This window comes from Shewanella sp. ENK2, from assembly GCF_043568515.1.
In the GTDB taxonomy this organism is placed as follows: domain Bacteria; phylum Pseudomonadota; class Gammaproteobacteria; order Enterobacterales; family Shewanellaceae; genus Shewanella; species Shewanella japonica.
In genome coordinates, this window is sequence record NZ_CP171406.1 from 634,388 (window position 1) to 749,730 (window position 115,343).

Sequence of the window (115,343 nt, forward strand, 5' to 3'; positions counted from 1 at the left end):
CTAATTTTTGAGCCAATTGTCTTGCGGTACGAAGGTACACGTTAAGCTCTTTAACGACATGAATAGGTAAACGAATGGTGCGAGTTTGATTCATGATAGCGCGCTCAATGGTCTGTCTTATCCACCATGTCGCATAAGTTGAAAAACGAAAGCCTCGCTCTGGGTCAAATTTTTCGACCGCGCGAATAAGTCCTAGGTTACCTTCTTCAATAAGATCAAGTAACGCTAGTCCACGGTTGTTATACCTTCTGGCAATTTTAACAACTAAACGTAAGTTACTTTCTATCATGCGGTTACGAGATTTCTCGCAGCCTTTGAGTGCTTTACGTGAAAAGAAGACTTCTTCTTCTGCACTAAGCAAAGGGGAAAAACCAATCTCACCTAAATATAGTTGAGTGGCGTCAAGATTCTTTTGCAGATCATCTTGAACTTGTTGGTCGATATCGGGTTGCTGTGCTGTTTTGGCTTTAGTTCCTGCCTTTAGTGCAACCTCTTCTGGTTGTTTAGCTAAATCCATAAGCTCTTCTGCTACTGCAGCGTTTTGTTTCTGGCTCATATGGTGCTCTCCCAAACCTGATAAAATTTAAGTATCTACTGCACTTGCCTATCCTCCGTTTTAATGTGAACTAAACAGTTAGCGTTTAGGTAAATAATTTAATGGGTTAACTGACTTACCATGGAGACGGATCTCAAAATGTAACATCACCTGGTTTGCCCCTGTGCTACCCATTTTCGCCACTGTCTGTCCTGCATTTACATATTGTTTTTCTTTGACCAATATTGCATCAGCATGGGCATATGCACTTAAAAAATCTTCGTTATGCTTAATAATGACTAAATTACCATATCCACGAAGTGCATTGCCGGCATAAACCACTCTTCCATCAGCTGCGGCTTTAATAATATCACCGCGAGAACCCGCAAGCTTAATGCCCTGATTCCCCTGTTGAGTGGTAGAGAAATACCCTATTATTCGACCTTTACTCGGCCAATTCCACTTACTTACTTTGTCTGGCAAGCGTGAAACAGGATTTTTCGCTACTTGTACCGTTTTTTCTTGGGTAGTTTTTACAGAATACGCAGGCTTTGCTTTGTGATCAAGCTCTTTTTTTGTACTATTTTTATCAGCGCTAGTGCTAGCCTGTTTTGTAGCTGTAGTTTGTTTTGCCACAGGTTTCTTTGCAGGCTTAGGTTTACTGTTCGCTACAGCAACCGGTTTAGTTGACGTTTTGCTAGGTGTAGGCTGATAGAGTTTCAGCGTCTGCCCGGGGTAAATTGTGTAAGGTGCTTTGAGGCGATTATATTTAGCAATATCGCTAAAATCCTTGCCTGCCCCCCAAGAAATTGAATACAAGGTATCACCACGTTTTACTTTGTAAGTGCCAGAGGTGATCGAGCCTTTATTGTATTTCGGCCCAGCAGAAGCCGAAATACTACTCACAGGTGCTGGGGTATGAGCTTGAAAACTACAGCCCGTAATTGAAAGCAATATGAAAGTGATTAAAACCCAATTGTGATACTTCAAGCATGTTCTCCAAAATGATAGGAAATATCACCCTAATTAAGCGAGTTCACCATTAATTAATGGGACGAATTTTACTGCCTCAATAATCTGTGAACTGTACTCATTCCCGTGACGAGTAATTTTTAATAATTGCTGGGAGTCTTCTCCAACAGGGATCACTAATACACCGCCTTCTGATAACTGCATCAATAAAGCTTCTGGCACTGAAGCTGCAGCAGCAGTCACCATAATGGCATCAAAAGGGGCTTTGTTCTGCCACCCTTTCCAGCCATCACCGTATTTAAAAGAAACGTTATGCAAATCTAAACGCTTTAATCGCTGCCGAGCTTGAATTTGCAACGCTTTAATTCGTTCAATAGTGCACAGTTGCGGCACTAACTGAGCTAATATTGCAGCTTGATATCCTGAACCTGTGCCAATCTCCAACACTTTGCTAGGATTATGTTGTAACAACAATTCAGTCATTCTTGCGACAATATAAGGCTGAGAAATCGTTTGTCCTTGCCCAATAGGTAAGGCGGTATTCTCATAAGCTTTATGCGCCAAAGCGCCATCTAAAAATAGCTCTCTTGGAGTATTAGACACGGCTTGTAAGACGGCATTATTACGAATCCCAGCTTCGTGTAACTTTCTCGCTAAATTAATGGCAACTGTTGAGGCTACCTGGCTCATAGTTTATTTATCCAGTTCTCTAAACCAGCAAGCTGATTATATGCAGTTAAGTCGACAGTTAACGGAGTGATTGAAACAAAACCTTGCTCTACAGTGCCAAAGTCTGTGTCATCACTCGCATCTTGTTCTTTACCTGGCGGGCCTAACCAGTATATATCTCGCCCAGCAGGATCTTGAGCTTTGATCATGCCTTCAGCTTTATGTCTCGAGCCTAGGCGAGTCACGCGTATGCCTTTGATTTCTTCTACTGGCAAGTCAGGGACGTTAACATTTAAAATTTGATCATTATTAATGGGGTGTTCAAGCAAGCCTTGTACAATTCTAGCCGCATAAATTGCAGCACTTTGATAATGTATCAGCTCTTTGCCAACTAAAGACACAGCAATGGCAGGCAGTCCTAAAAATCGCCCTTCCATCGCAGCTGCCACTGTGCCTGAATATAATGTGTCATCACCCATGTTTGCGCCTGCATTAATGCCAGATACGACAATATCGGGTTCATTATCACATAGCTCACGAATTGCTAAGTGAACACAATCGGAAGGTGTGCCATTAACCGCAATATACCCATTATCTAAGTTATTAATTCTTAATGGATTAGTCAAGGTCAAAGAATTACTCGCTGCAGAACAGTTACGATCAGGAGCGACCACTTTTACCTTCGCGATTTTAGCAAGTTCAACAGCAAGGGCTTTTATACCAGGAGCCGTTACTCCATCATCATTACTAACAAGTATATTAATCACTTTGTCGACTCTTGTGCTTTTTGTAGGTTTTCTGCTTGCATTGAAGCTTGCATTTGTTGTTCTGCAACCCTTTGCTGACGTGCAACTTCCTGCACATCTTGATAATCCAATAACTCTCGCAAAACGGAAGTTGCATAGCTACCTGCAGGTAATATGAACTCTATGAGCAAGGTGTCTTGTTCAAAACGATATTTCAATGCTTGCGGTTTTAACAGCATAGGCCGTCTTTCTTGCTCTAACCCAGCTTGCTCTAACCCTTGTAGATCGTTTGTTAGTGCTATTAACGCAGCTTGCTCAACATTAGCTGCATCAGCTTGAGGGAGTATGCTACCTCTTCCCCATAACGGCGCCGATAACTGAATATCATTACTTGATAACCTTGCTAATGTTTCAGGATCCCATTTATCTGTCACAAAAAAACTTTTACTCCCCGCAAGCATGACGCAATCACCTGTCAGAGGAGCAATACTATGATGGTTTAATCGATAAGACACCACTTGATTAAACACATTAGAGCGAACTGCCGAAAGATACATACTGCGCTTTTTTCGATCTTTTACTTTTTTCCAGCTAGCATTTGCTGGCCAAAAATCAAATTCTTACCTTGATGGCCAAAGCGCTGTTCCCCAAAATAATTAGGGACACCAGTTTGCATTACCTGTAAAATACGTTTCTCAAGCTCAGCCTTGTCACTGACATTGCGCAGGGTGAGTTCAAAACGATTTCCAAGTAATGCCCCAATACGCAATTTTTTACTATGGCGCTGACTAGATAATATGGTTAAGCGAGGGGTATTTTCTTTATTCGCTAAGTCAACTTCATTCGCCTTTGCATCATTATTATCTTTTGTTGAAAGAGACTGCCAGTCAGGGGTTTCTTTTCCCGGAATTCTGACTCCGAACCATTGCTCAGTAACGGCGTTTTTATCTTTTTGGCCCGCGTACGTCACTTCTTTTTGATGAACTTTAGCGAATTTAGCCAAGATTTCAGCCACCTGATTGGTATTCAAGCCCTCTTTACGCACATGGATCATATGATGCTCACCTTCACCTGTTGGACTGAAAGGGAGCATTTCTTTAACGATAAAATCACTGTTTACAGTACGTAAATCAGCTTTACATGCAGGCTTACCAAAAAGGTAATGTAACGAACTCATGATATTTTCTCTAACTCATTGGGGTTGTAAGTTGAACGGCACTTACAAGAAAACGGTTTAACTATTTTTGTGTCATTAAAACAACTGACTCAACGGCTATACCTTCTTTGCGACCTGTAAAACCTAACTTTTCGGTCGTTGTCGCTTTAACATTAATATTCTCAACATGCGTCTCTAAATCAGTCGCAATACACTGACGAATGGCTTCAATATGAGGTAGCATTTTAGGCGCTTGAGCAATAATAGTGACATCAAGGTTGCCTACAATAAATTGCTTCTGCTTTGCGAGATTAAAGCAATGTCTTAATAAAACACGGCTATCAGCCCCTGCAAATTCAGCATCGGTGTCAGGAAAATGCTTACCGATATCTCCAAGCGCCATAGCGCCTAAAATCGCATCTGAAACAGCATGCAGCACAACATCACCATCTGAGTGAGCAATTAATCCCGTCTCATAAGGTACTGTGACACCGCCTAAAATAAGTGGCTTATCGCCACCAAACTTGTGTACGTCAAAACCATGTCCAATTCGTATATTCATCATTATCACTTTTCGTTAATGTTTATGCGTATAGGTTTATCAAGCTTATTTGCTGTTGATATGCGCTAAAAACAGCTTTGCAAGTTGCAGATCATCAGGGTGAGTCACTTTAATATTGTCAGCTCTACCGTTGACCAAGCCTGGCTTCACGCCAGCCCACTCCATTGCACTGGCTTCATCTGTAATCGTGATATTTTGCTCAAGTGCTGATGATAGATGTTGTTGCAACTGCCCTGCTGGAAATAGCTGTGGCGTCAATGCATGCCATAAATTATCTCGGCACACGGTTTCTGCAATTGACTGACTCGATGACTCACACCTTTTCATGGTATCTCTTACTGGCATAGCCAAAATAGCGCCTTGTGGAAATTGCTCTCGAGAAGAGAGTAATTTATCGATATCAGTTTGGGTTAAACATGGTCTTGCTGCATCATGAACCAATGCCCATTTAGGCTGAGTACTGTGATCATTTTTACAGATAGCGCTAAGAGCGGCGAGCACAGAATCAGCTCGTTCATCTCCGCCAATAACTGTCGTTATCTTTGGATGTTCAGCCTGAGACAATGTCTCAAAGAATCGATCCTCAGGATGCAAAGCAACAATGACTTCACTGATATCAGCATGAGTGATTAAGCTATCTAAGGTGTGGGCTAAAATACTTTGCTCACCAAGTGCTAAATACTGTTTAGGGATAGTGGCGCCCATTCTTGCGCCAATGCCAGCTGCCGGCACAATGGCAATCACATCTGATGTTACAGACTTCATCATTTTTTTACTGACCAAAGGTAGAATTATTACGAGGGTTATTACCTACGACACGATAGAAAGTTTCTCCTTCCTTTACCATGCCTAGCTCATTGCGAGCACGTTCTTCAATTGCTTCAGTGCCACTTTTAAGATCAATAATCTCTTCTTTAAGCACGAGGTTTCTTGCAATAAGTTTATTATTACTTTCTTGTTGGCTGGCAATTTGCTTTTGCAAATTCATATACTGAGAAAGGTTGTTCTCGCCTAACCATAGTCGATACTGCAACAAGCCTACTAAGATAAAAAGTAATAGTAAAAGTCGTTTCATATAGTTGGTTTTCGGCGAAATTTAAAAATAATAGTAATGCTATAGTACAACAAAAAAGGCCACCTAGTGGTGACCTTTTTAAGATTTAGCTAAGAATTGAAATTAAGCTTGGCCTTTCACTTCTTTTAAACCGTTATAAGGTGCTTTCTCACCTAGTGCTTCTTCAATACGAAGTAGTTGGTTGTACTTTGCAACACGATCACTACGACTTAATGAGCCCGTTTTAATTTGGCCTGCAGCAGTACCAACAGCTAAGTCTGCAATCGTTGCATCTTCTGTTTCACCACTACGATGAGAAATGACGACAGTAAAGCCTGCGTCTTTAGCCATTTTGATTGCAGCTAACGTTTCAGTTAACGAACCAATTTGGTTAAATTTGATTAAGATTGAGTTAGCAATACCGTTGTCGATACCGCGCTTCAAAATTTTAGTGTTTGTCACGAATAAATCGTCACCAACTAATTGGATTTTGTCACCTAACAATTTAGTTTGGTGTGCAAAACCGTCCCAATCAGACTCGTCAAGACCATCTTCAATTGAAACAATTGGGTATTCTTTCGTTAGATCTTGTAAGAAGTAGTTAAACTCTTCTGAAGTGAATTTTTTACCTTCACCTTTAAGGTCATAGATATTTGCTTCTTTGTCATAAAACTCAGATGCGGCACAGTCCATCGCTAGTGTGATGTCTTTACCTAACTCGTAACCGGCATTCGCTACAGCGACTTTAATTGCAGCTAATGCTGATGCATTAGATGGAAGGTTAGGTGCAAAACCACCTTCATCACCCACTGCAGTTGAATGACCGTCAGCTTTTAAGACTTTCGCTAGGCTATGGAATACTTCAGCACCCATGCGTAAACCTTCACGGAAGTTAGCAGCGCCAACAGGCTGAATCATAAACTCTTGAATATCTACTGAGTTATCAGCATGCTCACCACCATTAATGATGTTCATCATTGGTAGTGGCATAGAGTAAACACCAGGCGTACCGTTTAAATCAGCGATATGGACATATAAAGGCACTTTCTTTGATGCTGCAGCAGCTTTAGCCGCAGCTAAAGACACAGCTAAAATAGCGTTAGCACCAAATTTAGCTTTATTTTCAGTACCATCTAAGTCAATCATGATTTGGTCAAGTTCAGCTTGAGCCAATGCATCTTTACCTTTTAGTGCATCTGCAATTGGGCCGTTTACCGCTTCAACTGCTTTTAAGACACCTTTACCTAAGTAACGTGCTTTGTCGCCGTCACGTAATTCTAATGCTTCACGTGAACCAGTAGATGCACCTGATGGTGCCGCAGCCATACCAAAAGAGCCATCATCAAGATGTACTTCAGCTTCTACTGTTGGGTTACCACGCGAATCCATGATTTCGCGACCAATGACGTTAATAATGTTAGCCATAATATCCTCGATATATGTAAGATAAAATTAAAATAGAAAATCAATACCAATAATCAGTAACATTAATCTAAATAATGAATCACTATTGGTATTTCACTTTCAGTTTGGTAATTTAAAATCAATTCGCAGCATAGCATAGACCTATTATGTTAGCGCAGCAACTATCAAAGCGCACAAGATTGTCTATGGATAAAAAAAGCCATTGATGTTGGCATCAATGGCTTTCGTTATTTAGCTAGCATCACCTTTTTGATGGGCAGCAGCGGCAGCTACAAACCCTTCAAATAGTGGGTGGCCATCACGTGGCGTCGAGGTGAACTCTGGATGGAATTGACCCGCAACAAACCAAGGGTGATTTGGCAGCTCGATCATTTCAACTAACTTGCGGTCAGATGAAAGACCACTGAATACTAATCCTGCTTTCTCTAAGCGCTCAACGTAGTTGTTGTTCACTTCAAAACGATGACGATGACGTTCAACACACGTATTCGAATTATACGCCGCTGCAGCTTTAGAGCCTTCCAGTAAATGACAAAGCTGAGCGCCTAAACGCATCGTGCCACCTAGATCTGACTCTTCATGACGCTTCTCAATATTACCTTCTTCATTGATCCACTCAGTGATCAAACCAATAACTGGATGGTCAGTTGAAGAATCAAATTCTGTTGAATGCGCATTTTCAAGGTTCGCAACGTTACGAGCAAACTCAATCAATGCCACTTGCATACCTAAACAGATACCGAAATAAGGTACGTTATTTTCACGGGCGTATTTAGCAGCATAAATTTTGCCTTCAACACCACGTTCACCGAAACCACCAGGAACCAAGATACCGTCTAAGCCTTCTAAAACTTCAGCACCTTTTGCTTCAACAGTTTGTGAATCTACGTATGTGATATTAACGGTTAAACGATTTTTCAGGCCAGCATGTTTTAATGCTTCATTGACTGACTTGTAAGCATCAGGTAATTCAATGTATTTACCCACCATACCAATAGTGATTTCACCTGTTGGGTTAGCTTCTTGGTAAATTACATTTTCCCACTCAGATAAATCAGCTTCTTTACAATCAATACCAAAGCGCTTGATAACTAATTCATCAAGACCTTGCGAGCGAAGTAACGCGGGGATTTTGTAGATACTGTCAACATCTTTAAGCGAGATAACGGCTTTTTCTTCTACATTACAGAATAGCGAGATCTTTGCTTTTTCATTCACAGGGATCGCACGGTCACCACGACATACAAGTACATCTGGCGCAATACCAATTGAACGCAACTCTTTAACAGAGTGCTGTGTAGGTTTAGTCTTAATCTCACCTGCTGCACCTAAGAAAGGCACTAAGGTTAAATGCATAAATAAAGTGCGATCACGTCCTAGCTCTGCACTTAATTGACGAATAGACTCTAAGAAAGGCAATGATTCAATATCACCCACAGTGCCACCAATCTCTACGATAGCAACATCATGGCCTTCACCACCTTCAAGTACTTTCTCTTTAATCGCATTAGTAATATGCGGTATGACCTGAATGGTTGCGCCTAAATAATCACCACGACGCTCTTTACGTAATACTTGCTCGTAAATACGACCAGTAGTGAAGTTGTTACGACGGTTCATTTTGGTACGAATGAAACGCTCATAATGACCTAAGTCTAAGTCAGTTTCAGCACCATCTTCAGTCACGAATACTTCACCGTGCTGAGTCGGGCTCATGGTACCTGGATCAACGTTAATGTATGGGTCCAGTTTCATAATGGTTACATTGAGGCCACGCGCCTCTAAAATTGCTGCGAGCGACGCTGCTGCAATGCCTTTACCTAGTGAAGAAACAACGCCACCAGTAACGAAGATATACCTTGTAGTCATGCTGAACCTGAGAATGTGAGTTTGAAAAATACGTGCTTGTAAGAAAGCACTAGGACGGGGCGACATTCTACCAAATTAGCCTGATAACAACAAACAATAAACTCATTAAATTAATATAAAACTTATGCTCACTGTTTTAGCGAGCTAGTTACCCATCTATCCCCGCAACAAAGTGTAATTTAACCAATTGATTCTATTCTTAGTGGAGCTATTAAACACGGCGATAAGAATGATTCACTGCCTCTGTTGTGAATCCCACACTTTATTTCAAATACTTATGGTCATAATCTATTCCAATATCTATTCCAATATCTTTTCCAAAAGTACCTTAGTCACAAGTACCTTAGCCGCCAGTCTCTTAGCGCCTAATTGCTTAACGCCCAGTATTTTAACGACTGATACCTTAATGAATAATGACTGGCGCTACCTTTCAACTTTTGACTTAATTAATGCTAGATAATGGACTCTTCGTCGTTAAGTTCATCGTTGTTTAGTTCAATCTCTATAAACAACTTGCTCTTATTCAAGCCTGCAATTATTTGCGTCGCTCGGTTTGCTTAACGGTATCCCAATATGCGTCTAGCTCCTCGAGTGTGTGCTCACTCATGGGTTTTGTACTTTTTTCAGCTAAACTTTCAACACCTCTAAATCGACGCTCAAATTTTTGATTCGCTTGTCGTAAAGCAGATTCAGGATTAACACCTAGATGCCGCGCCATATTGGCTACTGCAAAAAGTAAATCCCCCATTTCATCAACCACTTTAGCTTGGTAGATTTCTGGCTCAGCTTGTAAATGTTTCGCCTCTTCCATGACTTCGTCGATTTCTTCATGGACTTTAGCGACAACAGGGGCTAAATCAGGCCAATCAAAGCCGACTTTTGCAACTCGTTTTTGAATTTTAATCGCACGATTTAACGCAGGAAGTGATACAGGAATATCATCAAGTAGAGAAAACTGCTGTTTTTGTTCACGTTCTGTTTGTTTAATCGCCTCCCAAGACTGTTTGACTTTTTCGGCGTTGTCTATTGCCGTGTCATTGTTAGTTGGCACACTGTTAGTAGGCGCACTGTTAGTTGAACCTAGCTTTAGAGCGCTTTGTTGATGAAATACATGCGGGTGTCGGCGGGTTAATTTATCGCAAATTTTATCTACTACGGTGGCAAAATCAAATAAGCCCTGCTCTTTTCCTAATTGACAGTAAAACACCACTTGAAATAACAAGTCGCCTAGCTCATCTGGTAATGATGTTAAGTCGGCTTGCTCAATGGCATCAGCGACTTCATAAGCCTCTTCAAGCGTAAACGGCACTATGCTCGCAAATGTCTGTTGTTTATCCCATGGGCATCCCGTTTCAGGATCTCGCAGTTTTTCCATTATGTTTAACAATGGTTGAATAATGTTTTTTGGCTGGCTTACTAACAGGGCATCTAATTCAGCAGAATCTGGAGTTTGTGACATGGTAAATACTCTTTTGCGCGTTTTAAAAATGGGACAAACAGTAAACTAAAGCTATGAAAGAAAAAGGTGGTAAACCAGTTGATTTACCACCTTAATTAAAACGTATCACTTTCAACTAGTCGAATGATTATAACCGTCTTGCTTCAATCACACCCTCTATCTGACCAAGCTTAACTAATATTCTTGATAAGCCATCTAAATTATACAGTTCTAATTCAAGGTCGACTGCAGCAGTTTGATTTTTTTCATCCGATGTTGAGCTCATCGCCATCACATTGGACTTTTCAGCCGCAAGCACCGTTGTGACGTCTCTTAACAAGCCGCTTCTATCGTGAGCACTCACTTGGACTTTAATGCGATAACCACCTGAATAGTTCTCGCCCCAAACGACCTCCACGCTGCGCTCAGGGTGAGCACGCATTAACTCTTTAACTTGTGAGCAATCACTACGATGTACCGATACGCCGCGCCCCATGGTGATATAACCAAATATTTCATCTCCAGGAACAGGTTTACAGCAACTTGCAATGTGGCTTAATAAATTGCCTACCCCATTAACTTCGACCTGGCCTTTGCCTTTTCGAGCAGGCTTTGTATGGGAGCGTTTAATGATTTCTTCGACAATTTCTTGTTCTGTACTCGGCTCTTTACGCAAGCTAGTTTCAACAAAGTTGACCACTTGGTTTAAACGTAAATCCCCCCACCTATCGCCGCTAACATGTCATCCATAGAATTCATGTTAAAACGCTCAACCGCAACTTGAGCATCTTTAAGTTTCAGCGACACTCTTGCCAGCTCAGCCTCTAGTAATTCTTTACCTGCAACCATGTTTTTGTCACGGTCTTGTTGTTTAAACCAGTGCTGAATTTTAGAGCGTGAACGAGATGACTTAATGTAGCCTAAGTTAGGGTTAAGCCAATCGCGTTTTGGGTTAGGGTGTTTTGAGGTGATGATTTCAATTCGTTCACCGGTCTCAACTTGGTAAGTAAACGGCACAATACGCCCATCCACTTTAGCGCCAATACATTTGTGACCGACATGGGAGTGAATGTAGTAAGCAAAATCCAGTACCGTGGAACCTAGCGGTAAATCGACTACCTCACCATTGGGGGTAAATACATATGCTCGGTCTTCGAAAACCTGACTGCGCACTTCTTCGACAAGGTTGCCAGTTTCAGCCACATCCTCTTGCCACAATAAAATCTTACGTAGCCAGTTAATTTTTTCTTCATAGCCACTTTGTTTACCACCAGCAGTACCTTCTTTGTACTTCCAGTGAGCTGCCACACCGAGCTCTGCATCTTGATGCATGGTTTCTGTGCGGATTTGTATTTCAACGGTCTTGCCTTCTGGGCCCACAACCACAGTGTGAATAGATTGGTAGCCATTAGGTTTAGGGTTTGCGACATAATCATCGAACTCTCGCGGAATATGGTGCCACAAGGTATGCACAACCCCTAAAGCACCATAACAGTCTTGCAAGCGGTCAGTGACAATTCGCACCGCTCGTACATCAAATAGCTCATCAAAGGTAAGATCTTTACCCTTCATTTTCCGCCAAATACTGTAAATATGCTTTGGACGACCGTAGACTTTAGCGCGAATATTATCTTTATCTAAACGCTCTTGCAGCTGAGTAACAAACTTATCGACAAACACTTCTCGATCGACACGTTTACCATCTAATTGCTTAGCAATATCTTTATAAACAACTGGGTGCAGGTATCTAAAAGAGATGTCTTCTAGTTCCCATTTGAGTTGGCCGATACCTAACCGGTTGGCAAGAGGGGCATATATATCAGCAACTTCACGCGCAATCAAAACCCGAGTTTCTTCATCGCCATTTTTGACTTCACGAAGTAAACGTAACCGCTCAGCAAGTTTTATTACTACAGCACGAACATCTTCGACCATAGCCAATAGCATTTTACGAATATTATCAATTTGCGGTTCGGCTGCACGAGAATCTTGACTGACTTTTAGTGCACCAATGGCTTCCATGGTGACAACACTCGCCACAAGTTTACTTAAACTTGCACCAAATTTTTCTTCGATATCCTCAATGGATAATATGCCTTCATCATGAACGATAAAAAGCAGTGAGGCCTGCAGGGTTTCGATGTCCATGTTTAAAGGGGCAAGAATCTCGACCATCTCTCGTGCTCGGTCAAGTAATCCACGATGAACATCTGGCGTTGCGGTTGGCAAAGCATCGAGCTGTTGAATAAGTTCCAGCAACATTTGGGCTTCTTCGGCGTTTTCTATATAACGCTTAACCCATTCATCGATATTAAAATCTGATGAATTGAAATGTGCTTCTCGGACTGAGACCATAGTAAACTTCCTTTTCGGTACTTATTTTACCCTTACAATGAAACAAGCAATATCAACAAAACTAACGCAGTGCATTTCGCCCTGCACAGATAAAAATAGTCATCTTGAGGGTTGAGTATTTTATGTCAAATTAATATTACTCAATTTACAAATTCTTACGTAAAATTCAAATTTCAGCTTATTGTTTGGCCAAAAGTGAGTTGTTCTGGGTATTGGCGACACGTAATATCAATAATAAATCATCTAGAATGAATTTAGTGTTACGTGAGCAACATTCCCCAAAAACCTTTAGCCAATAACCAAAAAATGAGCCGACTTGCTTTGGCAGGTTCAACCTAGCGAGTTTCAAATAATGCCATCGCTTCAATATGATGCGTTTGTGGAAACATATCTAACATAGTCAATTTACTCAATTGATAACCTTGCTCAATTAACACCTGACTATCGCGCGCTAAACTCGCTGGGTTACAGGATACATAGACCACTTTTGCAGGTTTCATTTTAGATAACCATTGCAAGCTTTCATATGCACCGGCACGAGCCGGATCGAGAAGTAATTTATCAATTTGTCCTAACCAGCTTGCCTCAGATAAATCAGCACTTAAATCGGCATGGTAAAAATGAATATTGTTTAATTGGTTTTCTTTCGCATTTTGATTGGCTTGAGCCACCATTTCAGGCACGCCTTCAACCCCAACCACATCTGCGGCTTGTAACGCCAATGGCAAACTAAAATTACCTACGCCACAAAACAAATCTAAAATTCGTTCATTTTCTTTAGGTGCTAGCCACTCAATAGCTTGAGCAACCATCTTTTGGTTAATATCCGCATTCACTTGCACAAAATTACCAGGACTGAACTGGCACTGAACTTGGCCTTCAGCTAACCGATAAAAAGGTAATCTAATATGATTCTCAGTATCGACATCGGCTTGAGATTCATCTGCCACAAACAGAGACTGTAATTGACCTTCATTGTCTTGAGTTAGCAAATGAATCTTTTGCGCTTTGGCAAACTCGATGAGTAACTGACTATCACTTTCTTTCAAAGCTTTAGTGATACGCAATACCGCAAACACACCATTTTCTGCTTCAGTTAACTCCACATGCCCTAACGTTGTCTTAGCATGAAGTTGATTAAGTAATGCGGTAAACGGTGTGATTAAATTTGATAATGACTTCGCTAATACATCACATTGTTTTATTTGCACAATATTACTGCTATTGGCAGCACGGAAGCCTAATTCAAGCATTTTTGATTTCTTATTAAACAGCGTAGCTAGCCTTGCCCTTCGGCGATAATGCCAATCTTCACTGACGACAGGCTCAGTAAGAATACCGTCTTCGACATCTACTGCCAGTTTGCTCATTAAATTAGTTAAGGCAGCTTGTTTATGTTGACGTTGTGCATCTATGCTTAAGTGTTGTAAATCACAACCGCCACACTGTTGATAATGTGGACATTTTGCTTTGGCACGATTTGGTATTTTTTCATCAATACTGATTAATTTCGCTTTAGCGTATTTTTTCTTTTGTTCTGTTAGCTGAACCGTCACTTTTTCACCAGGGAGCGCACCAGGTATAAACACGACCTTACCATTATGCTGTGCTATACCAGCGCCAAGGTGATCGAGTTGTGTTACCGTTAAACTCAACTTAGCTGATAACTGCTTCGTTTTGTTCGGTTTTGCTTTAAAAAATTGCGCCATTTTGGCCTCTGGTATGGAATAAAAAACTGGTCAAGAGTGCTCTATTTCTGGCAATCTAGACAACATATTTGATAAAAGTCTTTAGGAATAATTACTTCACGATGAATAATGCTAACAACATGACCAAATACAGCCTCCGTTCGTGGGTGCTTGTACTTGCGTTAGCGCCTACCGTGATGGTGGGTATTCTACTTGGAAGTTACTTCACCATAAACCGTTTTTATGAACTTGAAGAAACCTTAATCGCCCAAGGCCGTAGTATTGTCGAACCATTGGCTATTGCAAGTGAATTTGGTCTTGTCACCGAAGATAGAGAAGCCACTAAACGCTTATTAGCCGCATCGCAATTAAACAACTCATCTTTGATTCACTCTATCGCCATTTTTGATAGCGACAACCAACTGTTTGTCACCTCGCACTACCATAAAGATTTCGAAAGTATGCGATATCCACTAGCGCTGAGAAATTTAATCGCCAGCCAATATGAAACCATAGACGATACTATGGTCATTCGTGTGCCTATTTTATCCCATACCGGTATTGCGCCCAAAACCAATAACTATATTGCAACAGCCTCTCCTGCTCCGACAGGAACTAGCGTTATCAATAATGCTGAAGGTCAGCAAATACTGGGCTACATTTCAATATTATTAAACAAAGAAAATGCATTATTAGAACAACATCGGGCAGCGATAGCGGCTTTTGTTATTGTATTAATCGGGGTGCAGTTAAATCTATTTTTCACCTTTCGATTAGTAAAGCATGTGAACTACCCAATTACAGAAATGGTTCGGGTCGTCGCAAAAATCCGTGAAGGAAAGCTCGATACTCGCCTTGAAGGACAACTTATCGGTGAGCTAGATTTACTGAAACGTGGCATTAATGCCATGGCAAGCTCCTTGTCTGAATATCACGATGAAATGCAGCAAAATATTGACCAAGCGACTTCTGATCTGCGTGAAACCTTAGAGCAAATTGAGATTCAAAACGTTGAGTTGGACTTAGCTAAAAAACGGGCGCTTGAAGCTAGCCGAATAAAATCTGAGTTTTTAGCAAACATGTCTCACGAGTTACGTACTCCGCTTAATGGTGTCATTGGTTTTTCTAGACAACTGATTAAAACGCCCCTGCACTCTAGCCAGCTTGATTACATCAAAACCATTGAAAGAAGTGCCAGTAACTTACTGGGCATCATTAATGACATTCTTGATTTCTCTAAACTCGAAGCGGGTAAAATGGTCCTTGAAAAAATGCCTTTTGCTTTGAGAGAAACCATTGCCGATACCATCAGTATCGTGGCGGGTAGCGCACATGAAAAAAGCATTGAATTAGTTGTCGATATTGATGACAACGTGCCAGAAAGTGTCAGTGGCGATGCAATGCGCGTAGGTCAAATCATGACAAATTTAATTGGTAATGCGATTAAATTTACCGATGAAGGCAGTGTGATTTTAAAAATGCATTTAGTTGGCCAGAGAGATGAAAACATTACCTTGCGCTGCGAAGTGATTGATACAGGTATCGGTATCGATGAAGGCCAACAAGAATATTTATTCCAAGCCTTCGGGCAAGCTGATTCGTCTATATCTCGACGCTTTGGCGGTACAGGATTAGGCTTAGTGATTACCAAACGCTTAATCAATCAAATGGGCGGGCAAATCGGTTTTACTTCTACGCCTAATAAAGGGTCGACATTCTGGTTTATGCTGCCGCTTGAGCTAAGTCAATTCCATATCGGTGAAGTATTACACTTAGAGTCTTTGCGGGATAAAACATTATTACTGTTTGAATCACGTGAGCTCACTCGTGATACCTTTAATCGCCGCTTTGAAGCTTGGGGAATGCATTTAACGTCTGTGGGACAACTACCACATTTAGAAACCACATTGTCTTCGAGTAAAGTGCACTACGATTATATTCTTCTAGGCTGCCATGGCTTTAAAGATAATGAGCAATTACTCAGCTTCTTAAAACTTGCTCGTGAAAAGACAGCTTGCTTGGTGTTATTGCATGACGGTATCGAGCAACAAGAAATCTTAAACCAAGGATTAAGACCTAATACAGACATACTGATGAGTATGCCGGTCAGTGACTATGATTTAGCGAATCAGTTGATACATCCACCAACGCAAACAGCGTTATTAACTGAAACATTGCCTGAAACAGTTTATGAACGTAAAAACCTTAATGTTCTGGCCGTTGATGACAACTTAGCGAACCTTAAGTTAATTGATACCTTACTGAAAGAACTCGTGGTGAATGTGGTATCGGTGAATAACGGTGATGATGCGATTAAGTATGCTAAACAACAAGTATTCGATGTCATCTTTATGGACATTCAAATGCCTGGCACTGATGGCATCACGGCAACCAAGTTGATTCGTCAAGAGTCACAAAACCGCAATACGCCAATCATTGCCGTCACTGCCCACGCAATTGCAGAAGAGCGAGAATTAATTTTAGGTAGCGGCATGGACGGTTATCTGCCTAAGCCGATTGATGAGGCAGCCCTTAAAGGAGTTATTGATCGCTGGATCAATAAACCTAAGTTTACCCATTTTGATATGCACACTTTAAATTGGGAATTATGCCTTGCTCAAACGAATCAAAAACCTGATTTAGCCCTCGAAATGCTGCAGATGTTAGTTGATTCATTGCCTGATAACGTTGTTAACATTGAAACAGCCCTTAAAACTGTCAATAGCGAACTCATGTTACAGACCGTGCACAAACTTCATGGGGCAAGTTGTTACTGTGGTGTACCTAACACTCAGAAGCTTTGCCAAGAAATTGAGTCTGCGCTAAAGCACAAAACCAGCATTGAAGATCTTGAACCAGAAATACTTGAGTTACTTGATGAGTTAACTAAGGTAGAATCAGCAGCAAATCAAGTGATATCACAGTTATCAGCGGATGTACCCAATGAGTCATAAACCCGGTTTTTTTAAACGTTTAAAAGCGTTGTCTTTACCTCAAAAGCAATTATTTGCTACCGCACTTTGCCAACGCATGTTGCCAAATTATCAGTTATTTTCTGAAGTTTGCGAATTTGGCGAGCCAAAAACACTCAGCACTGTCTTAGAGCTATTGTGGCAATCTCAATACGATAAAAAACTTAAATTTAACTATGACATTCATTTACAACGCTTAGAAGACAACACCCCTGAGCCAAGTAACTTTGAAGCATACGGAGTTTACCCAGCAATGGATGCAGCTGTCGCGTTAACCACCTTACTTGGCGGTATTCAGGGTAAAATTGAAGAAGACATTACCAACATCAGTAAATTATCTTCAAGTACAGTAGCCAACTACATTGAAGCTATCAGTGTTGATGAACTTCAAGATGAATTAAACGAAGAAGTCGTAGAAGAGTTTGTTTTCGCACATCCTGTGATGCAGGAAGAAAAAGAACTACAAGGGATGCTACTGGATATTATTGAAGCTAACCCTAAATTATCAGCTGAATTCGTTAAAGAGTTACGTAAAGAAATAGTCGACGCTGGTGTTTCTAATATTGGGATCAGTGTTCAGTAACTGAGTTTTTTGTTTGGAATATTTATTGGCAAGATTTATGGGCATTCAGCCTATAAATAAACTTTGAGCACACTTGTTAGTGCGCTCAGAGTTGCACTTGCATCATTAACTTATTCGCCACCCCAATGACTGTCAAATCAACAATGTCATTGACTTCCAATAGACACACATAAGGAGAAGATGATGGCCAACATTTTAACTCCCCTTATTGCTGTCTTTGGCATCATGTTGCTAGGCTTTATTGTTCAAAAGCTAAAAGTGCTTCCTCATGATACCGACTTTACATTAAACGAATACGTCTATTACGTGGCGTTCCCCGCTATTTTATTCATTGCGTTAGCCGAAACCGATATACATGAGATCATGCAATGGGGCTTTATTGCGGCCTTTGGTATTGCAATGGTTGTGACCTATTTCATTACGGTGCTCATTTCATCTATCGCAGATAAAAAACAACCGGCACTAGCCGCTATCAGAGGGTTAAATACCAGCTTTGGTAATACCGCATTTATTGGTATTCCACTAATGATGATGCTTTATCCAGATAACAATCACGCAATCACAGCTGCTGCTATTGCGAGTTTGTTATCTGTCATTATGTTTGCCTTTGCAATGGTCAATATGGAACTTGCCATCAATAAAAAGCAAAAACGACACCCTGTGCTTATTATGTTGAATGCGTTAATTAGTAATCCCATTGTTATTGGTTGCACTTTAGGAGTCATGGTATCAGCTTTGTATATCCCAATTCCTGATAGCATCAGCATGATGATGAGGTTAATTGGCAATACCTCAAGCCCATGTGCGCTGTTTGCGATTGGTATGGTTCTCGCTAAAGCAATGCATGGAGGTACAGAGCCTGAAACACCACCTCACCATCTTGCAATCGAAATGGGCATATTAAATATACTTAAACTCGTGATTCAGCCATTGATTGCTTATGGTTTACTACGCTATTTTAATGTCGATAACGAGTTACTTATCATGGGGGTCATCTTAGCTGCATTACCAACTGCAGCAAGTGTTTACTTACTCGCACAGCGTTATCAAACCTATGGGTTATCGAGCGCTAAATGCATCTTGATTAGTACCCTTGCCACCTTTATTAGCCTTCCCCTGATTGAACAATTACTTGAACAGCTCAACTAAATACTAAACTTCTTGCTGCTAAAAACTTCCGCATAAATACAACTCAAAAAAATTAGCAACCAGCACTTTACTGTATATAAAAACAGTGTAGACTGTTTATAAATACAGTGGTTTGGTGTTTCTTTACACAGGGATTGATTATGCTTTGCCAATTAAGCATTAATAATTTTGCGATTGTACGTTTTCTTGAACTTGACTTTAAAGCCGGAATGACCAGCATCACAGGGGAAACTGGTGCCGGTAAATCTATCGCTATCGATGCGCTAGGCCTATGCTTAGGCAATAGAGCCGATGCCAATACCGTTCGCCCTGGAGCAAACAAAGCGGAAGTATCTGCACGGTTTTCGCTTGAAGATGTGCCGTATGCTAAACGCTGGCTTGAAGATAATGATCTTGATGTCGATGAAGAATGTATTTTACGTCGAACGATTAGCGCCGACGGTCGCTCTAGAGCCTACATTAATGGTAACCCTGTCCCACTCACTCAACTTAAAGCACTAGGACAATTATTTGTCGGAATTCATGGGCAGCACGCTCACCATGCCATGCTTAAAAGTGAGCATCAACTTACCTTACTCGATAGCTATGCCAACCACAGTATCCTTATCGACAATGTGAGTAAAAGCTATCAACGCTGTAAGCTCATTGAAAATGAATTAAAACAATTACAGTTAAACCAACAAGAGCGTATTGCCCGCAAACAACTTCTACAATACCAAGTCGAAGAACTGGACGAATTTGCTTTAAAGCCAGGTGAATTTGAGCAAATAGAGCAAGAACACAAACGCTTGGCTAACGGCAGTGATTTAATTGAAAATTGTCAATTAACGCTTCAATTGCTTAGCGAGGACGATGAGCACAATATTGAGTCCTCATTAAATCGGGTGATAGGTTTTGCCGATCAATTACAATCATTTGATCCAGCATTGCAAAGTGTTGCAAACATGCTCAATGAAGCCTTAATTCAGGTACAAGAAAGTACCAGTGAAGTTCAAGACTATTTAAGCAAAATAGAGCTAGATCCCGAGCATTTTGCATTTTTGGAACAACGTATTTCCAAAGCCATGCAACTGGCAAGAAAGCATCATGTTCAAACAGAGCATTTAGCTGAACACCATCAAGCATTAGCCATAGAATTAAAAGAGCTAAATAACGATGCAACCCGACTAGATGAGATTCAACAGCAAGTTGACGACAGTAAACAAGCTTATATTAAAAGCGCTCAAAAACTCAGCCAAAGCCGACTTCGCTATGCAAAAGAGCTTAATAAACTTGTCACTCGTTCGATTCATGAATTGAATATGCCTAAGGGTAAGTTTTCTATAGAAGTCAATTTTACCCTGACATTCAATCTGTTACTGGTAGCGATCAAATTGAATTTCAAGTGACCACTAACCCAGGACAACCCCTTCAACCGATTGCAAAAGTCGCTTCTGGTGGTGAGTTATCACGTATTGGTTTAGGTATTCAAGTTATTACTGCGAAAAAAGTTGCCACCCCGACACTCATATTTGATGAAGTCGATGTCGGTATTTCTGGGCCAACTGCGGCTGTTGTAGGACGAATGCTGCGCAGTTTAGGGGAATCTACTCAAGTTATCTGTGTGACCCATTTACCTCAAGTAGCAGGTAATGGTCACCAACATATGCTGGTGAACAAGTTTAGTAAAAGTGGTGGCACTGAAACACAAATGAAACCCCTTGATAAAGAGCAAAGGATCAGTGAATTAGCTAGGTTATTAGCTGGTGATGTTATTACAGAAAACACACTTGCTAACGCTCGAGAGCTACTTCAATAGCTAAGATAGTAAAGTGCGCACTAATTACTAAAAAGCCCACCAATTGGTGGGCTTTTTAGTGATTATCAATCATGACTTATACGAAATAATAGATAAGCTGCAGACAGATTAATGCAAAAAAGCCTGCTAAAACATCGTCAATCATAATACCAAAGCCGCCATGCACTTTGGCATCTAGCCAACGAATAGGCCAAGGTTTCAAAATATCAAAAAAACGGAATAGTGCAAAACCAATGACTAACCATATTAAGCCCGCTGGGGCAGCTATCATGGTAATCATTAAGCCAGCAACCTCATCCCAGACAATGGCGCCATGATCATGGACTCCCATGTCTTTGGCTGCTTTATCACATATATAAAAGCCAATAAGCGTACTTAACACAGTGATAATAATAAATGCGGTTAAGCTAAGGTGCCCCATTAAGTAAACTAATGGCACTGCTGCTAATGTACCGAAAGTGCCGGGGGCTTTAGCTGCTAGCCCACTGCCAAACCCAAGTGCTAGGAAATGCACTGGATTTTTAAGTGATAATTTTTTTACCGCTGGATCGTTTGATAATAGATTCATTAAAAGTGCTCAAAACTTTTTAGGTCTAGCTCAAATGGTTCGCCATTGGATACCAACCTTAATTTATCACCCGCGCATATTTGTCCAATTTTGACAAATTTAACACCTGCGTGAATTAAGGCTGTATCTAAAGCGCCCCGCTGTGCTTCAGGTACAGTGAAAAGAAGCTCGTAATCTTCGCCCCCAGTCAAAGCATAATTGATTGCTTGCTCTGGGCCCACTGAGCCAACCAATGAAGTCGATAACGGTAATTCATTGACATCAATGACGGCTCCAACGTTTGAAGCTTTTAATATATGAGCAATATCGGAGTTAAGGCCATCAGATAAATCAATTGCACTGGTTGCTAATGAACGCAGGGCTTGTCCAGCCAAGATTCTTGGCGTTGGATGATAATGGCGATTAATCAAAAACTCTTTAAACTGAGGGTCAACATCTTGCTTACCTAGCAAAATATCCAAGCCTAATGCGGAATCACCTAAGGTACCAGTGACATAAATCCAGTCACCGATTTTTGCACCACCACGAGTTAAGGCTTTACCGGTAGGAACTTGACCATGAATCGTGATATTGATACTGCGTGGGCCACGAGTAGTATCACCACCAATCAAGCTCACACTGTAGTATTCCGCAGCTTCAAACAGCCCTTCACTAAACTGCTGTAACCAGTCGTTATCAACATCAGGCAAGGTTAACGCCAGGGTCATCCAAGCGGGATCAGCTCCCATTGCAGCTAAATCAGATAAGTTTACAGCCACTGATTTATAGCCTAACTCATGCGCAGGCATTGAAGGTAGGAAGTGAATATTTTCTACGAGGGTGTCACAAGAAATTGCAATAGATTTGTTTTCAGCTGGTTGTACTAATGCACAGTCATCACCAATGCCGAGATGAACATCACGACGTTTCTGACCTTTATCACGGAAAAATTGTTCAATAAGTTGGAATTCTTTCACGATAAAATTGGTACGGTTGCCCGCCCACCTACTGTTATAGAAATCGGTAAGCCATACAAAAACGGTATCCGAAGATACCGTTTTATTTATTACTTACGAGTAACAAGCTTATCTAGCATACCATTGACAAACTTATGACTGTCATCGGCACCAAAGGCTTTCGCTAATTCGATACCTTCGTTGATAGCCACTTTAAATGGCACATCTTTACGATAAGTGAGTTCATACGCAGCTAAGCGCACAATGGCTTTCTCAACTGGCGATACGTCTTCAATATCACGATCTAAATGTGGCTTTAAAAGCGCATCAAGTTGAGTCGCTTTTGTTGCTACACCTGATAGCAACTCACGAAAATAAGCTACATCAACACCGTTAATGTTTTGCTCAGTTAAAAATTCGTGTTCAACGTCAGCAACGTTATTTTGGCTTAACTGCCACGAATAGATAGCTTGAACAGCTAAACGGCGTGCCTTACGGCGCTCTGAAGGCTTCATTACTTTTCCTACTACTATACCAACTGTTGTTCTAATTCTTGCAGAACATTAACCATTTCAAGTAGGCCAAGGGCAGCTTCAGTACCTTTGTTACCTGCTTTAGTACCAGAGCGCTCAATTGCTTGCTCAATAGTATCTGTGGTTAACACGCCAAATGAAACAGGAATATCAAACTCTAAAGCAACTTGAGCTAGACCCTTGTTACACTCGCCTGCAACTAAATCAAAATGCGGAGTACCACCACGAATCACAGCACCAAGTGCAATGATACCGTCAAATTTCCCACAAGCAGCAACACGTCGTGCAGCCAGCGGTAATTCAACAGCGCCAGGAACACGAACAACAGTAATGTTGTCATCTTCAACCTGACCAAAACGTTTTAGTGTATCTATTGCGCCATCAAGCAGACTCTCAACTAAGAAACTATTGAAACGCGATACAACGATCGCCACTTTGGCATTTTTTGCTTCGATATTACCTTGAACTACGTTCATTATCTTACCTAAATTAGCTAAAGCACCCAGCTCTGGGCAAAAGTGGCGGTATAATACCACAGCAAAATGCCCTGAGTCCTGTGCAATTAATGATAAATGTTAACTTCACTAAATTAGTGAATTATTCTGCAATGTAATCAGTCACTTCTAAACCGAAGCCCGATAACGAATGATAATGTTTCGGCGAACTCAATAGCCTCATGGTGCTGACACCAAGACTTGAGAGTATTTGCGAACCGATGCCCACTTTACGTGAAGTGCCGACCCATTTCGCCGCTGTTGGTGCTTGACCTTTGTCTTCTGCTTCAAACGCTTTTACTTTGGCTAGCATCTCACTTGAATGCTCTTCATGGCCTAATAATACTAAAACACCACCTTCATTAGCGATGCGTTCCATCGCTTTTTCTAGTGGCCAGCTACGTTTTTGATCTCGCTCAGAGTGAAGCAAATCGTTAAATGTATTTTGCAAGTGCACACGGACTAAACAATCAGCTTTCACTTCACCTTTTACCAATGCATAGTGCAATTGATTATCAATGGTGTCTCTAAATGTCACCATAGTAAACTCACCAAAGCGTGTGGGTAGTTTACATTCTGCTTCACGCACAACAGTGGTTTCTTTGGTATTACGGTACTCAATTAAATCAGCAATTGTCCCCATTTTAATACCGTGTTTTTCACTAAACACTTCTAAATCAGGACAGCGTGCCATCGTGCCGTCATCATTTAAAATCTCAACGATCACACCTGAAGGCTCCAAACCTGCTAATCGAGCTAAATCGCAACCTGCTTCAGTGTGTCCAGCACGCGTTAATACGCCACCATCTTGTGCCATTAATGGGAAAATATGCCCAGGCTGAACTAAGTCAGCGGCTTTAGCATCTTTAGCAACAGCCGCCTGAACTGTAACAGCACGATCATGAGCTGAAATGCCTGTTGTTACACCTGTTGCAGCTTCAATTGATACAGTAAAGTTTGTCGAGAACTGTGCATTATTATTAGTTACCATTAAAGGTAAATTTAACTGCATACAGCGCTCTTTGGTCATCGTTTGGCAAATCAATCCACGACCATAGGTCGCCATAAAGTTAATTGCCTCAGGCGTCACCTTTTCGGCCGCCATGATAAGATCGCCTTCATTCTCTCTATCTTCATCGTCCATCAAGATAACCATTTTACCCTGACGAATATCTTCGATGATCTCTTCTATACTGTGTAGTGCCATGTTAAGACCTTTATGTTTAGTTTTTCTATATCAGCAACATAGGCTAAATATATTCGGGTATTCTATTTTCTATCGCATAAATCCGGCGTTGGCTAGCATTTCCATAGTGATGCCGCCTTCGGATTTTGTGACTTTTTCAGCGTTCATCAAGCGCTCTAAATAACGTGCAATTAAATCCACTTCAATATTAACCTTACTGCCGGCTTGCAAAGCCAACAAGGTCGTTTCTTCGGCTGTATGTGGCACAATCGTTAACCTAAAACGATGCCCATCAATTTCGTTAACTGTTAAGCTAACTCCGTCAATGGTTATTGAGCCTTTATGAGCGATATATCGAGATAAGTCTTCAGGTGCGAGTAACCAAAACTCGATGGCTTTTCCGCGCACATTTCGTTGCTCAACCCTTGCAATGCCATCAACATGCCCGCTTACCATATGGCCGCCTAAACGCGTCGTTGGCATCACCGCTTTTTCAAGGTTAACCTTTTGTCCGACTTTATAATCAGCAAAACCAGTTAGTGCGACAGTTTCAGCTGAAATATCTGCGACATAACCATCAGGTAGACATTGTACAACCGTTAAACACACACCATTGGTTGCAATACTATCTCCTAGTTTGACATCAGATAAATCCAAACTACCACTAGCTACATTTAAACGAATATCATCGCCTTTGCGATCAATTTTTCTTAATGTGCCTAGGGCTTCAATAATGCCGGTAAACATAAATACTCACTTGTTATCTTATTCAATATTATTTAACAGTGTTCGTTGCCTAATACCGTTTAAATAATGGCAAAAAATCTTGTTGCTTATAGAGCAAATATCATTCTTAGATCTGCACCGACTCGACGCGTATCGTTAAGTTGTATTTTAGGGATATCTGACATGGCTTGGTAATCATCAAGCTGGATTAAATTACGACCTTGGCTACCCAGTAACTTCATCGCTTGATATAAATACAATTCATCACCTAAGCCTTGTTTGATGACGCTACCCGCTAATGTTGCTCCAGCCTCTACGAGAACCGTATTGCATTGCTTACCTAAATAAGTAAATAACGCATGTAAATCAACGCGTCCATCATCATTTGCACCAATAGTGATACAACTAACATGATTGTTAAATCTTTCTCTCACTTCTGCGGGGTATTCCACACATGAAACCAACAGTATAGGAGACGCTATTTCAAACAGTGTAAAGTCATTTGTTAGCCTAGCTTTACTATCTAGAATAACCCTTAATGGTTGTTTGATTTCACTTTCTGCTAAATGCTCTTTTACACTGCCTAATTCTTCATAACGGACATTCATAGAAGGGTTGTCAGCAAGTACCGTTTCTACACCAGTAATAATGGCGCATTGTCGAGCTCGTAACTTTTGCACATCCGCTCGAGCTTCAGGTCCTGTAATCCATTTAGACACCCCATTAGACAATGCCGTTTTGCCATCAATACTGGCAGCTAGTTTAATGGTAACAAGTGGCAAGCCAGTGAGCATTCGCTTAGTAAACCCAAGATTAAGTTGTTTGGCTTGCTCGGTTAATAATCCGACTTCAACCTCAATTCCCGCTTCTTGTAGCATCCGAATACCATTACCTGCCACTTGCGGGTTGGCATCAACCTCAGCAATAACAACCCTTTTATCCCCGCATTTATTAACGCTAATGCACAAGGAGGAGTTCGGCCGTAATGACTGCAAGGCTCAAGGGTGACATAGGCAGTGGCTTGGCTTAATTTATCTTGCTGCTGATTGGTTTGTACTGAATTTAAAGCGTGAATTTCAGCGTGCGGGCCACCCGCTTTAATATGGTAACCTTGACCAATAATCTGCTCGCCAACGGCAATCACACAGCCTACGTTTGGATTAGGCCGAGTTGTATAACGTCCTTTTTCTGCTAATGAAATTGCCAGACTCATCATTGAAATATCAAGGATAGACCACTGAGACATAAAAACCTTCTTGATTGCACCAAAACGATAAAAAGCAATATTTTGCTAGCGGCAAGTAATGATAAAGCGGTTACTTTTGTAACTTAGCGATTGCTTCACCAAATTGAGACACATCTTCAAATGCACGGTAAACAGAAGCAAAGCGAATATAGGCAACTTTATCAAGCACCATTAACTGCTCCATCATTAAGTTACCGATCATAGCTGAGTCAATTTCTCGTTCGCCTGTCGCACGAAGCGTGGATTTTATTTTTGTTAATGCTTGCTCAATTTGATCCATAGAAACAGGGCGTTTTTCAACTGCTCTGAGCATACCACCACGAAGTTTCTCTTCATCAAATGGCTGACGAGTACCATCTTGTTTGATCACTCTAGGCATCACCAGCTCAGCACCTTCAAAGGTCGTAAAGCGTTCATGGCACTCTGTACATTCCCGGCGACGACGTACTTGGTGGCCATCAGCCACAAGTCGAGAGTCAATCACTTTAGTATCTGTCGCGCTACAAAATGGGCAATGCATATTCGCTCCTGAAATTAAAAAGAAAATGGCTGTAAGTACTCGGTACTTACAGCCATTAAAGTTTATCCTATTTACTTTATAAGGTTAACCTTATCGATAAGATTATCCTGCCAAGATAAATTGAATAAAGCCAGTCTTACTCAATCACGTTCCTGTTACAGAACACTTGAAAGGTATTAACCGTAAACAGGGAACTTAGCACATAATTCAAGCACTTGATTCTTCACACGCTCAATCGTGGCTTCATTATTAATATCGTCAAGTACATCACACATCCAGTTGGTTAATTCAACTGATTCAGTTTCAGTAAAACCACGACGTGTAATTGCAGGAGAACCAATACGTAAACCTGAAGTCACAAACGGTGAACGAGGATCATTTGGCACCGAGTTTTTGTTCACTGTGATGTTAGCTTTACCTAAGGCAGCATCAGCATCTTTACCAGTCATATCTTTGCTGATTAAATCAAGCAGGAATAAGTGGTTATCAGTACCGCCAGATACCACATCATAGCCACGCTCGATAAAGGTTTTAGCCATCACTTTAGCGTTAGCAACAACTTGCTCTTGGTAAGTCGTAAACTCTGGGTCTAATGCTTCTTTAAATGCAACTGCTTTAGCTGCAATAACGTGCATTAATGGACCACCTTGGCCGCCAGGGAATACTGCTGAATTTAATTTTTTATAGATATCTTCATCGTTTGATGCTGATAAAATTAATCCACCACGAGGACCAGCAAGTGTTTTGTGTGTCGTCGTTGTTACTACGTGTGCATGTGGTAACGGGTTCGGATAGATACCAGCAGCAACAAGACCTGCAACGTGGGCCATATCAACAAATAAGTAAGCACCTACTTTGTCAGCGATTTCGCGGAATTTACCCCAATCGATGATACCTGAGTATGCAGAGAAACCAGCAATAATCATTTTAGGCTTATGTTCAACAGCTAAACGCTCAACTTCTGCATAATCGATTTTGCCAGTCGTTTCATCAATACCGTACTGAACCGCATTGTATAATTTGCCTGAAAAGCTCACATGAGACCCGTGAGTCAAGTGACCACCGTGTGCCAGGCTCATGCCTAAAACGGTGTCACCACCTTGTAAAAGCGCCATGAAAACAGCTGAGTTTGCCTGAGAACCAGAATGCGGCTGAACGTTAGCGTATGTTGCGCCGAACAACTCTTTAGCACGTGAAATAGCTAATTCTTCAGCAATATCAACATGCTCACAACCACCATAGTAACGCTTACCAGGGTAACCTTCTGCGTACTTATTGGTTAACTGAGAACCTTGTGCTTCAAGAACACGTGGGCTGGTATAATTTTCTGATGCGATTAATTCAATGTGCTCTTCTTGGCGACGAGTCTCATCTTCAATGGCTTGAAACAGTTGTGGATCGTAATCCGCGATATTCATAGCTTTCTTTAGCATTGGTGTCTCCAACAGCAGTTCTTATATATAGGGTTGCGCGGTATTCTACTCTGCTCTGCGTCACAATCCCAGCATTTAGAACATGAATTTCATTGGAAATTATCTTTAATTTGATTAATCCAAAATTTGAGTTAAACAAAAAATAAAGTAGAATTATCATCATCATTGGTCACTAAAGAACCTTAAAAATGGCTCAATTTGTCTATAGTATGCTGCGGGTAGGAAAGATTGTTCCGCCTAAAAAACAAATCCTCAAAGATATTTCACTTAGTTTTTTCCCTGGCGCCAAAATTGGTGTACTTGGTTTAAATGGTTCTGGTAAATCAACTTTGCTAAAAATCATGGCAGGTTTAGATACCGAAATCGAAGGTGAAGCACGTCCGATGCAGGACCTAAAAATTGGTTACCTGCCACAAGAACCTAAGCTTGATGAATCACAAACAGTTCGTGAAGCAATTGAAGAAGCAGTCAGTGAGGCTAAGAATGCGCTGACTCGTCTAGATGAAGTTTACGCACTTTATGCTGAACCTGACGCCGACTTTGATGCATTAGCAAAAGAGCAAGGTGAACTTGAAGCAATTATTCAGTCTCAAGATGCTCATAACCTAGATGTTATTTTAGACCGAGCAGCTAACGCATTACGCTTACCTGATTGGGATGAAAAAATCGAAGTGCTATCAGGTGGTGAACGTCGCCGTGTCGCAATTTGTCGCTTACTACTTGAAAAACCAGACATGTTGTTACTTGACGAACCAACTAACCACTTGGATGCTGAATCTGTCGCGTGGCTTGAACGTTTCTTACAAGATTATACTGGCACCGTAGTTGCGATTACCCATGATAGATACTTCTTGGATAATGCTGCGGGTTGGATTTTAGAACTTGACCGTGGTGAAGGTATTCCTTGGGAAGGTAACTACTCATCTTGGCTTGAGCAAAAAGATGCACGTCTACAACAAGAGTCTGCAACTGAAAGCGCCCGCCAAAAAACCATTCAAAAAGAATTAGAATGGGTACGCCAAGGCAGTAAAGGTCGTCAATCGAAAGGCAAAGCCCGTATGGCTCGCTTTGAAGAATTGAACACCAACGACTATCAAAAGCGTAACGAAACTAATGAATTGTTCATTCCACCAGGGCCTCGTTTAGGTGACAAAGTAATTGAGGTTAATAACTTAACTAAGTCTTATGGTGATCGAGTGTTGATTGATGACTTAAGTTTCTCAATCCCTAAAGGTGCGATTGTCGGTATTATCGGTGCAAACGGTGCAGGTAAATCAACATTATTTAAAATGATTTCAGGCGCTGAACAACCTGATAGCGGCAGCATCGAAGTGGGTGAATCGGTACAAATTGCTTCGGTTGAGCAATTCCGTGATTCAATGAACGACAAGAATACCGTCTGGCAGGAAATCTCAGATGGACAAGATATCATGCGAATCAACAACACAGAGATCCCAAGTCGTGCTTACGTTGGGCGCTTTAACTTCCGTGGTGGCGATCAGCAAAAAATCATTGGTACCTTATCTGGTGGCGAACGTAACCGTGTTCATTTAGCCAAACTGCTACAAGCAGGTGGTAACGTACTCCTACTCGATGAACCAACCAATGACTTAGATGTTGAAACACTACGTGCGCTAGAAGAGGCGTTATTAGAGTTCCCTGGTTGTGCCATGGTTATTTCTCATGACCGTTGGTTCTTAGACAGAATCGCCACTCACATTTTAGATTATCGTGATGAAGGCCAAGTGAACTTCTATGAAGGAAACTACACTGAATACACGGCCTGGTTGAAAGAACATCTTGGCACTGAAGCCATTGAGCCACATCGTTTAAAATACAAGCGTATTGCTAAATAATCACAGGATTATCATTATCTGATTCAGAATAAAATTAATCACTTAATAATAGCCTTAGTCAGTTGATTGTATTGCCATTATAAAAGTCCTATTGATGGTGAAATTCGTTAATTCGAGTTTTCACTTTAAATAGGACTTTTTTATGTTTACCCGCCATTACTTTCACTAATCGCTAAAATGACCACTTACCTATAAAGGCAGTCATAAAAATGACGACTGTCTGAAAACCTGCAATTTGTTAAATTTCTAAATTCCTCATGGTTAACTTACTCTGTTGAGCTAATTCACTCGCGTTAACAACATAACTTACATAGCCAACAAAAACTTGGTTCTTTAAAGAACATTAACAATAACTTAAGAACAAGAGGATAAAGCAACATCAGGTATAATAAGGTAACAATATATCAGTCAAACCGCCCTACTGTTGGCTTGTTGTAAAAAAGCGTCAAAAAACCACAATCTATTTGTAAAGACAAATTAACTTAAGTACTATAAAATTATTGACGGATTATTTTACTGTTGACCAGTTGCTGTAGCACAAGGCTATGCACGAACAATTACACAAAAATGGAGGAATCAGTGAGATATAGTCGAATTACTTTTATTTTATTATGTTTTTATGCCAGCAGCTCATTTGGTTTAGAGATTATTTCGAGTAGCGAAACCCAAAAACTACAAGAAATTGAGCAAAAGTATAATATTGATGATTTACTCATTTCTGCCAACGATAAATTATCAACGCACAAAAAGAAAGAATCAGATTTTCACGCCTTAAGTGTTGAGATTAAAAGCAAGCAAACTGAATATGAACATTTGGTTTCTAAGTTACCAGCTAAAATCTTGTCACGCGCTAACCTAAGTTCTTTTTACCGTGATTTAGAAAATCTTGTCCTTAAAATAGATCAACTTGAAACCAAGTATGATATCGACGGTAAATCCCTTAAGAGAGAATACAAATCGATAATGGCAGAATATGATGTCATTAATGAAACTCGCACAAACAAAGATGAGCAACTAGCCGCACTTAAAAGTGAAATCACCAAGCGTGTTATTGCTGACGTTTCAAAAGCTGACACGGTTCAATCAGTTGATTTAGATGGTTCAACCTTATGTAGTAAATTTCAGTCAATTAACGATTGTTTGAAAGATTCAGAAAGCTACATTGTGACTAATACAATCAAAACTGATCCTTTTTTGAATGAGCGCAGTGTTTTACTTTCATATGACGTCATCGACGCCAGTATGAATATGTCAGGCAACTTAAACTATAAAATTAAGATGGCATTCAAACCTTCATATAACAGTAAAATTGACTCACTGATTAATGAAGAACTAGGCCTTAAATCAGCCATGATTACATTAGTTAGTAATGTCGCCGCTGATTGGTTTGTCGATGGTGTTAAAGTTGGGACTGGTCGTGAAATTTTTCATGAAGTGCCATTAGGTCAACACGGTATTTTGGCTTCTTACCAAACGAAAGATAAGTCGAGTGTTGAGTTCATTCAAGGCAATGGTGTTTTCAACTATAACTTTAACGAAACATCTCGTAATAATGACTTAGTGACATTGCCACAGACCGAAAAAACCAAAAAGCAAACCATGAAAATGAAACCTAAGCAAGCGAATGTCGCTGCTAAAGATAAGCCTCAAATGAGCCTATCAAACAAGAGCTACGAATATTTCATGGGAATTGAAGCATCGACTAAAGAGCAAAATGAAAGCTTTAATGGAACACCTTCAGCAAAACTGTAGCGTCTCATATTAGAATAAAAAACCACTTAGTATGACTAAGTGGTTTTTTTGTTTTCTAGCATACCAATTTAAAGAATCAACCTGCTTTACTGTATCTTCCCTCTGGTAACTGTTAAAAAATTGATACCGACTTAGACACGAGTTCACAACTCAGATCCAATAACTAAACACTAATGTTATCAGCATGTTTTGTTACAGTCTTATCTGCTACGCTTTACATTCCTTTACCCTTATATGCTGCTTTTTTTATTAAAATAGCGCCACATCAGCATAGGCATTTTTAGAGTTCATCAATGAAAAAATTAGCATTCCTTATTATTGTTTGTGGCGTTATGGCTGCCGCTTTTTCATTTAGTTGTATTAGCCAAGCCAGTAAATCTAAACCCGATAGCAACAATAAACCGCAAAGAACTGTTCCTGTGGTAACAGGCATTGTTGATCAACATGAGTTATCACAATCGTTATCATTGATTGGCAAATTAGATGCTGAACAGTCCGTGTTTATTTCCTCACAGGTTGCAGGCCAAATCAGTGATATTCTCATTAAACCAGATCAAGACATTAAAGCGGGTCAAACTATTGTTCAGCTTGATAATGCGAAAGCTAAAGCCGCAACAGCAGAGGCTGCAGCCTACCTTGCTGATGAACAAAGAAAATTGAAAGAGTTTTTAAAGCTAATCAAAAGTAATGCCATTACCCAAACTGAAATTGATGCCCAACGCGCTAATGTCGATATGGCTCAAGCTCGCCTTGCCTCCGCTCAAGCCGATCTAAACTACCACACACTTAAAGCTCCATTTTCAGGCTCAGCAGGATTAATTGATTTTAGTGTTGGTAAGATGATTTCGGTTGGTACTGAATTGCTTGCTTTTGACGATCTATCTAGCATGAGACTTGATCTACAAGTACCTGAGCATTACTTATCGTTACTTTCAAATGGCATGGCCGTTAATGCGCAAAGTCGTGCTTGGCCTGATCAAGTATTTACAGGCAAAATCATTGCCATCGACTCTCGCATCAATCAAGACACCTTAAACTTACGGGTGAGAGTACAGTTTGATAACCCCGAAAACCGTTTAAAGCCAGGTATGATGATGGCTGCAGTACTTAACTTCCCTGCAGTTTCTGAACCTGTCATTCCAGTTCAAGCAATTGAATACTCTGGCACAAAGCGTTTTGTGTATATCATCAACGAAGACAACATAGCAAAACGCACTGAAGTGACACTGGGCGCACGTATTGACAACGAAGTGTTAATTTCTAACGGCTTAAATATTGGTGACCATGTTGTAGTTCAAGGGTTAGTTAACATGCGTGATGGGGTATTAGTGGATGTGCTTGAACAGCAAAATACAGCTGAGCGCCTAGCCAATGAAAACACAGCAGAAGAAAGTAACCAGCAGGAGAAAAGCTAATGTGGCTTTCTGATGTTTCAGTCAAGCGTCCTGTTGTCGCTATTGTACTCAGCTTATTATTGGGTGTATTTGGCCTAGTCTCACTGTCAAAACTGTCGATTCGAGAAATGCCGGATGTTGAAAATCCGGTAGTCACGGTAATGACCACTTATAGTGGCGCTTCAGCCACTATTATGGAAAGCCAAATTACCACCACGATTGAAGATGAGTTAACGGGTATTAGTGGTGTTGATGAAATTGAATCTGTCACTCGTAATGGTATGTCCCGCATTACAGTCACATTTTTACTTGGCTGGGATTTAACAGAAGGCGTGAGTGATGTGCGTGATGCTGTAGCGAGAGCTCAGCGCCGCCTTCCAGATGAAGCTGACGATCCTGTAGTATCTAAAGACAATGGCTCAGGCGAGCCGTCTATTTATGTCAACCTGAGTTCATCAACGATGGACCGAACTCAGCTCACCGATTACTCCCAACGAGTATTAGAAGATCGTTTTAACTTGATCACAGGAGTCAGCTCAATTTCCATCACGGGCGGACTTTACAAAGTCATGTATGTTCAATTAAAACCTGAACTCATGGCAGGACGTAATGTGTCGGCCAACGACATCGTATCAGCACTAAAAACTGAAAACGTTGAAACGCCTGGCGGCGAAGTTCGTAACGACACTACGGTTATGACTGTTCGTACAGCAAGACTCTATAACCACCCAGAGGACTTTGACTACTTAGTCGTTCGTACTGCCGACGATGGCACACCTGTTTACCTAAAAGATGTCGCGGATGTATTCATCGGTGCAGAGAACGAGAACTCAACCTTTAAAAGTGATGGCGTTGCTAACCTTTCTTTGGGCATTGTGGCCCAATCTGATGCGAACCCATTAGATGTCGCAAAATGGGTTCATCAAGAAGTCGATAGAATCCAAGACTTCTTACCTGATGGTACGGCGCTCGTGGTCGATTATGACTCTACCATTTTCATTTCTCGCTCAATCGATGAGGTCTATAACACCTTAATTATCACTGCAGTATTAGTGATATTGGTGCTGTATATTTTTATCGGCCAAGTCCGTGCGACGTTAATTCCTGCGGTGACAGTGCCTGTATCGTTAATTGCGGCATTTATTGCAGCTAACTCATTCGGTTTTTCAATTAACCTTCTCACATTGATGGCGCTGATCCTAGCCATCGGACTGGTTGTTGATGACGCTATTGTGGTCGTTGAAAATATTTTCCATCACATTGAAAAAGGTGAACCTCCTTTGCTTGCTGCCTACAAAGGAGCTCGCGAGGTTGGCTTTGCAGTTGTCGCCACTACTGCAGTATTAGTCATGGTGTTTTTACCCATTTCATTTATGGAAGGCATGGTTGGATTACTGTTTACTGAGTTCTCGGTAATGCTTGCAATGTCGGTGTTATTTTCATCGCTTATTGCATTAACGCTTACCCCCGTACTCGGTAGTAAATTGCTAAAAGCCAATGTAAAGCCTAACCGTTTTAACTTATGGATAGACGGGTTATTTGATGCACTAGAAACACAATACCGCCGTGTCGTGAGTAAAGCTGTGCAATTCCGTATGGCTGCACCATTGGTTATTGTTGCGTGCGTGGCTGGTAGTGGCTGGTTGTTAAATCAAGTACCTGCTCAATTAGCCCCTCAGGAAGATCGAGGCGTTATTTTTGCCTTCATTAAAGGCGCCGAAGGCACTAGCTACAATCGCATGTCTGCCAATATGGAAATCGTTGAGCAGCGACTATTACCTATGCTAGGTGATGGCGTTATAAAATCATTTAGTATTCAAGCACCGGCATTTGGCGGCCGAGCTGGCGATCAGACTGGTTTTGTTATTATTCAGCTGGAAGAATGGCAAGACAGGAATATTAATGCACAGCAAGCGTTAGGGATAGTCGCAAAAGCACTAGAAGGCATCCCTGACGTCATGGTACGCCCAATGTTGCCAGGCTTTAGAGGTAAATCAAGTGAGCCAGTACAGTTTGTATTAGGTGGCTCCGATTATGAAGAGCTGTTTGATTGGGCGCAAAAACTACAACAAGAAGCGGATTTAAGCCCGATATTAGAAGGGGCTGATCTTGATTATGCCGAAACAACCCCAGAACTATTAGTTAGTGTCGATCGTGAGCGTGCAGCAGAACTTGGCGTGAGTGTCACTGAAGTTTCAGACACCTTAGAAATCATGCTTGGCGGTCGCAGCGAAACCACCTTTATTGAGCGTGGCGAAGAGTATGATGTGTACCTACGAGGCGATGAAAACAGCTTTAACAGTGTCGCCGATTTAAGTCAGATATATATGCGCACTTCAAAGGGCGACCTTATCACGTTAGATACCATCACCCGAATTGATGAAGTGGCTTCAGCGCAAAAACTTAGCCATTTGAATAAACAAAAGTCCATCAGCTTAAAAGCCAATTTAGGCGAAGGATATACCTTAGGTGAAGCATTAGATTTTCTCGATGCGAAAGCCATTGAAATGCTGCCAAGCGATATCACCATTTCATATACCGGCGAGTCAAAAGACTTTAAGGAAAACCAGAGTAGCGTTTTCATCGTGTTTGGTCTTGCGTTATTAGTTGCATACTTAGTACTTGCTGCTCAGTTTGAAAGCTTTATCAATCCGTTGGTCGTTATGTTTACTGTACCCATGGGTATATTCGGCGGATTCCTTGGGCTGTATTTCACCGGCCAAGGGCTCAACATTTATAGCCAAATTGGCATGATCATGCTAATTGGTATGGTTACCAAAAACGGCATTTTAATTGTTGAGTTTGCTAATCAGTTGCGTGATAAAGGGCTCTCTCTCGAACAAGCAATTATCGATGCCTCAGCCAGACGTTTAAGACCGATTCTCATGACGGCCTTCACCACTTTAATTGGAGCAATCCCATTAATATTATCGACAGGTGCAGGTTCAGAAAGTCGCATCGCTGTCGGTACGGTAGTGTTCTTTGGGATGGCATTTGCTACTCTAGTGACACTCTTAGTCATCCCAGCTATGTATCGACTCATATCAGGGGCAACAAAGTCGCCTGGCTTTGTGGAGCAACAACTTAATTTGGCTATTGAGCAGCAAAAAGCAAGCGCCAGCAAATCATAGTTAGCTCTAAGGGTTTAGCCTACCTTGGCTAAACCCTGCTTGAACAAGTTAAATTAATTAAAATGGATAATAGGTGTCACATGGAAAAAGTTGCCGTATTTGTTGATGTGCAGAACATCTATTACACATGTAAACAAGCCTTTGGGCGTTCATTTAACTATCGAGCCTTATTCCAAAACCTCAATTATACAACTCAAATTAAATATGCCATTGCCTATGCCATCGCTCCGGCGGACGATGGCCAGGTTAAGTTTCAAGATGCACTTAAACATATTGGTTTTGAAGTTAAACTCAAACCTTATATTCAAAGAAGTGATGGCAGCGCCAAAGGTGACTGGGATGTCGGTATTACCATCGATGTTTTAGACTATGCCGAGCAAGTAGATAAAGTCATTTTGCTTTCTGGTGACGGTGACTTTGACTTACTGATGGCAAAAGTAGCGCAAAAATTTAACTGTAAAACCGAAGTCATTAGCGTGACAGAGTTAACCGCTAAATCTTTATTAGATGTGATTTCCCATCATACCCCTATCGATAAGCAGCTTTTAATTTAGCTCTAACACTCCTCCAACCAAACCTGCTTAAACGCACTTATGTAGCACAAAGAACAGTCTAAGCAGGCCAAAGTCTTTACAATCCGCTGCTAATTCGAGCAATAATACATTTCAACAAACTATTTCCTCAAGAAACGTAACGATTGCCGATACAAAGTCACACAAGAAGTATTGTTTTACCGCATTACATACGTTTACAAAATTGGTTAAAATGCGTAACGATATAATAACCACATAAAATAAGGGCTTTAAATGTTATCAGCGTTAAAACATCTGCTTTTATTCTCTATTGTGGCTATTTTTTTTGCTGTTTCTCTGTCACCCCAAAACGCTCAGGCTGAGCAATTTCAGCTGGAAACCCTTACGATTAGTGATGGCCTGCCGTCCTCTAGCATTACCACGTTGTATCAACAACGTGATGGATTTATTTGGTTTGGTACCGATACTGGAGCCAGTCGCTATGATGGGGTTAACTTTACCAATTTTCAGTTCTCTGAATCTGACAAGACCCACATATCCAACAACTACATCACCAAAATCCATGAAGATCGTAGTGGCAATATTTGGATAGCTACCGAAGATGGCTTAAACCAGTTAACCCAAGACAATGAAATCATCATTCATAACATGATTTCCACCCAGTCCAGTTTAGGTTCGAGTTGGATCATAGAAATTTATGAACAAGAAAATGGCTTACTATGGTTTGGCACCGGTTCAGGACTAACCCAATATAACCCGCAAAACAAACAGTTCACTGCCTACTCATTATTTGATGAAAATCAAGTATACGAAACCTCAGTCAGCGGAGTTTTTAGCGATCACAATGGCACTATTTGGGTCGTCACTGACTACGGCTTAGCCACACTCAACACCCAATCGGATCAACTCGAAATAGTGAAGTTTGAAGGCGAACTTGCAAAGCAACTAGACCCGGTCATGTTCTATGGCGCCAAAAAAGCCAAGAATGGTGAAATATGGCTCGGTAGCTATCGAAATGGATTATTCAAACTCAACTTAGAAACTCGCAGCATCTACAATATCCATTTCAACAAGGATAACCCGAGTAATCAGCAGCTCCCATCCAATCACATTCAAAGCTTCACCTTTAAAGACGACAACACGCTGTGGGTAACACACGGTAAAGGCGCTAGCCGCATTACATTAGACACCATGAGCTTTTCACACCTGACTCATGAGGCATTTAACCCTAATTCGATGCCAAGTGATTATGTCCCGATAGTAATGGTTGATCAGTCTGGTGGGGTTTGGTTTGGTACCGGTAATGGCGCATCGCTGTATTCTAATTTTAAACAAGGAACACGTTTATACAGACCAAAACCGATTAGCTCTGAATTATCCGGAAATATGGTCTATTGGTTCGATTTTGATAAAGATAACAATACTTGGATAAGCACGACAAAAGGTATAGATAAACTAAGGTTAAATAAAGATTTAATCTCTTTGCAGCCTATTTCTGAGTTAACCCCTTCAATGATTTATAGTGCAACAATCGATGACTCCAATACCATGTGGATTTCCCAAGCAGATGGTTTGACAGTATATGATATTGATACAGAACGTTTACGCCACTTCAGTAATGCTAAAGATAACCCTCATGGTTTGCCTGAAAGCGAATTTTATTTAGCACTGCCTGATAATCATGGTAACGCATGGATCACAGGCTACCTTGATGTAGGGCTCATTTTATTTAACCCTGACAAAGGGATACTAAAGCAGCTACTGCATCACAATGATAATTCTTATGCCGCGGGTGGAAACTTCACCTTTGATAAGCAGCTTCTCCATAATGGCGAGCTATGGCTAGCGACAACCAATGCTATATACCGAGTCAATACACAAACCTACGAAGTCAAACACCTTCCTTTAGGTAGTGAAGCGCAAAATATTCGTACCGTTAAAATATATCAAGATGAGAACAATACTGTTTGGGTCGCAAGCCAAGGTCTAGGCCTGGTCAAAATTGAAGTGAGTGACTTCTGGAGTGACGATTTACAACTTGAGTATATTACTAAAGAAGATGGTTTAGCTTCGAATACTCTTAAAGGTGTCACAGGCGATGGTCAAGGGCATTTGTGGATCACGACACAATCTAAATTCGCCAAGATGCACATCGAAACTCAAAAAATCACTAAATTTCCTAGTGCTATCAATCACAAAGATAGCTCTTTTTCAGATGCTGCCATCGCATTTCAAAAAGATGAGTTGTATATAGGTACAAACAACGGTGCCTTTAAAATTGATACACGAGCAATTAAAAGTAACCAATTTTCCCCACAGGTTCATATAACATCGGCATTAATTGCCAATGAAGAATACATCCACTTAAACAGTAACCATAGTATTGATGCATTGACCTTAGACTATGAACAAAATATGGTGCAATTTTCATTCGCTGCACTGGATTTTAATGCGCCGCAAAAAAACCAATATCGATATAAACTGCATGGCTTTGATGAACGCTGGATATACTCGCAAAACATTTCCACAGCAACCTATACCAACCTTCATGCAGGTGATTATCGTTTTGTCGTGCAAGGCAGTAATAGCGATGGTATTTGGAGTCCGTTAATTGCAGAGCTTTCATTCACCATTAAAAAACCCTGGTGGTATTTTGCCATCATTAGTTTAGTACTGGTGTGTGCGTTATTGACCTTTTTATTTTTGTTAACCCGTTATCAAAAAGTCACAGAGTTGAAAAACCGAGCTAATTTCGACACGTTAACAGGCTTATCAAATCGATTCCGTTTTAATACTGTACTTGAAGCCACTGTGAATCAAAAACATCAGAATGCTGCGGTTGCTTTTATCGACCTTGATTACTTCAAGGAAGTCAACGACTCTATGGGACACGACATAGGTGATGAGCTGATTATTCAAGTGAGCAAACGTCTATCATCAAACCTCAAAAGTGATGACCTATTAGCCCGCTTAGGCGGTGATGAGTTTGCAATTATTCTTCGAAATCCGGGCGAGCTTTCACAGCTAGTGAATATCATTGAACGCCTAAGATTAGCAATTAACACAGGCTATCAAATACAGGAACATTGGATTAAGAGCTCTGCCAGTATTGGGGTTGCTTGCTACCCTGAAGATGGTCTGGATGCAAAGACGTTACTAAAACATGCCGATACCGCCATGTATGCGGCTAAACAAGCAGGACGCAATAGCGCCTACTTTTTTAATGAAGCACTGTCAGTCGCCTTACAAGAAAAAATTTCGATTAAACAACAGCTTCAACATGCATTAACCAATGATGAGTTTGAGTTGTATTATCAGCCTAAAATTTGCCTTAAAACAGGCAATATCCGTTCATTTGAAGCATTGCTGCGCTGGTTCCACCCCGACAAAGGTTTGATACCACCCGATAAGTTTATTCCAGAAGCTGAAAGTAATGGTCAAATCATTGAAATTGGTTATTGGGTTATTAAACAGGCTTGTATCACGGCAAATCAATGGCACCAAGAAGGCTTGCTCAAAGGGACTGTGTCGGTCAATATCTCCCCTGTGCAGTTATCTCAGCCAGATATTAGCGAAAAAATCGAAGCCATATTAGTGGAAACCGGTTTCCCTGCAGAGAAGCTGGAACTGGAAATTACCGAATCACTTTTGATTGAGAATGTTGAAACCGCTAAAAAGGTGCTAAACCAATTACATGATTTAAAAATCAGACTCAGTTTAGATGACTTTGGTAAAGGGTATTCATCCTTAAATTACCTCACCCGATTCCCATTAAATACCTTAAAAATCGACAAAGGTTTTATCGATAGCTTTTTAGATAATGAAGCCGCAAAAGCGGTCTTAAAAAACATTATTAATTTAGGTAATGACCTAAAAATGCAAATTGTCGCAGAAGGGATTGAAACTGAAATGCAATTAATTAAACTCATTCAGTACCAGTGTCATACAGGTCAAGGTTACATTTTCAGCCCAGCGGTAAATACCCAAAGTGCTTATAAGATGCTAACGGGTGAAACGGTATTACTGCCTAAATTTATGCAAAACAAAGTTGGCTAAATAAGCATTTTCAACGGTTTGAACTGAGTAACCTCTGTCGAGATATTAAAGGGGGTGAGTCAAAATCTGGTCTGAGCAGTCAATGAATCGCCATAGCAAACCGAAAAACACTGTTGTAACGTCTAAGAATAAGTAACAATGCCCTCATAAAATGACTTAGTAGCATCAAGATGACTCAGAAAACGATTGAATATAGCCCAACTTTTCACTTTCCTGTACAAATTTACTATGAAGATACAGACTTTTCAGGCGTGGTATATCACCCCAACTTTTTAAAGTATTTTGAACGAGCTAGAGAGCATGTGATTGGCGCTGACGTGCTGAACTTATTGTGGCAGCAGCAACAGCTAGGCTTCGCGGTGTATCGTACAGATATGCTGTGTCACGATGGGGTTGAATTTGCTGATATCGTTGATGTTAGAACGCGTTATTACTTTGAAAGTAAGTACCGTACTGTTTGGCAACAAGAGATTTGGCGTCCTAATGCTAAAAAGCCTGCTGTGACAGCCACAATTGAGATGGTCTGCATGAATCAGCAACGTCAGATGGCCCCTATGCCACTCAACTTGATTAGCCAGTTACAACAACAATTTAATCAGTCTTAAGCGCGTTAATCACTTTAATGTTTAACGTTATCTGAGCTTGGTAGGAATAAGAAAGGTTGTTCAATGAGCTGCGTGTATCGTAGCTCAAAATCTGTTGCGACAAGAGGCTTACTAAAATACTCCCCCTGAATGGTATCAGTTCCGAACTCAATTAAGGTATCAAATACATCTTTGGTTTCAACCCCTTCGACCGTAACATCAAAACCAAGACTCTTAGCCAGTTCGATGCTAGTTTTCACAATCTTATTAGCTTGTAAGTCGCAGTTAAAGTCGTCCAAAAAGGCTTTATCAATTTTAACTTCATCAATGGGGAGGTGACGTAAGTAAGCTAAAGATGAATGCCCTGTACCGAAATCATCAATAGCAATTTTAACTCCTAACTCGCGAATTTCTTTTAGTGTTTCTATGGTCCGTGCTAAATCTAACATCAATACACTTTCAGTGATTTCAATCATTAAGTTCTCAGCAGGCACTTTGTACTGCATAAGCAAATTACTGATATCAATTGGCAAATGCTGATTTTCAAGATCTTTAGTGGATAAGTTAACTGCCACTTTGATATTGATGCCTTGCTGTAACCACTTAACCTGTTGCTGTAACACTTGTTCAAGAGCCCACTTACTGATTAAGTCAATCATGCCAGTATGTTCAGCTAAAGGAATAAACTCTGTAGGCGGTATAATGCCTAAGCCATCATGCTCCCATCGAATTAACGCTTCAACTTGTGAACACTTACCCGAGCTGATATCCAACTTAGGTTGATACACCATATGGAGTTGGTTTTGCTTCAGACTTTTAGGCAAGCTATTAATGATTGTCAATTCACGATATTGAGCTTTGTCATCATCTTGATTATAAAATGCGATATCGTTTCGGCTGAGCTTGGCTTTTTTAGTGCTAAATCTAATCGACGTAGCATTAAACTCACATCCGCATGATGGTCATGCAGCTCAAGTACCCCTAATTGTACTTTAATGCTGATTGGAGTTTGCTCGATGTCGAATGGCTTTTGTAGATGCTGCTTGATGTTAGATAGCTCGTTAACTGAAATAGCTTTAGGGTAGAAAAGTAAAAACTCATTACCGTTCATTCTTGAAACAAATTGTGGCGGATTGTTTAGCCCCTTAATTCGTAATGCAAAAGCTTTTAATAACTGGTCACCAAAAATAAATCCAAAGAGATCATTTACAAAGCGAAACTGCTGAATGTCCACCAGCACGAGCATCCCCTCAGTCGCAGGCATCTTGGCAAACATTTTACGCTTGAATCCAACTCGATTAGATAACCCTGTCAGCTTGTCTCGCTCAAGCGTTATAGGGTTGTTTTGCTGGAATAAATTGAGGTTTCTAACCAGAGGTTTGAATGCTCTTGGAGTATGTTTAAAGTTAAGTGGGGACTGGGTTGCATTATTCGACTCTAAGGTTTGAGTCAGCTCTGCGATGAATTTGCCTTGTTGGAAGTAACCGCCTAATACAATACCCAATAACAAAATAAGGGCGATAAACAATACAATTATAATTTCAATACTTAACACAACTTATCGCTCCTTATTCAATTGGGGTTAATTCCATTACCAAGCTCTTTCATGTCTGCTTGGCGGCTATATTTTCAGCTGTTATTGGTAACTTTGCTTAATAGAATGATACACATCTAAAAACTCGTCACTCTCTAGATCTTCCGGTGTTACAGGTAAGCCGCGAGTTGCAAAAATATCTAGACGTTGTTCCAATTCAGGCCCAGCTCTTAACTCGCCAGTATAATAAGCTGCTGAGCGAATAAAGTCTAAATAGGTCACCGATTCAGGCATATAATGAAGATCAGCCCAGCGTTCAACCACTTCCATCACTTCAGGCGCAAAGTCCCAAGTCTTTAAAATAGCACGACCAATTGGCCCTTGCATTTTACGGACTAAACCACGTAACTGTTCAATACTTGTAAAGGCATCAGGCTTTGTTTCTGCCTCAGATAACACAGGTAGAGCGCCAATATTATGGACTAAGCCTGCCAATGTTAATGTTTCAGGGTCTAATTTCTTACTCGGGTGACGTTTATTGTAAATAGCCAACATAGCACCGGCTGATGCGGTGACCTCAATAGAGGTTTGCCACACTTCATCCATCACTTCCCAAACCATCTCATTGGTTGAAATAAATAATTGCTCTAATGCGACAGAGGTAACAATCGCTTTTATTTGTATTAGTCCAATACGATTGACAGCAGCACTGATATTTTCAGCTTTGTTACCTCGGCTATATAAAGCACTGTTTGCCACCTTAATAATACGCGCAGAAATTGCGGCATCTTGACCAATAATGTCGCCAACTTGTTTAAGACTTGAGTCTGGTTGCGCAACAACTTCCTGCACCCGCATGGCTACTTCAGGCAGTGTCGGAAGCACTAAAGCATCGTCTTTTAGCTTCTTTAATAGCCCTACCAATAATTGGTGTTCAGTTGTCATAGATCCCGCCTGTAATTTTATTGTTGTTGCTTTGTTTCGATTATATCAGCTATGTCATTTAATAGAATAAAGAAAAAGCACTAATCTTTATAAAGCATGTCAATTAATTAGCAAACATTAAATTAGACAAGCAGCACAATCACAGATGAATTATTTGCATTCAGCGACCATACTTAAGTAAAATGCCGCCCCCGCGCTGTGTGCGAATTTCCATCAAATTGAGAGTGATTATGTTTAGACCAGAGCTATTGTCTCCAGCAGGAACGTTAAAGAATATGCGCTATGCCTTTGCATACGGTGCAGATGCTGTTTATGCAGGCCAACCTCGCTATAGCTTACGGGTTAGAAATAATGACTTCAAAATGGAAAATCTGGCGATGGGCATCAAAGAAGCCCATGCGCTAAATAAAAAGTTGTATGTCGTCAGTAACATTGCACCGCACAATGCAAAATTAAAAACTTACATACGTGATATGGCACCTGTCATTGATATGAAGCCTGATGCTGTGATCATGTCAGATCCTGGTCTTATTATGATGGTGCGTGAGGCGTTCCCAGATCAAACGGTTCATTTATCAGTGCAAGCTAATGCAATTAACTGGGCCTCTGTTAAGTTTTGGCAACAACAGGGGATTAAACGAGTCATCTTATCTCGTGAATTATCATTAGATGAAATTGAAGAGATTCGTCAACAGTGTCCAGATATTGAATTAGAAGTGTTTGTCCACGGCGCGTTATGTATGGCTTACTCTGGACGTTGTTTATTATCAGGCTATATCAATAAACGCGACCCAAACCAAGGCACATGCACTAATGCTTGTCGCTGGAAATATGATGTACATGAAGCTAAGCAAACTGACACTGGTGATATCATCGCCGTTAACCCACAAGGTATCGTCGATGCAAACGGTGTGCAAATTGAGACACCGACATTAGGTGCTGGTCAACCTTCAGATGAAGTTGTCCTATTACAGGAGCCTGGGCGTCCAGGTGAATATATGCCCGCTTATGAAGATGAGCACGGCACTTACATCATGAATTCTAAAGATCTACGTGCGATTCAACACGTCGAACGTTTAACAAAAATGGGCGTAGACTCTCTTAAAATTGAAGGCCGTACTAAATCATTTTATTATGTCGCACGTACAGCTCAATTGTACCGTCAAGCTATTGAAGATGCAGTTGCAGGTAAAGACTTTGATCGTACATTAATGCACAACCTTGAAGGGTTAGCACATCGTGGTTACACCGAAGGTTTCTTACGTCGCCATGTTCATGATGAATATCAAAACTACGATTACGGTTATTCAATCAGTGACACTCAACAGTTTGTTGGTGAGTTCACTGGCGTTCGCAATGATAGCGGCGCTGCAGAAGTCGATGTTAAAAATAAGTTCTCTGTCGGTGATAGTGTTGAAGTCATGACGCCACAAGGAAACTTTACCCTGACGATTTCAGAGCTAGTCAATCGTAAAGGTGAATCAGTTGAAGCTGGGTTAGGTTCGGGGCACTTTGTATTTTTAGCCGTTCCTGAAAGCGTTGAGCTAGATAAAGCAATCTTGATGCGTAACTTACCGCAAGGCCAAGATACTCGTAATCCTCATCAAGCTGCAGAAAAAGCTGAGTAACCTGTTATGGCATTATTAATCGATGATAGCTGCATTAACTGCGACATGTGTGAGCCTGAGTGCCCTAATGAAGCGATTACCATGGGCGAAGAGATTTATGAAATAGACCCAGCCCTGTGTACAGAATGTGTTGGCCACTATGATAAGCCGACTTGTGTCTCTGTATGTCCTATCGATTGTATTGATCCCGATCCTGAACATGCTGAAACACCTGAAGAGCTAAAATATAAATACCAAGTCATCACAGGAAAGGTATAACCCACAAGCACAAGCTTAATCCCTCGGTGAAAACTTAGATACACAAAAAAGGCGCCTAAGGCGCCTTTTTATTAATAGAATTTTAATGCTCTACTGAGATAGTGCTTAACAATGGCAATAAGTTGCCTACAGACATTAAGCTGACACTTGGGACTGCTCAGATGAGTAGCCTTGAAGAGTTTGTAGTGTTAACGCCAGCTTCTCTATGGTTAATCTAGCGGGTTTAGGCAGAGATTCTAGCTCAATACCGAGTAGTAAATTTTTCACTTCTAAACCTAACTCAGTATCCCCTTCAATTTTTAACTTACGTTGAAAGAATAAGGTATCGGGATCTTCTTTTCCTGCCGCAACTAACAGTAACTCTGGAACATTAGCAGTAAAAGTCACATCTGCTTGTGTTAATGGTCTAAGCAACAATTCGTCATTGAAACTGATTTCAAAGTGCAAGCCAATATCCATCACAGAAATTGCAACCCATTTAGACTGCAAAAAGTCTAACTCACCAAATTTTATCTGTTCAGACAATGTCAAAGACAATATTTTAGCCAACACATTCATTTTGGCTTTTTCTGGTACTACCGCCAAAGATTGCGTTGCCACTTTAGGGGCTAACCCTAGTACATTTTTAGCCACACTATTGGTGAAACGAAAAGACATCCCTACTCCTACACTGCTTACTCTAATAATTAAGCTAGTTTACTCACATTTTATCAATTGAAACCTGTTTCAAATCAAATCATGTGACGTCATTCAACTTTACACTCCCTTTCTACGACAGTTTGAGAGAGAGAATATGGAACTCTTGTGCCCAGCAGGAAATTTAGCCTCATTAAAAGCCGCTTTTAGAGCAGGTGCTGATGCGGTTTACCTCGGATTAAAAGATGATACAAATGCACGTTCATTTGCAGGGTTAAACTTTACACCCGAGCAAATGAAACAAGCTACGAAGCTTGCCCATAGTCAAGGCAGAAAAGTATTTTTAACCTTGAATACTTACCCAAAACCAGGTGAAGAGTCACGCTGGTATCAGGCCATTGATCTGGCAGCCCAACTTCAAATGGATGCTTTAATCACTGCTGATATTTCGCTGCTCGACTATGCAAGCCGTCGATACCCTCATTTACCGCTTCATTTATCCGTTCAAGCTAGTGCAACGAACCTTGCTGCACTAGAGTTCTACCAACAGGCATTTAATATCGAACGAGCGGTATTACCGCGGGTATTGTCGATGAAGCAAGTCAAAGATCTTGCTAAAAATAGCTCTGTTGACTTGGAAGTGTTCGCCTTTGGCAGCCTTTGCATTATGGCAGAGGGACGATGCCACCTATCATCTTATGTTACAGGTCAGTCACCCAATACCGGTGGTTCTTGCTCGCCAGCAAAACACGTTAGATGGCAAGAAGACGGTAATCAATGTTTAACACGTTTAAATGAAGTACTCATTGACACTTCTAATATCGACCAACAGTTAGGTTACCCCGTTGTTTGTAAAGGGCGCTACATTGCTGAAAATGAATCCCAAGCCGACTACTTACTCGAGTCACCAACAAGCTTAAATACCCTCAGTTTATTGCCTCAACTTGCTAACGCAGGTATTTGTTCTCTTAAAATTGAAGGCAGGCAACGCAGTCCAGCGTATGTTGAACAAGTCACCCGTGTTTGGCGTGAAGCAATAGACAGTTACTTGGCCAACCCAAATGCATTTACTGAACTAGCAAGATGGAATGAAACATTAGCAAAGGTATCAGAAGGACAGGTCACCACATTAGGCGCCTACGAGCGTCAATGGCAGTAGGTAAGAATTCATGAAAATTTCACTCGCACCAATTAATTATTGTTGGGAAAAAACCGCAGTAGATGACTTTTACCAGCAAGCCGCTCAAAGTCGCATAGATACCATTTACCTTGGTGAAACCGTCTGCAGTCGCAGAAGATTACTCAAATTCAATGATTACATTGAACTGGCAACCATGCTTAACGCTCACGGAAAAAATGTCATTTTATCTACCATGGCATTAATTGAAGCTCAGTCGGAGCTGACCGAGTTAAAAAAGTATGTCGATAATGGTGAGTTCAGCATCGAAGCAAATGACATGGCTGCGATTCAAATCGCACAACAAGCAAACCTGCCATTTATCTGTGGCCCATCAATCAACAACTACAACCGAGCCAGCTTAGATATACTGCATAAAATGGGAATGAGTCGTTTTGTTATGCCATTTGAACTGTCTAAGGCTTGGTTAGATACAGTATTAAATCATCCTAATAAGCCTGGGTTTGAAGTTGAAGTGACAGGATATGGGTATATTCCATTGGCGCATTCTGCTCGTTGTTTTACCGCTAAACATTTCGGGTTAAGTAAAGATAACTGCGAGACAATATGCCGCCAGCATCCGAAAGGCATTTTGGCGCAAACTCAAGAGCAGCAAAGTCTATTACGTCTAAACGGAATTCAAACTCAATCTGCAGCTCATTTGGACTTAACCTCTGAAATAGCCGATATGATAGCAATGGGCGTTAATTTCTTTAGGGTCTCACCCAATGATATTCACGATATTAAGCGATCCGATGAATTAGTGAGCTTAATTAGCCACCTTAAAAACCACAGCGATGAAGCAGACAATAAGACCACATCTTCGAATGTTAATGCCTGTAATGGCTATTGGTTTGGTCAAGCAGGGTTACAACAAGTGTAGTGTAGTTTACTTGCTTAATTGCCCCTGTTGCAGGGGCAAGAAGTACCAGCGACATATACTCAATATCCATAACCACATAGTGACAATGCTGCACCAGAATAAAATGGATAGCCACCAAATATCAGGTTTCGGCGATTGGGAAACTATCGCCTGAAATAATTCACCATCTGAAATCGGGTTTAAGCCTAAGCTCTCCCGCCAACATTCATGAGCTAAAATACTGCCATGAATGAGCACAATAACAAAGCTCAACACCAGTGGTAAGAACAAGCGAATTCTTCGCTCAATAGCACACTCTATAAAGCAAAAAATCGCAGCTAATAAACCAAAGTAAATGTAGATAGACACAGCTTTGATGTGTAAATGAAACACATTAAGCGGAAATAAGCCCGTTGCAGCTAAAGCAATAAACGTCACGATGAGTGAAAACCAAAAGAGTCCGCTGGAAATACGTCGACTTAACTGTAAGCCAAATAAACAACTCATTGTCAGGCTTAAACTACCAAAAAATAGCCCTCCGTTGATCCATAACGCACTAGAAGAACGATTGTAGGTGCCGAGTTCACTGATAGAAAATTGCAGTAAACTGTATTGATCGCCAAATTGAATATATTCCATCAATACCGATAAACTAATACCAAGAAAAAGGCCAAGCAACCCTAGCAAACCAAACAGGTAAGCTAATCTGGCGATTTTTTCTCGTTTACTTAATATCACAGCAGTCAAATTTCCTTATATGGTTTACTTTATCATACTGAATCTACATTGATAAAACCGCTATGCACATCTAATGTTTAGTAACTCATTTATATGACGACAACAGTACCCTGCTATGCACAATCGAACAAAGCACCTTAATAATTGTAATAACAAAGACCAAAATACACAACAACAACCACCTAACATTATGATTACAAATAAATTATTACGTGCATTTATTGCCAAACCCTATAGAATATAGATAAGCAAAATAACTCAATAACTATTCGCCAAAGTGAATAGTTTTACATAGACTAGATAAGCAGGTACCCTTGCCTCGCTTTATTACTTCTGAATGGACATTCAGCATTTTTCCCACTGGACGGTTAGACACAATCAGCCAAGCTTATTTGGCCAATTGCAAAGGCATATAAAAAGTGACTCAAGAAAAACAAAAATACAACATTAAGACAATATTGACCTTTGTCATACCGTCACTGCTAGGCTTGTTATTATTCATGACGCCTATCAGTTATAACGGCGCCATTACGATTCCAATTGCTATTGTTTCCAAAGCAGTGCAAAGCCATTTTGCCGACGTATTGCCTTTATTGGTAACTTGTATTGTCGTGTTTATGGCTATCATTTCGGTAATCAGTAAATTACTTAAGCCTAAGTTGGTGTTAGAAAAGCCTTTTCTTAATACCCTTCTCAATGTGTCACCTTTTTGGTTAGTTGTTCGTATTTTAGGTGCAATATTCATTGTATTAACTTATTTAGAGATTGGCTCCGAAGTTATCTATTCTGCAGATACTGGTGCATTAGTCCTTAATGACTTGCTACCTGTATTATTTTCTGTGTTCATTTTCGCTGGTATGTTGCTGCCGCTATTATTAAATTTTGGTTTGCTCGAGTTTTTCGGAACCATGCTGACTAAATTAATGCGTCCTATCTTTAACTTACCTGGCAGAAGTGCAATCGACTGTATGGCATCATGGCTAGGTGATGGTAGTGTCGGCATTTTAATGACCAACAAACAATATGAAACACGCCTTTATACTGAGCGTGAAGCCGCTGTCATCGGTACAACCTTTTCTGCTGTTTCGATTACCTTTAGCTTAGTCGTTATCTCTCAAGTCAAACTTGAACACCTTTTTGTTCCGTTTTATTTAACAGTATGTTTAGCTGGTTTTGTCGCAGCTGTAGTGGTTCCTAAGTTACCACCACTGTCATGGAAAAAAGATTTATACATAGATAACACGCCTCGTCATCCTGACGATGAAATGATCCCTAAAGGTCATGGGGTTATGTCGTGGGGATTTGAGCAAGCAATCAATAAAGCATCTCGTGCTGGCGGCGTTAAACATGTACTGTGTGAAGGCGTAAAAAATGTCGTGGATATGGTGTTCGGTATTATCCCAGTAGTAATGGCCATTGGTACTATTGCCCTTATACTTGCAGAAAACACACCTATTTTTGAATACTTAGGTATGCCGTTTATTCCACTGTTAGAACTACTGCAAATTCCGGAAGCTGATGTCGCATCAACCACAATCGTAGTCGGTTTTGCTGATATGTTCTTGCCATCTATTTTAGCAAGCTCTATTGAATCTGATTTAACGCGTTTTGTGATTGCGGCTTTGTCAGTCACACAATTAATCTACATGAGTGAAGTCGGTGCGTTATTAATTGGTAGTAAAATCCCAGTTAACTTCTTTGAGTTATTTGTAGTATTCATTCTACGTACACTCGTTACACTGCCTGTCATTGCACTTTGTGCTCATTTACTCATTTAGTCATTTAGTCATTTAGTCATTTAGTCATTTAGTGTAAATCAGTAAACTCATTGAGTAATTTATTTTACTCAACATTAAAAAAGGAGCTGAATGCTCCTTTTTTAATGCGTTATTTTTAATCAGGTTGGTTCCTAAAACAACTGACTTATATTGGCAATCAAATACAGATAGCGTATTCTTAAGTGGTTATTTGAATGGTGAAATTAACCCTTCCTTCCCTATTCAATTTAAATCGAGTGACAATCTAGGTAACATTTTATGGATGAAAGAAGACAATACACTCGCACATTGTTTGCCGCGACAGCCACCCTCAGCTTTAACGATAAAACCTATCGTACCAATATATTAGATCTCAGTATTAATGGCGCATTAGTATCAGAGCCAGAAGCCTTATCCCTCACGTTAGGACAAAAAATTGGCTTAAGCTTTTTACTGCCTGAATCTGATATCGTCCTGAATATGGATACTGTACTCGTGCATCATAAAAGCCAACAACTTGGGCTAGAGTGTCAGCACATTGACCTTGATAGCATTAGCCATTTAAAAAGAATCATAGAGTTGAACATTGGTGATGCTGAGTTATTGCACAGAGAATTAGCACAGTTGCTGCATCTAGATTAAGCATCCCTATGTGTAGGCGAACACTCAATGCATCAAGTTATCAAGATATCAACTTATCGATGCTAAATCTGGCTGTGACTCAAAGTCAGTTATAGCCACCAGCTTGAATCGATAGGTTTTTCGCTAAGGTAATCTTGGTTTTCTAAATGAATAATTGTTCGCTGGGGTAGTTTCGCCTTTAAAATAGCGTCACTATAATATTTTAAAAATAACTCCTGAAACGATAAGTCTTCAATGGCTCGTTGTAAGCCCTTCTCAATCCGCTCCGCCAACTCTGGATTCTGTTTATTCACAAACACATACATAGGCAAATGATAAACAAGTGCTAAGTTAGGTTCGATAATGAGATCGGGCAAATCAGGGCCTAGCCTTTTCTTTTCAGCCCAAATCTCGCTCACCCCTCTTGGGAAGTAATCGAAACGCTTCGCTTGTAACATACGATACAAACTTTTCGCGGTGCCAACTTCCTGCGTTGGCAACTCGTTATGGCGTAAAACGTCTAAATCAGCCCAATGTGAGCCAAAGCCAGCAACAAATGAATGGCTTAGCTGATTTGCACTGTTAACTTGCTTAAATTTATCTTGATTATCTTGATGAATATACAGTAACCGATACCCTAATAAGCCTTGCAACAATGGGACTTTTATGGGAATAAACATCTTTTCACGTTGCTTACTTGAAGCAAGAAAAGCGACATTGACTTCGCCTTGCTCCAACATTTTTAAACCGCGACCAGGGGTAACTTGCTCGGTAAACTGTACTCTAGCTTCAGGGTATTCAGCAGCCGTTTTATCCAATGCCATTTTTAATAATTCGATATGGTACTGAAAGTGAAACTCATTCTGATATAAGCGCAAAACTTGAGGAGTGAACTCTTTAGCGAACAAACTTGTTGAGAAGACACACCACAATAATAAACTGACTTTAAATCGAATAAACACTGCTATATTCCATTTTAAATGTGATGAGATTGGGTGAATGAGGCTTAACGTTACAAATAATGAAAGATTATACCTTTGTTAATTTTAAACTTTCTAGTTTTTTTCGATTAAACCGCTCAACGCTATTGTCAACTCATGCTGACAATAGCGTAAGCGATAAAACCAACTAATTAATTAACTCAAGTAATTCATGAATGGTTTTAATCGGATGAATTTTAGCGCCTAAACCTTCCATCGATTTATGATAATTACGATGCGGAATAAACACCTCTGTAAAGCCATGTTGTACCGCCTCTTTAACACGCGGTACACCGCTGTCGATTGGCCTAACATCACCATTTAAACTGAGTTCGCCCATAATGCAGGTGGTTCTTGGTACCACAAAATCATTCAAGCTACTTAAGAGTGCTGTCACCAGCGCTAAATCAATACAGGTTTCTGACTCATCAATTTTTAACCCACCGACTAAATTAAAATAAGTATCGTGATAAATTTTGGTTTTGGTGTGTTTACGTAATACGCCAGTGAGCATTTTAATCCGGTTCATATTTAAACCGACACAGACTCGCTGTGGAAATTCGCCTTCTGTTTCAGTTGTTAGGCATTGAATTTCAAGTAAAAGGTTGCGATTCCCCTTTCGAATACAGGTAATGGCAGCCCCGGGGGAATTGGTTGTTGATCCAGATAAGAAGATTTCACTCGGATTATCAACACTTATCATGCCACGTTCGGTCATTTTGAAAATACCCACGGTATCAACATCACCGAATCGGTTTTTATTCGCACGTAGGGTTCTGATTTGACCATCATTACATTCAATATGAGTCAAACAATCTACAATGTGAATCAGTGTTTGCGGCCCAGCTGTTTCATTATTTTTATTGACGTGAGCCACTAAAAACATGGTCACATTATTCTGCTTACAATACTGTGTTAGGGCTTGGGCACTGCTTTTAACCTGTGAAGGCGAACCAGGACTGCCATTCGCCGCTTCTGACACAACAGCTTGTATCGAATCAATCACAGCAAATTTAACTTTTTTTGCTTCAAGTTCTGCAATAATCGCTTCGACACTAGTTTCAGCCATTAAATACAAGTTATCTTCGTTATAATTAAGCTTCAACCGATTAACTCGGTTCTTAAATTGGGATAACGACTCTTCAGCAGTACAATAGAGTGATGGCATGCTTTGAGACATTCTTGCAATCAGATCAGACAATAATGTGGTCTTACCCGCGCCTGGATCGCCTGAAATAATATTGACTGAGCCGGTCGTGAGCCCCCCACATAACACTCGATCTAATTCACCAATACCCGTTAATTTTTTCTCGGCTTCAAACTCTTCAACTTCACCGAGCTTTTTTGAACCTCCACCAACAGAGCCTGCGTAACCCGCCACTGAGTTTGCTGAAGATTTAGCTGCAGCAATACGCACTTCAGAAATCGTATTCCACTCCTGACATGCACTACATTGCCCTTGCCATCGTGGAAAATCTTGCCCACATTCATTACATACAAACGCTGTTTTATTTTTTGCCATGCTTCAATGTCATTTCGTTTAGAGTTAAACCAATTTGATAATGAATGAATTATCAATTCATTTATAATATATTTTAATGATTATCTTGCTTGCTTTAACAGGCACATAATTTAAATTTATATAAAGTAAGCTTACTTTAGGCCGATAAGATTAACAGTCAGGCTTATATTTATCACCTATATCTCGTATCTAAACTGAAAAGAGCTAATGAGCATAGAAGACCATAGTCAGCTAATAGAACAACTCAAGCCGCTATTAATGGAGCCCGACTTCAAAGAGGTCTTTGAAAAACTCACCATCGATGAGTCTAACTCTACTCGCTTTTTAGTTAAAATGGAGCTCAACCGCCTTTCAGCCAGTTGCACCCGAATTATTGATTTACGAGATAAATCTGAACTTCAATGTGAAGTAGTGACCGTTGCTAAACAGCGTCATTTTCTTGATGAGCCCGCTAAACTTTCCCTTGTTCAAGCACTTGGACTATACCGTAATAAATATACTGTTGGCGTATACGAGCATGTCCTGAGCCAACATAAACTTCGCAAAGAAAGTCTTCGCAAAACAGAACAAGAACCCACTGAAGAGTTATCTGAACTCGTCGTCCCTGGTGTTGTATTAGGGAGCTACTTCAGTCGCAGCGAAGAGAGAATGAATTATTCCATTCGTATTTCTGCATCACAAGATGGCGGCGGCGAAGTCTTAGGTGCCAGTTTAGATTTATCCGTGGGTGGCGCTAGAGTTCGTTTACCCGCCAAACATCGCTTTGACCAAGATAAACCACTCAGAGTAAAACTACTTGAGCTTAATGAAGAGTTCTTTTTTGAAGATTTACAAAATGGTGTAGATTACCAAATTGTTGATATACAAAATAAAGATGACAGCGCCATCATGCGCCTTAAGCGTCTTGGAGATAGCAAAGAATTAGACAAACTACTCAGTCAGCTCATTCGCGGTTACAAGTTTCGCTACAAAGTTGATGTCAATGATGTCATCGTCAATGCCACCGGTTTAGGGTTTGAGCGTCACTATTTACCTATGCTGTCACACATGCCACTGTATCTATCTGTTGAAAATGGGAAGCCATTTATTAGTCATCAGTTACTTAGTCGTGGCAACCAGCCTATATTGCAGTATTTTATTGACGAAAACGAAGTTAACCAATTACCTAACTTCCTCACCAATAATCGATTGGTTAACTTAATCAAGTCGCCTGATAAAGCAGATCACAGTCTATTCTTTTGTTTTACCCATAGTAATAAAGGCATTACTCAGTATTTTTCAGCCACCTTACATGAACTAAAAAAGCATCAGGCTATGCAGCTGTTTTTCGGTTTTGGGGCCTCTAAATCCAGCTGGCGAATTTTTAAAGTATGCCAACAAAAGGTAGATCATAAGCTTAATTATAAAACCTCGACATTGCCTGGTGATGAGCAGCAATACTCTGCGTTAACAGAGCAACAACTGGCTCGTTTTGCCTATACATTACAGCTTATAGACTTAACAAATGAAGATATTAGACCAAACTATCGAGCTTGGTTTAATGAAGGCGATAACGTCAATCAACTTAAAATCTTTAATCAAAAGAAACTGACTAAAAATACGATAAAAAGATTATCAATGCCTTTCAGCGAGCGTAGACGAGAAGCACGCTTTGCCTTTAAAACCATTATAGAAATTGAGCATAATGGTAAGAAGTCTCAAGGTATTTCCCATGATATCTCATCACGTGGTATCCAGTTTACCTTAGAAGATGATACTCAGTTTAGCAGTGCTACGGATGTCATATTGAGTTTTCCTAAGTTGCAGGAAATCGCAGGAAAAATGCAATTAAGCCAACTGCCATATCGACTTATTCGTGCTCGCACTCAAGGTAATAAGAAACAGCAAACTTTACATTTATCTGCATTAATCGGTCATGAACCGCACCAAGGAGTAGAGTTTCTCAATAAACTAATCAACCATAACCGAGATAAATTTGAGCAGCTTTCAGAAGATGAGGGCGAGCTAAAAGAACTGGCTGATGGGATGAAAAATTTATTGCTTCGACAATTAGTCAGTGTGCCTTACTTTGTTGAAAAAACGAAAAAGTCAGCTCAATTAGCCTGCATTGGAATTGGCACCAAAACCGACGATATTAGTCATTTATTTGCAGCGGGCTCAACTACACCACTCAGCTTCAACCTCACGCCATTGTTTAATGAAACCGAGTTTAAACAGCTCATTATTGATCCTGTCAGATCAATGAAGCCCATAGACGGCATGCAGTACTTTGAGGTTTTTCTGCAGATATCAAGGCAAGGTCGAGGAGCAATTAACATTCAATCACAGTTAGTCAGTGATTTTAGCCATCGCAGTGCACAAATAAAATTTATTAGTCATGCACAAGCTGTAGGCAAGTTTATGGCATTAAGGATTTATTTGGGCGCAACAGAAAAACCCGATATGAGCTATATTCGCCGTGAAATGGAATACATTACTATCCATGCCAGCCATAGAGCTAAAGCCTTAGAGGAACGTTTGTGGCGAATTATTGGTAGTGGTGAACTGTTAGATATTACAGCAGAAGTCGAAGTCAGGTTTCCTGAGCTGCATTTACTAGAAGATTAGCCGTCAAAACCCGCCTATCACAAGCATAATAACGTTATTATTTTATAGGTATTTTTTATGTTTTTAAAATCGATTATACCAATCACTCACTAATGGAAAGTGATCCAAAACAGCCACTTTATCAGTCAGCATTCCTCCATGAGTATAGTCACGCTTAAAACCTTTTCGTTTTGACAAGAGTGTATAATCAGCGTTTTCTAAACCACACTCAAGCATCATGTCTTTTACGTCTCTAGGGTTTCCTAGTACGTAATCTTTTTGAGCAGCGATAAACCAGCTTTTCGGCCAGCTGATACCTTTAACCGCTTCGGAATAATCGAAGTGATCTTCAGCGTCAATCCAATCACCACCTACCCAGTCAATAGTCTGTAATAATGATTTCCTGCTTTCATTATCCATCCCTATGCGGTATTTATCTGCCGCTAAGTAACCTTGATATTGCGTCATTAATGGAGCAAGTCTGTTCCAAAATACATCCACCATCATCGTTTTTCTTAATGATTTAACCTTAATGGTTCGCTTGGTACCAAAAGTCACAAATGAGGCAACCTCAGGGCGTAATGACTCAAACCGTATATAACAGCTCGCCATTAATACGCCTCCCCATGAATGAGCGCACCAATGCACTTTATCCGCGCCAGTTTGGGATAGGATAAATTGGTGAGCTAAAGGGATTTGCTCCAAAATCACCTCTGTTTGTCCCAGAGAATATGCAGCATTAATTCTAGGCTCACTCAAGCCTCTTCCTGCAGTATCAAGCACATAAACATCATAGCCCTGCTCTGCCAAATAACAGGCAAGACCTCGCCCTGATGGACTATAAAAAACCCGTCCGTTCGACATCGCGCCGTGAAGCATCAGTATAGGTTCTCGTGAAGCAATTGGCATAGGGGGCTTGATATGTCGAAGGTGTAACTTGCCATCACGATATGGCAGAAAGTGAGATTCTTGCTTCATTGGTATTGGTAAGTTTTATCAGCAGAAAGGAATATACCTAGGTTAAACAGCATAAATGTTAACTTCAAGTTAATTAGAGTAAAAAATCTAATCAATAAAATAAGCGACGGTTCAGTGCTTTCTATAAGCCAACAAAAACCGCATTACTGCTTAACAGTAATGCGGTTTTAAAATTAACTACCTCACCTGGTTAACCTCCAGCTAAGCAGGCTATCCTAGTGGCGAGTTAACCTTGAAGGTGGAATACTAAACAGCGCAAATCTAATCGCTGTATACTCGCATTTGATGCTGCTAATAATTTAGGTTTAGCATGGAACGCAATACCATAATCTGCCGCCTTAACCATTGGAATATCATTGGCTCCATCACCAATAGCCACTCGTTGACCTGCAGCTATTTGCCATTTAGCAGCGCTTTTATCTATCACATCGGCTTTATATTGCGCATCGACAACCTCACCAGTCACCTCACCTATTAGCTTTCCATCTTCGATGACTAACTGATTAGCATAGGCAGCATCTAACCCCAGTAAGTCTTTTAAATGGCCAACAAACGGCGTAAATCCACCTGATGCTAGCACTAGCTTCCAGTCATTAGGCTTTAATTCAGCCACAATAGATTCAAGTCCAGGCATTAGTGGTAAATCCTGACAAAGCTGATTAATAATACTGTCACTCGCCCCTGCAAGCTTGCTTACTCGAAGACGAAGACTTTCTTCAAAATCAAGTTCACCTTGCATTGCTCTTTCTGTTACTTCAGAAACAGCTTCACCAACTCCAGCCATCGCGGCCAATTCATCAATACACTCAATTTGAATCGCAGTCGAGTCCATATCCATCACCAATAAGCCCGGTTTAAATATACTCGGCAATGCTTGTGTGACTTCAAATAGCTCGGCATTACTGTCAATAGGAAAGCATTCAATTAATTGCGCTAACCGAGAGGATGAAGCGATCTCAAACCCTTTCAGCTCATTATGGCGCATTAACACAGCCACCGAACAATCCTGATTAAGATGATTCAACCACGAAGACACAGCATCAAAATCTACCTCATCAAAAATAACCCGAAACCGATGTGGCTGTTTAACTTGGATATTATTGAGAAATTCGTCTTCAAAGTAGCGAGTTAAGCTAAAATCACCATGAGAAAAAGAGCCATCTTCCCCTGAAAATAACCAGGTTAGAGCATTAGAGTTTTTCTGACTTTCCATCGACTGCATTTCCTCAATGATTGCGACTATCTACAATTAAATATTTCGATTAGTATTAATTAAATAGAAAAAACACCAAGGATTAAAGTGATTTTTGTTAAAGGTCTTAAGAAAAGTCAAAAAATCAGCAGATTAATTCAAATCGTGATTGCGATAATCTTGTTAATTGGGCTAACTCATTTATGGAAATCTAGCCTCAACAACGGGCAACAATTGCTCAATTCGCAAACGCAGATTATGGCAAGACTATTAGCCCAACAAGCGGCAAATGGTGCGGCGCCAGCGATGTTTTTACAAAATGATGAACAGCTACAGTGGCTTGCAAACGCCCTCATCGATGACCCTAAAGTCATGTCCGTCCACATTTATGATGCTCAAGGCGTTAGGCTTGCTTTCGCTCAATCGGTCAGCGAAGAAGCACTTGATGCCGATGATGAAGAACTTAAAGAGTTACTCTCGCCTTATCCGCCAATGATTGAAAATGTACTCCAAGGGGACAACAACCTAGGCTACATTGAAGTACGGGTAAACTTGCGAATATTCTTCGACGAAATCAAAACATTGTATCAAGAAAATATGAAGCTACAACAAACCATGTTAATTGTGGCTGGAATTATAGGCTTGCTTCTCTCTCGCGCCCTGTCATTTAAACGAGCTGACTTTGACCGACGTAAAACCCGAGCTAAACAAGGAAGAAAGAACAGTCATTTATTACAGCTTAATCAAAGTGACTCTGTCGATGGTATAGATGATGACATGGATGATGTTATGGGTAGCAGAGAAGATCTGAAAGACCACATCCCCTCAGGTGAGCATGCAGAGCTCAGTGATACTGAATTGGCTGATATTGAATATCAAGAGCTAACTGATTTGAATCAAGGTAACCAAACGACTACTGATACGAAAAACAAAGGTGCCAAAGCGAAAGCCTCTAAATCACCGAAAGCGTCTAACTCATCTAGCGCCGCTAAATCAAGAGAAGACCAGAAAGATAAAGCCGAGCCAAAGTAAGCTATTTGGCCTTATCTTAGCTCTTTTAAACAACAAAAAAGGGATAACATCACTGTTATCCCTTTTTATCAAACTTTAAAATAAATTAAAGTGTGATAGCAGCATCTAATGTCATCACAATCATATCGTTGAACGTAGTTTGACGCTCATCTGATGATGTTTTTTCACCGGTTCTGATGTGGTCAGAAACAGTCACAACACATAAAGCTTTAGCGCCTAATTCGTGTGCAACACCGTAAAGACCGGCAGCTTCCATTTCGACACCTAATACACCCATTTTTTCCATTGTATCGAACATTGAAGGATCTGGAGTGTAGAATAAATCTGCAGAGAAAACGTTACCAACACGGATTTTAGTACCGTGTGTTTTAGCTGACTCAATAACAGCATTCATTAAGCCGTAGTCCGCGATAGCAGCGAAGTCTTGCCCTTTAAAACGAAGACGGTTAGCTTGTGAATCAGTACATGCACCCATACCAATAATCACGTCACGAACTTTAACGTCTGTGCTGATTGCACCACAAGTACCAACACGAATAAGGTTTTTAACACCGTATTCTTTGATTAGCTCGTGAGCATAAATTGAACATGAAGGAATACCCATACCTGAACCCATAACAGAGATACGAGTCCCTTTATAAGTACCAGTAAAACCGAACATGTTACGAACGTCAGTCACTTGCTCAACATTTTCTAAGAACGTTTCAGCAATGTATTTTGCACGTAATGGATCGCCTGGAAATAAAACTGTTTCGCCAAAAGCACCTTCAACAGCATTAATATGTGGTGTAGCCATGAAAAACCCCTATATTTTTATATTAAATCTTTAATATGAGTAATTAAGTCATCCCCTTAATTACTCAGTGCGATTCTACTATATTTATTAACAAAATAGCGTTAGAAGATAATAATCTTTTATTGTTAAATGAAAGATTTACCATATTCCATCGGCTCAAGTTCAAAGTAACTAGCAATTGACTGACCAATATCAGCAAAACTGTTACGACGACCGAGTGAGCCTGCAGCTAAACCTGCCCCCATTGCCAATACAGGCACACGTTCACGAGTATGATCTGTTCCCTGCCAGCTTGGGTCACAACCATGATCGGCTGTGAACACGATTAAATCTTCTGGATTTAACAGTGCTAATAATTCAGGTAAACGTTGGTCAAAATACTCTAACGCTTTGGCATAACCCGCGATATCACGGCGATGACCATAGTGAGAATCAAAATCAACGAAGTTGGTAAACACTATGGTGTTATCACCCGCCTGTTTAACTTGCTCAAGTGTCGCATCAAATAGCGCCTCAAGGCCTGTCGCTTTCACTTTTTGAGTAATACCGCAATGAGCGTAAATGTCTGCAATCTTACCAACGCTAACCACTTCACCACCTGCAGCAGCTAATTTATCTAGCACGGTTTTTGAAGGTGGCTCAACAGCGTAGTCGCGACGATTACCTGTACGTGCAAAATCATCAGGACCAGTACCAACAAATGGACGGGCGATCACTCGGCCAATATTATAAGGCTCAAGCTCTTCACGAGTAATTTCACATAAACGGTATAGGTTCTCTAAACCGAACGTTTCTTCATGACAGGCAATTTGAAATACCGAGTCAGCTGAAGTATAGAAAATAGGCTTACCAGAGCGCATATGCTCTTCACCAAGCTGTTCAAGAATAGTAGTACCTGATGCATGACAATTACCTAAAAACTCAGTTAAACCGGCACGAGCCAGGATTTTATCAGTCAATTCTTGTGGGAATGAGTTTTCTAAATCTGAAAAATAACCCCACTCATAAAGAACCGGTACACCTGCCATTTCCCAATGACCGCTCGGTGTATCTTTACCTGAACTAAGTTCGTCTGCATGGCCATAAGCGCCGATGAGCTCAACGTTATCACCGAAGCCATCAGCAAATTTACCTGTACTTTCGAAACCTGCATGACCTAAGCCCAACTTTGCTAAGTTAGGTAATTTAAGTGGACCTTGACGGCCAATATCTGCTTTACCTTCTGCACATGCTTTTGCAATATGGCCAAAGGTGTCTGAACCGACATCGCCAAATTTATCAGCATCAGTTGCAGCACCAACACCAAATGAATCCAGCATCATAATAAATGTACGTTTCATATTTGAGCTCCTTATAAATCCGATGCGCGGATATAGCGATAAATTTCAGGCGTTTTTTCTGGCGCCGAATCTTTAATATGTATCGCTTGTTGCACCGCTGCAGAAGCTTCTTCAAATGCCGCTTCTGATTGAGCATGTATAATAGCAATAGGTTTATCTTGAGTAATCTCATCACCTAAAGCACAGACATCGGTTAATCCGACACTGTAATCTAATTTATCACCAGGCTTTCTGCGTCCGCCACCTAAAGTAACAACAGCTAAGCCGAGCTCTCGAGTATCCATGCTGTGCGCAAAGCCTTGTTGGCTGGCATAAACAGGACGGATAATCGATGCATGAGGTAAATATTTATCGAATGACTCAATGAAGTCAGCCGGACCACCAAGGCCTGACACCATACGGCCAAAAATCTCAGCGGCTTTCCCATTATCAAGTACAGCATTAAGCTTAGTACGAGCTTCAGCATCATTTTGGGCAATGCCACCTAACACTAGCATTTCCGCACATAAGCCCATAGTCACTTCATATAGACGCGGGTTACGATATTTACCAGTGAGGAAATTAATCGCTTCACGAACTTCGACAGCATTACCTGCACATGAGGCTAGTACTTGGTTCATGTCAGTGAGTAATGCAGTGGTTTTAGTCCCCGCGCCATTAGCAACAGCAGTAATACTTCGAGCTAACTCTTCAGATGCTTCGTAAGTTGGCATAAACGCACCACTACCGACTTTGACATCCATCGCTAGTGCATCAAGGCCCGCTGCGAGTTTCTTTGAAAGAATAGAAGCTGTAATCAAAGAAATAGACTCGACTGTCGCTGTATTGTCTCGAATAGAATAAAAACGCTTATCAGCTGGGACTAAATCACCAGTTTGGCCAATGATGGCGACACCAGCCTCTTTAACTACTTTACGGAAGAGTTCACTTGAAGGTTCGGTTTGATAACCAGGAATTGCGTCAAACTTATCGAGAGTACCACCAGTATGGCCTAAACCACGACCGGAAATCATTGGCACATAACCGCCGCAAGCCGCAGCCATAGGGCCAAGCATCAGACTGATAACATCACCGACTCCGCCAGTACTGTGCTTATCAATAATCGGTCCGTTTAGCGATAACGAATCCCAATTAAGTACTGTGCCAGAGTCACGCATGCCTGTGGTCAGTGCAATACGTTCATCCATGTCCATATCTTGAAAATAAACTGCCATGCCGAATGCAGCAATTTGTCCTTCAGAAACAGTATTTTGGGTGATACCGTCTACAAAGAATTGAATTTCGGCAGAACTAAGTGCTTCACCATTACGTTTTTTACGAATAATTTCTTGAGCGAGAAACATAACATTTCCTCCAATGAAACCCTTTTATTCATACTTAAAATCAAGAGTTTCACCTTAACAAGATGGCACCAAATAAATAATGCAATGTTACTTGGTGCTATCAATTAAAACCGTTAAGACGTCTAACTAAGCAAATCGACCTGCTTAGTATCCTTGTTTACCTTGAGGAGCATCAGCAAGGTCTAGAGTATGAAGTAAGCTAGTTAATAAGCTCGATGCACCAAAACGGAAGCTAGCTGGAGAAATCCACTCTGCACCTAAAATACGCTCTGCCACGCCTAAGAACTCAGCTGTTTGTGCAGCATCGCGCACACCACCGGCAGGCTTAAAGCCAACATTACGGTTTTTCTCACTGATAACTGTCAGCATGATTTCTGCGGCTTCCAATGTCGCATTAACAGGAACTTTACCCGTTGACGTCTTAATAAAGTCAGCACCTGCATCAATCGATAACTCAGAAGCTTTACGGATTAACGCAGGATCTTTAAGCTCGCCTGATTCGATAATCACTTTTAAGATCGCTTCATCACCACACGCTTCTTTACATGCTTTAACGAGCTCAAAACCTAAAGACTCGTTACCAGCCATTAATGAACGGTATGGGAAAACCACATCAACTTCGTCTGCGCCATAAGCAACAGCAGCACGAGTTTCTAATACTGCAATAGCAATATCATCATTACCGTGCGGGAAGTTAGTTACGGTAGCGATTTTGATATCTTCGCAATCTAACTCATTCAATGTTTTACGAGCAATTGGAATAAAACGCGGATAAATACAAATGGCAGCAGTATGGCCAGCAGCAGTATTCGCTTTGTGGCATAAATCAATGACTTTTTGATCAGTATCATCGTCATTTAATGTGGTTAAATCCATTAATGAGATACCAAGTTGTGCTGCTTTTTTTAAATCACTCATGTTTGCTCTCCGAAACAAAAACCTAATAAAAATCTTGTTTTGGCAATGCATAAAGCTGGCAGTTGATTGATGTAGAGGCCGGGCCTTCGAGCATTGCCAGTAAATTAATTGATAAGATACTGAACTAAGTATTCAATCTGATAACGAGTACCACGACTTGAATCCTTGAAGACCGGAAGAGGTGAAACAAAGAATAATTGTTTCATCCATTCCGCGAAAATTCCCTTTTAGCGCGCAAATCAATCCAAACATTTGATACCGAACCACTAGTATATTAGTTCACTATTTTAAATTGTTTGGACTTTAATATTTATCTAAATACATTCTAACAAATTTTTGTATGTACTTAAGTAAATACTAACATATTTTGCAATAAATATGGAGCCACATAATGTGGCTCCAAAGCTTACAAATTAGATTAGAACTTGTAAGTAGCTGTAAAGTAGTGCGCGAAACCTGTAGTTTCTAGACCAACACTTCCACCGCCATCTTCCAATAAGTAAACATCTTGGTATGCTTTAAGGCCATAACCTAATGCGTAGTTATCTGAATGCCAGTGTAGACCGAAGTAAGCAGCACCACCACTAGTAGTTTGTGGTACGAAATCATTACCGTATTTTTCATCAGCACCAAATTGGTAATCAACATAACCTTGGAAAGATACGAAAGTACCGTTGTCAAAGTTTAAAACAGGCTTGAACCAGTTAGCAGAGAATTGGTAACCATTCCACTCTTTAATGTTCAAGTCATAGTATCCGTATAAGTTCATGCCAGTTTTACCTAACCATGGAACCATAACGTCAGCACCAAGACCTACTGATACATTATTTACATCATTTGTCTCATTACCGAATTCGTCAGTACCACGGATAGCTCCGCCACCCCAGTTAAATAACGTTGAGATGTAAACTTCTTGCACAGGACCGAATGATAAATCTTTACCGGTAATAGCATCTAAAGAGAAACGAGGAGCAAACTTCATGAACATTTTGCTTGCACCGTTGTTTTTATCACCGTAGTCACGGTTAGTAATGTTGAATACATCAACATAACCATATAAGTCAACGATACCAGCACGGCCACCAAATTCCATTTCTAAGTAGTCATGGCCATTGTCAGTAGAACCGTCACGTGGAAGCTCATTTACTGCATACATAGCATTAAACTGCATCCAGCTATAATCGCCTTCACGCAAATTTGTACGATCAGCTGCAACAGCTGAAGCAGACATAGTAGCTAGTGTAGCTGCTAAAGCTAAAGTTTTAACGTTTTTCATTATCAACCCCATTGATATATTTATTTTACCACCTTCGTGGGTGGCGATTTTTATAAACGTTTGCATTGTACATAGATTGGATAAAAGCTCAATAATATTTGGTAAAAATACGAATACTTAATCCCAAAATGTGAACAATATCTCTACTTTCCACTAACAACTCAGAACATTTATGACTAATAAACTGCATTTTTTGAGTAAAGTAATATAAAAAACTGGTGATTTAACAAAGCAAGTCATATGCCAGCCAACGAGCTAGCGAGATTAAACTTCGATTAACTTAGGTAAAAAAACCTAAAAAAAGCTGCTATTACCGAGGTAACAACAGCCTTCATTTACTCAACTCAAGGTTGTCTTAGACAATTAAATCGCTAAGAATAAACCAGCTAGAGTCGCACTCATTAAGTTAGCTAAAGAACCGGCAATAACAGCACGGATACCTAGTCTAGCTAAGTCATGGCGACGGCTAGGAGCCATTGCACCTAAACCACCTAATAGAATTGCAATAGAAGATAAGTTAGCAAAACCACATAATGCGAATGAGATAATCGCTTTGGTTCTGTCAGTCATCATCATGCCTGTTTCTGCTACGACTTGGTAACCTTCAGCTGATGCATCAAGTAAGTAAGGAGCAAAGTTAAGGTATGCTACGAATTCGTTAACAACAATCTTTTGACCGATGAAAGAACCAGCAACTAATGCTTCGTTCCAAGGTACACCGATTAAGAATGCTAATGGCATGAAGATGTAACCTAAGATTAGCTCTAAAGTAATACCTTCAAGACCGAACCAACCTGTTACACCACCGATGATACCGTTGATCATTGCAATCAAACCAACGAAAGCAATCAACATTGCACCAACGTTAAGTGCTAAATGCATACCAGATGAAGCACCTGCAGCAGCCGCGTCTAATACGTTTGCTGGCTTGTCAGGATCTTCTGGAAGATCTGACATTTCGTTTTTAGCTTCTTCAGTTTCAGGATGCATTAACTTAGCCATCATAAGACCACCTGGAGCAGCCATGAATGATGCAGCAACTAAGTACTCAATCGGTACACCCATTTGCGCGTAACCAGCTAATACTGAACCCGCGATTGATGCTAAACCACCAACCATGATTGCGAATAATTCAGAGTTAGTCATTGTCGCGATGAAAGGACGTACAACTAAAGGAGCTTCAGTTTGACCAACGAAGATGTTAGCCGTTGCAGACATAGACTCTGTACGGCTAGTGCCTAATGCTTTTTGTAAACCACCACCGATAATACGGATGATCCACTGCATGATGCCCAAGTAGTAAAGAACTGCAATTAAAGAAGAGAAGAATACGATAACCGGAAGTACGTTTACCGCGAAGATGAAACCAACTTTAAATTGGGCTAAGTCGCCAAATAAGAAGTTAATACCATTTTGAGCGTAACCAATTACGCTAGATACTGCGTCAGAAACACCTTTTAAAATGTCTTTACCAACTGGAACGTATAAAACAAAACCAGCAAAGAATGCTTGAATTGCTAAAGCGCCACCAACAGTACGAACATTAATAGCTTTTCTGTTGTTTGATAGTGCATAACCGATTGCTAGTATGGTAACCACCCCAACTAGACTCATTAGTATATCCATTAATCATCACCCTTATTCATGTTAACGATTTGTATAATTGTTGTTAACTCACCTATTTTCCGTTAATGATTATAACTGAGGAGCAGATGAAAATCGTGGATTAGATCATACTTTTAGAGTTTAATTTCAGGATCTTATGAAACATTAATATTTATTAATAACCATGTTTAAAAAAAATTACGACAGCTCAAACAGTTGGGAGAAGTTTTTATTCAATCGTTCTAATATAAAAACAGTTGTTTTTTTCTGTAAATTTGCGATCTCAGAGGCCACATTTGGCAAAATAAGCGGAGTATTTCGTTTTTCGGTTGCATTATAGGGGGTCATGCTAGGCGAGTCTGTTTCAATTATGAAATGTTTAATATCCAATTCAGTGATCGTTTTTCTTAACTTTTTGGCTTTTGGGTTGAGTAATAAGCCACCAATACCCAATTTATAACCTAGTTCAATATATCGACTTGCCAACTCTGGCGCACCGTAAAAACCATGAATAACGCCCCCTTTGGGATTAGGGAATCGGTTTAATAATGACAATAACTCTTGGTGACATTTCACTCCATGAAGAATCACTGGGTACTCCATGTTAATTGCAATTTTTAATTGTCCAGATAACAGCTGTTGCTGTCTATCAAAGTCTGGTTTTAGCTTATCTAATCCGCACTCACCAACGGCTACAAGTCTGTCCTTTACCGCATGTTTGGCGAGCATATTCTCCAGTGATACGAGTGATGCGTTAATGTCTTCGGGAACATACCAAGGGTGAATACCCAAAGCAAAATAGCAATGATATTGCTGTGCTATCGCTAATTGATTTTCCCAATGCTGTTCACTAATCGCAGGGATTAAAGCCGAGTTAATTCCTTTTAATGCCATAGCATTAAATAATTCAGCCCTGTCATGATCAAAGTCAGCAAGATCTAAATGTGCATGAGAATCAATCATGTATATCTCTCCCTTTGACTAAAATCATTTATACATCAGGTAAATATTAATCGTCGATGCTAAGTTTAACCTATCAAAAATGGCTTAAAGGATACTGAATGCTAAAAGCTTATCGCACACAAATAATGAAATAGTCGATGCTGATAAGTATATCTTGCTCCAAAATATACTGATTATTCCGTTTATACAAACCGATTTATTTGGCCTATTTGAGCATAAAAAAAGGCGGAAAATCCGCCTTTAATATTCATCAATACCGACTCTTTAGAGTTTATGGATTAATTTTCTCGTGTTTTGGCAAACTCAACATCTGCGTAGCGTTCCATTGATAAATTCAGATTTACCATGGTAGGTGCGATATACGTTAAGTTATCGCCACCATCTAGTGCCAAGTTTGCACTGCACTTACGACGGAACTCTTCTAGCTTACGCTCGTCTTTACAATAAACCCAACGGGCTGTCGACACACTAATGCCTTCATAAATCGCTTCTACGTTGTACTCGCTCTTAAGACGGCCTACAACCACTTCAAACTGCAGCACACCAACAGCGCCAACAATAAGGTCATTGGTATCAAGCGGTCTAAATACCTGCACAGCGCCTTCTTCAGCTAGCTGCACTAAACCTTTAAGCAATTGCTTTTGCTTCAACGGATCTTTTAAGCGAATACGGCGGAACATTTCAGGAGCGAAGTTAGGAATACCCGTAAACTTAAGCTTCTCACCTTGTGAGAAGGTATCACCAATTTGAATAGTACCGTGGTTATGTAACCCGATAATATCACCAGGGTATGCTTCTTCTACTTGCTCACGGTCACCCGCAACAAAGGTTAACGCATCAGAAATGCGCACATCTTTGCCGGCACGAACATGGTGCATTTTCATGCCTTTCTGATATTTACCAGAAACAATACGCATAAACGCAACACGGTCACGATGTTTAGGGTCCATGTTAGCTTGAATTTTAAATACAAAGCCGCTGAACTTTTCATTTTCAGCATGGATATCACCCATTTCCGTTGCACGAGGTTGTGGCTTAGGAGCCCACTCTGTTAGACCATCAAGTACATGATCAACACCAAAGTTACCTAATGCTGTACCAAAAAGACCGGTGAAAGTTCACCTTTCAAAAAAGGCTCAAGTTCAAACTCATGTGAAGCACCAATAACCAGCTCTAACTCTTCACGTAATTGCTCAGCCAGCTCACTACCAACGGCTTCATCTAAATCTGGATTTTCAAGCCCTTTAACGATACGGACTTCTTGAATCGTATGACCTTGACCAGATTGATAAAGCACAGTTTCATCACGCAGAATATGGTAAACACCTTTGAAGGATTTACCACAACCAATTGGCCAAGTAATTGGAGCACAGGCAATTTTCAGCTCATTTTCTACTTCGTCCATCACTTCCATAGGATCGCGAATATCACGGTCACATTTGTTCATGAAAGTGACAATCGGTGTGTCACGAAGTCGAGTAACTTCCATCAGTTTACGTGTTCTATCTTCAACACCTTTAGCTGAGTCAATGACCATTAAACATGAATCAACTGCTGTTAAGGTACGATAGGTATCTTCCGAGAAGTCTTCGTGACCAGGTGTATCAAGTAGATTTACTAAGCAATCACTATAAGGAAACTGCATCACAGACGTCGTGATAGAAATACCACGATCTTTTTCCATTTCCATCCAATCAGACTTTGCGTGCTGCTTTGATCCACGACCTTTTACAGTACCTGCAGTTTGGATAGCTTGTCCGAATAAAAGAACTTTCTCGGTGATAGTCGTTTTACCGGCATCGGGATGCGAAATAATCGCGAAGGTACGACGTTTATCGACCTCGACTGTGTGAGCTGACATGAGTTACTTTGCCCTAGCATAAATAAAATGGCGCAAATTATAGCGTTTCCGAGGATAGTTGGCTAGGTAAAGTCTTGAGTATTGGTGAGTCAAAACTAAAAGCTGATTGACGATGTCAGTGAAGTTTGAACTAGACTAGCTTTGATGCAGAATTTGAACTAGAAAATCTGAGCTAATAAATCTTAGCCCTGAGGGGTAAAAAGAAAAAGGCCGATAATAACATTATCGGCCTTTTAAATATTCACTCAATTAGTTTGTTTGAGCCGATTCTTGTTCAATTAATTGCTGCTGCGCTTGAGCAAGTTCGATTCTTGCATAGCGATGCTCTACAAAATCATAAATATTAGTTGCCAAGCTCAATCGATAGTAATCAATAGCAAGTTGGTAATCTTGTTGCTCTACTGCTTTTTTGGCAATGTAAAAATAAGCTTCACATAAGCGCTCAGAATATTCTTTAGGCTGGTTTAAATTGACCTTAGCAGCCTCAAAAACCTGCTCTTTAGTCATTTTACCTAAGTAGTAGTCAACTAACACTGACGACCAAGCCTGATCATTCAATGACTGACGATTTTCCGCTAATGCTAGCTGTGCAGACTCTGTATCTCTTGGTGAGTCGACTAGATATAACCACAAAGCACGGTAGCCATCAGAAGGATCCTTTCGTAAAAAGTCTTTCATGTCTTGAGCGGCTAATTCATAACGCTCGCCGTAATACAAAGCAATACCACGGTTCAAATAGGCGTAATCATATTCAGGTGATAACTCAAGTACGCCATCAAATGACTCATAAGCACTTTCAAACTCCCCTCTTGGGTGTAATAAATCCCTAAGAAGTTATAAGCATCGGCTAAATTAGGCTGTAGTTTAATGGCTTGATGAAAATCTATTCTTGCAAGTAAACGTAAACCAACGCTGTCATATATTACGCCACGATCATAATGAAAACGCGCTCGTTGTTCAGGCGTTAGTTCCATCGTGCCAAGAATTTCATTTAATTTGGCTAAGGTTACTTCAAGTTTGTAGTCTGGGACATTTGGCGCAACCATGATTTTGCCATTCGCTGCACTATCGGCACTACCAGATAAAGAGGCACAACCTGACAATAACAAACTGGCACCCACACATAATGCGACAACTGTGGTACGTAATTTCTGTTCCATTTAAATACCTTATCAGGTTCTATAATTACTTTGCATCATATCAACCAATCTCCATAAGGGCTATGCAGATACCAATAAAATTTCATTTACCAGCATAACTGATGATATAGCCAGCTTTAGAGTTAATAAGCTACGGTTGAAATTGATAATTTACAAGACTTGCTCAACGTATTCATTCAATATCCATAACGTCTACATTAAGCGTTTGTCGACAAATTATAGGCACAAAAAAGGAGACCCGAAGATCTCCTTTTAATTAAAGCTTGGTGTCAGATATTATTCTGCAGCTGCTTCTTCTTTAGCGTTCGCTTCTTTGATAGAAAGTCTTACACGACCTTGACGGTCAACTTCCATCACTTTAACGTCAACTTCTTGATTCATTTCAAGATGGTCAGAAACGTTAGCAACACGTTCTTCACTGATTTGTGAGATGTGAACTAAGCCATCTTTACCAGGTAGGATATTAACGAATGCACCGAAATCAACGATACGGATAACCTTACCTTTATAGATGCGACCCACTTCAACTTCAGCAGTGATTTCTTCGATACGACGAATAGCTTCTTTCGTTGCTTCACCGTTTGAAGATGCAATCTTCACAGTACCGTTGTCATCAAGTTCAATTGTTGTACCCGTTTCTTCAGTAAGTGCACGGATAGTCGCACCACCTTTACCGATAACGTCACGGATCTTCTCAGGATTAATCTTGATAGTCGTGATACGTGGAGCGTGATCAGAGATATCTTCTCGTGCGCCACCAATTGCTTGGTCCATAACGTTAAGAATATGAACACGTGCGCCGTATGCTTGTTGCAGTGCGATGTCCATGATCTCTTTAGTGATACCTTCAATCTTGATATCCATCTGCAGAGCAGTAATACCGTCACGAGTACCCGCTACTTTAAAGTCCATGTCACCTAAGTGATCTTCATCACCTAAGATATCAGAAAGAACCACAAAGTCGTCGCCTTCTTTTACTAGACCCATTGCGATACCAGCAACAGAAGTCTTGATAGGTACACCCGCATCCATTAACGCTAATGAAGTACCACAAACAGAAGCCATAGAGCTTGAACCGTTTGATTCAGTGATTTCAGATACAACACGAACACTGTATGGGAATTCTTCAGCAGAAGGCATAACAGCATTGATACCACGCCAAGCTAATTTACCGTGACCAATTTCACGACGCTTAGGCGAACCAACCATACCTGTTTCACCAACAGAGTAAGGAGGGAAGTTGTAATGAAGCATAAAGCGATTAGTACGCTCGCCCATGATGCTGTCAATTTTTTGAGCATCACGTTCAGTACCTAAAGTACAAGTTACTAATGCTTGAGTTTCACCACGAGTAAATAAAGAACTACCGTGTGTACGTGGAAGTACACCCGCTAATACGTTTAATGCGCGAATCATATCTGGTTCACGACCGTCGATACGTGGCTTGCCACTAATAATACGACCACGAACTACGTCTTTTTCAAGACTACCTAATAAGTTGTCAACTTCACGAGTATCAACATCAGGATTTTGAGCAATCAATGCTTCTTTAGCAGCCGCTTTAACTACGCCAACTTGAGCATAACGGTCTTGCTTAACTTCGATTTGGTAAGCCGCAGTCATGCCTTCTTCAGCTAACTCTTTAATTTGAGCTACTAAATCTTGATCTTGTACTGGAGCAGTCCAATCCCAAGTAGGTTTACCCGCTTCAGCTTTGAATTCTGCAATAGCTTGAACAACAACTTGCTGCTGGTCGTGACCGTAAGTCACAGCTCCTAGCATGATTTCTTCAGCTAATGATTTTGCTTCTGATTCAACCATCAATACAGCTGATTCAGTACCAGCAACAACTAAGTCAAGGTCACTTTCAGCAACTTGATCAACTGTTGGGTTTAATAGATATTCGCCATCAATGTAACCAACGCGTGCTGCGCCGATTGGGCCATTAAATGGGATACCTGAAATAGAAAGCGCAGCTGAAGTACCAATCATTGCAACCATATCTGGTTCAATTTGTGGATCAACTGAAACTACCGTAATGATTACTTGAACTTCGTTTTTAAAACCGTTCGGAAATAAAGGACGAATTGGACGGTCGATTAAACGAGCAATCAGTGTTTCATCTTCAGAAGGACGACCTTCACGCTTGAAGAAACCACCAGGGATTTTACCTGCTGCGTAGGTTTTTTCTTGGTAGTTAACTGTTAATGGGAAGAAGTCACGGCTTGGATCCGCTACTTTTTTACCAACAACAGTTACTAAAACTGTTGTATCGCCCATGCTCGCTAAAACTGCAGCATCTGCTTGACGTGCAATAACACCTGTTTCTAAGGTGACGGTATGTTGACCATACTCAAAACTCTTTACAATTGGATTCACGTGACCCATTCCTTAATTATTGACCTTTAAATTACGCGCACAAGTATACTGCAATTTTTTACAATAGTTAAAGCGCATCGCAATATACCGCTAAAAAATAATTAAATTTACCGAAAATGAAGCCGATAACAGCCATTGTAAATACTTGCATTTGATGACAGCAGGATGACAAAGCCGCTCAAAATTGCTTAACTGCTTGAAGCACCTCTCTTGTTGAGGAAGGTTATCGCTATAATTAATGACATTTAATCTGATTTTGTCTAAAGTGAGATGATGCGAAAGCGACATAAATTAATAAGTGATTAGGCACAGCAGATTTACTAACTAATCGATATCTTCTCTATGAAACTGTAATAAAAACAAATGGAATCGTTTGAATGACACCAAGGTTTAAATCTCTGACATGGAAGCAAACTAACTTAGTTGTATTTACTGCTTTGTTTTTTGCGATTGCCATTTTTGTTGTCGAGATAGCTTTAGTTGTCGTCACAACCAAACAGCAGCTTACCGCCTCTCAAGAAGAGTTACTTAATTCAGTAGAACAAACTGCCTCTAATGCAGTTTGGGCACTAGATGATAAACAAACCGAACAAACCTTAGAGGGTATTATCAAAATTGATAATATTAGCTCTGCAGTCATTACCTTAGATGATGGTAGCCTTTTCGTAACAGCCAGTAATCAACCAAAACAATTCTCTGAAAACTACGACAATTTAAGCCACTTTTTATTTAAAGACTTAAATGAGATTTCACGACCGCTATACCGCCCTTTTTATTTTGAAGGCAATAAAAAACAGCAACTGATTGGAACGCTTACCATCTTTTACAACACACAAGAGATGACCAATAACCTATTTAATCAGTTACAACTCGGCTTTATTGCTACGTTAGCACGAGCTTTATTACTCACCTTAGTATTAACTATCGTTTTCCACCGCTTTTTGACTCAACCCATTGCCCAAATTAGTGAAGCAATTGATAAAATAGACCCAGATTTACCCGATGAAAACTTACTGCCTATGGCTAAGGCTCACAAAGATGATGAGCTTGGGCTAGTGACCTCAAAGTTCAACCAGATTTTATTACAGTTTAGTCAGACTCAAAATAAACTCAGAAAAATGGCAACTCGGGACCCATTAACCAGTTTGCCTAACCGCACCTTATTGCTCGAAACTTTGGATGTAACCATTCAACGAGCACGGGTTCACAAAAGACACTTTGCACTACTCTTTATCGATTTAGACCGCTTTAAAAACGTGAATGATTCATTGGGTCATGCTATTGGGGATCAATTCCTCGCACGTGTCGCGAGGATTTTAGAAACCGTTGTAGGTGACAGAGGCAGCGTAGCAAGATTAGGTGGCGATGAGTTTGTCATTGTCGCTGATGATATAGAAACACCAGATCAAGCAGCTGACTTCGTCGATAAACTGCAAAAACAACTAAATGCGCCCGTACAACTTAACGAGCACGCCATTCACCCTGCGGCATCAATCGGTATCTCTATTTATCCTGAAGATGGCCCTGGCGCAGAGGATCTTATTCGACACGCTGATATCGCTATGTACAGTGCTAAAGCTGCTGGTTCTAATCAATGGGCATTCTTTAAGCAACAAATGACCGAGAATGCCGCTGTGAGGCTCAAAACAGAAGCCTCACTACATGACGCCCTGAAGCACAATGAATTCTTATTATACTTCCAACCTAAACTCGATCTAAAAACGAATCGAATTATGGGGTGTGAAGCACTTATCCGTTGGCAAAAGAATGGCGAACTCGTGCCGCCGATGTCTTTCATACCTATCGCAGAAGAAACGGGGATAATCATTCCTATAGGCCGCTGGGTTATCGAGCAAAGCTGTAAGGTCATTCGTGAATGGGAAAAGAAATACAATTATGCCATTCCAATAGCAGTGAATGTGGCATCGCAGCAGTTTGCTGATGCCAGTTTGGTTTCTGACATAAAGCAATTAGCGCTTAGATATCAAATTCGTCCTGAACTCTTAGAAATTGAGATAACTGAGACCTCTTTGATGAATGATGTCGATCAAGCAATTACTAAACTGGAGCAGCTAAAAAGTGCAGGGTTTGGTATAGCGGTTGATGATTTTGGTACAGGGTATTCATCATTGTCATACTTAAGACATCTGCCTATTACAACGATGAAGATTGACCGAGGGTTTGTATCTGATTTACCCCATGATGCATCAATTGCTTCAACCATTTTGATGTTAGGTCAGCAACTGAATTTAGATATTGTTGCAGAAGGTATTGAGAACCAAGAACAACTCACTTGGCTTCAGCAACATAATTGCCAAATTGGCCAAGGCTTCTTTTTCAGTAAGCCCTTACCGCTAGACGAGTTTGAAGCGCAATATTTTACTGAAATGAGTATGCCGTTAGAACAGGTTTAAATGCCAGCGACTTGCTTTTAAAAAAAACGTAAAGCGATGATGTATGACTAAATTGGACATAATAAAAAAGGAGGCTTAAGCCTCCTTTTTTACGGTTAGAATTTGACTATGTAAACACAATCAAATTAAACATCGTTATTAACGACGTAAACCTAACTTCTGGATAAGAGCAGTATAACGAGCTACGTCTTTACGCTTTAAGTAAGCAGTAAGTTTACGACGTGCGCTAACCATACGTAATAGACCACGACGTGAATGGTGATCATGGATGTGCTCTTTGAAGTGACCTTGCAGATGGTTAATCTGTGCAGTCAATAAAGCAACTTGTACTTCAGTTGAACCAGTGTCGTTTTCACCACGGCTGTATTCAGCTACGATAGCTGCTTTTTGTTCATTACTTAGTGACATATTTATCTCCAGAAAAAATTAAATTAACTCTAGCCAATCACTAACTCAGCCAGAGGGGGCGACATTCTAACTATATTCAGTCACTATCGCAATAAAAAACACTTAACAGTCGATAAAAGCTAGTAATTAATGATTATTCTGCACTGTGATCAACAACTAGACGCTTAGGAGCCAGCAAACCATCATCATTCATGGTGCCAATTCCGATAAAGCGACGCTGCTCACCTAACGTCATTCTGACCAATTCACCTGCTTTTAAGCCTGCAGCCTGAACAGGCTGACCTTGCAAAATAAATTGCTCACAAGCATCCGGTAAATTAACTTCAGTGAAGTTTGCTACAGCAGTGTCCATCGGCAACAACAAATCATCTAACACGCTAAAAGAAGACTCATCTTCTTTATCGAAGTGTTCAGCTAATTCAGTTAACTGCTCAAGCGTCACCATTTTCTCATATGGATAGCCTGCAACTTGGGTTCGTCTCAGCATAGTGACATGTGCGCCACAACCTAGCATTTCACCTAAATCATCAATGATGGTACGAATGTAGGTGCCTTTTGAGCAATGAATATCAAGTGTTAAGTCATCGCCTTCTAGGCTAACAAATAGCAACTCAAATACGGTAATAGGACGGGCTTCTCGAGGAACCTCAATGCCTTCACGAGCATACTTGTATAAAGGCTGCCCTTGATACTTTAGTGCAGAGAACATTGAAGGCACTTGCATGGTATCACCACGAAAATGCTCTAAAGAATCCTCTAACAGCTTTTGCTCAAACTTAACCGGTCGGATCTGAACAACTTCACCATCAGAATCACTTGTGTCTGTTCTTTCACCTAATTTAGCTGTCACCAAATAACGCTTGTCCGCATCTAAAAGGTGTTGAGAGAACTTGGTTGCTTCACCTAAGCAAACGGGTAGCATACCTGTGGCTAAAGGGTCTAAAGCACCTGTATGGCCTGCTTTATTGGCGTTATAAAGACGTTTGACGCGTTGCAAAGCATGGTTAGAACTGATGCCAGTACCTTTATCTAAAAGTACGATGCCATTAATAAAACGACCTTTGCGACGACGAGCCATTAATCTTTATCCTCAGTTTTATCTTCTGATGCATCAACATCGTCAGAGCCTAACTCATCTTGTCTTGCTTGGTCTTGCTTAGCTTTGTCTTGTGTAATCACTTGGCTCACTAAGTTAGACATGCGCATGCCTTCAACTAACGAGCTATCGTATACAAAACGCAGCTCCGGCATAACACGCAGTTTCATTCGACTTGCAACCAATGTTCTCACATAAGGCGCAGCCGCTGTCAGAGCTTCAATTTTTTGTTCTACCAACTCTTGATCTTCTTCGAAGAAAGTCACAAAAACTTTCGCAAAGCTTAAATCACGAGAGACATCAACATCGTTTACTGTCACGAAGCCGATACGTGGATCTTTCATGTCGCGCTGTAAAATCATCGCTAACTCTTGCTGGAGTTGCTGTGCAATACGGCGTGTACGACTAAATTCTTTTGCCATAACATTAATACCTTATAGCTTTATATAAATAAAAAAGGCGGCTTTCGCCGCCCTTTCTGTGTTACAGCGTTCTGGCCACTTCGACCGTCTCGAAGACCTCAATCTGATCGCCAACTTTGACGTCATTGTAGTTCTTCACACCGATACCACATTCCATGCCATTACGGACATCGTTTACATCATCTTTAAAGCGACGTAATGATTCTAGTTCACCTTCGTAGATAACCACGTTTTCACGTAGTACACGGATAGGAGCGCTACGTTTGATGGTACCTTCAGTAACCATACAACCCGCAATTGCACCAATCTTAGGCGACTTAAATACGTCACGTACTTCAGCTAGACCGATGATTTGCTGCTTGAACTCAGGCGCTAACATGCCGGTCATTGCCGCTTTAACTTCATCAATTAGGTCATAGATAACGCTGTAGTAGCGTAAATCAACGCTTTCAGCTTCAATTGTCTTACGCGCTTGTGCATCAGCACGAACGTTGAAACCAACCATGATAGCGTTTGAAGCTGCTGCAAGTGTTGCATCAGTTTCTGTTAATGCACCAACACCACGAGCAATAATGCTAACTTTAACTTCGTCAGTAGACAGTTTCGTTAATGAATCACAAATTGCTTCAAGTGAACCTTGAACGTCTGCTTTAAGTACGATGTTTAGCTCTTGTACTTCGCCTTCAGTCATGTTCGCAAACATGTTCTCAAGTTTAGACTTCTGCTGACGCGCAAGTTTAACATCACGGAATTTACCTTGACGGTAAAGTGCAACTTCACGAGCTTTACGTTCATCACGTACCACAGTCGCTTCATCACCTGCAGATGGCACACCTGACAGACCTAAGATCTCAACAGGAATTGAAGGACCAGCTTCTTTAATGCTCTTACCGTTTTCATCTTTCATCGCACGGATTTTACCGTACTCAAGACCACAAAGAACGATATCACCTTGGCGTAACGTACCTTCTTGAACAAGAACAGTAGCAACAGGGCCACGACCTTTATCCAATTTAGATTCGATAACCACACCTGCAGCCATACCTTCACGAACAGCTTGAAGCTCTAGAACTTCAGCTTGTAAAAGAATGCCTTCAAGTAGCTCATCGATACCTGTACCTGCTTTAGCTGAAACGTTGACGAACATATGCTCGCCGCCCCAATCTTCAGACATTACACCATGCTGCGCTAACTCACTCTTAACACGTTCTGGATCAGCTTCTGGCTTATCCATTTTGTTCACAGCAATGATTAACGGCACGTTACCGGCTTTAGCATGTTGGATTGCTTCAATTGTCTGAGGCATAGCACCATCATCAGCAGCAACGACCAATACAACGATATCTGTTGCTTTAGCACCACGAGCACGCATAGAAGTGAACGCTGCGTGACCAGGAGTATCTAAGAAAGTGATCATGCCGTTGTCAGTTTCAACGTGGTAAGCACCAATATGCTGCGTAATACCACCGGCTTCACCATCGGCAACTTTTGCACGACGAATATAATCAAGTAATGATGTTTTACCATGGTCAACGTGACCCATAATGGTCACAACTGGAGCACGTGTTTCTAGAACAACGTTCTCTTCATCACGATCACCAAGTACTTGATGCTCTAATTCGTTTTCACGTAGTAGTACAACTTTGTGACCCATTTCTTCAGCAACCATTTGTGCTGTTTCTTGGTCAAGGATTTGGTTAATCGTAACCATTGAACCCATTTTCATCATTTGCTTGATGATTTCAGTTGCTTTAACAGACATACGCTGCGCAAGTTCAGCAACAGAAACGGTTTCACCAATACGAATGTCGCCTTTAACCACTGCGACAGGCTTGTTAAAGCCGTGTGCCATTGATTCAGGAGCAGTACTTTGGTTACGAGCGCCTCTTGAACGGTTATCACGACCGCCTTTGCCACCACGTTTCTTGTTCGCATTCTTGTTACGAGAACGACGACCACGTTTTTCTTCTGCAGCATCTGAGCTATCTTCAGCAGCACGAGCAGCTTTAGATGTTGTGATGTGATGGTCGCTGTTTTTCTCAGCTTCTATACGTTGACGCTCCTCTTCAGCCCAACGCTTAGAGTTTTCTTCAGCAAGTTTACGCGCAGTTTCAGCAGCTTGTGCAGCTTCTTCTTTTGCTTTTTAGTTAACGCTTCTTCTTGAGCAGCTTTAATACGCTCAGCTTCAGCTTTAGCTGCAGCAGTTTCAGCATCATCAGCTTTAGCAGGTTTTGCTTCTGCTTTTGCTTTAGCTTCGGCTTCTTTCTTTGCCTTAGCTTCTGCATCGGCTTTAGCTTTTGCTTCAGCCTTAGCTTTGTCTTCAGCAGCTTTAGCTTCTGCTGCAGCTTTTGCCGCCGCTTCTGCTTCTTTTTGCTGTTGTGCTTGTTTTTCTGCTTCTGCGGCTAATTCACTTTCATCACGTTTAACGAAAGTACGTTTCTTACGTACTTCAACTTTAACGTCTTTAGATTGGCCACCACCGGCATTCACGCTTAAAGTAGACACAGTTTTGCGTTGCAAAGTCATTTTTTGCGGCGCATTTTCACCACCATGCTGCTTCTTTAAGTGATCTAACAACGTTTGCTTTTCTGTTTCAGAAACGCTGTCAGTTTTAGTCTTCTTAATTCCCGCTTCGGCAAACTGTTCAATCAGTCTGTCTACATTCTTGCCCACTTCTGTGGCCAATTTATCTATACTTGTATCTGCCATCAATTAAATCCCCCTGTTGATCGACTTATGCTTCTTCGCCAAACCAACAGATATTACGGGCAGCCATGATGAGCTCACCTGCTTTTTCTTCTGTCAATTCTTCAATATCGATTAAATCGTCAATACCTTGTTCTGCTAAGTCTTCTAAGGTCGACACACCTTTACTTGCAAGAACATATGCTAAATGCTTTTCTAAACCATCTAACGCTAATAAATCAGCAGCCGGTTCTGCACCATCAAGTGCTTCTTCCGTTGCTAATGCTCGAGTCGAAATCGCTGCTTTGGCACGTTCGCGCAAGGCAGCAACAATATCTTCATCAAAACCGTCAACTTCTAACAGTTCTGCTTCTGGTACGTATGCAATTTCTTCTAAAGAAGTGAAACCTTCTTCAGCAAGAACGGTTGCAAAATCTTCGTCAACGTCTAATGTTTCAACAAACAAGCTAATCACTTTAGCGCTTTCAGCTTGGTGCTTGGCGTTTAGCTCCTCAACGGTCATCACGTTAAGTTCCCAACCTGTTAGTTGAGTAGCTAAACGAACATTTTGACCGTTACGGCCAATTGCTTGTGCCAAACTATCTGCTTCAACAGCAATATCCATTGAGTGGTTGTCTTCATCAACAATGATTGAAGCAACATCAGCAGGTGCCATTGCATTGATCACGTATTGTGCTGGATTGTCATCCCACATAACGATATCAACACGCTCACCGCTTAATTCATTTGATACAGCTTGAACACGTGCACCACGCATACCAACACAAGCACCGATTGGGTCGATACGCTTATCGTTAGTTTTCACCGCAATCTTAGCGCGAGCGCCTGGATCACGTGCTGCGCCCATGATTTCAATCATTTCGTCTAAAATTTCAGGTACTTCTACTCTGAATAGCTCGATGATCATCTCAGGCTTACTACGGGTTAAAAATAGTTGCGCGCCACGAGCTTCTGGGCGAACGGCATAAAGTAATGCACGAACACGGTCACCAGGGCGGAAAGATTCACGACTGATGATGTCTTCTTTATAAATCACACCGTCTGCGTTATTACCTAAATCAACGACGACACTTTCGCGGGTGCTTTTCTTGACAACACCAGTAACAATTTCACCTTCTCTTTCGATGAACTGCTCTACGATTTGCGCGCGTTCAGCTTCACGTACTTTTTGTACAATAACTTGCTTCGCTGTTTGCGTTGTAATACGGTCAAAAACAACTGAATCGATTTCATCTTCGATGAATTCACCCGGTTGAATTTCAGGATTTTCAAAACGTGCAGCTTCAAGTGTAATTTCACTATAAGGGTTTTCTAAAGCTTCGCCTTGATCATCAACAACCATCCAACGACGGAAAGTGTCGTAGTGGCCCGTTTTACGGTCAATAGCAACGCGAACTTCAATTTCGCCTTCGTATTTTTTCTTAGTTGCTGTGGCTAGAGCAATTTCTAGCGCTTCGAATATTTTCTCGCGTGGGACGGCTTTTTCATTGGATACCGCCTCTGCGACTAGCAGAATCTCTTTATTCATTATGTCTTGCCTCGTTCACCTTGAAACTATCAAAACTTCGCAATAATGTTGCCTTTACGCACATTATCTAAAGCCACAATCAAATCTTCACCATCAACGGTAATTGTCAGCATTTGCCCTTCAATTGCCGTAATAGCACCTTTTAAATTACGACTACCTGCAACAGGCATCGTTAACTGTACTTTTGCATCTTCGCCGATATAAGCAGCGTATTGCTCAGCCGTAAATAGTGGTCTATCTACACCTGGCGATGAAACTTCTAGTGTGTATTCTGTCGAAATTGGGTCTTCAACATCTAGAACAGCACTAACTTGGCGGCTGGCTTCAGCACAATCTTCAATATTGATACCGTTTTCACCATCAATAAATACACGTAATATTGAATGACGCCCTGCATGGACAAACTCAATACCCCAAAGTTGAAAACCTAACGCTTCAACAGGTACTGTCAGCATTTCTGTCAGTTTAGTTTCTAATGTTGCCAAAAATGACCCCCAAAAACGAAAAAAAGGGCAAATAGCCCCAAGAAAGTCCGTAAAATCACGGAGTTACTAAGCTCCATATAACAAAAAACCCCGTAATAACGAGGTCTTAAATATAGAACCTTTTAATTATTTATCCTTAGAAATAAGAAATAAATAATAAGCTGGTTGCGGGGGCCGGATTTGAACCGACGACCTTCGGGTTATGAGCCCGACGAGCTACCAAACTGCTCCACCCCGCGTCAACTTGCGCAATTATATTAACTTACGTCTTTGCTTGCAATAATTAATCAGTGTTAACTTGAGGCTGATTAATTAAATTTTGGTGCGGATGGTGGGACTTGAACCCACACGAGCATAGCTCACCACCCCTCAAGATGGCGCGTCTACCAATTCCGCCACATCCGCATTCAAACTTTTTACACTAGTTAGCTAAAGCAATCACTACTAGTTTTTTGCCAATTGGAGGCAATAATTTAGTCAGGAATTTCTGATTCTGAGGTTTCAGCCTGAGTAGGAGCTTGTTCAACTTGCTCTACTGCAGAACCTAAATCATTCCAAGCATCATCTTTTTTAGAGTGGTTTGCACTTAAGTTACCTAAAATAAGGCTTAATGCGAAAAAACCAATCGCTAAAACAGCGGTGCTACGGGTCAGGAAGTTACCTGAACCATTTGAGCCAAATAGAGTTCCTGATGCACCAGCACCAAAAGAAGAACCCATATCTGCGCCTTTACCTTGTTGAATTAAAATCAGTCCTACTAGACCAATCGCAACAACCAAGTAAACAACAATTAAAACTTCATACATAATATTATGCGCTCATCGCTATGGAACATAAACTTAAAAACTCGCTAGAGTTTAAGCTAGCTCCGCCAATCAATCCACCATCTACGTCTGGTTGGGCAAATATATCAGCAGCATTCGATGGGGTAACACTACCGCCATATAAAATGCGAATATTCTCTCCAATAAATGGAGACACTTCAGAGAGTCGATTACGAATAAACGCGTGAACTTCTTGCGCTTGCTCTGGAGTTGCACTTTTACCAGTGCCTACAGCCCATAAAGGCTCATAAGCGATAATGGCATTATCAAAAGCCATGGTGCCATTCTTTTCGATAACAATGTCTAACTCTTCAGCAATGACTTCAAAAGTTCGTCTTGCTTCACGAGCTGGACCTGATTCACCAACACAAAGAATCGGCGTTAGACCATGTTTTTGTGCTGCAGCGAATTTCTCTGCAACGATATTACTTGTTTCGCCGTACATTCTACGACGTTCGGAATGGCCGATAATCACATATCGACATCCTGAATCTTTTAGCATTTTACCGGAAATTTCACCAGTATAGGCACCGAAGTCATGTTGACTTAGGTTTTGTGCGCCCATTCTTACAAGCGCACCATCTAAGGTTTGCTTATTTGCTTCAAGTAGTTGTCTAACACTTTCAAGATAAATTGAAGGTGGACATAAAACTACTTCAGCAGAATCATTTTGGAGCTTTGTAGCAAACTTGCTGAATAACTCTTGAGCTAACGCTGCACTGCCATTCATTTTCCAGTTGCCAGCTACCATAGGACGTCTGAGTGCCATTACTGTCTCCTTTGAAAGCGGCGTGAATGATAACGAACCGCCAAACAACTTACAATAGCTAACTCAGGAATATTTATCATAACTTGACGGAATGATGTTTTTTTATTCGCTGAGCTAAGATATTAAATAAGTTAATAATAAATAAAAACGCAAAATGATTGTATACCGAACTTTGTCACAAACCCACGCTTTTGACTACATCGGCAATTTCGTTTGCAAAAGCCGTGACTTGAACATCATTTTTACCTTCGACCATCACCCTTATCAAGGGTTCTGTGCCTGATTCTCGTATAAGTACTCGCCCATTTTGACCCAATAGCTTTTCAATTTTTGTCTGAACAGAGCGCACAAGTTTTGATTCTAATGGCTTTTTGTCGACGTTATAGCGGACATTAATTAATACTTGCGGGTACATTTCTAGAGGGGCAACTAATGCAGCAAGCTTGCTGTTGGCACATTGCATGGCTGCTAATACTAATATCCCAGCAACGATACCATCACCAGTCGTACCATGATCTAAATTAAGAATATGACCTGAATTTTCACCGCCGATACGCCAGTTATTTTGGCGCATAAGCTCCATGACATATCGGTCACCAACATTTGAACGAACAAACGGTACATATAACTCATTCAATGCAACTTCCAATCCAAGATTTGACATCAAGGTCCCCACAACTCCGCCTTGAAATTTACCTTGTTTGATCGCATCTAGAGCAAGAATATACAATATTTGGTCACCATCAATAATATTGCCTTGATGATCGACCATCATGATACGGTCACCATCACCGTCGAGTGCTATTCCCACATCTGCATTGTGATTGATAACGGCTTCACAAATAGCCGCCATGGAAGTTGCTCCAACTTTATCATTAATATTTAATCCATTAGGTTTATCACCAATGGTAATCACATTGGCACCTAACTCTTTAAATACATTGGGTGCAACATGATAGGTAGCACCATGAGCACAGTCGACGACTATAGTTAATCCGTTTAAAGTCAGATTTGCCGGAAAGTGGCCTTTGCAGTATTCAATATATCGACCGGCGGCATCATCAATTCGAGCCGCCTTACCGAGTAGGTGTGACTCAACACATTGCATAGGCTTAGTCAGCTCATGCTCAATTTCCAATTCTATTTTGTCATCTAACTTACTGCCGTCAGCAGAGAAGAATTTAATGCCATTATCATAATATGGATTATGTGAAGCGCTGATAACGATTCCCGCTTCAGCTCTAAACGTTCTAGTAAGGTAAGCAATTGCGGGGGTAGGCATTGGACCAACGAGCAGAACATTAAGTCCTGCAGCAGACAAACCAGCCTCTAATGCTGATTCGAAAAGATACCCGGAAATGCGGGTATCCTTACCAATAATAATTTTCTTTGTCCCACTGCGTGAAAGCACTCTGCCTGCAGCCCAACCTAATTTTAAAGCTAATTCAGGGGTCATGAAGCCTGCGCCAACTTTTCCCCTAATTCCATCCGTGCCAAATAGATTACGTTGTTGCATTAGTACCTCACATTAAGTGAATTCACACTAACTCAATCAGCTAAACTAACAGGTTATATCACTTTATTCATGTAAACTCGCCATGGTTGCTGACATAACCGTTAACGCATCGACGGTTTCTTTTACATCATGTACTCGTAAAATTTGCGCGCCTTGTTGCGCCGCAATCATTGCTCCTGCAAGACTACCAGCGAGTCGTTCATCTACATTTCGCTGGAGTAAATCGCCAATCATGCTCTTTCTAGAAAGGCCGATAAGTACAGGTAGGTGCATGCTATGAAGTTCAGGTAATTTTGCCAATAGCTCATAATTGTGCGCTAAGGTTTTCCCAAAACCGAAACCCGGGTCAATGATAATATTTTCGCGAGGCATACCTGCTGCAACACAATAATCAATGCGTAATGATAGAAAATCGATAACTTGTTGAATAACATTGTCATAACTTGGATTATCTTGCATTGTTTCAGGCTTACCTTGCATATGCATTAAGCATACAGGCACATCCAAGCTAGTCGCCATCGCGACTGCGCCAGGTGCTTGTAAAGCGCGGACATCGTTAATAATATGCGCGCCTGCAGCGACCGCTTTCTCCATCACCTCTGGTTTACTCGTATCGATTGAAATCCAAATATTAGGATGTTTAGCCGCATACTCAATCACTGGGATCACACGAGCCAATTCTTCTTCAACTGATACATCAGTTGCACCGGGCCTAGTGGACTCGCCACCAATATCCAAGATGGTCGCACCTTCTTCGATGACTTTATCAACCTGTTTACAGGCATTTTCGAACGTAGAAAACTGACCACCATCAGAAAAAGAATCAGGGGTAACATTGATAATTGCCATTACGACAGGGTTAGATAACGATAATGTTTTATCGCCAGACTTCAGCTCAAACACACAACCTCACTTACATTAAAAAGTGCCACACCAGCAATATGACTTAATTATGACACTAGTACAATAAATATAAAAAAACCCCTTTCGGGGTTTTTTATTTCAAAATACAGCTAGTTATTTTGCTGTAGATTCATCTGTTTTAGGTTCAACATCAGGCTTATCTTCTGTTGACTCTTCGGCTACTGAATCGGTATTAACCGGTGTGCCTTTATCTTGGTCATCCATTGAATCATCCGCTTGCCAATCCGCAGGCTGGCGAACATCACGTCGATTCATAAGATCATCAATTTGTTCAGCATCAATGGTTTCATACTTCATTAATGCATCTTTCATTGAATGAAGGATATCCATATTTTCAGTCAGGAATGTATGTGCACGCTCATAGTTAGTATCAATAAGGTGCTTCACTTCCTGATCAATCATGCCAGCAGTTTCATCAGACATATTCTTAGATTTCGCCATACTGCGACCTAAGAACACTTCGCCTTCATCTTCCGCATACAGAACCGGCCCTAACTTCTCAGAGAAGCCCCACTGTGTCACCATGTTACGGGCAATCGATGTAGCATATTTAATATCTTGAGATGCACCTGTCGATACTTTCTCACCACCATAAATGAGCTCTTCAGCTAGACGGCCACCATAAGCTACCGAGATTTGACTCTCAAGTTTACGACGACTTTGGCTGATAGCATCCGCTTCAGGCAAGAAGAATGTTACACCTAATGCACGGCCACGAGGGATAATCGTGACTTTATGAACCGGATCATGCTCTGGTACTAAACACCCAACAATCGCATGGCCTGCTTCATGATAAGCCGTCATTTCTTTCTCTTCTTCCGACATCACCATAGTGCGGCGCTCTGCACCCATCATGATTTTGTCTTTCGCGCTTTCAAACTCTTCCATGCCAACGACGCGGCGATTACCACGTGCTGCGAAAAGTGCAGCTTCGTTAACAAGGTTAGCGAGATCAGCACCAGAGAAACCTGGTGTACCACGAGCGATAACACTGGCTTTAACACCATCAGCTAGAGGTACTTTACGCATATGAACTTTAAGAATTTGCTCACGACCACGGACATCTGGCAAACCTACAACCACTTGACGGTCAAAACGGCCCGGACGCAATAAAGCAGCATCAAGAACATCTGGACGGTTAGTTGCAGCGATAACAATGATACCTTCGTTACCCTCAAAACCATCCATTTCGACCAACATTTGGTTCAATGTTTGCTCACGTTCATCGTGACCACCACCCACACCAGCGCCACGTTGGCGACCTACGGCATCGATTTCATCGATAAAGATAATACAAGGTGCTGACTTTTTCGCTTGCTCAAACATGTCACGTACACGAGATGCACCAACACCGACAAACATTTCAACGAAGTCAGAACCAGAAATAGTAAAGAACGGTACTTTAGCTTCACCAGCAATGGCTTTAGCAAGTAGGGTTTTACCTGTACCCGGAGGGCCCACAAGTAACACACCCGTCGGAATACGACCACCTAACTTTTGGAAACGTGTCGGTTCTTTTAAGTAATCAACCAATTCTTTCACGTCTTCTTTAGCTTCGTCACAACCTGCAACGTCACCAAAAGTCGTTTTAATTTGGTCTTCGCTCATCAATTTGGCTTTACTTTTACCAAATGACATTGCGCCTTTACCACCACCGCCTTGCATTTGACGCATGAAGAATATCCATACACCGATCAATAGCAGCATTGGGAACCAAGAAATGAAAATTTGGGTTAAGAAACTAGACTCTTCAGCTTCCTGCCCTTTCATTGAAATCCCTTTACGATCAAGATCATTAATTAAATCTTGGTCATACATTGGCATAATAGTGGTGAACTTCTCTCCAGAACGCTTGATCCCTTCAATAGTTCGTTGATCACTCTTAATTTCAACCGAATTGATATTGCCATTACGGACACTATCTAAGAATACGGAATAATCCATCTTCTGCGATGACGAAGAAGAGGGGAGTAACCCTGAAAAACTGACATCAGCACAACGGCGATGACAACCCAGAGAATTAAATTTTTTGCCATGTCACTCAAATTTCTAGACCTCTTAAAGACCCACGATAATTAATCGTTAGACTACTATAACTTGTAACCAGTCGCCACTATATACACTTCACGTGAACGTGGTCGCGATGAATCTGGTTTTCGTGTTTTAACTGTAGTGAAAGCTTGTCGAACTGCTTTCATATATTCATCAAAGCCCTCCCCTGAAAGACTTTAACTGCAAAACTACCATTAGATGCCAATACTTGATGACACATATCTAATGCTAATTCAACAAGATACATCGCCCTAGGTTGGTCCACACCGTCTGAACCACTCATATTAGGCGCCATATCAGAAAGCACTACATCCACTTTATCCTCACCAACACGGTCAAGTAAAGCATCAAGTACTTTCTCTTCACGGAAATCACCTTGTAAAAAGTCAACTCCCACAATTGGATCCATTGGTAAAATATCACAGGCAACTAGCTTGCCTTTTTCTCCAACCAATTTAACAGCAATCTGTGACCAGCCACCAGGCGCTGCACCTAAATCAACCACTGTCATACCTGGTTTAATCAATTTATCTTTCTGTTGGATTTCTTCCAACTTGAATGCAGCTCGAGAGCGTAAGCCTCGCTTCTGTGACAGTTTAACGTAATGATCGTCAAAATGTTCTTGCATCCATCGGCTTGAACTTGCCGAACGTTTTTTCGTTGCCATTTAAATTCCGTAACGATTTGGAGTTACATAAAGCTTATATAAGGGTAGAATAGCCGTTTTTCAACAGTAACATTCAAAAAGTTGGTACAAATGAACTTAACAACCAAACAAAAACAGCATTTAAAAGGCTTAGCGCATAATCTTAAGCCAGTGGTGCTGCTGGGTGCTAATGGTTTGACCGAAGGTGTGCTGGCTGAAATTGATAGTGCACTCACTCATCATGAACTAATAAAAGTGAAAGTAGGCTCTTCTGATAGAGAGCTTAAAAATGCTGTCGTTGACGCGATTATTCGCGAAACTCAATCAACCAAAATACAGCTTATCGGACACACCTTAGTTATTTTCCGTCAGTCTGCTGAAATGAAAGTTGCCATTCCAAAAGCAAAGTAATTTCGTCAAACAACTCGGTTTAAATGTTCATATTGCTTCAATACGATTCAAATGTTCATTTTGACCTAAAAAAACCACTGTTAATCAGTGGTTTTTTTATTACTATAAAATATCAATCTTAAGTCGTAATTAATATTGATATTAATTCTGGCTTAGATGTACTCAACAGCCGTAATTTCATATTCTGCTGTGCCACCTGGCGTTGTAATAGCCACTTCATCATCGACACTCTTACCAATCAGTCCACGGGCAATTGGCGAATTTACTGAAATTAAATTCTCTTTAATATTCGCTTCATCATCACCTACGATACGGTAGGTTGACTCTGCATCAGTATCAATATTTAAAATGGTGACTGTTGTACCAAAAATAACACGACCAGTATTTTGCATCGTGGTCACATCGATGATTTGGGCATTTGATAGCTTGCCTTCAATATCACGAATACGAGCTTCACAAATTCCCTGCTCTTCTCGAGCAGCATGGTATTCAGCATTTTCTTTTAAATCACCCAATTCACGTGCTTCTGCAATAGCAGAAGTGATCTGTGGGCGGCGTTCAAATTTTAATTCGTCTAATTCTTTACGCAGCTGCTCAGCTCCGATAATCGTCATAGGGACGGTATTCATAATGTCTTATGTCTCCTTTAAAAACAAAAGCACCCCGTGCTGGTACAAAACCAACACAGTTAAATCTCGATTAATTCGCATAGCGCACGATCTTTATAACAATAAGTCTAAATGATGCGGTGTCTTGCGTTGAGGATGCATCTAATGATGATGCCTTAAGCTTACATAAACTTGAGAATACTTACTACTGACTGTCAAAAAATAGTAATAAAAAAGACTGCACGAATGCAGCCTTTTTAATCAAATCATCAATAAATTAAATAAAATTAATTTTTAGCGATTCGCTCATGTAATTCTTGTACCGAATTCACATTATTTCTGTCATCTGCTGAATGTGCTAAACAAGTAGCAAAAGCAGCATTAAGCGTTGTCGTGTAATTCACTTTGTAGCGAAGTGCACCACGTCTAATTTGACGAGAATCCTCAATTGCTTGACGACCTTCAGTCGTGTTAACAATGTAGGTGTACTCATCATTCTTAATACGGTCAAGAATATGAGGACGTCCTTCATGTACCTTGTTAACTAAGCGAGGGTTAATTCCTGCTTCACCAAGAATCACGGCAGTACCGTGTGTAGCATCGATTTGGTAACCAAGTTCAATTAACTTAGCAGCAAGCTCGGCAACACGCTCTTTATCACTGTTACGTACAGATAATAATGCTCGACCTGATTTTGGTACTTCAGCTGTCGCACCTAGTTGTGCTTTTGCGTACGCTTCAGCAAAAGTTTCACCTACACCCATAACCTCACCCGTTGAGCGCATCTCAGGGCCAAGCATTGGGTCTACACCTGGGAACTTGTTAAACGGTAATACCACTTCTTTTACAGAGAAGTACGGTGGAATCACTTCTTTAGTAAAGTTTTGCTCAGCTAAAGATTGACCAGCCATCACACGTGCAGCGATTTTCGCTAAAGGTACACCCGTTGCTTTAGAGACAAATGGAACTGTACGAGCAGCACGAGGGTTAACCTCAATCATGTAGATCTCATCGTCTTTAACAGCAAATTGCACGTTCATCAAACCAATAACGCCTAGCTCCATTGCTAATTTAGCAACTTGCTCACGCATACGGTTCTGAACATCTTCACTTAAACTGTAAGGAGGTAAAGAACAACCTGAGTCACCTGAGTGAACGCCCGCTTGCTCAATGTGCTCCATAATAGAGCCCACGACAACAATCTCGCCATCACATACCGCATCGATATCAATCTCGATTGCATTATCAAGGAATCTATCTAGCAATACTGGAGATGAGTTAGATACGCTCACTGCTTCATTGAAATAGCGACGTAAGTCTTGCTCGTCATATACGATTTCCATTGCGCGGCCACCAAGTACATAAGATGGACGAACAACTAATGGGTAACCGATACGCTCAGCAGAAATAACCGCACCTTCAACTGTTGTTACAGTGTCATTTTCAGGTTGCTTCATTTCTAAGCGTTGAATTGCTTGCTGGAAACGCTCTCTGTCTTCAGCACGGTCGATTGCATCAGGACTTGTACCAATAATCGGTACCCCTGCCGCTTCAAGGGCACGAGCTAATTTTAGAGGTGTTTGACCACCATATTGAACGATAACGCCTTTTGGCTTTTCAATGCGAACAATTTCAAGCACATCTTCAAAGGTTACTGGCTCAAAGTATAAACGGTCTGACGTGTCATAATCCGTAGAAACCGTTTCTGGGTTACAGTTAACCATAATGGTTTCGTAACCATCGTCACGTAAGGCTAACGCTGCGTGAACACAACAGTAATCAAACTCAATGCCTTGACCAATACGGTTAGGGCCGCCACCAAGAATCATGATTTTATCGCGATTTGATGGCGCAGCTTCACATTCTTCTTCGTATGTTGAGTACATGTAAGCAGTGTCTGTTGCAAATTCTGCAGCACAGGTATCAACACGCTTATATACAGGGTGCATATCAAAGCGGTCACGAATCTTACGCACTTCTGTTTCGCTAACACCTAAGATTTGCGCTAGGCGAGCATCAGAGAAACCTTTACGTTTTAGTTTCAGTAAGAATGCTTGATCAAGACCTGACATGCCCACTTCAGCAACTTTCGCTTCTTGCGCAATTAAGTCTTCAATCTGAACTAAGAACCAGTGATCAACATTCGTTAGCTTGAACACTTCATCACGGCTTAAACCTGCACGGAATGCATCCGCAATATACCAAATACGGTCAGCACCTGGTTCTTTAAGCTCATGACGGATTTGCTGCATGCTTTCAGGTAACGCAATATCAACAATTGGGTCAAAGCCTGTACGACTAACTTCTAGACCACGCAGTGCTTTTTGCAAAGACTCTTGGAATGTACGGCCAATAGCCATCACTTCACCAACAGACTTCATTTGCGTTGTAAGACGGTCATTCGCACCAGCAAATTTTTCAAAGTTAAAGCGAGGAACTTTAGTTACAACATAATCGATAGCAGGTTCAAATGATGCAGGAGTTCGACCACCTGTAATATCATTCATCAACTCATCTAAAGTGAAGCCTACCGCTAATTTAGCGGCCACTTTCGCAATTGGGAAACCCGTTGCTTTAGATGCTAATGCAGAAGAGCGAGAAACGCGTGGGTTCATTTCGATGATAACCATACGACCAGTGTTTGGACAAATACCAAACTGAACGTTAGAACCACCTGTTTCTACACCAATTTCACGCAGTACTGCTAATGAAGCATTACGCATTAACTGGTATTCTTTATCAGTCAGTGTTTGTGCTGGAGCAACGGTAATTGAGTCACCAGTATGCACCCCCATCGCGTCGAAGTTTTCAATAGAACACACGATAATACAGTTATCGTTGCGGTCACGAACCACTTCCATTTCGTATTCTTTCCAGCCGATTAATGATTCATCGATCAATAATTCACTGGTAGGAGAAAGCTCAAGACCTTGCGAACAAATGTCTTCAAACTCTTCTTTGTTATAAGCGATACCACCGCCACTGCCACCCATAGTGAATGACGGACGGATAATACAAGGGAAGCCAACTTGGTCTAAAACGCCGTAAGCTTCTTCCATTGTATGTGCAATACCGGCACGTGGACATTCAAGTCCAATTGCTTTCATTGCGGTGTCAAAACGACTACGGTCTTCAGCTTTATCAATTGCATCAGCTGTCGCACCAATCATCTCGACATTAAACTCTTTTAGCACACCCTCAGCTTCAAGTTGAAGTGCACAGTTAAGCGCAGTCTGACCACCCATAGTAGGTAAAATCGCATCAGGCTTTTCTTTAGCGATAATATTACGTACCACTTCCCAATGAATAGGCTCGATATATGTTGCATCGGCCATCTCAGGATCGGTCATGATGGTTGCAGGGTTTGAGTTAACTAGAATAACTCGATAGCCTTCTTCACGCAGCGCTTTACACGCTTGCGCACCCGAATAGTCAAATTCACACGCTTGGCCAATGACGATTGGACCTGCGCCTAGGATTAGAATGCTTTTAATATCAGTACGTTTTGGCATTGCTTCTATCTTCTCCGAGTGACCTAACTATTTAGTGTTTTGACGAAATTGCTCAATCAATTCAATGAAATGATCAAACAAAGGTGATGCATCCGTCGGTCCAGGGCTCGCTTCTGGATGCCCTTGGAAACTAAACGCAGGTTTATCAGTCAGGTGAATACCTTGTAATGACCCATCAAATAATGACTTATGTGTCACTTTAATATTCGCTGGTAACGTCGCTTCATCAGCAGCAAAACCATGGTTTTGGCTGGTGATCATCACATTACCTTTTTCGATATTGCTAACAGGATGGTTGGCACCATGATGACCAAACTTCATTTTTAATGTTTTAGCCCCAGATGCTAATGCAAGTAACTGGTGACCTAAACAAATACCAAACACTGGAATGTCAGTCTTTAGAATTTCTTGAATGGCTGTAATCGCATAATCGCATGGCTCTGGGTCACCAGGACCGTTTGACAGGAATATACCATCTGGATTCATTGCTAATACTTCTGCAGCAGAAGTTTGAGCAGGTACCACTGTCACATCACAACCACGGTCAACTAACATACGTAAAATGTTACGCTTAATACCGTAATCGAAAGCAACGACTTTATATTTAAGTTCTGATGCTGGTGTCTCATCAGGTAAACCGCCAACTAAACGCCAGCTAGCTTTACGCCATTGATAAGTAGACTCAGTCGTCACTTCTTTGGCTAAGTCCATGCCTTTTAAACCAGGGAATGCCTTTGCTGCAGCTATTGCTTTAGCTTCATCGATATCGCCAACCATAATACAACCGGCTTGCGCACCCTTTTCACGTAAAATACGGGTTAATTTACGGGTATCGATATCCGCTATGCCGACAACATTATTTGATTTTAAGTAATCACTTAATGATTGTTGGTTACGGAAGTTGCTGGCTAATAGAGGTAAATCTCGGATGATAAGACCACAAGCATGAACTGAATCAGATTCAGTATCTTCATCATTTGTGCCGGTATTACCAATATGAGGGTAAGTTAAAGTTACGATCTGGCGAGAATATGACGGATCCGTTAGAATCTCTTGATAGCCTGTCATTGAAGTATTGAATACTACTTCACCAACAGTGAGTCCATCGGCACCAATTGCTGTGCCAGAGAAAACGGTTCCATCTTCGAGTACGAGTAAGGCAGACTGTGTCAACGCGACCTCCAAAAAATAAGAGCCAAGCCACTGAAATTATTTGTATTTAATTTTTACAAATCCACCAATTTACAAAATTTTGGCAAATTCCAGCGATTTTATATGAATTAAGTTAAAGCGTCTATGCTTAGTTATTTTATTTTGGGAAAAATAATTTCCAAAAAAACCACCAACGGTGGTTTTTTTAAATATTAATTGAGACCTAATACTTGCTGCATGTCATACAAGCCTGAATCCTGATCGGATAACCAATAGGCTGCACGCATTGCACCATTAGCAAATGTCATTCGACTGGTCGCTTTATGGGTTATTTCTACTCGTTCACCAATATCAGCAAACATCACTGTGTGGTCACCAACGATATCGCCGGCACGAATAGTAGCAAAGCCAATCGTATTCCTATCACGCTCTCCGGTCATACCTTCACGACCATAAACAGCACATTCTTCAAGATCACGACCTAGAGTGTCGGCTATTACCTCACCCATTTTTAATGCCGTACCTGAAGGAGCATCTTTTTTAAATCGATGATGACCTTCGGTTATCTCGATATCAGTGTAATCACCCATCACTTTAGCGGTTAACTCTAATAATTTTAGGGTTAAATTCACACCAACAGACATATTAGGGGCAAAAACAACAGGGGTTTGCTCGGCAAAGGCGTTAATCATTTCTTTTTGAGCATGATTAAAACCTGTTGTGCCAATCACAATCGCTTTATTATTCTTTGAACACCATTCAAGGTGAACAAGAGACGATTCTGGCGAGGTAAAATCAATTAATACATCAAAGTGTTCTGATGCTATGTCTAATGAATCTGTAATCGCGACATTCATAGTACCAACGCCAGCGAGTTCACCAGCATCTACACCTATAAGTGTAGAGCCTTTACGCTCAACTGCGGCACCTAAATAAATCATTTCATGTTGCTTAGCAGCTTCAATCAATGTGCGACCCATACGGCCACTGGCACCAACAACAGCGACTCTTACTTTTGCAGTCATGTCTTTCTCCCAGTGATACAAAAACGCCTAAGATTAACTTAGGCGTTTATCATTAAACGATTGCTAATAATTCAACTTCGAATACCAACGCCGAGAATGGCGGGATTGAAGCACCAGCACCACGTTCGCCGTAAGCTAAGTGTTGTGGAACGAATAATTTAAGCTTAGTACCAACTGGCATTAGTTGTAATGCTTCAGTCCAACCAGCGATAACACCAGACACTGGGAATTCAGCTGGCTCACCACGAGTAACAGAGCTATCGAAAACGTCACCGTTGATGAAAGTACCGTGGTAATGTGCACGAATAGTAGAATCAAGTGTTGGCTTCTCACCTTCACCTTGAGTAATAACTTCATACTGAAGACCAGAATCAGTTACTGTAATGCCTTCACGTTTAGCATTTTCAGCTAGGAAGTTTTCGCCTTCTGCAGAAGCAGCTGCAGCAGCTTCTTCTTGAGCAGCTTGTAAACGACGGCTGATTTCAGTGAAAGCCACTTGTAAGTCTTCCATTGCAACAGCGCTTTCTTTACCTTCAAACGCATCCGCTAGACCAGCTTGTACAGCAGGGATATCGATACCTTCGAAAGAGTTAGCAGCAAGTTGCTCACCCATTTGACGACCTACACCATAACTTGCTTGCTGTTCCATTGTGTTGAACTCTGACATAACTTATTTACTCTCAATTCATCAGTTAAAATTTGCGGGGCAGTTTAGCACACTTTACCACCTGATGTAGGCTAATCTGCGGTGATATTGACTATTTTTCATAAGCCTTATTTACATTGGGGCAATGACTGTTTTTTTGCAGCCAGATATAACGGGAATACTTTGTCTTGAAGTGCTTGTAAATCAGCTATTCGTGTAGAGTGTGACGGGTGAGTTGAAAACAATTCAGGCCCTTGTTCACCACCCGCTTTGGCCATGTTTTGCCATAAAGTGACACTCATTGCTGGATTAAAACCCGCTTTAGCCATTAACTCTAAGCCCAGCTCATCAGCTTCACTTTCTTGATCTCGTCCAAACGGTAATAAAATGCCAACTTGTGCCCCTAACCCCAGTCCTGCCATATACAAATCTTTATTCGCGACACCACCAGCACCTAAAGCAACGTCAGCAAGTTGAATACCCGTGTTCGTCATCTGTGAGCGAGACACTTGCTCATTACCGTGTCGAGCAAGAACATGTGCAACTTCGTGGCCAACGACAGTTGCTAACTGATCTTGGTCCGCAGCGACCTCAAGTAATCCGGTATAAACACCAATGTATCCACCAGGTAAAGCGAAAGCATTTACCTGCTTTGAGTCAAAAAGTACCACTTCCCATTGCTGGGTTTGGTCAGGTAGTACCGCTGTTATTCTATTGGCAACGCAATTTACATATGCCGTTTTTTGCTTATCTTGACTAATTTTTTCAGATTTTTTCATGGCAGCAAAAGATTGTTCACCCATCTGGCTCATTTTATTTTTATCAAATAACAACATTTGACTACGACCTGTGGGAGATTTATGGGTGGCACACGCTGACATCAACAGCGAAATAAATAACAGCGGCACTAACTTGTTCATTTTATATCCTTTAAAATAATTCTTATTGGTGAGATAACTCTGTATTTATGTGCGTTATTTTAAACCAAAGCGCGGTTTAAATGCACGGCTCTATTGCTGCCTCTTTTCACCTAAGTCAACAAAGATAGGAAGCGCTGTTCGAAAATCAAAAAAAACTGCTTACCGAAGTAAGCAGTTTTTTAATACTCAATGAGTGAGTTCAGTTAATCGCAATTAGCTATTTAAATCGTGAAAGAACTTCTTAACACCATCAAAGAATCCTTCAGCCTTTGGGCTATGCTTCTTTGACTCGCCTGTTAAGGTCGATTCAAATTCGCGAAGTAATTCTTTTTGTTTCTCATTTAAGTTAACAGGCGTTTCCATTACCACCTTACACAGCAAATCGCCAACGGCATGACTGCGTACAGACTTAACCCCTTTACCACGCATACGGAACATACGGCCCGTTTGAGTTTCTGTTGGGATCTTAAGGTTCACTTTGCCATCTAAGGTCGGAACTTCGATTTCGCCACCTAATGCAGCTTTGCTGAATGAGATTGGCACTTCACAATAAAGGTTATTACCATCTCGAGTGAAGATTGCATGGTCACGTACACTAACCTGAACATATAAATCTCCAGGAGGTGCACCAAACTCACCCGCTTCACCTTCACCAGATAAACGAATACGGTCACCAGTATCAACACCAGCAGGGATCTTAACTGATAAGGTTTTGCTCTTTTCAACACGACCTTCACCATGACATTTCTTACATGGGTCTTTAATGATCTTACCGCGACCATGACAAGTTGGACAGGCTTGCTGAACAGCAAAGAAACCTTGACGCATTTGTACTTGGCCTTGGCCATGACATGTACCACATGTTGTAGCCGAAGTGCCTTTTTTAGCGCCGCTACCGTCACAAGCATCACAAGATGCTAACGTAGGAATGCGTAATTCTTTTGTAAGGCCACGAACCGCTTCTTCAAGCGAAAGTTCAAGGTTGTAACGTAAGTCACTGCCTCGAGCTGCTTGACGCTGACCACCGCCACGACGTCCGCCGCCAAAGATATCGCCAAACACATCACCGAAGATATCACCGAAATCGCCTGCACCACCATGGCCGCCGCCACGGTTAGGATCTACACCAGCATGACCAAATTGGTCATAAGCCGCTTTTTTATTGGCATCGGTGAGAATTTCGTAAGCTTCTTTTACTTCTTTAAAGCTTGCTTCAGCTTCTTGATCGCCAGGGTTACGGTCTGGATGAAACTTCATCGCCAAACGTTTATAGGCTTTTTTGATTTCTCGTTCACTGGCATCACGACCGATACCAAGAACTTCGTAATAATCTCGCTTTGACATAATCTCAGTTTTCTCAAGCAGGTATTGTACGAACGGGCGTTAGAGATTTCTCCCAACGCCCGCCTGAAAGTTAACTAAAAATTTAGCTTACTTTTTGTCGTCTTTTACTTCTTCAAACTCAGCATCAACAACGTCATCTTCAGGCTTAGCTTCTTGAGCATCTTGTGCAGGCGCTTCACCTTGTTGTGCTTGTGCATTTGCTTGAGCAATTTCCATTAACTTAGCAGATGCTTCCATTAATGCTTGTGTCGCTTTATCAATTGCTTCTTTGTCGTTACCTTTAGTTGCGGTATCAACTTCAGCCATTGCAGCTTCAATTTTTTCTTTGTCTTCGCTTGGTAATGCGTCACCCGCTTCTTCGATTTGCTTCTTCGTAGCGTGAACCATACCATCAGCTTGGTTACGTGCTTGAACTAGCTCTTCGAATTTAGCATCTTCATCAGCATGCGCTTCAGCATCACGAACCATTTGCTCTACTTCTTCATCAGATAAACCTGAGTTTGCCTTGATGGTGATGTTTTGCGCTTTGCCCGTTTTCTTATCCGTTGCAGACACGTTTAAGATACCATCGGCATCAATGTCGAATACAACTTCAATTTGTGGCTGACCACGTGGAGCTGGCTCAATACCTTCAAGGTTAAATTGACCTAAAGATTTGTTGTAGCTCGCTTGCTTACGCTCACCTTGCAATACGTGAATAGTCACAGCAGCTTGGTTGTCATCAGCAGTTGAGAACGTTTGCGATGCTTTTGTTGGGATAGTGGTGTTTTTCTCGATTAGACGAGTCATTACACTACCCATAGTTTCGATACCGAATGAAAGTGGTGTTACGTCAAGTAACAATACATCTTTCACATCACCAGAAAGAACACCTGCTTGAATTGCCGCACCTACTGCAACAGCTTCATCAGGGTTAACATCTTTACGTGGCTCTTTACCGAAGAAATCAGTTACTGCAGCCTGTACTTTAGGCATACGTGTTTGACCACCAACTAAGATAACTTCATTGATGTCAGATACTGATAAGTCTGCATCTGCTAACGCAACTTTTAACGGCTCTAAAGAACGTTGAATTAGATCTTCAACTAAAGACTCTAATTTAGCGCGAGTCACTTTAACAACTAAATGCTTAGGACCTGTTGCATCAGCAGTGATGTATGGCAGGTTAACTTCAGTTTGAGTTGTGCTTGAAAGTTCAATCTTCGCTTTTTCAGCCGCTTCTTTAACACGTTGCATTGCTAATGGGTCATTACGTAAATCTAGACCTTGTTCTTTTTTGAACTCATCAGCTAAGTAGTTAATTAAACGGTTATCGAAATCTTCACCACCTAAGTGAGTGTCACCGTTAGTAGCAAGTACTTCGAACGTTTGGTCACCGTCGTTGCTATCGATTTCAATGATAGAGATATCGAAAGTACCACCACCTAAATCGTATACAGCAACAACGTTGTCGCCTTGTTTCTTATCGATACCGTAAGCAAGTGCAGCAGCAGTTGGTTCGTTGATGATACGTTTAACATCAAGACCAGCAATACGACCAGCATCTTTAGTTGCTTGACGTTGTGAATCGTTAAAGTATGCAGGAACAGTAATAACTGCTTCTGTTACTTCTTCACCTAAAAAGTCTTCTGCAGTCTTTTTCATCTTTTTCAAGATTTCAGCAGAAACTTGTGGTGGAGCCATTTTCTTACCGTGTGCTTCAACCCATGCATCACCATTGTCAGTACCAATGATTTTGAAAGGCATGATGTCTACGTCACGTTGAACTTCGTCATCTTTAAAACGACGACCGATTAAACGCTTAATCGCGAAGAAAGTGTTAGTTGGGTTGGTAACCGCTTGACGTTTAGCTGGTGAACCTACCAATGTTTCATCTTCAGTGTATGCGATGATAGAAGAAGTAGTACGTTCGCCTTCAGCATTCTCAATTACGCGAGCTTTGTCGCCATCAAGGACAGCTACACAAGAGTTTGTTGTGCCTAAGTCAATACCAATAATTTTGCCCATGAGGATCTCCGAAATATAAATTTTAGTGTTACTAATTTGCTTATGGTTGTTGATATGGGGTCAGGATTATTAATTTCAAGTCCTAATTTTTTAGCCTCTCATATCAGCCTTAATGCATATATTGGGACAGCGATCTGAATTACAAGGGGGAGGATCGAAATTTTTATTAAAAATATATTAAGGATCGATAAATAAACCGTGCACCACTTTTGTATATTGCATACAATTCTCACATAAACCGATAGCAACCTCATCATTTCACTGGAAAGGCCGTGTCAAATACTACTCTCGCATACCTATATGGCCTGCTGGCTGTGTTACTTTGGTCAACCGTCGCCACAGCATTCAAAATTGCATTAGGCTACTTCACCCCATTGCAACTAGTATTTGTTGCCGTGATGACATCAATACTTGCTCTTGGCATTATTGTCACCTTTCAAGGAAAACTCACTTTAATCTCAAAGCAATTGAAACGTCGTCCGTTATTTTATTTGTTTACGGGACTGTTAAACCCTTTTCTTTATTACTATGTGTTATTTGAAGCTTATGATCTTCTACCAGCGCAACAAGCGTTGTCACTCAACTATACTTGGGCAATTTTATTACCGATATTAGCTGTGCCTTTATTAGGTCATAAGCTCACTAAGATAGATTCTGTTGCGGCAATCATCGCTTATGCCGGAGTGTATGTTATTGCCACAGGCGGCAATATCCGTGAATTTAATTTCGAAAGCCCTACAGGAATAGCCTTTGTATTAAGTAGCACTGTGATTTGGTGCCTTTACTGGGTTATTAATACTAAAGATGATGGTGATGCAATCGTTAGCCTGTTGCTCAGTTTCTTAATTGGTTTGCCATTTGTCACTGTGGCAATGATGTTACACCAACCTATTGAATCCATCAGTTGGCAAGCTCTAGGGGCTGGCATGTATGTTGGTTTGTTCGAGATGGGGTTAACTTTCGTGTTGTGGCTAATGGCACTTAAAACAACACAGAAAACTGCCAACATTACCACCTTGGTTTTTTTAACGCCTGTATTATCTGTTGGTCTTATTGCTCTTATATTAAAAGAGCACATAACCATTAGCACTTACATTGGCTTATGTTTTATTTTGACGGGCTTAATGCTGCAAAAATTATTACCTCGATTACTAAAAGCTAATAACCCGTAATAAAACAGCGATAAGCTCGATTAAGCTAGCGTTCAACTGGTACATCCTCTTATTGATAGTTGATTGCTTCATCATTACTTGCTACTAATATATTGTACAAATATTCAACTACATGGAGAACTGGGCAATGGGAATGCCACGTTGGAATTTAAGCGATACGATTGAGCGAAAAATAAGGCTTAGCAGTTTAGTGGTCACTGCATTAATCATATTCTACGAACTGTTAAATGGCGATATTTCGACACAATTTCCAGCGATGTACCTATGTGTTTTTGTATTCCCTGCGGTGTATTTTACAAATAAGACTCAAGATAAATACTTCCCATTGCTAAAAGAATATGTTCAAGCAACTCGCATCGTTGCCATCTTTATGACTTTAGCCAGCTTGTGCGTTTGGGGTTATGCGACTTATTTAAGGCTCTCTATCCCTCCTATGCCCAGCCACCTTATTTATAATATGTAGATCTAGCAGTTACTTTCTGCATTCAAGCCATTAGCTTTTCCACATTGCTAAAACAAAAAAAGCACCGAAGTGCTTTTTGTATAAAAACGAAGTCGAAACCCCAACTCATTTTCTTGCTGTGTAATCGCCAGTTGCAAGCCATTTATAGGTCGTTAATGCATCCAACGCCATTGGTCCACGGGCATGTAACTTTTGTGTACTTACGGCAACTTCAGCTCCTAAGCCAAATTGAGAGCCATCGGTGAACCTAGTACTGGCATTGACATACACAGCAGCAGAATCAACTTCATTCAAAAAATGGGTCGTTGCATGAATATCATCAGATAAAATGGCTTCTGAGTGTCCGCTTGAATGCTTTCTAATATGCTCAATAGCATCATCAATATTACTGACGACTTTGACACCTAAGGTCAAGGATAACCACTCTATAGAATAGCTCTCATCAGTTGCTGAATGTAGCTCAAAAGTAGGGCTATCAACTAAAGCTTTGGTTTTATCACAGGTATAAAAACTCACCCCTAATGCGGCCATTTCTTCAAATAATCTAGGTAAGTATTCTGCAGCAATCGCTTCATGAATCAACAAAGTATCTAGCGCATTACATACTGTAGGGCGTTGTACTTTAGCGTTAATGATCACTTCTGCACTGCGACTGAGATCGGCCATTTTATCCAGGTATAAATGACAAATACCAATCCCACCTAAAATGACAGGAATACTGGCTTTTTCAGCACATAAGCGCTGCAAAGTTTGACCACCACGAGGAATAATCATGTCTACATATTGATCTAATGTCAGTAAGCCCGTAACGAGTTCGCGATCGGTTGAATTAATCAGCTGCACAGCATCTTCTGGCAAACCTTGAATTCGCAAGGCTTGGCGAATGACATCACTTAACACTTGGTTTGAGGTGAGCGTTTCTTTACCGCCACGCAAGATAACTGCATTACCCGTTTTAAGTGCTAATACTGCAATATCTACTGTCACATTGGGACGTGCTTCATAAATAACCCCAACGACACCTAAAGGGACTCGGCGTTGGGTAAGGCGTAGGCCATTATCTAACAATTGACTTGCCGACTCACTACCAACAGGATCTGCTAGATTAATGACATTATCAATATCCGCGATAATGCCTGCCAATCTTGGTTTATCAAGTAATAAACGATCAATCATCGCATCAGTTAGCCCATTCTGCTTAGCTGCTGCGACATCTTTAGCATTGGCAGATAATATCGCATCGGTATTCAATGTCAGTTGTTCGCTGATGCAATGTAGTAGGGCTGATTTTTGTTGGCTTGATAGATTAGCTAGTTGAAAACTTGCAGTTTTAGCTTGCTGACCTAATGTTTGCAAATATTGCTGATTCGACATTTTTTCGTCCTGTAAATTATTCATCTAGTAATACCATGTCATTACGATGTACCACGGCCACGCCATAGTTATAACCGAGTAAACTTTCTATCTCGTTTGAGTGTTTACCTGCGATTAAAGCTAAAGCATTTGCACAATATCGGCTCATCCCTTTTGCGAGTACCTTACCTTTTTCATCTACTAACATTATTGGCGCACCACGCTCAAATTTGCCTTCTACTTTTATAATGCCTTTTGATAATAAACTTCTACCGTTTTGTGTGACGGCAACTGATGCGCCAGAATCCAACACTAAGCGCCCTTCTGATGCTGGACCTGCTAAAATCCATTGTTTGCGACTTTCCAGCGGATTATCAATAGCACTAAAATGTGTTCCTACGGGTTCTTTATTGGCCACTTTTGTGATGACATTGAGATGATGCCCAGAAGCTATAACGACCTCAATGCCTGCACGTCTAGCAATGTCAGCCGCTTCGAGCTTTGTCGCCATTCCTCCCGTGCCCAACCCTGAAACTGCCCCGCCAGCGAGCGAGCGTAAATCAGCATCAATATTTTTTACCGACGAGATAAGCTTGGCATCAGGGTTGGTTCGAGGGTCTGCATCAAATAACCCCTTTTGATCCGTTAATAACACTAATAAATCTGCGTCACAAAGTAGTGCTGCGCGAGCGGATAAATTATCGTTATCGCCAACTTTAATTTCGTTAGTCGCAACCGCATCATTTTCATTAATGATTGGAATAATATTATTATCTAGCAAGGCGTTGAGCGTATCTCTAGCGTTAAGGTATCGCTCTCTATCTCGCAAGTCTGCACGAGTCAGTAATAACTGTCCGACATGCAGACCGTATATGCTGAACAATTCAGACCAAGCTAAAATCAGCTGGCTTTGCCCTACGGCTGCTAACAATTGCTTATTGGGCATCGTATCGGGAAGTACGGGGTATTGCAGATGTTCACGTCCGGCAGCTATTGCGCCTGAAGTACATAATACGACTTCAACGCCTGAGCGCATTAACAAAGCCATTTGTCTAGCCAATTCAACCATATGCGCTTTATCAAGGCTTCTGCTGCCTGATGTGAGCACACTGGTGCCTAACTTGATTACGATCCGCTGGTAACCCATTTGTACCTTATCCCAACAAAAATTGTTTAATGAAAGATTTTTATACCTAATAAATACAGAAAATAACAGCTATCCATTACTAGGGATAAATATATTCACTGTTAAATTTTAGATGACGCACAAAAAAGGGCTATGCATTGCATAACCCTTAATATAAACATAACAAAGCCATCGAATATTGCTTTACACGCGATAACGACTGCTACATACCATTTTAGCCATAAATGAATTTAGCTAAAAACAATAATGCGATGAATAAAATCCCTAAGTTAAGATCCTTAAAGCGGCCCGTTAATACCTTAATGACGGCATATGAGATAAAGCCAAAACCTATCGCATTAGCGATAGAAAACGTCAATGGCATTAGTAAGCACACTATCACCACTGGTGCTGCTTCTGTAAGATCTTCCCATTCCACATTGACTAATCCAGACATCATTAAAATGGCAACATAAAATAATGCACCACTAGTCGCATAAGCTGGAACCATCCCTGCTAACGGGGCAAAAAACAAAGAAAGAATAAACAAAAGACCAACGACAACCGCGGTTAAGCCGGTTCTTCCACCTGCGCTCACCCCAGCTGTACTTTCAATATAACTGGTTGTTGTTGATGTACCTAAAGTCGCACCAGCCACTGTCGCCAAACTGTCAGCACTTAATGCACGCTTGACTCTTGGAAGGCGGCCTTGCTCATCTAAAAAGCCACCACGCTGAGCAACTGCAACCAGCGTACCTGATGTATCAAATAAATCGACAAATAAGAACGCAAAAATCACCGAAATCATACTGATTTCCAGTACGCTAGACAGGTCCATTTTCATGAATGTCGGCGCAACTGATGGCGGCATAGACACAATGCCGCCATAAGTGACATCACCAAAAATCAAACCAAGAATGGTAACAATGAAAATACTCAAAATAACCGATGCTTTAAGTCCACGCTGTACCATTGCAATAATGAGGAAAAAACCAAGTGCCGCCATCACAGCCGGAAACGACGTAATATCTCCCATGGTAACTAAGGTCGCTGGGCTCGCCACGACTATTCCCGCTGCTTTTAAGCCAATAAAAGCTAAAAAAGACCAATACCTGCGGCAATACCAAGTCGTAAACTCATCGGAATACTATTAACAATCCACTCTCGAATTTTTACCAGCGACAATACTAAGAAACAGATACCAGACATGAACACAGCACCGAGTGCTGTTTCCCAGCTGTAACCCATTTCCCCTACAACGGTGTAAGTGAAAAAGGCGTTTAATCCCATTCCAGGAGCTAAAGCAATAGGATAATTAGCGACCAACCCCATAATAAGACAACCAATTGCAGCGGCTAAACAAGTCGCAACAAAAACAGCACCTTGATCCATGCCAGCATCAGCTAACATCATTGGATTGACAAAAATAATGTAAGCCATTGTCAAAAAGGTGGTTGTACCTGCGATAACTTCTTGTTTTAAACTAGATTGATTTTCTTTTAGCTTGAACAGTTTCTCTAACATGAAACGTAAATCCTTAAAAAAGGGAGTTAATAAGCGTGATTTAATTGGGCTAAAGGTCAAATAACGGACTGAAAGCACATCAAAATATTACACTTTAATGAACGCGATTATAGGTATTTATATGGCGTATAGCCATGTTCACACTATAAACACTCATATTTGTAAGAAAGACAATTTAATCGTTTGATTTGAAGTAAGACGTGTTAGGCAGGCAAAAAAAACCTGCTCAAAGAGCAGGCTGACAAGTTAAAAAGTTTTCCAGTATGGGGAGAGGAAAACTGCATCACAATTAAGTGATAAAACTTCAATATAAATTAGCAATAGAGAACTAATTTATCGTTTGTCTAAATTCGTCTAAAAGACGACAGAAAAAAGGGTTGATACGGGTCAAACTTACAATCAAGGATGGGTTAGCCCTTGAAGGTCATGGCATATAAACCACCAGCTAAAGCATTAGAACTTAACCAAGTGTTTTGCCAATAAATATATTGATTGCCTGTATAAGACATAGTAAATACTCCAAATAAAGTTGTTTAAAACCTAGTCTTGCTGGGCTCGGTTCCTTGGAACTTACTTTTCTCAATCCGTTGAGACAACTTATCACTCGATTCCTTGGAGACTTTATCCATCCTGGATTAACTAGAATTGAAAAGCACCGTTGCTCTTCAACGAGAACAATAATACCAAAATGTAATTTAATTACAAGTATTATTTTAATTATTTAAAAAAACCTTAAAAAAGGAAATTTATTACAGTTTCTAGTCATTTTATAAATATTAAGCTTTGTCACCTAAGTGACAAAGCCACTACATATTGTGCTTGAACAAAAATAATACAACTAAATACTTATTTTATCGCATTCTGTAATAAAGTTACCAAAGGTTCACCTGTCGGTTTGCCATATAAAGGGTGTCCTTCTGTTGCACTACCTGCGATATCAATATGAGCGAACGGCATAGGTTGTGACGAATTCAACCCATGATTATCAAGGCCTGCTGCATTTATTAAGAAGGCAGCAGGGTATTGATGTCCTCGAGCAGTAATGGCTGATGGGCCATTATTGGATGATAATAATTCGCCTTCTCCAGAAATATTATTCACTTTATTAAAGTCATCACTTCGCAACCTTGAAACCTCAAATGATTCACCCCATAAGGCTGATATTTGTTCTAAGTCTTGGCTAATACCCACTTTTTTTGCAACAGCATTTTCTACAACAGCCGTATAACCGCCGTAGCAACGTACTACGTGTCCAGTTAATGTTGCCACAGAAAATAATTGCGGGTTGACTGCAGTCGTCGCTTTTATACGTAAGTGTGACAATAAATCAGCCAACACTAGGCGCCCTTCTGCATCGGTATTACCAATGCGAACTCTGACGCCTGCATGACTTTTAATAATTTCATCAGGGACAAATGCATTACTGCCAATACTGTTTCTGACTAACCCTAATTCGGCCACGACTCGCAGCCCTTTTGGTTTTAGAATAGATAATGTTTTCATTAAACCCGCGACTACCGCAGCGCCACCTTTATCTCGGCTCATGCCAGCCATACCACCTGCTACTTTAATGTCAGCACCACCGGTGTCGTAGATCACCCCTTTACCAGCAAAGAATAAGGTTTTTTCGATAGTACCTTCACCCACATACTCAACTTTGACAACGCGTGGTTGATGCCTTTGCACCGAGAAAGAAGCCCGTCCAACCGCACAAAGTAATGGGTAATCACGTTCAAGCTCTTCTTGCTCTTCTATTACAGATACAGATAAACCAGATCCTGTGAATGCATCAACACAATAATCAGCAAAAGCTGGGGCAGCCATTCTTTCAGGCTCTGTACCACACAGATCTCGAGTTAAAATTTTACCGGCTTCAACAGCATTGATTAGATCACTAAATGAATGACCTTCAGACTGACTGATTAACAAGCCAATTTCAGTGACTGATGCTTGTACAGATTGCCCTTCAGCTTGAGTCGCCTCTCTTAACTCTAGTGATTGCCATAACTCTTGACCACAAGCTAAAGCTGACACTTGTTGAGCATATTGGTAGCGGCTTTGGTTTTGTTGATTAACAACTAATAACGGTTTAACTGCGCCTGCACTTTTTGCAATAGCAAGTCCTTCTCTCGCCGCTTTAGCAAACACGCTAACATCACTGTATTCATTAGACGCTGCACTTACAGGGGAAATGATTAACCTTCCACCCGCTAACCCCGGAGCAAATAATAAGGTGGCACTTTGGCCAATACGGTTATCAATTTGTTTGCCGTGACTGGCTAACAATTTAATTTCATCTTGTTTGATGTCATTTAAGTCAGTGGTGATAACAATGACGGCATCCCAGCCTTGTCCTTCAAATATCGCATCTTCATTTTTTACATCGACAACATTTGCTTGCAACATGAGCCTTCCTTTTGATTTTTATTATGTAAGGTATGAGAAATTAAGTGCGCTTTATATCCATTGATAATAGCGGCTATAAGTGAGCAAAGTACATATTTTTACTCTGTAAAATGGTTAATATTTATTTACAGATTTTAGTCAGGTTTCGAACAATCAAATCACCCAGATCACTGTCTGTACAATTCATTATGGTAAACTGTGGTTCATCTATTCCCACCTCATAACTATAAGGGAGTCTCCGTGACAGCGATTAATCAATTATACCCTCAGCCACTATGGCAATGGTTCGAACAAATTTGTTCTATCCCGCATCCATCAAAGTTTGAACATGCTTTAAGTGCACACATTCAACAGTGGGCAAAATCAAAAAATCTTAGCGTTATTGAAGATAAGGTCGGTAACCTTATCATCAAAAAACCAGCCTACCCAGGCATGGAAAATAGAAAAGTCGTAGTACTTCAAGCCCATATTGATATGGTGCCGCAAAAGAATGCAGACAAAGTTCATGATTTTGAAAAAGACCCTATTGAAGCCTATGTCGATGGTGAATGGGTAAAAGCTAACGGCACCACATTGGGCTCAGATAATGGTATCGGTATGGCATCAGCTCTTGCAGTGTTAGGTGCTGATGACATTAAACACGGCCCATTAGAAGTCTTGTTAACTATTGATGAAGAAGCTGGCATGACCGGCGCTTTTGGACTCGAAGCAGGCATGCTTGATGCTGATATTTTAATTAATACCGATTCTGAACAGGAAGGCGAAATTTATATGGGTTGCGCTGGCGGTGTCGATGCGCAAATAAGCGTGCCGATGTCGTGGCAAGCCCCTGAGCAAACCAATGCCAGCTTCAAATTAACCTTGTCGGGACTTAAAGGTGGTCACTCTGGTGTGAACATTCATTTAGGTCGTGGTAATGCGAATAAATTATTAGCACGATTCCTATTCGTTTATGCGGACGATTTAGCACTTGAATTAGTCAACTTTACTGGTGGTTCATTACGTAATGCGATTCCTCGTGAAGCGAATATCAGCTTTATGTTACCTAGCGAAAACCAAATAAAACTTGAACAAGCGATTACTGAGTTCCAAGCCTTAGTACGTGCAGAGCTATCGATTGCCGATCCTGACATGTTACTGACACTTGAATCAATCGAGACACCAGAAAAGGTCATCGGCGAAGAAGCGCAGAATACCTTAATTGACTTACTTCATGCTTGCCCGAATGGCGTTATGCGTATGAGTGATGAAGTTGAAGGCGTAACAGAAACATCACTGAATGTCGGTGTTATCAACACTGAAAATGAGTCTGTAGAAGTCCTATGCCTTATCCGCTCGTTAATAAACTCCGGTCGTGAAGAAATCGAAACTCAGTTAACAGCATTAGCTAACTTATCAGGCGCAAGTATCGAACTTTCAGGCGCATACCCTGGCTGGAAACCTGATAATAACTCACCTGTAATGGCGATAGTTCGTGACACTTATAACGACATTTATAAAAAAGACCCTACGATCATGGTGATCCACGCAGGTCTTGAATGTGGTCTGTTTAAAGAACCTTACCCGACTATGGATATGGTATCTATTGGTCCTACAATTCGCTTCCCGCATAGTCCTGATGAAATGGTTAATATCACAACCGTTGGACAATACTGGGAGTTACTGCTTGCAGTACTTGAACGTATTCCAGCAAAAGACTAACTCGTAAAAACGTCAAAAAGGCTGCCATTCTCATTGAGAAGGGCAGCCTTTTTCATTTAAGCGAAGCGAGTAGTCAGTAAAATACGCATCAGCTTAAAAGTTTAAATCAAGTTGTTCAGTGTTCGACTGTTTATCTTTGGTATCAATTTCAATATCAGCTAATCCGACCGACACGCCGACTAGACGAATCCCCCTGCCATTTGCTCGCGCTAGAGCTTGGCTTAATAAATCATGAAAGAGGTTCAATGATATTTCATCACTACGGTGTTCAATCGTGGTCTGTTTAAAATCATTAAACTTGAGCTTAACCACTTGCTTATGAATTTGCCTATCCTTTGCACTGCGGTGAACTCGAGCAATGAGTTCTTGAATTAACTGCGGCATAACATTATTGCACTGATCAAGCGTAAAAATATCTTGTGCCAGTGTGGTTTCAACTCCGACCGATTTCCTGACTCGATTGGGGCTGATTGTCCGATTGTCGATACCTTGCGCACGTTCAATCAGAACTCGACCAAATTTACCAAATGCTGCAATCAGTTTATCACTTGGGTAATGTTGCACGTCTTCACAAGTTGTTAGACCAAGGGCGGCTAGCTTTGCCGAGGTCACTTTACCCACGCCAGGAATTTTATTCAGCGTTAATGGCTTTACGAAGGCGTTAATATCTTCAGGAGGGATAACATACTGCCCATTGGGCTTATTTAAATCTGAAGCAATTTTGGCAAGAAACTTAATGGGCGCAACACCTGCTGATGCTGTTAACCCGGTTTCATCGAGTATTTCTTGACGAATCGCCTTAGCAATTAAAGTGGCACTGCCCTTGTGGGCATGACAGTCCGTGACATCTAGATAGGCTTCATCTAAAGATAAAGGTTCAACTAAATCGGTATAGCGATGAAAGATAGCTCTAATTTGTACGGAAATTGATTTATAGACATCCATTCGACCTGGCACTAAAGTGAGATCTGGGCATAATTTTAACGCCTGATAACTCGACATAGCAGAGCGCACACCAAACTGGCGAGCTTCATAATTACACGTGCTGATCACGCCCCTGCGATCGCTTCTGCCACCCACAGCTATGGGTTTGCCACGCAATTCTGGAAAGTCTCTCATCTCCACCGCTGCAAAATAACAATCCATGTCGATATGAATAATTTTACGGACCATTTTCAAGCAAGCTCTTTCTAGCTCATTAACTGATTAATTAATTTATCATAGCAGGTGGATAAAATCACTGTATAAATAAACAGTACCGTGTAATAACACTAGTAACACTGATATTTGAATCAAATCTGCTTATCAATGAACCGAAATTAGCTAATTTCAACAAGCGTTTGCGATTTAACATGGTGATTTAGTTACGGAGGAGTCTGTTACACATTTTTTATCTAAGCCCTTTTATAGTGACCTTTTCACCAAGTAACTTGGTACAAAAACAAAAAAGCCCAACATTGTTGGGCTTGTTAATACCAGTGACTTTTTACATTTTCGTCTGTAAATAGTTCTGTAATCCAACACGATCAATCAGTCGAATTTGTTTTTCTAACCAGTACATATGATCTGATTCAGTATCATCTAATAATACTTCTAAGATTTCACGAGTTTGGAAATCTTCTTTTTCTTCACAAAGTGCAATGACTTCACGTAAATGATCAGCAACGGCATACTCGTAGTTCAAATCATTTTTCAGCATCTCTTCAACATCTTTACCGATGTTGAGTGCTTCACGACTCGCAACGTCTGGAGTACCTTCTAAGAATAAAATACGTTGTACTAACTTGGCAGCATGCGCTTTTTCATCGTCTGATTCATGAAGAATACGAGTGTATAACTCATCAAATCCCCAATCTTCATACATATGAGCATGAACAAAATATTGATCCATCGCCGACAATTCACCGGTTAATAGTGCGTTTAGCGCTGCAATAACTTCTGGATGACCTTTCATGTTAAATTCCTATTAATCTTTAATTTGTGATTGAAGGTAATTTTGAATACCTGTTTGATTGATGAGTTCTTTTTGAGACTCAATCCAATCAAGATGTTCTTCTTCATCTTCGAGTAAATCTTCAAGTAGATCACGACTCACATAGTCACGCTCTGCTTCACACAACTTGATGGTTTCTTTCAGTACGACAAGCTGCTCGGTTAACGCTTGCTCGTCACAATCAAGCATCTCTTCACAATGCTCACCAATACGTAACTTATCGAGTTGCTGTAAATTGGGTAATCCTTCCAGAAATAACACGCGCTCAATTAGCTTGTCGGCATGCTTCATATCTTGAATCGATTTCTTGTATTCTTTTTCATTCAGGTTTTCTAAACCCCAATGTTTGAACATGCGTGCATGTAGGAAATACTGGTTAATGGCAGTTAACTCACACGTCAGCACTTTATTCAGCTGACTAATTACTTTAGGGTGGCCTTTCATAATTCTGTCCTTTAATTCAAGATTGATCTGGATCAATTTCCAACAGGATAGTACATACGTTCATTAATTACAAATACCCTTTAAAATCATGCACTTGGTTAGTGATAATCATTATCATTACAACTTAGGTTATTAACTAGTTTCACTTCAGTTTAAATACCGTTAACTTCAACGGAATCACGGTTATAGGTTAAAAATACTAAAACGCTACATGCGCTTGATCACAGAATAATCGTAAAATGTTACCTAAAAAGATTTTTGTAAATTTTGTATCGAATGAGATGACAAACTATTTCAGACATAAAAAAGCCCAATGAGATAAACCTCATTGGGCTATTTAATTAACCTAGATCCGCTAAGTCGCTTTGAGTATCGCGATGAGATACAGGTTAAATAATACGGTTCTGATTTAGCTTAGCTTCACGCTCAGATTCCGCCATTCGACGTTTTCTTTTATCGCACGGATCATCGCAGTCACAAGCTTTTTCGATGCCAAGAACACCAAGACCACCGCAACTACCTTCTACAGCTTTACGCTTAATAATGTAGCCAACAGACATTAATAGGAAAAATAATAACAACACGACAAAGGCCGCTATAAAGGTACTCATCATAATTTCTCACTTATACTTCTTTATCATTGTATTGCCAATAAAGCTTAATCGCCACTTACTGAATATAAGGCCCGTAAGCTTCACTATAAAAGACTTCGTAATGGTCGTCATCTTTCTCAATCAACATAACTGGTAAGTTCTGCTCATGAGCAAGTGCCAACGATGCTTCGGTACCCAGTACCATCATTGCCGTAGCATACGCATCAGCAGTCATACTACTAGGATGTAATACTGTGACTGAAGCTAACTTGTGTTTAATTGGGTAACCCGTTCTAGGGTCGATGAGGTGCGAGAATCGCTCACCCTCTTCTTCATAATAAATACGGTAATCACCTGATGTCGCTAAAGCCATATTGCCAGGTTCTACGACCTGCTGGATGACGCCACCCTCAGTCGTTGGCTTTTCAACTGCAATACGCCAAGGTGAGCCATCATCCTTCACACCTTTAACACTGATCTCACCACCAATTTCAACTAAGTAACCCGCTACCTTATACTTGTTAAGTAAGTTAGCTATTTTATCTACGCCATAACCCTTAGCAAGTGAAGACAAATCCACATACAAGTCGGGGTTAGTTTTAGTAATCTTTAGCCCATTAATGGTAAAGCCATGAATATCAGCCTTTGCTTTAATGATATCGATGGTTTCTTGGCTTGGTATTTCAGTAGGGCGCTTGTCTGGCCCAAACCCCCAAAGATTAACCAGTGGGCCTAGTGTGATATCTAACGCACCACCTGTCACATTGTATAATCGTAACCCTTCTTTAAATACCTTTATGGTATCTTCCGAAACAGTGATGCTTTGGTTTACTGACAGCTTATTGAAACGAGACAATTCTGACTTAGGTCGATAAGTCGACATTTGGTCATTCACTAACTCAAGCGCAATGTCGATTTCCGCTTGCAATAGTTGGGTGGTCGGTAAGCGATCATTTCTCACCACTTTGATGTGGTAAGTCGTTCCCATAGTATTGCCCGATAACGACACAATATCGTCTTCACTTCCACAAGCAGTTAGAAGTAATACAACCAAAGATACAAGCAGTGCTTTAAAAGAAATATTAATCATCTCAAACTTCAAATTAGGGTTATCTAACATAAAAAAATGCAGCTTACTTAACGAAGAT

At 40.8% G+C, this 115,343-nt stretch carries 84 protein-coding genes, 2 tRNA genes and 10 pseudogenes (1 of these 96 cut by a window edge); 24 read left to right on the plus strand and 72 right to left on the minus strand.

Annotated elements, in window-relative coordinates; translation table 11 throughout:
• The 13 genes and pseudogenes from rpoS to rlmD all read right to left on the minus strand — a co-directional run.
• Positions 1-556: the 5' portion of an RNA polymerase sigma factor RpoS gene (rpoS, locus tag ACGEDC_RS02945; RefSeq protein ID WP_055023776.1), read on the minus strand. It extends 425 nt beyond the left edge of the window; only the first 556 of its 981 coding nucleotides appear in the window; its start codon is at positions 554-556; the stop codon falls past the left edge of the window.
• Positions 557-634: 78 nt separating this feature from the next.
• The gene (locus tag ACGEDC_RS02950) at positions 635-1,525 is read right to left on the minus strand and encodes a peptidoglycan DD-metalloendopeptidase family protein (RefSeq protein WP_394496343.1); all 891 of its coding nucleotides are present in this window, start codon (positions 1,523-1,525) and stop codon (positions 635-637) included.
• Between the two features lie 36 nt (positions 1,526-1,561).
• The gene (locus ACGEDC_RS02955; protein ID WP_055023774.1) at positions 1,562-2,197 is read right to left on the minus strand and encodes a protein-L-isoaspartate(D-aspartate) O-methyltransferase; all 636 of its coding nucleotides are present in this window, start codon (positions 2,195-2,197) and stop codon (positions 1,562-1,564) included.
• A complete protein-coding gene (surE, locus tag ACGEDC_RS02960) occupies positions 2,194-2,943 on the minus strand; it encodes a 5'/3'-nucleotidase SurE (protein ID WP_055023773.1) in 750 nt (249 codons plus the stop codon). Before surE ends, ACGEDC_RS02955 begins: the two co-directional genes overlap by 4 nt.
• Positions 2,940-4,099 (minus strand): annotated as a pseudogene (truD, locus tag ACGEDC_RS02965) (tRNA pseudouridine(13) synthase TruD). Before truD ends, surE begins: the two are co-directional and overlap by 4 nt.
• Positions 4,100-4,160: 61 nt before the next feature.
• Positions 4,161-4,640 carry a 2-C-methyl-D-erythritol 2,4-cyclodiphosphate synthase gene (gene ispF, locus ACGEDC_RS02970; RefSeq protein WP_055023771.1) on the minus strand — a complete coding sequence of 160 codons (480 nt, stop codon included), beginning with the start codon at positions 4,638-4,640 and terminating at the stop codon, positions 4,161-4,163.
• 45 nt (positions 4,641-4,685) lie between these two features.
• The gene (gene ispD, locus ACGEDC_RS02975) at positions 4,686-5,408 is read right to left on the minus strand and encodes a 2-C-methyl-D-erythritol 4-phosphate cytidylyltransferase (RefSeq protein ID WP_394496346.1); all 723 of its coding nucleotides are present in this window, start codon (positions 5,406-5,408) and stop codon (positions 4,686-4,688) included.
• A 4-nt stretch (positions 5,409-5,412) separates the two neighbouring features.
• Positions 5,413-5,715, minus strand: coding sequence for a cell division protein FtsB (gene ftsB, locus ACGEDC_RS02980; RefSeq protein WP_055023769.1), 303 nt, complete (start codon positions 5,713-5,715; stop codon positions 5,413-5,415).
• 102 nt (positions 5,716-5,817) lie between these two features.
• Entirely contained in the window at positions 5,818-7,119 is a 1,302-nt protein-coding gene (gene eno / locus ACGEDC_RS02985; RefSeq protein WP_055023768.1) for a phosphopyruvate hydratase, read from the minus strand.
• Positions 7,120-7,350: 231 nt separating this feature from the next.
• Entirely contained in the window at positions 7,351-8,988 is a 1,638-nt protein-coding gene (locus tag ACGEDC_RS02990) for a CTP synthase (protein WP_055023767.1), read from the minus strand.
• Positions 8,989-9,523: 535 nt separating this feature from the next.
• Positions 9,524-10,363 carry a nucleoside triphosphate pyrophosphohydrolase gene (gene mazG / locus ACGEDC_RS02995; protein WP_394498222.1) on the minus strand — a complete coding sequence of 280 codons (840 nt, stop codon included), beginning with the start codon at positions 10,361-10,363 and terminating at the stop codon, positions 9,524-9,526.
• A 211-nt stretch (positions 10,364-10,574) separates the two neighbouring features.
• Positions 10,575-12,781: pseudogene (relA, locus tag ACGEDC_RS03000) on the minus strand (GTP diphosphokinase).
• 335 nt (positions 12,782-13,116) lie between these two features.
• On the minus strand, positions 13,117-14,490 hold the full coding sequence (gene rlmD, locus ACGEDC_RS03005) for a 23S rRNA (uracil(1939)-C(5))-methyltransferase RlmD (RefSeq protein WP_394496350.1): 1,374 nt from the start codon (positions 14,488-14,490) through the stop codon (positions 13,117-13,119).
• 101 nt (positions 14,491-14,591) lie between these two features.
• On the opposite strand from rlmD, the gene barA reads away from it, so the two are divergent.
• From barA to recN, 4 genes and pseudogenes are all read left to right on the plus strand, one after another.
• Positions 14,592-17,423, plus strand: a complete 2,832-nt coding sequence (gene barA / locus ACGEDC_RS03010; RefSeq protein ID WP_065108625.1) for a two-component sensor histidine kinase BarA — start codon at positions 14,592-14,594, stop codon at positions 17,421-17,423.
• Positions 17,413-18,024: a YjaG family protein gene (locus tag ACGEDC_RS03015; protein WP_065108626.1), complete on the plus strand. Its 612-nt coding sequence runs from the start codon at positions 17,413-17,415 to the stop codon at positions 18,022-18,024. The genes barA and ACGEDC_RS03015 overlap by 11 nt, the downstream gene beginning before the upstream one ends.
• A gap of 183 nt (positions 18,025-18,207) precedes the next feature.
• Entirely contained in the window at positions 18,208-19,173 is a 966-nt protein-coding gene (locus ACGEDC_RS03020; protein ID WP_394498224.1) for an AEC family transporter, read from the plus strand.
• A gap of 140 nt (positions 19,174-19,313) precedes the next feature.
• A pseudogene (recN, locus tag ACGEDC_RS03025) lies at positions 19,314-20,971 on the plus strand (DNA repair protein RecN).
• A gap of 76 nt (positions 20,972-21,047) precedes the next feature.
• Here recN and ACGEDC_RS03030 read toward each other — a convergent pair.
• The 9 genes and pseudogenes from ACGEDC_RS03030 to glyA all read right to left on the minus strand — a co-directional run bounded on the left by ACGEDC_RS03030 (position 21,048) and on the right by glyA (position 28,612).
• Positions 21,048-21,539, minus strand: a complete 492-nt coding sequence (locus ACGEDC_RS03030; protein ID WP_065108629.1) for a phosphatidylglycerophosphatase A family protein — start codon at positions 21,537-21,539, stop codon at positions 21,048-21,050.
• Positions 21,539-22,495 carry a thiamine-phosphate kinase gene (thiL, locus tag ACGEDC_RS03035; protein ID WP_055023758.1) on the minus strand — a complete coding sequence of 319 codons (957 nt, stop codon included), beginning with the start codon at positions 22,493-22,495 and terminating at the stop codon, positions 21,539-21,541. The genes ACGEDC_RS03030 and thiL overlap by 1 nt, the downstream gene beginning before the upstream one ends.
• A gap of 89 nt (positions 22,496-22,584) precedes the next feature.
• Positions 22,585-22,989: a transcription antitermination factor NusB gene (gene nusB / locus ACGEDC_RS03040; RefSeq protein ID WP_055023757.1), complete on the minus strand. Its 405-nt coding sequence runs from the start codon at positions 22,987-22,989 to the stop codon at positions 22,585-22,587.
• A 14-nt stretch (positions 22,990-23,003) separates the two neighbouring features.
• On the minus strand, positions 23,004-23,483 hold the full coding sequence (ribE, locus tag ACGEDC_RS03045) for a 6,7-dimethyl-8-ribityllumazine synthase (RefSeq protein WP_055023789.1): 480 nt from the start codon (positions 23,481-23,483) through the stop codon (positions 23,004-23,006).
• A 121-nt stretch (positions 23,484-23,604) separates the two neighbouring features.
• Positions 23,605-24,708 (minus strand): bifunctional 3,4-dihydroxy-2-butanone-4-phosphate synthase/GTP cyclohydrolase II, encoded by a 1,104-nt coding sequence (gene ribBA, locus ACGEDC_RS03050; protein WP_055023756.1) that lies wholly within the window; start codon positions 24,706-24,708, stop codon positions 23,605-23,607.
• 69 nt (positions 24,709-24,777) lie between these two features.
• Complete coding sequence (locus ACGEDC_RS03055; RefSeq protein ID WP_394496356.1) at positions 24,778-25,434, minus strand: riboflavin synthase; 657 nt, start codon at positions 25,432-25,434, stop codon at positions 24,778-24,780.
• Between the two features lie 86 nt (positions 25,435-25,520).
• Positions 25,521-26,659, minus strand: a pseudogene (gene ribD, locus ACGEDC_RS03060) (bifunctional diaminohydroxyphosphoribosylaminopyrimidine deaminase/5-amino-6-(5-phosphoribosylamino)uracil reductase RibD).
• 70 nt (positions 26,660-26,729) lie between these two features.
• Positions 26,730-27,179, minus strand: coding sequence for a transcriptional regulator NrdR (nrdR, locus tag ACGEDC_RS03065; protein WP_055023753.1), 450 nt, complete (start codon positions 27,177-27,179; stop codon positions 26,730-26,732).
• 176 nt (positions 27,180-27,355) lie between these two features.
• Positions 27,356-28,612 (minus strand): serine hydroxymethyltransferase, encoded by a 1,257-nt coding sequence (gene glyA, locus ACGEDC_RS03070; RefSeq protein WP_055023752.1) that lies wholly within the window; start codon positions 28,610-28,612, stop codon positions 27,356-27,358.
• A gap of 188 nt (positions 28,613-28,800) precedes the next feature.
• Between glyA and ettA the strand changes: the two genes are divergently transcribed.
• The 7 genes from ettA to ACGEDC_RS03105 all read left to right on the plus strand — a co-directional run bounded on the left by ettA (position 28,801) and on the right by ACGEDC_RS03105 (position 41,939).
• The gene (gene ettA, locus ACGEDC_RS03075; RefSeq protein WP_065108633.1) at positions 28,801-30,468 is read left to right on the plus strand and encodes an energy-dependent translational throttle protein EttA; all 1,668 of its coding nucleotides are present in this window, start codon (positions 28,801-28,803) and stop codon (positions 30,466-30,468) included.
• A gap of 579 nt (positions 30,469-31,047) precedes the next feature.
• Positions 31,048-32,220: a hypothetical protein gene (locus ACGEDC_RS03080; protein ID WP_080916371.1), complete on the plus strand. Its 1,173-nt coding sequence runs from the start codon at positions 31,048-31,050 to the stop codon at positions 32,218-32,220.
• A 293-nt stretch (positions 32,221-32,513) separates the two neighbouring features.
• Positions 32,514-33,635, plus strand: a complete 1,122-nt coding sequence (locus ACGEDC_RS03085) for an efflux RND transporter periplasmic adaptor subunit (RefSeq protein ID WP_394496360.1) — start codon at positions 32,514-32,516, stop codon at positions 33,633-33,635.
• Positions 33,635-36,745, plus strand: a complete 3,111-nt coding sequence (locus ACGEDC_RS03090) for a multidrug efflux RND transporter permease subunit (protein ID WP_394496362.1) — start codon at positions 33,635-33,637, stop codon at positions 36,743-36,745. The genes ACGEDC_RS03085 and ACGEDC_RS03090 overlap by 1 nt, the downstream gene beginning before the upstream one ends.
• 80 nt (positions 36,746-36,825) lie before the next feature.
• Positions 36,826-37,299, plus strand: a complete 474-nt coding sequence (locus ACGEDC_RS03095) for an NYN domain-containing protein (protein WP_394496364.1) — start codon at positions 36,826-36,828, stop codon at positions 37,297-37,299.
• Positions 37,300-37,551: 252 nt separating this feature from the next.
• On the plus strand, positions 37,552-41,334 hold the full coding sequence (locus ACGEDC_RS03100; RefSeq protein ID WP_394496366.1) for an EAL domain-containing protein: 3,783 nt from the start codon (positions 37,552-37,554) through the stop codon (positions 41,332-41,334).
• 170 nt (positions 41,335-41,504) lie between these two features.
• Positions 41,505-41,939 carry an acyl-CoA thioesterase gene (locus ACGEDC_RS03105; RefSeq protein WP_119968470.1) on the plus strand — a complete coding sequence of 145 codons (435 nt, stop codon included), beginning with the start codon at positions 41,505-41,507 and terminating at the stop codon, positions 41,937-41,939.
• 14 nt (positions 41,940-41,953) lie between these two features.
• Here the strand turns inward: ACGEDC_RS03105 and ACGEDC_RS03110 are convergent, their stop codons facing one another.
• The 3 genes from ACGEDC_RS03110 to ACGEDC_RS03120 all read right to left on the minus strand — a co-directional run bounded on the left by ACGEDC_RS03110 (position 41,954) and on the right by ACGEDC_RS03120 (position 44,397).
• Positions 41,954-42,760, minus strand: coding sequence for a putative bifunctional diguanylate cyclase/phosphodiesterase (locus tag ACGEDC_RS03110; protein ID WP_394496369.1), 807 nt, complete (start codon positions 42,758-42,760; stop codon positions 41,954-41,956).
• Positions 42,757-43,473 (minus strand): GGDEF domain-containing protein, encoded by a 717-nt coding sequence (locus tag ACGEDC_RS03115; RefSeq protein WP_394496371.1) that lies wholly within the window; start codon positions 43,471-43,473, stop codon positions 42,757-42,759. Before ACGEDC_RS03115 ends, ACGEDC_RS03110 begins: the two co-directional genes overlap by 4 nt.
• Before the next feature lie 81 nt (positions 43,474-43,554).
• Positions 43,555-44,397 carry an HDOD domain-containing protein gene (locus ACGEDC_RS03120; protein WP_055023744.1) on the minus strand — a complete coding sequence of 281 codons (843 nt, stop codon included), beginning with the start codon at positions 44,395-44,397 and terminating at the stop codon, positions 43,555-43,557.
• Between the two features lie 230 nt (positions 44,398-44,627).
• Between ACGEDC_RS03120 and yegQ the strand changes: the two genes are divergently transcribed.
• Complete coding sequence (gene yegQ, locus ACGEDC_RS03125; protein ID WP_065108639.1) at positions 44,628-46,025, plus strand: tRNA 5-hydroxyuridine modification protein YegQ; 1,398 nt, start codon at positions 44,628-44,630, stop codon at positions 46,023-46,025.
• A gap of 6 nt (positions 46,026-46,031) precedes the next feature.
• Positions 46,032-46,283 carry a YfhL family 4Fe-4S dicluster ferredoxin gene (locus ACGEDC_RS03130; protein WP_065108640.1) on the plus strand — a complete coding sequence of 84 codons (252 nt, stop codon included), beginning with the start codon at positions 46,032-46,034 and terminating at the stop codon, positions 46,281-46,283.
• A gap of 135 nt (positions 46,284-46,418) precedes the next feature.
• Here the strand turns inward: ACGEDC_RS03130 and ubiT are convergent, their stop codons facing one another.
• Positions 46,419-46,940: a ubiquinone anaerobic biosynthesis accessory factor UbiT gene (gene ubiT / locus ACGEDC_RS03135; RefSeq protein WP_394496374.1), complete on the minus strand. Its 522-nt coding sequence runs from the start codon at positions 46,938-46,940 to the stop codon at positions 46,419-46,421.
• 136 nt (positions 46,941-47,076) lie between these two features.
• Between ubiT and ubiU the strand changes: the two genes are divergently transcribed.
• Both ubiU and ACGEDC_RS03145 read left to right on the plus strand, forming a co-directional pair.
• Positions 47,077-48,078, plus strand: a complete 1,002-nt coding sequence (gene ubiU / locus ACGEDC_RS03140; protein WP_065108642.1) for a ubiquinone anaerobic biosynthesis protein UbiU — start codon at positions 47,077-47,079, stop codon at positions 48,076-48,078.
• Between the two features lie 10 nt (positions 48,079-48,088).
• Entirely contained in the window at positions 48,089-48,979 is an 891-nt protein-coding gene (locus ACGEDC_RS03145) for a U32 family peptidase (RefSeq protein WP_394496377.1), read from the plus strand.
• A 6-nt stretch (positions 48,980-48,985) separates the two neighbouring features.
• Here the strand turns inward: ACGEDC_RS03145 and ACGEDC_RS03150 are convergent, their stop codons facing one another.
• The gene (locus ACGEDC_RS03150) at positions 48,986-49,696 is read right to left on the minus strand and encodes a hypothetical protein (protein ID WP_394496379.1); all 711 of its coding nucleotides are present in this window, start codon (positions 49,694-49,696) and stop codon (positions 48,986-48,988) included.
• A gap of 500 nt (positions 49,697-50,196) precedes the next feature.
• Between ACGEDC_RS03150 and ACGEDC_RS03155 the strand changes: the two genes are divergently transcribed.
• Positions 50,197-51,474 carry a YjiH family protein gene (locus ACGEDC_RS03155; protein ID WP_372037658.1) on the plus strand — a complete coding sequence of 426 codons (1,278 nt, stop codon included), beginning with the start codon at positions 50,197-50,199 and terminating at the stop codon, positions 51,472-51,474.
• Positions 51,475-51,732: 258 nt separating this feature from the next.
• Positions 51,733-52,095 carry a PilZ domain-containing protein gene (locus ACGEDC_RS03160; protein WP_055023732.1) on the plus strand — a complete coding sequence of 121 codons (363 nt, stop codon included), beginning with the start codon at positions 51,733-51,735 and terminating at the stop codon, positions 52,093-52,095.
• Between the two features lie 89 nt (positions 52,096-52,184).
• Here ACGEDC_RS03160 and ACGEDC_RS03165 read toward each other — a convergent pair whose 3' ends face one another.
• Together ACGEDC_RS03165 and radA are read right to left on the minus strand one after the other, a co-directional pair.
• The gene (locus ACGEDC_RS03165; RefSeq protein ID WP_394496382.1) at positions 52,185-53,036 is read right to left on the minus strand and encodes a hypothetical protein; all 852 of its coding nucleotides are present in this window, start codon (positions 53,034-53,036) and stop codon (positions 52,185-52,187) included.
• Positions 53,037-53,202: 166 nt separating this feature from the next.
• Complete coding sequence (gene radA / locus ACGEDC_RS03170; protein ID WP_394496384.1) at positions 53,203-54,576, minus strand: DNA repair protein RadA; 1,374 nt, start codon at positions 54,574-54,576, stop codon at positions 53,203-53,205.
• 207 nt (positions 54,577-54,783) lie between these two features.
• Between radA and ACGEDC_RS03175 the strand changes: the two genes are divergently transcribed.
• Entirely contained in the window at positions 54,784-57,183 is a 2,400-nt protein-coding gene (locus ACGEDC_RS03175; protein WP_394496386.1) for a PilZ domain-containing protein, read from the plus strand.
• A gap of 63 nt (positions 57,184-57,246) precedes the next feature.
• Here the strand turns inward: ACGEDC_RS03175 and ACGEDC_RS03180 are convergent, their stop codons facing one another.
• Both ACGEDC_RS03180 and serB read right to left on the minus strand, forming a co-directional pair.
• Positions 57,247-58,140, minus strand: coding sequence for an alpha/beta fold hydrolase (locus tag ACGEDC_RS03180; RefSeq protein ID WP_394496388.1), 894 nt, complete (start codon positions 58,138-58,140; stop codon positions 57,247-57,249).
• Between the two features lie 226 nt (positions 58,141-58,366).
• A complete protein-coding gene (serB, locus tag ACGEDC_RS03185; protein ID WP_394496390.1) occupies positions 58,367-59,353 on the minus strand; it encodes a phosphoserine phosphatase SerB in 987 nt (328 codons plus the stop codon).
• A gap of 87 nt (positions 59,354-59,440) precedes the next feature.
• On the opposite strand from serB, the gene ACGEDC_RS03190 reads away from it, so the two are divergent.
• The gene (locus tag ACGEDC_RS03190; RefSeq protein ID WP_394496392.1) at positions 59,441-60,364 is read left to right on the plus strand and encodes an AhpA/YtjB family protein; all 924 of its coding nucleotides are present in this window, start codon (positions 59,441-59,443) and stop codon (positions 60,362-60,364) included.
• 85 nt (positions 60,365-60,449) lie between these two features.
• Here ACGEDC_RS03190 and deoD read toward each other — a convergent pair whose 3' ends face one another.
• The 10 genes and pseudogenes from deoD to pnp all read right to left on the minus strand — a co-directional run bounded on the left by deoD (position 60,450) and on the right by pnp (position 74,005).
• Entirely contained in the window at positions 60,450-61,160 is a 711-nt protein-coding gene (deoD, locus tag ACGEDC_RS03195) for a purine-nucleoside phosphorylase (RefSeq protein ID WP_055023726.1), read from the minus strand.
• 125 nt (positions 61,161-61,285) lie between these two features.
• A complete protein-coding gene (locus tag ACGEDC_RS03200; RefSeq protein ID WP_065108651.1) occupies positions 61,286-62,500 on the minus strand; it encodes a phosphopentomutase in 1,215 nt (404 codons plus the stop codon).
• An 11-nt stretch (positions 62,501-62,511) separates the two neighbouring features.
• A complete protein-coding gene (deoA, locus tag ACGEDC_RS03205; RefSeq protein ID WP_394496395.1) occupies positions 62,512-63,843 on the minus strand; it encodes a thymidine phosphorylase in 1,332 nt (443 codons plus the stop codon).
• A 144-nt stretch (positions 63,844-63,987) separates the two neighbouring features.
• Entirely contained in the window at positions 63,988-64,761 is a 774-nt protein-coding gene (gene deoC, locus ACGEDC_RS03210) for a deoxyribose-phosphate aldolase (protein WP_055023723.1), read from the minus strand.
• Positions 64,762-65,179: 418 nt separating this feature from the next.
• Positions 65,180-66,037: an outer membrane protein OmpK gene (locus ACGEDC_RS03215; protein ID WP_394496398.1), complete on the minus strand. Its 858-nt coding sequence runs from the start codon at positions 66,035-66,037 to the stop codon at positions 65,180-65,182.
• A 363-nt stretch (positions 66,038-66,400) separates the two neighbouring features.
• Positions 66,401-67,663 (minus strand): NupC/NupG family nucleoside CNT transporter, encoded by a 1,263-nt coding sequence (locus tag ACGEDC_RS03220; protein WP_065108653.1) that lies wholly within the window; start codon positions 67,661-67,663, stop codon positions 66,401-66,403.
• A 177-nt stretch (positions 67,664-67,840) separates the two neighbouring features.
• Entirely contained in the window at positions 67,841-68,605 is a 765-nt protein-coding gene (locus tag ACGEDC_RS03225; protein WP_372037567.1) for a TatD family hydrolase, read from the minus strand.
• 278 nt (positions 68,606-68,883) lie between these two features.
• Positions 68,884-70,466, minus strand: a pseudogene (gene prfC, locus ACGEDC_RS03230) (peptide chain release factor 3).
• Positions 70,467-70,715: 249 nt separating this feature from the next.
• A pseudogene (gene nlpI, locus ACGEDC_RS03235) lies at positions 70,716-71,626 on the minus strand (lipoprotein NlpI).
• A 276-nt stretch (positions 71,627-71,902) separates the two neighbouring features.
• Positions 71,903-74,005, minus strand: a complete 2,103-nt coding sequence (gene pnp / locus ACGEDC_RS03240; protein ID WP_055023717.1) for a polyribonucleotide nucleotidyltransferase — start codon at positions 74,003-74,005, stop codon at positions 71,903-71,905.
• A 377-nt stretch (positions 74,006-74,382) separates the two neighbouring features.
• Here pnp and ACGEDC_RS03245 point away from each other — a divergent pair, with 377 nt between their 5' ends.
• The gene (locus tag ACGEDC_RS03245) at positions 74,383-76,419 is read left to right on the plus strand and encodes a putative bifunctional diguanylate cyclase/phosphodiesterase (protein ID WP_119968457.1); all 2,037 of its coding nucleotides are present in this window, start codon (positions 74,383-74,385) and stop codon (positions 76,417-76,419) included.
• A 138-nt stretch (positions 76,420-76,557) separates the two neighbouring features.
• Here ACGEDC_RS03245 and rpsO read toward each other — a convergent pair whose 3' ends face one another.
• From rpsO to rlmE, 14 genes and pseudogenes are all read right to left on the minus strand, one after another.
• The gene (gene rpsO, locus ACGEDC_RS03250) at positions 76,558-76,827 is read right to left on the minus strand and encodes a 30S ribosomal protein S15 (protein WP_055023715.1); all 270 of its coding nucleotides are present in this window, start codon (positions 76,825-76,827) and stop codon (positions 76,558-76,560) included.
• Positions 76,828-76,960: 133 nt separating this feature from the next.
• A complete protein-coding gene (gene truB / locus ACGEDC_RS03255; protein ID WP_394496403.1) occupies positions 76,961-77,905 on the minus strand; it encodes a tRNA pseudouridine(55) synthase TruB in 945 nt (314 codons plus the stop codon).
• On the minus strand, positions 77,905-78,345 hold the full coding sequence (gene rbfA / locus ACGEDC_RS03260) for a 30S ribosome-binding factor RbfA (RefSeq protein ID WP_394496405.1): 441 nt from the start codon (positions 78,343-78,345) through the stop codon (positions 77,905-77,907). The genes truB and rbfA overlap by 1 nt, the downstream gene beginning before the upstream one ends.
• Before the next feature lie 61 nt (positions 78,346-78,406).
• Positions 78,407-81,054: pseudogene (gene infB, locus ACGEDC_RS03265) on the minus strand (translation initiation factor IF-2).
• Between the two features lie 25 nt (positions 81,055-81,079).
• Positions 81,080-82,579 (minus strand): transcription termination factor NusA, encoded by a 1,500-nt coding sequence (nusA, locus tag ACGEDC_RS03270; RefSeq protein ID WP_055023711.1) that lies wholly within the window; start codon positions 82,577-82,579, stop codon positions 81,080-81,082.
• A 29-nt stretch (positions 82,580-82,608) separates the two neighbouring features.
• Positions 82,609-83,064: a ribosome maturation factor RimP gene (gene rimP / locus ACGEDC_RS03275; protein ID WP_055023710.1), complete on the minus strand. Its 456-nt coding sequence runs from the start codon at positions 83,062-83,064 to the stop codon at positions 82,609-82,611.
• A 162-nt stretch (positions 83,065-83,226) separates the two neighbouring features.
• Positions 83,227-83,303, minus strand: a tRNA-Met gene (locus ACGEDC_RS03280).
• 81 nt (positions 83,304-83,384) lie between these two features.
• Positions 83,385-83,469, minus strand: a tRNA-OTHER gene (locus ACGEDC_RS03285).
• Between the two features lie 68 nt (positions 83,470-83,537).
• On the minus strand, positions 83,538-83,870 hold the full coding sequence (secG, locus tag ACGEDC_RS03290; RefSeq protein ID WP_055023709.1) for a preprotein translocase subunit SecG: 333 nt from the start codon (positions 83,868-83,870) through the stop codon (positions 83,538-83,540).
• Between the two features lie 4 nt (positions 83,871-83,874).
• Entirely contained in the window at positions 83,875-84,657 is a 783-nt protein-coding gene (tpiA, locus tag ACGEDC_RS03295; protein ID WP_055023708.1) for a triose-phosphate isomerase, read from the minus strand.
• Positions 84,658-84,832: 175 nt separating this feature from the next.
• A complete protein-coding gene (glmM, locus tag ACGEDC_RS03300; RefSeq protein WP_394496410.1) occupies positions 84,833-86,173 on the minus strand; it encodes a phosphoglucosamine mutase in 1,341 nt (446 codons plus the stop codon).
• A gap of 63 nt (positions 86,174-86,236) precedes the next feature.
• Positions 86,237-87,076, minus strand: a complete 840-nt coding sequence (gene folP / locus ACGEDC_RS03305) for a dihydropteroate synthase (protein WP_394496412.1) — start codon at positions 87,074-87,076, stop codon at positions 86,237-86,239.
• A 114-nt stretch (positions 87,077-87,190) separates the two neighbouring features.
• Positions 87,191-89,142: pseudogene (gene ftsH / locus ACGEDC_RS03310) on the minus strand (ATP-dependent zinc metalloprotease FtsH).
• Between the two features lie 45 nt (positions 89,143-89,187).
• A pseudogene (gene rlmE, locus ACGEDC_RS03315) lies at positions 89,188-89,816 on the minus strand (23S rRNA (uridine(2552)-2'-O)-methyltransferase RlmE).
• Positions 89,817-89,906: 90 nt separating this feature from the next.
• Here rlmE and yhbY point away from each other — a divergent pair.
• Positions 89,907-90,206 (plus strand): ribosome assembly RNA-binding protein YhbY, encoded by a 300-nt coding sequence (yhbY, locus tag ACGEDC_RS03320; protein WP_055023703.1) that lies wholly within the window; start codon positions 89,907-89,909, stop codon positions 90,204-90,206.
• 152 nt (positions 90,207-90,358) lie between these two features.
• On the opposite strand, the gene greA is transcribed toward yhbY, so the two are convergent.
• From greA to dnaK, 8 genes are all read right to left on the minus strand, one after another.
• Positions 90,359-90,835: a transcription elongation factor GreA gene (gene greA / locus ACGEDC_RS03325; RefSeq protein WP_055023702.1), complete on the minus strand. Its 477-nt coding sequence runs from the start codon at positions 90,833-90,835 to the stop codon at positions 90,359-90,361.
• Between the two features lie 266 nt (positions 90,836-91,101).
• Positions 91,102-94,326, minus strand: a complete 3,225-nt coding sequence (gene carB / locus ACGEDC_RS03330; protein ID WP_055023701.1) for a carbamoyl-phosphate synthase large subunit — start codon at positions 94,324-94,326, stop codon at positions 91,102-91,104.
• A 27-nt stretch (positions 94,327-94,353) separates the two neighbouring features.
• The gene (carA, locus tag ACGEDC_RS03335; protein ID WP_394496416.1) at positions 94,354-95,511 is read right to left on the minus strand and encodes a glutamine-hydrolyzing carbamoyl-phosphate synthase small subunit; all 1,158 of its coding nucleotides are present in this window, start codon (positions 95,509-95,511) and stop codon (positions 94,354-94,356) included.
• Between the two features lie 179 nt (positions 95,512-95,690).
• Positions 95,691-96,503 carry a 4-hydroxy-tetrahydrodipicolinate reductase gene (dapB, locus tag ACGEDC_RS03340; protein WP_211029863.1) on the minus strand — a complete coding sequence of 271 codons (813 nt, stop codon included), beginning with the start codon at positions 96,501-96,503 and terminating at the stop codon, positions 95,691-95,693.
• 52 nt (positions 96,504-96,555) lie between these two features.
• On the minus strand, positions 96,556-97,170 hold the full coding sequence (locus ACGEDC_RS03345; RefSeq protein ID WP_394496419.1) for an FKBP-type peptidyl-prolyl cis-trans isomerase: 615 nt from the start codon (positions 97,168-97,170) through the stop codon (positions 96,556-96,558).
• Between the two features lie 107 nt (positions 97,171-97,277).
• Positions 97,278-98,069, minus strand: coding sequence for a M48 family metallopeptidase (locus tag ACGEDC_RS03350; RefSeq protein ID WP_394496421.1), 792 nt, complete (start codon positions 98,067-98,069; stop codon positions 97,278-97,280).
• 213 nt (positions 98,070-98,282) lie between these two features.
• Positions 98,283-99,413, minus strand: coding sequence for a molecular chaperone DnaJ (gene dnaJ / locus ACGEDC_RS03355; RefSeq protein WP_394496423.1), 1,131 nt, complete (start codon positions 99,411-99,413; stop codon positions 98,283-98,285).
• An 87-nt stretch (positions 99,414-99,500) separates the two neighbouring features.
• Positions 99,501-101,420, minus strand: a complete 1,920-nt coding sequence (gene dnaK, locus ACGEDC_RS03360) for a molecular chaperone DnaK (RefSeq protein WP_055023695.1) — start codon at positions 101,418-101,420, stop codon at positions 99,501-99,503.
• Between the two features lie 272 nt (positions 101,421-101,692).
• Between dnaK and ACGEDC_RS03365 the strand changes: the two genes are divergently transcribed.
• Both ACGEDC_RS03365 and ACGEDC_RS03370 read left to right on the plus strand, forming a co-directional pair.
• Complete coding sequence (locus ACGEDC_RS03365; protein WP_394496426.1) at positions 101,693-102,592, plus strand: DMT family transporter; 900 nt, start codon at positions 101,693-101,695, stop codon at positions 102,590-102,592.
• Positions 102,593-102,725: 133 nt separating this feature from the next.
• A complete protein-coding gene (locus ACGEDC_RS03370) occupies positions 102,726-103,055 on the plus strand; it encodes a hypothetical protein (RefSeq protein WP_225442089.1) in 330 nt (109 codons plus the stop codon).
• A 105-nt stretch (positions 103,056-103,160) separates the two neighbouring features.
• Here the strand turns inward: ACGEDC_RS03370 and ACGEDC_RS03375 are convergent, their stop codons facing one another.
• The 4 genes and pseudogenes from ACGEDC_RS03375 to ACGEDC_RS03390 form a co-directional block, all read right to left on the minus strand.
• A complete protein-coding gene (locus ACGEDC_RS03375; protein WP_394498227.1) occupies positions 103,161-104,429 on the minus strand; it encodes a glutamate-5-semialdehyde dehydrogenase in 1,269 nt (422 codons plus the stop codon).
• Between the two features lie 16 nt (positions 104,430-104,445).
• Positions 104,446-105,555, minus strand: coding sequence for a glutamate 5-kinase (gene proB, locus ACGEDC_RS03380; RefSeq protein ID WP_055023692.1), 1,110 nt, complete (start codon positions 105,553-105,555; stop codon positions 104,446-104,448).
• Between the two features lie 214 nt (positions 105,556-105,769).
• Positions 105,770-107,058, minus strand: a pseudogene (locus ACGEDC_RS03385) (NCS2 family permease).
• An 846-nt stretch (positions 107,059-107,904) separates the two neighbouring features.
• Positions 107,905-109,464 carry a M17 family metallopeptidase gene (locus tag ACGEDC_RS03390; RefSeq protein ID WP_394496429.1) on the minus strand — a complete coding sequence of 520 codons (1,560 nt, stop codon included), beginning with the start codon at positions 109,462-109,464 and terminating at the stop codon, positions 107,905-107,907.
• Between the two features lie 240 nt (positions 109,465-109,704).
• Between ACGEDC_RS03390 and ACGEDC_RS03395 the strand changes: the two genes are divergently transcribed.
• Entirely contained in the window at positions 109,705-111,165 is a 1,461-nt protein-coding gene (locus ACGEDC_RS03395) for an aminoacyl-histidine dipeptidase (protein ID WP_394496431.1), read from the plus strand.
• A gap of 93 nt (positions 111,166-111,258) precedes the next feature.
• Here the strand turns inward: ACGEDC_RS03395 and dinB are convergent, their stop codons facing one another.
• The 5 genes from dinB to ACGEDC_RS03420 form a co-directional block, all read right to left on the minus strand.
• Complete coding sequence (dinB, locus tag ACGEDC_RS03400) at positions 111,259-112,338, minus strand: DNA polymerase IV (RefSeq protein WP_372037576.1); 1,080 nt, start codon at positions 112,336-112,338, stop codon at positions 111,259-111,261.
• A 313-nt stretch (positions 112,339-112,651) separates the two neighbouring features.
• Positions 112,652-113,119 carry a bacterioferritin gene (bfr, locus tag ACGEDC_RS03405; RefSeq protein WP_055023687.1) on the minus strand — a complete coding sequence of 156 codons (468 nt, stop codon included), beginning with the start codon at positions 113,117-113,119 and terminating at the stop codon, positions 112,652-112,654.
• Positions 113,120-113,131: 12 nt separating this feature from the next.
• Positions 113,132-113,602: a bacterioferritin gene (gene bfr, locus ACGEDC_RS03410; protein ID WP_055023686.1), complete on the minus strand. Its 471-nt coding sequence runs from the start codon at positions 113,600-113,602 to the stop codon at positions 113,132-113,134.
• Between the two features lie 389 nt (positions 113,603-113,991).
• Complete coding sequence (gene nqrM, locus ACGEDC_RS03415; RefSeq protein WP_055023787.1) at positions 113,992-114,213, minus strand: (Na+)-NQR maturation NqrM; 222 nt, start codon at positions 114,211-114,213, stop codon at positions 113,992-113,994.
• A 58-nt stretch (positions 114,214-114,271) separates the two neighbouring features.
• The gene (locus ACGEDC_RS03420; RefSeq protein WP_394496435.1) at positions 114,272-115,285 is read right to left on the minus strand and encodes an FAD:protein FMN transferase; all 1,014 of its coding nucleotides are present in this window, start codon (positions 115,283-115,285) and stop codon (positions 114,272-114,274) included.
• Between the last annotated feature and the right edge of the window lie 58 nt (positions 115,286-115,343).

Excerpts from the sequence above, each read along its gene's own strand:
- proB (WP_055023692.1), bottom strand. The coding sequence starts at position 105,555 with ATGGGTTACCAGCGGATCGTAATCAAGTTAGGCACCAGTGTGCTCACA.
- dinB (WP_372037576.1), bottom strand. The coding sequence starts at position 112,338 with ATGGTCCGTAAAATTATTCATATCGACATGGATTGTTATTTTGCAGCG.
- ACGEDC_RS03095 (WP_394496364.1), top strand. The coding sequence starts at position 36,826 with ATGGAAAAAGTTGCCGTATTTGTTGATGTGCAGAACATCTATTACACA.
- deoC (WP_055023723.1), bottom strand. The coding sequence starts at position 64,761 with ATGAGTGATTTAAAAAAAGCAGCACAACTTGGTATCTCATTAATGGAT.
- ACGEDC_RS03175 (WP_394496386.1), top strand. The coding sequence starts at position 54,784 with ATGAGCATAGAAGACCATAGTCAGCTAATAGAACAACTCAAGCCGCTA.
- ACGEDC_RS02955 (WP_055023774.1), bottom strand. The coding sequence starts at position 2,197 with ATGAGCCAGGTAGCCTCAACAGTTGCCATTAATTTAGCGAGAAAGTTA.
- nusA (WP_055023711.1), bottom strand. The coding sequence starts at position 82,579 with ATGAATAAAGAGATTCTGCTAGTCGCAGAGGCGGTATCCAATGAAAAA.
- ACGEDC_RS03090 (WP_394496362.1), top strand. The coding sequence starts at position 33,635 with ATGTGGCTTTCTGATGTTTCAGTCAAGCGTCCTGTTGTCGCTATTGTA.
- nrdR (WP_055023753.1), bottom strand. The coding sequence starts at position 27,179 with ATGCATTGCCCATTTTGTAGCGCGACAGATACTAAAGTGATTGACTCT.
- ispF (WP_055023771.1), bottom strand. The coding sequence starts at position 4,640 with ATGAATATACGAATTGGACATGGTTTTGACGTACACAAGTTTGGTGGC.
- ACGEDC_RS03120 (WP_055023744.1), bottom strand. The coding sequence starts at position 44,397 with ATGACAACTGAACACCAATTATTGGTAGGGCTATTAAAGAAGCTAAAA.
- dnaK (WP_055023695.1), bottom strand. The coding sequence starts at position 101,420 with ATGGGCAAAATTATTGGTATTGACTTAGGCACAACAAACTCTTGTGTA.
- truB (WP_394496403.1), bottom strand. The coding sequence starts at position 77,905 with ATGGCTCGTCGTCGCAAAGGTCGTTTTATTAATGGCATCGTACTTTTA.
- ACGEDC_RS02990 (WP_055023767.1), bottom strand. The coding sequence starts at position 8,988 with ATGACTACAAGGTATATCTTCGTTACTGGTGGCGTTGTTTCTTCACTA.
- ettA (WP_065108633.1), top strand. The coding sequence starts at position 28,801 with ATGGCTCAATTTGTCTATAGTATGCTGCGGGTAGGAAAGATTGTTCCG.
- dnaJ (WP_394496423.1), bottom strand. The coding sequence starts at position 99,413 with ATGTCAAAGCGAGATTATTACGAAGTTCTTGGTATCGGTCGTGATGCC.
- ubiT (WP_394496374.1), bottom strand. The coding sequence starts at position 46,940 with ATGTCTTTTCGTTTCACCAATAGTGTGGCTAAAAATGTACTAGGGTTA.
- glmM (WP_394496410.1), bottom strand. The coding sequence starts at position 86,173 with ATGCAACAACGTAATCTATTTGGCACGGATGGAATTAGGGGAAAAGTT.
- greA (WP_055023702.1), bottom strand. The coding sequence starts at position 90,835 with ATGAATACCGTCCCTATGACGATTATCGGAGCTGAGCAGCTGCGTAAA.
- ACGEDC_RS03220 (WP_065108653.1), bottom strand. The coding sequence starts at position 67,663 with ATGGATATACTAATGAGTCTAGTTGGGGTGGTTACCATACTAGCAATC.
- glyA (WP_055023752.1), bottom strand. The coding sequence starts at position 28,612 with ATGCTAAAGAAAGCTATGAATATCGCGGATTACGATCCACAACTGTTT.
- ACGEDC_RS03100 (WP_394496366.1), top strand. The coding sequence starts at position 37,552 with ATGTTATCAGCGTTAAAACATCTGCTTTTATTCTCTATTGTGGCTATT.
- ACGEDC_RS03020 (WP_394498224.1), top strand. The coding sequence starts at position 18,208 with ATGGCCAACATTTTAACTCCCCTTATTGCTGTCTTTGGCATCATGTTG.
- ACGEDC_RS03350 (WP_394496421.1), bottom strand. The coding sequence starts at position 98,069 with ATGAACAAGTTAGTGCCGCTGTTATTTATTTCGCTGTTGATGTCAGCG.
- ACGEDC_RS03390 (WP_394496429.1), bottom strand. The coding sequence starts at position 109,464 with ATGTTGCAAGCAAATGTTGTCGATGTAAAAAATGAAGATGCGATATTT.
- bfr (WP_055023687.1), bottom strand. The coding sequence starts at position 113,119 with ATGAAAGGTCATCCAGAAGTTATTGCAGCGCTAAACGCACTATTAACC.
- carB (WP_055023701.1), bottom strand. The coding sequence starts at position 94,326 with ATGCCAAAACGTACTGATATTAAAAGCATTCTAATCCTAGGCGCAGGT.
- nqrM (WP_055023787.1), bottom strand. The coding sequence starts at position 114,213 with ATGAGTACCTTTATAGCGGCCTTTGTCGTGTTGTTATTATTTTTCCTA.
- yegQ (WP_065108639.1), top strand. The coding sequence starts at position 44,628 with ATGTTTAGACCAGAGCTATTGTCTCCAGCAGGAACGTTAAAGAATATG.
- tpiA (WP_055023708.1), bottom strand. The coding sequence starts at position 84,657 with ATGGCACTCAGACGTCCTATGGTAGCTGGCAACTGGAAAATGAATGGC.
- ribBA (WP_055023756.1), bottom strand. The coding sequence starts at position 24,708 with ATGGCACTACACAGTATAGAAGAGATCATCGAAGATATTCGTCAGGGT.
- rbfA (WP_394496405.1), bottom strand. The coding sequence starts at position 78,345 with ATGGCAAAAGAATTTAGTCGTACACGCCGTATTGCACAGCAACTCCAG.
- deoD (WP_055023726.1), bottom strand. The coding sequence starts at position 61,160 with ATGGCTACACCACATATTAATGCTGTTGAAGGTGCTTTTGGCGAAACA.
- ACGEDC_RS03030 (WP_065108629.1), bottom strand. The coding sequence starts at position 21,539 with ATGAATCTATTATCAAACGATCCAGCGGTAAAAAAATTATCACTTAAA.
- ACGEDC_RS03015 (WP_065108626.1), top strand. The coding sequence starts at position 17,413 with ATGAGTCATAAACCCGGTTTTTTTAAACGTTTAAAAGCGTTGTCTTTA.
- ACGEDC_RS03145 (WP_394496377.1), top strand. The coding sequence starts at position 48,089 with ATGAAAATTTCACTCGCACCAATTAATTATTGTTGGGAAAAAACCGCA.
- ACGEDC_RS03345 (WP_394496419.1), bottom strand. The coding sequence starts at position 97,170 with ATGTCAGAGTTCAACACAATGGAACAGCAAGCAAGTTATGGTGTAGGT.
- ACGEDC_RS03420 (WP_394496435.1), bottom strand. The coding sequence starts at position 115,285 with ATGATTAATATTTCTTTTAAAGCACTGCTTGTATCTTTGGTTGTATTA.
- ACGEDC_RS03055 (WP_394496356.1), bottom strand. The coding sequence starts at position 25,434 with ATGTTTACCGGCATTATTGAAGCCCTAGGCACATTAAGAAAAATTGAT.
- ftsB (WP_055023769.1), bottom strand. The coding sequence starts at position 5,715 with ATGAAACGACTTTTACTATTACTTTTTATCTTAGTAGGCTTGTTGCAG.
- rpsO (WP_055023715.1), bottom strand. The coding sequence starts at position 76,827 with ATGTCACTAAGTAATGAACAAAAAGCAGCTATCGTAGCTGAATACAGC.
- bfr (WP_055023686.1), bottom strand. The coding sequence starts at position 113,602 with ATGAAAGGCCACCCTAAAGTAATTAGTCAGCTGAATAAAGTGCTGACG.
- ACGEDC_RS03105 (WP_119968470.1), top strand. The coding sequence starts at position 41,505 with ATGACTCAGAAAACGATTGAATATAGCCCAACTTTTCACTTTCCTGTA.
- serB (WP_394496390.1), bottom strand. The coding sequence starts at position 59,353 with ATGGAAAGTCAGAAAAACTCTAATGCTCTAACCTGGTTATTTTCAGGG.
- ACGEDC_RS03085 (WP_394496360.1), top strand. The coding sequence starts at position 32,514 with ATGAAAAAATTAGCATTCCTTATTATTGTTTGTGGCGTTATGGCTGCC.
- ACGEDC_RS03225 (WP_372037567.1), bottom strand. The coding sequence starts at position 68,605 with ATGATTGATTCTCATGCACATTTAGATCTTGCTGACTTTGATCATGAC.
- ribE (WP_055023789.1), bottom strand. The coding sequence starts at position 23,483 with ATGAACGTAGTTCAAGGTAATATCGAAGCAAAAAATGCCAAAGTGGCG.
- ACGEDC_RS03375 (WP_394498227.1), bottom strand. The coding sequence starts at position 104,429 with ATGTCGAATCAGCAATATTTGCAAACATTAGGTCAGCAAGCTAAAACT.
- ACGEDC_RS03245 (WP_119968457.1), top strand. The coding sequence starts at position 74,383 with ATGACACCAAGGTTTAAATCTCTGACATGGAAGCAAACTAACTTAGTT.
- ACGEDC_RS03180 (WP_394496388.1), bottom strand. The coding sequence starts at position 58,140 with ATGAAGCAAGAATCTCACTTTCTGCCATATCGTGATGGCAAGTTACAC.
- mazG (WP_394498222.1), bottom strand. The coding sequence starts at position 10,363 with ATGGAAAAACTGCGAGATCCTGAAACGGGATGCCCATGGGATAAACAA.
- ACGEDC_RS03130 (WP_065108640.1), top strand. The coding sequence starts at position 46,032 with ATGGCATTATTAATCGATGATAGCTGCATTAACTGCGACATGTGTGAG.
- ACGEDC_RS03215 (WP_394496398.1), bottom strand. The coding sequence starts at position 66,037 with ATGAAAAACGTTAAAACTTTAGCTTTAGCAGCTACACTAGCTACTATG.
- yhbY (WP_055023703.1), top strand. The coding sequence starts at position 89,907 with ATGAACTTAACAACCAAACAAAAACAGCATTTAAAAGGCTTAGCGCAT.
- ubiU (WP_065108642.1), top strand. The coding sequence starts at position 47,077 with ATGGAACTCTTGTGCCCAGCAGGAAATTTAGCCTCATTAAAAGCCGCT.
- radA (WP_394496384.1), bottom strand. The coding sequence starts at position 54,576 with ATGGCAAAAAATAAAACAGCGTTTGTATGTAATGAATGTGGGCAAGAT.
- ACGEDC_RS03200 (WP_065108651.1), bottom strand. The coding sequence starts at position 62,500 with ATGAAACGTACATTTATTATGATGCTGGATTCATTTGGTGTTGGTGCT.
- rlmD (WP_394496350.1), bottom strand. The coding sequence starts at position 14,490 with ATGGCGCAATTTTTTAAAGCAAAACCGAACAAAACGAAGCAGTTATCA.
- ACGEDC_RS03160 (WP_055023732.1), top strand. The coding sequence starts at position 51,733 with ATGGATGAAAGAAGACAATACACTCGCACATTGTTTGCCGCGACAGCC.
- ispD (WP_394496346.1), bottom strand. The coding sequence starts at position 5,408 with ATGATGAAGTCTGTAACATCAGATGTGATTGCCATTGTGCCGGCAGCT.
- nusB (WP_055023757.1), bottom strand. The coding sequence starts at position 22,989 with ATGAAGCCTTCAGAGCGCCGTAAGGCACGCCGTTTAGCTGTTCAAGCT.
- barA (WP_065108625.1), top strand. The coding sequence starts at position 14,592 with ATGAATAATGCTAACAACATGACCAAATACAGCCTCCGTTCGTGGGTG.
- eno (WP_055023768.1), bottom strand. The coding sequence starts at position 7,119 with ATGGCTAACATTATTAACGTCATTGGTCGCGAAATCATGGATTCGCGT.
- dapB (WP_211029863.1), bottom strand. The coding sequence starts at position 96,503 with ATGACTGCAAAAGTAAGAGTCGCTGTTGTTGGTGCCAGTGGCCGTATG.
- deoA (WP_394496395.1), bottom strand. The coding sequence starts at position 63,843 with ATGTTTCTCGCTCAAGAAATTATTCGTAAAAAACGTAATGGTGAAGCA.
- ACGEDC_RS03370 (WP_225442089.1), top strand. The coding sequence starts at position 102,726 with ATGCCACGTTGGAATTTAAGCGATACGATTGAGCGAAAAATAAGGCTT.
- secG (WP_055023709.1), bottom strand. The coding sequence starts at position 83,870 with ATGTATGAAGTTTTAATTGTTGTTTACTTGGTTGTTGCGATTGGTCTA.
- ACGEDC_RS03155 (WP_372037658.1), top strand. The coding sequence starts at position 50,197 with ATGACGCCTATCAGTTATAACGGCGCCATTACGATTCCAATTGCTATT.